This is a genomic window from Pontiella sulfatireligans (assembly GCF_900890705.1).
In the GTDB taxonomy this organism is placed as follows: Bacteria; Verrucomicrobiota; Kiritimatiellia; order Kiritimatiellales; family Pontiellaceae; genus Pontiella; species Pontiella sulfatireligans.
Genome location: NZ_CAAHFH010000002.1, coordinates 1,149,934 through 1,265,276, shown reverse-complemented (window position 1 = coordinate 1,265,276; position 115,343 = coordinate 1,149,934). Strand labels below are relative to the sequence as shown.

Annotated in this window: 101 protein-coding genes and 2 pseudogenes (1 of these 103 running past the window's edge); 70 read left to right on the top strand and 33 right to left on the bottom strand. The window is 56.0% G+C overall.

Going from position 1 to position 115,343, the window contains the following annotated elements:
• The first annotated feature begins 87 nt into the window (after positions 1–87).
• From SCARR_RS18350 to SCARR_RS18270, 17 genes and pseudogenes are all read left to right on the top strand, one after another.
• Positions 88–2,238 carry a glycosyltransferase gene (locus tag SCARR_RS18350; protein WP_168433426.1) on the top strand — a complete coding sequence of 717 codons (2,151 nt, stop codon included), beginning with the start codon at positions 88–90 and terminating at the stop codon, positions 2,236–2,238.
• 76 nt (positions 2,239–2,314) lie between these two features.
• Entirely contained in the window at positions 2,315–3,466 is a 1,152-nt protein-coding gene (locus SCARR_RS18345; RefSeq protein ID WP_136063106.1) for a glycosyltransferase, read from the top strand.
• Positions 3,459–4,016: an LbetaH domain-containing protein gene (locus SCARR_RS18340; protein ID WP_136063105.1), complete on the top strand. Its 558-nt coding sequence runs from the start codon at positions 3,459–3,461 to the stop codon at positions 4,014–4,016. Before SCARR_RS18345 ends, SCARR_RS18340 begins: the two co-directional genes overlap by 8 nt.
• A 1-nt stretch (position 4,017) precedes the next feature.
• Positions 4,018–4,857: a glycosyltransferase family 2 protein gene (locus tag SCARR_RS18335; protein ID WP_136063104.1), complete on the top strand. Its 840-nt coding sequence runs from the start codon at positions 4,018–4,020 to the stop codon at positions 4,855–4,857.
• Positions 4,854–5,813 (top strand): NAD-dependent epimerase/dehydratase family protein, encoded by a 960-nt coding sequence (locus SCARR_RS18330; protein ID WP_136063103.1) that lies wholly within the window; start codon positions 4,854–4,856, stop codon positions 5,811–5,813. Before SCARR_RS18335 ends, SCARR_RS18330 begins: the two co-directional genes overlap by 4 nt.
• A gap of 2 nt (positions 5,814–5,815) precedes the next feature.
• Positions 5,816–6,592, top strand: coding sequence for a glycosyltransferase family 2 protein (locus SCARR_RS18325; RefSeq protein WP_136063102.1), 777 nt, complete (start codon positions 5,816–5,818; stop codon positions 6,590–6,592).
• A 233-nt stretch (positions 6,593–6,825) separates the two neighbouring features.
• Complete coding sequence (locus tag SCARR_RS18320; protein WP_168433425.1) at positions 6,826–10,137, top strand: non-ribosomal peptide synthetase; 3,312 nt, start codon at positions 6,826–6,828, stop codon at positions 10,135–10,137.
• The gene (locus SCARR_RS18315; protein ID WP_136063100.1) at positions 10,134–11,183 is read left to right on the top strand and encodes an NAD-dependent epimerase/dehydratase family protein; all 1,050 of its coding nucleotides are present in this window, start codon (positions 10,134–10,136) and stop codon (positions 11,181–11,183) included. Before SCARR_RS18320 ends, SCARR_RS18315 begins: the two co-directional genes overlap by 4 nt.
• Positions 11,184–11,383: 200 nt before the next feature.
• Entirely contained in the window at positions 11,384–12,610 is a 1,227-nt protein-coding gene (locus SCARR_RS18310) for an NAD(P)/FAD-dependent oxidoreductase (protein ID WP_136063099.1), read from the top strand.
• The gene (rfbF, locus tag SCARR_RS18305; protein WP_136063098.1) at positions 12,607–13,383 is read left to right on the top strand and encodes a glucose-1-phosphate cytidylyltransferase; all 777 of its coding nucleotides are present in this window, start codon (positions 12,607–12,609) and stop codon (positions 13,381–13,383) included. The genes SCARR_RS18310 and rfbF overlap by 4 nt, the downstream gene beginning before the upstream one ends.
• 18 nt (positions 13,384–13,401) lie before the next feature.
• A complete protein-coding gene (gene rfbC, locus SCARR_RS18300; protein ID WP_136063097.1) occupies positions 13,402–13,941 on the top strand; it encodes a dTDP-4-dehydrorhamnose 3,5-epimerase in 540 nt (179 codons plus the stop codon).
• Positions 13,938–15,230, top strand: coding sequence for an NAD(P)H-dependent oxidoreductase (locus tag SCARR_RS18295; RefSeq protein WP_136063096.1), 1,293 nt, complete (start codon positions 13,938–13,940; stop codon positions 15,228–15,230). The genes rfbC and SCARR_RS18295 overlap by 4 nt, the downstream gene beginning before the upstream one ends.
• 143 nt (positions 15,231–15,373) lie before the next feature.
• Positions 15,374–16,726: pseudogene (locus SCARR_RS18290) on the top strand (transposase); the annotation flags it as partial.
• A 231-nt stretch (positions 16,727–16,957) separates the two neighbouring features.
• Complete coding sequence (locus SCARR_RS18285) at positions 16,958–19,030, top strand: LamG-like jellyroll fold domain-containing protein (RefSeq protein WP_168433424.1); 2,073 nt, start codon at positions 16,958–16,960, stop codon at positions 19,028–19,030.
• A gap of 6 nt (positions 19,031–19,036) precedes the next feature.
• Entirely contained in the window at positions 19,037–20,497 is a 1,461-nt protein-coding gene (locus tag SCARR_RS18280; protein WP_136063094.1) for an MBOAT family O-acyltransferase, read from the top strand.
• Between the two features lies 1 nt (position 20,498).
• Complete coding sequence (locus SCARR_RS18275; protein WP_136063093.1) at positions 20,499–23,399, top strand: alginate O-acetyltransferase AlgX-related protein; 2,901 nt, start codon at positions 20,499–20,501, stop codon at positions 23,397–23,399.
• Positions 23,347–24,183: a YdcF family protein gene (locus SCARR_RS18270; RefSeq protein WP_136063092.1), complete on the top strand. Its 837-nt coding sequence runs from the start codon at positions 23,347–23,349 to the stop codon at positions 24,181–24,183. The genes SCARR_RS18275 and SCARR_RS18270 overlap by 53 nt, the downstream gene beginning before the upstream one ends.
• Before the next feature lie 64 nt (positions 24,184–24,247).
• Here the strand turns inward: SCARR_RS18270 and SCARR_RS18265 are convergent, their stop codons facing one another.
• The gene (locus tag SCARR_RS18265) at positions 24,248–26,263 is read right to left on the bottom strand and encodes an ATP-dependent DNA helicase (protein WP_136063091.1); all 2,016 of its coding nucleotides are present in this window, start codon (positions 26,261–26,263) and stop codon (positions 24,248–24,250) included.
• An 829-nt stretch (positions 26,264–27,092) separates the two neighbouring features.
• Here SCARR_RS18265 and SCARR_RS18255 point away from each other — a divergent pair.
• A complete protein-coding gene (locus SCARR_RS18255) occupies positions 27,093–27,725 on the top strand; it encodes a hypothetical protein (RefSeq protein ID WP_136063090.1) in 633 nt (210 codons plus the stop codon).
• A 383-nt stretch (positions 27,726–28,108) separates the two neighbouring features.
• Here the strand turns inward: SCARR_RS18255 and SCARR_RS18250 are convergent, their stop codons facing one another.
• Both SCARR_RS18250 and SCARR_RS18245 read right to left on the bottom strand, forming a co-directional pair.
• A complete protein-coding gene (locus SCARR_RS18250; protein WP_136060304.1) occupies positions 28,109–29,191 on the bottom strand; it encodes an IS91 family transposase in 1,083 nt (360 codons plus the stop codon).
• Positions 29,184–30,065, bottom strand: a complete 882-nt coding sequence (locus tag SCARR_RS18245) for a site-specific integrase (RefSeq protein ID WP_136060303.1) — start codon at positions 30,063–30,065, stop codon at positions 29,184–29,186. Before SCARR_RS18245 ends, SCARR_RS18250 begins: the two co-directional genes overlap by 8 nt.
• Before the next feature lie 206 nt (positions 30,066–30,271).
• Here SCARR_RS18245 and SCARR_RS18240 point away from each other — a divergent pair, with 206 nt between their 5' ends.
• The 10 genes from SCARR_RS18240 to SCARR_RS18205 all read left to right on the top strand — a co-directional run bounded on the left by SCARR_RS18240 (position 30,272) and on the right by SCARR_RS18205 (position 38,348).
• On the top strand, positions 30,272–30,784 hold the full coding sequence (locus SCARR_RS18240; RefSeq protein ID WP_136063089.1) for a hypothetical protein: 513 nt from the start codon (positions 30,272–30,274) through the stop codon (positions 30,782–30,784).
• 95 nt (positions 30,785–30,879) lie between these two features.
• Positions 30,880–32,001, top strand: a complete 1,122-nt coding sequence (locus tag SCARR_RS18235) for a hypothetical protein (RefSeq protein WP_136063088.1) — start codon at positions 30,880–30,882, stop codon at positions 31,999–32,001.
• A gap of 14 nt (positions 32,002–32,015) precedes the next feature.
• Positions 32,016–32,474, top strand: coding sequence for a hypothetical protein (locus SCARR_RS18230; RefSeq protein WP_136063087.1), 459 nt, complete (start codon positions 32,016–32,018; stop codon positions 32,472–32,474).
• Positions 32,475–32,584: 110 nt separating this feature from the next.
• Positions 32,585–32,827: a TIGR02391 family protein gene (locus SCARR_RS29350; protein ID WP_222846444.1), complete on the top strand. Its 243-nt coding sequence runs from the start codon at positions 32,585–32,587 to the stop codon at positions 32,825–32,827.
• Between the two features lie 79 nt (positions 32,828–32,906).
• Positions 32,907–33,203 carry a hypothetical protein gene (locus tag SCARR_RS18220; RefSeq protein WP_136063086.1) on the top strand — a complete coding sequence of 99 codons (297 nt, stop codon included), beginning with the start codon at positions 32,907–32,909 and terminating at the stop codon, positions 33,201–33,203.
• A 22-nt stretch (positions 33,204–33,225) separates the two neighbouring features.
• Entirely contained in the window at positions 33,226–33,588 is a 363-nt protein-coding gene (locus tag SCARR_RS28300; RefSeq protein ID WP_168433423.1) for a hypothetical protein, read from the top strand.
• A gap of 396 nt (positions 33,589–33,984) precedes the next feature.
• The gene (locus tag SCARR_RS18215; protein ID WP_136063085.1) at positions 33,985–35,028 is read left to right on the top strand and encodes an alpha/beta hydrolase; all 1,044 of its coding nucleotides are present in this window, start codon (positions 33,985–33,987) and stop codon (positions 35,026–35,028) included.
• 122 nt (positions 35,029–35,150) lie between these two features.
• Positions 35,151–35,564, top strand: coding sequence for a hypothetical protein (locus SCARR_RS18210; protein WP_136063084.1), 414 nt, complete (start codon positions 35,151–35,153; stop codon positions 35,562–35,564).
• A complete protein-coding gene (locus SCARR_RS28295; protein ID WP_168433422.1) occupies positions 35,561–35,713 on the top strand; it encodes a hypothetical protein in 153 nt (50 codons plus the stop codon). The genes SCARR_RS18210 and SCARR_RS28295 overlap by 4 nt, the downstream gene beginning before the upstream one ends.
• A 61-nt stretch (positions 35,714–35,774) precedes the next feature.
• The gene (locus SCARR_RS18205; RefSeq protein WP_136063083.1) at positions 35,775–38,348 is read left to right on the top strand and encodes a DUF294 nucleotidyltransferase-like domain-containing protein; all 2,574 of its coding nucleotides are present in this window, start codon (positions 35,775–35,777) and stop codon (positions 38,346–38,348) included.
• A 262-nt stretch (positions 38,349–38,610) separates the two neighbouring features.
• Here the strand turns inward: SCARR_RS18205 and SCARR_RS18200 are convergent, their stop codons facing one another.
• Genes SCARR_RS18200 through SCARR_RS18190 form a run of 3 tightly spaced genes read right to left on the bottom strand, consistent with a single transcriptional unit; the run spans position 38,611 to position 41,993 of the window.
• The gene (locus tag SCARR_RS18200) at positions 38,611–39,786 is read right to left on the bottom strand and encodes a hypothetical protein (protein ID WP_136063082.1); all 1,176 of its coding nucleotides are present in this window, start codon (positions 39,784–39,786) and stop codon (positions 38,611–38,613) included.
• Positions 39,787–39,834: 48 nt separating this feature from the next.
• Complete coding sequence (locus SCARR_RS18195) at positions 39,835–41,706, bottom strand: solute symporter family protein (RefSeq protein ID WP_136063081.1); 1,872 nt, start codon at positions 41,704–41,706, stop codon at positions 39,835–39,837.
• Positions 41,706–41,993, bottom strand: coding sequence for a DUF485 domain-containing protein (locus SCARR_RS18190; protein WP_136063080.1), 288 nt, complete (start codon positions 41,991–41,993; stop codon positions 41,706–41,708). Before SCARR_RS18190 ends, SCARR_RS18195 begins: the two co-directional genes overlap by 1 nt.
• 188 nt (positions 41,994–42,181) lie before the next feature.
• Here SCARR_RS18190 and SCARR_RS18185 point away from each other — a divergent pair, with 188 nt between their 5' ends.
• A complete protein-coding gene (locus tag SCARR_RS18185; protein WP_168433421.1) occupies positions 42,182–43,480 on the top strand; it encodes a S8 family peptidase in 1,299 nt (432 codons plus the stop codon).
• 15 nt (positions 43,481–43,495) lie between these two features.
• Here the strand turns inward: SCARR_RS18185 and SCARR_RS18180 are convergent, their stop codons facing one another.
• From SCARR_RS18180 to SCARR_RS18165, 4 genes are read right to left on the bottom strand one after another with little or no spacing between them, the layout of a single operon-like run.
• On the bottom strand, positions 43,496–44,404 hold the full coding sequence (locus SCARR_RS18180; protein WP_136063078.1) for a GDSL-type esterase/lipase family protein: 909 nt from the start codon (positions 44,402–44,404) through the stop codon (positions 43,496–43,498).
• 12 nt (positions 44,405–44,416) lie between these two features.
• Complete coding sequence (locus SCARR_RS18175; protein ID WP_136063077.1) at positions 44,417–45,817, bottom strand: alpha/beta hydrolase; 1,401 nt, start codon at positions 45,815–45,817, stop codon at positions 44,417–44,419.
• The gene (locus SCARR_RS18170) at positions 45,817–46,296 is read right to left on the bottom strand and encodes a hypothetical protein (RefSeq protein ID WP_136063076.1); all 480 of its coding nucleotides are present in this window, start codon (positions 46,294–46,296) and stop codon (positions 45,817–45,819) included. The genes SCARR_RS18175 and SCARR_RS18170 overlap by 1 nt, the downstream gene beginning before the upstream one ends.
• 35 nt (positions 46,297–46,331) lie before the next feature.
• The gene (locus SCARR_RS18165) at positions 46,332–48,224 is read right to left on the bottom strand and encodes a DUF2062 domain-containing protein (RefSeq protein WP_136063075.1); all 1,893 of its coding nucleotides are present in this window, start codon (positions 48,222–48,224) and stop codon (positions 46,332–46,334) included.
• 245 nt (positions 48,225–48,469) lie between these two features.
• Between SCARR_RS18165 and SCARR_RS18160 the strand changes: the two genes are divergently transcribed.
• Both SCARR_RS18160 and SCARR_RS18155 read left to right on the top strand, forming a co-directional pair.
• Positions 48,470–52,441 (top strand): choice-of-anchor Q domain-containing protein, encoded by a 3,972-nt coding sequence (locus SCARR_RS18160; protein ID WP_136063074.1) that lies wholly within the window; start codon positions 48,470–48,472, stop codon positions 52,439–52,441.
• A gap of 47 nt (positions 52,442–52,488) precedes the next feature.
• A complete protein-coding gene (locus SCARR_RS18155; RefSeq protein WP_136063073.1) occupies positions 52,489–53,112 on the top strand; it encodes an NUDIX hydrolase in 624 nt (207 codons plus the stop codon).
• A 45-nt stretch (positions 53,113–53,157) separates the two neighbouring features.
• On the opposite strand, the gene SCARR_RS18150 is transcribed toward SCARR_RS18155, so the two are convergent.
• The 13 genes from SCARR_RS18150 to SCARR_RS18095 form a co-directional block, all read right to left on the bottom strand.
• The gene (locus SCARR_RS18150; protein WP_136063072.1) at positions 53,158–54,102 is read right to left on the bottom strand and encodes an NADP-dependent oxidoreductase; all 945 of its coding nucleotides are present in this window, start codon (positions 54,100–54,102) and stop codon (positions 53,158–53,160) included.
• A gap of 102 nt (positions 54,103–54,204) precedes the next feature.
• A complete protein-coding gene (locus tag SCARR_RS18145) occupies positions 54,205–54,498 on the bottom strand; it encodes a putative quinol monooxygenase (protein WP_136063071.1) in 294 nt (97 codons plus the stop codon).
• Between the two features lie 109 nt (positions 54,499–54,607).
• Positions 54,608–55,150 (bottom strand): nitroreductase family protein, encoded by a 543-nt coding sequence (locus SCARR_RS18140; RefSeq protein WP_136063070.1) that lies wholly within the window; start codon positions 55,148–55,150, stop codon positions 54,608–54,610.
• A 99-nt stretch (positions 55,151–55,249) separates the two neighbouring features.
• Positions 55,250–55,849, bottom strand: a complete 600-nt coding sequence (locus SCARR_RS18135; RefSeq protein ID WP_168433420.1) for a TetR/AcrR family transcriptional regulator — start codon at positions 55,847–55,849, stop codon at positions 55,250–55,252.
• Between the two features lie 87 nt (positions 55,850–55,936).
• A complete protein-coding gene (locus SCARR_RS29345) occupies positions 55,937–56,017 on the bottom strand; it encodes a 4Fe-4S binding protein (protein WP_342803703.1) in 81 nt (26 codons plus the stop codon).
• A gap of 23 nt (positions 56,018–56,040) precedes the next feature.
• Complete coding sequence (locus tag SCARR_RS28655; protein WP_222846361.1) at positions 56,041–56,277, bottom strand: hypothetical protein; 237 nt, start codon at positions 56,275–56,277, stop codon at positions 56,041–56,043.
• A 133-nt stretch (positions 56,278–56,410) separates the two neighbouring features.
• Positions 56,411–56,833 (bottom strand): hypothetical protein, encoded by a 423-nt coding sequence (locus SCARR_RS18125; protein ID WP_136063068.1) that lies wholly within the window; start codon positions 56,831–56,833, stop codon positions 56,411–56,413.
• Positions 56,834–56,957: 124 nt separating this feature from the next.
• Entirely contained in the window at positions 56,958–58,346 is a 1,389-nt protein-coding gene (locus SCARR_RS18120; protein WP_168433419.1) for an acyl-CoA dehydrogenase family protein, read from the bottom strand.
• A 322-nt stretch (positions 58,347–58,668) separates the two neighbouring features.
• Complete coding sequence (locus tag SCARR_RS29580) at positions 58,669–58,833, bottom strand: addiction module protein (protein ID WP_407984857.1); 165 nt, start codon at positions 58,831–58,833, stop codon at positions 58,669–58,671.
• Between the two features lie 258 nt (positions 58,834–59,091).
• Positions 59,092–59,778, bottom strand: a complete 687-nt coding sequence (locus tag SCARR_RS18110; protein WP_136063065.1) for a hypothetical protein — start codon at positions 59,776–59,778, stop codon at positions 59,092–59,094.
• Between the two features lie 254 nt (positions 59,779–60,032).
• Positions 60,033–60,230 (bottom strand): HigA family addiction module antitoxin, encoded by a 198-nt coding sequence (locus tag SCARR_RS18105; RefSeq protein WP_136063064.1) that lies wholly within the window; start codon positions 60,228–60,230, stop codon positions 60,033–60,035.
• A 237-nt stretch (positions 60,231–60,467) separates the two neighbouring features.
• Complete coding sequence (locus tag SCARR_RS18100) at positions 60,468–61,427, bottom strand: hypothetical protein (RefSeq protein ID WP_136063063.1); 960 nt, start codon at positions 61,425–61,427, stop codon at positions 60,468–60,470.
• 393 nt (positions 61,428–61,820) lie between these two features.
• Positions 61,821–63,278 carry an NAD(P)-dependent malic enzyme gene (locus SCARR_RS18095; protein ID WP_136063062.1) on the bottom strand — a complete coding sequence of 486 codons (1,458 nt, stop codon included), beginning with the start codon at positions 63,276–63,278 and terminating at the stop codon, positions 61,821–61,823.
• 379 nt (positions 63,279–63,657) lie between these two features.
• On the opposite strand from SCARR_RS18095, the gene SCARR_RS18090 reads away from it, so the two are divergent.
• The 12 genes from SCARR_RS18090 to SCARR_RS18035 all read left to right on the top strand — a co-directional run bounded on the left by SCARR_RS18090 (position 63,658) and on the right by SCARR_RS18035 (position 77,236).
• A complete protein-coding gene (locus SCARR_RS18090) occupies positions 63,658–64,323 on the top strand; it encodes a succinate dehydrogenase cytochrome b subunit (protein WP_168433418.1) in 666 nt (221 codons plus the stop codon).
• A 22-nt stretch (positions 64,324–64,345) separates the two neighbouring features.
• Positions 64,346–66,259: a fumarate reductase/succinate dehydrogenase flavoprotein subunit gene (locus SCARR_RS18085; RefSeq protein ID WP_136063060.1), complete on the top strand. Its 1,914-nt coding sequence runs from the start codon at positions 64,346–64,348 to the stop codon at positions 66,257–66,259.
• Positions 66,260–66,326: 67 nt separating this feature from the next.
• Entirely contained in the window at positions 66,327–67,085 is a 759-nt protein-coding gene (locus SCARR_RS18080; RefSeq protein WP_136063059.1) for a succinate dehydrogenase/fumarate reductase iron-sulfur subunit, read from the top strand.
• 51 nt (positions 67,086–67,136) lie between these two features.
• Positions 67,137–67,613: a CBS domain-containing protein gene (locus SCARR_RS18075; RefSeq protein WP_136063058.1), complete on the top strand. Its 477-nt coding sequence runs from the start codon at positions 67,137–67,139 to the stop codon at positions 67,611–67,613.
• Positions 67,614–67,616: 3 nt separating this feature from the next.
• The gene (locus SCARR_RS18070) at positions 67,617–69,455 is read left to right on the top strand and encodes a 2-oxoacid:acceptor oxidoreductase subunit alpha (RefSeq protein ID WP_136063057.1); all 1,839 of its coding nucleotides are present in this window, start codon (positions 67,617–67,619) and stop codon (positions 69,453–69,455) included.
• Between the two features lie 12 nt (positions 69,456–69,467).
• Complete coding sequence (locus tag SCARR_RS18065; protein ID WP_136063056.1) at positions 69,468–71,033, top strand: thiamine pyrophosphate-dependent enzyme; 1,566 nt, start codon at positions 69,468–69,470, stop codon at positions 71,031–71,033.
• On the top strand, positions 71,030–72,208 hold the full coding sequence (gene sucC, locus SCARR_RS18060) for an ADP-forming succinate--CoA ligase subunit beta (RefSeq protein ID WP_136063055.1): 1,179 nt from the start codon (positions 71,030–71,032) through the stop codon (positions 72,206–72,208). The genes SCARR_RS18065 and sucC overlap by 4 nt, the downstream gene beginning before the upstream one ends.
• 87 nt (positions 72,209–72,295) lie before the next feature.
• On the top strand, positions 72,296–73,174 hold the full coding sequence (gene sucD, locus SCARR_RS18055) for a succinate--CoA ligase subunit alpha (protein ID WP_136063054.1): 879 nt from the start codon (positions 72,296–72,298) through the stop codon (positions 73,172–73,174).
• 16 nt (positions 73,175–73,190) lie between these two features.
• Positions 73,191–74,477, top strand: a complete 1,287-nt coding sequence (locus tag SCARR_RS18050; RefSeq protein WP_136063053.1) for a citrate synthase — start codon at positions 73,191–73,193, stop codon at positions 74,475–74,477.
• A gap of 345 nt (positions 74,478–74,822) precedes the next feature.
• Positions 74,823–75,539, top strand: a complete 717-nt coding sequence (locus SCARR_RS18045; protein WP_136063052.1) for a hypothetical protein — start codon at positions 74,823–74,825, stop codon at positions 75,537–75,539.
• A gap of 12 nt (positions 75,540–75,551) precedes the next feature.
• Complete coding sequence (locus SCARR_RS18040; RefSeq protein ID WP_136063051.1) at positions 75,552–76,628, top strand: M28 family peptidase; 1,077 nt, start codon at positions 75,552–75,554, stop codon at positions 76,626–76,628.
• Between the two features lie 134 nt (positions 76,629–76,762).
• A complete protein-coding gene (locus SCARR_RS18035) occupies positions 76,763–77,236 on the top strand; it encodes a hypothetical protein (RefSeq protein WP_407984856.1) in 474 nt (157 codons plus the stop codon).
• Positions 77,237–77,304: 68 nt separating this feature from the next.
• Here SCARR_RS18035 and SCARR_RS18030 read toward each other — a convergent pair whose 3' ends face one another.
• Positions 77,305–79,329 carry a M48 family metallopeptidase gene (locus tag SCARR_RS18030; protein WP_136063049.1) on the bottom strand — a complete coding sequence of 675 codons (2,025 nt, stop codon included), beginning with the start codon at positions 79,327–79,329 and terminating at the stop codon, positions 77,305–77,307.
• Between the two features lie 274 nt (positions 79,330–79,603).
• A complete protein-coding gene (locus SCARR_RS18020; RefSeq protein ID WP_136063048.1) occupies positions 79,604–80,194 on the bottom strand; it encodes a LemA family protein in 591 nt (196 codons plus the stop codon).
• Between the two features lie 264 nt (positions 80,195–80,458).
• Between SCARR_RS18020 and nusA the strand changes: the two genes are divergently transcribed.
• Both nusA and infB read left to right on the top strand, forming a co-directional pair.
• Positions 80,459–81,646 carry a transcription termination factor NusA gene (nusA, locus tag SCARR_RS18015; RefSeq protein WP_136063047.1) on the top strand — a complete coding sequence of 396 codons (1,188 nt, stop codon included), beginning with the start codon at positions 80,459–80,461 and terminating at the stop codon, positions 81,644–81,646.
• Positions 81,643–83,760, top strand: coding sequence for a translation initiation factor IF-2 (gene infB / locus SCARR_RS18010; RefSeq protein WP_136063046.1), 2,118 nt, complete (start codon positions 81,643–81,645; stop codon positions 83,758–83,760). Before nusA ends, infB begins: the two co-directional genes overlap by 4 nt.
• Before the next feature lie 10 nt (positions 83,761–83,770).
• On the opposite strand, the gene SCARR_RS18005 is transcribed toward infB, so the two are convergent.
• The gene (locus SCARR_RS18005; RefSeq protein WP_136063045.1) at positions 83,771–83,971 is read right to left on the bottom strand and encodes a hypothetical protein; all 201 of its coding nucleotides are present in this window, start codon (positions 83,969–83,971) and stop codon (positions 83,771–83,773) included.
• Positions 83,972–84,059: 88 nt separating this feature from the next.
• Here SCARR_RS18005 and SCARR_RS18000 point away from each other — a divergent pair, with 88 nt between their 5' ends.
• From SCARR_RS18000 to SCARR_RS17935, 14 genes are all read left to right on the top strand, one after another.
• Complete coding sequence (locus SCARR_RS18000; RefSeq protein WP_136063044.1) at positions 84,060–84,611, top strand: histone; 552 nt, start codon at positions 84,060–84,062, stop codon at positions 84,609–84,611.
• A gap of 110 nt (positions 84,612–84,721) precedes the next feature.
• The gene (gene nrdR / locus SCARR_RS17995) at positions 84,722–85,177 is read left to right on the top strand and encodes a transcriptional regulator NrdR (protein ID WP_136063043.1); all 456 of its coding nucleotides are present in this window, start codon (positions 84,722–84,724) and stop codon (positions 85,175–85,177) included.
• Complete coding sequence (locus SCARR_RS17990) at positions 85,174–85,851, top strand: hypothetical protein (protein ID WP_136063042.1); 678 nt, start codon at positions 85,174–85,176, stop codon at positions 85,849–85,851. Before nrdR ends, SCARR_RS17990 begins: the two co-directional genes overlap by 4 nt.
• Positions 85,852–85,875: 24 nt before the next feature.
• The gene (gene lnt, locus SCARR_RS17985; RefSeq protein ID WP_136063041.1) at positions 85,876–87,549 is read left to right on the top strand and encodes an apolipoprotein N-acyltransferase; all 1,674 of its coding nucleotides are present in this window, start codon (positions 85,876–85,878) and stop codon (positions 87,547–87,549) included.
• Positions 87,539–89,245, top strand: coding sequence for a formylglycine-generating enzyme family protein (locus SCARR_RS17980; RefSeq protein ID WP_168433416.1), 1,707 nt, complete (start codon positions 87,539–87,541; stop codon positions 89,243–89,245). Before lnt ends, SCARR_RS17980 begins: the two co-directional genes overlap by 11 nt.
• Before the next feature lie 94 nt (positions 89,246–89,339).
• Positions 89,340–89,846 carry an ORF6N domain-containing protein gene (locus SCARR_RS17975; RefSeq protein ID WP_136063039.1) on the top strand — a complete coding sequence of 169 codons (507 nt, stop codon included), beginning with the start codon at positions 89,340–89,342 and terminating at the stop codon, positions 89,844–89,846.
• 164 nt (positions 89,847–90,010) lie between these two features.
• Positions 90,011–91,105 carry a peptide chain release factor 2 gene (prfB, locus tag SCARR_RS17970; RefSeq protein WP_136063038.1) on the top strand — a complete coding sequence of 365 codons (1,095 nt, stop codon included), beginning with the start codon at positions 90,011–90,013 and terminating at the stop codon, positions 91,103–91,105.
• Positions 91,105–91,884, top strand: coding sequence for an indole-3-glycerol phosphate synthase TrpC (gene trpC / locus SCARR_RS17965; protein ID WP_136063037.1), 780 nt, complete (start codon positions 91,105–91,107; stop codon positions 91,882–91,884). Before prfB ends, trpC begins: the two co-directional genes overlap by 1 nt.
• A gap of 73 nt (positions 91,885–91,957) precedes the next feature.
• Positions 91,958–93,409 carry a pilus assembly protein PilM gene (gene pilM / locus SCARR_RS17960; protein WP_168433415.1) on the top strand — a complete coding sequence of 484 codons (1,452 nt, stop codon included), beginning with the start codon at positions 91,958–91,960 and terminating at the stop codon, positions 93,407–93,409.
• Positions 93,406–94,389, top strand: coding sequence for an Amuc_1100 family pilus-like protein (locus tag SCARR_RS17955; protein ID WP_136063035.1), 984 nt, complete (start codon positions 93,406–93,408; stop codon positions 94,387–94,389). The genes pilM and SCARR_RS17955 overlap by 4 nt, the downstream gene beginning before the upstream one ends.
• Positions 94,386–95,372 carry an Amuc_1099 family pilus-like system protein gene (locus tag SCARR_RS17950; protein ID WP_136063034.1) on the top strand — a complete coding sequence of 329 codons (987 nt, stop codon included), beginning with the start codon at positions 94,386–94,388 and terminating at the stop codon, positions 95,370–95,372. Before SCARR_RS17955 ends, SCARR_RS17950 begins: the two co-directional genes overlap by 4 nt.
• Positions 95,373–95,463: 91 nt before the next feature.
• A complete protein-coding gene (locus SCARR_RS17945) occupies positions 95,464–97,641 on the top strand; it encodes a type II and III secretion system protein (RefSeq protein ID WP_136063033.1) in 2,178 nt (725 codons plus the stop codon).
• A 105-nt stretch (positions 97,642–97,746) separates the two neighbouring features.
• Positions 97,747–98,355: a 3'-5' exonuclease gene (locus SCARR_RS17940; protein WP_136063032.1), complete on the top strand. Its 609-nt coding sequence runs from the start codon at positions 97,747–97,749 to the stop codon at positions 98,353–98,355.
• Positions 98,356–98,380: 25 nt separating this feature from the next.
• Positions 98,381–99,376 (top strand): 2-hydroxyacid dehydrogenase, encoded by a 996-nt coding sequence (locus SCARR_RS17935; protein ID WP_136063031.1) that lies wholly within the window; start codon positions 98,381–98,383, stop codon positions 99,374–99,376.
• Positions 99,377–99,511: 135 nt separating this feature from the next.
• Here SCARR_RS17935 and SCARR_RS17930 read toward each other — a convergent pair whose 3' ends face one another.
• Entirely contained in the window at positions 99,512–99,829 is a 318-nt protein-coding gene (locus SCARR_RS17930) for an HNH endonuclease (RefSeq protein WP_136063030.1), read from the bottom strand.
• A 220-nt stretch (positions 99,830–100,049) separates the two neighbouring features.
• On the opposite strand from SCARR_RS17930, the pseudogene msrB reads away from it, so the two are divergent.
• The 3 genes and pseudogenes from msrB to SCARR_RS17920 form a co-directional block, all read left to right on the top strand.
• Positions 100,050–100,442, top strand: a pseudogene (msrB, locus tag SCARR_RS29340) (peptide-methionine (R)-S-oxide reductase MsrB); the annotation flags it as partial.
• Positions 100,443–100,988, top strand: a complete 546-nt coding sequence (locus SCARR_RS29335) for a peroxiredoxin-like family protein (protein ID WP_342803702.1) — start codon at positions 100,443–100,445, stop codon at positions 100,986–100,988. It abuts the pseudogene before it with no gap.
• Positions 100,989–101,087: 99 nt separating this feature from the next.
• Positions 101,088–101,903 (top strand): ZIP family metal transporter, encoded by an 816-nt coding sequence (locus tag SCARR_RS17920; RefSeq protein ID WP_136063028.1) that lies wholly within the window; start codon positions 101,088–101,090, stop codon positions 101,901–101,903.
• A 93-nt stretch (positions 101,904–101,996) separates the two neighbouring features.
• Here SCARR_RS17920 and SCARR_RS17915 read toward each other — a convergent pair whose 3' ends face one another.
• Complete coding sequence (locus tag SCARR_RS17915; RefSeq protein ID WP_136063027.1) at positions 101,997–102,884, bottom strand: radical SAM protein; 888 nt, start codon at positions 102,882–102,884, stop codon at positions 101,997–101,999.
• Positions 102,885–103,266: 382 nt separating this feature from the next.
• Positions 103,267–103,473: a hypothetical protein gene (locus SCARR_RS17910; RefSeq protein WP_168433414.1), complete on the bottom strand. Its 207-nt coding sequence runs from the start codon at positions 103,471–103,473 to the stop codon at positions 103,267–103,269.
• Positions 103,474–103,582: 109 nt separating this feature from the next.
• Here SCARR_RS17910 and SCARR_RS17905 point away from each other — a divergent pair, with 109 nt between their 5' ends.
• The 5 genes from SCARR_RS17905 to SCARR_RS17885 all read left to right on the top strand — a co-directional run bounded on the left by SCARR_RS17905 (position 103,583) and on the right by SCARR_RS17885 (position 108,328).
• The gene (locus SCARR_RS17905; RefSeq protein WP_168433413.1) at positions 103,583–106,132 is read left to right on the top strand and encodes a tetratricopeptide repeat protein; all 2,550 of its coding nucleotides are present in this window, start codon (positions 103,583–103,585) and stop codon (positions 106,130–106,132) included.
• Positions 106,133–106,280: 148 nt separating this feature from the next.
• Positions 106,281–106,922 (top strand): MotA/TolQ/ExbB proton channel family protein, encoded by a 642-nt coding sequence (locus SCARR_RS17900; RefSeq protein WP_136063024.1) that lies wholly within the window; start codon positions 106,281–106,283, stop codon positions 106,920–106,922.
• Entirely contained in the window at positions 106,909–107,370 is a 462-nt protein-coding gene (locus tag SCARR_RS17895) for an ExbD/TolR family protein (protein ID WP_136063023.1), read from the top strand. Before SCARR_RS17900 ends, SCARR_RS17895 begins: the two co-directional genes overlap by 14 nt.
• The gene (locus SCARR_RS17890) at positions 107,367–108,098 is read left to right on the top strand and encodes a hypothetical protein (protein ID WP_136063022.1); all 732 of its coding nucleotides are present in this window, start codon (positions 107,367–107,369) and stop codon (positions 108,096–108,098) included. The genes SCARR_RS17895 and SCARR_RS17890 overlap by 4 nt, the downstream gene beginning before the upstream one ends.
• The gene (locus tag SCARR_RS17885; RefSeq protein ID WP_136063021.1) at positions 108,095–108,328 is read left to right on the top strand and encodes a hypothetical protein; all 234 of its coding nucleotides are present in this window, start codon (positions 108,095–108,097) and stop codon (positions 108,326–108,328) included. Before SCARR_RS17890 ends, SCARR_RS17885 begins: the two co-directional genes overlap by 4 nt.
• A 57-nt stretch (positions 108,329–108,385) precedes the next feature.
• On the opposite strand, the gene nadB is transcribed toward SCARR_RS17885, so the two are convergent.
• Positions 108,386–110,005, bottom strand: coding sequence for an L-aspartate oxidase (gene nadB, locus SCARR_RS17880; protein ID WP_136063020.1), 1,620 nt, complete (start codon positions 110,003–110,005; stop codon positions 108,386–108,388).
• Positions 110,006–110,057: 52 nt separating this feature from the next.
• Positions 110,058–110,480, bottom strand: a complete 423-nt coding sequence (locus tag SCARR_RS17875; protein WP_136063019.1) for a hypothetical protein — start codon at positions 110,478–110,480, stop codon at positions 110,058–110,060.
• Positions 110,481–110,582: 102 nt separating this feature from the next.
• Between SCARR_RS17875 and SCARR_RS17870 the strand changes: the two genes are divergently transcribed.
• On the top strand, positions 110,583–110,912 hold the full coding sequence (locus tag SCARR_RS17870) for an RNA recognition motif domain-containing protein (RefSeq protein WP_136063018.1): 330 nt from the start codon (positions 110,583–110,585) through the stop codon (positions 110,910–110,912).
• Positions 110,913–111,091: 179 nt separating this feature from the next.
• On the opposite strand, the gene SCARR_RS17865 is transcribed toward SCARR_RS17870, so the two are convergent.
• Together SCARR_RS17865 and SCARR_RS17860 are read right to left on the bottom strand one after the other, a co-directional pair.
• Positions 111,092–112,675: a metallopeptidase TldD-related protein gene (locus SCARR_RS17865; protein WP_168433412.1), complete on the bottom strand. Its 1,584-nt coding sequence runs from the start codon at positions 112,673–112,675 to the stop codon at positions 111,092–111,094.
• Complete coding sequence (locus SCARR_RS17860) at positions 112,672–114,054, bottom strand: metallopeptidase TldD-related protein (RefSeq protein ID WP_168433411.1); 1,383 nt, start codon at positions 114,052–114,054, stop codon at positions 112,672–112,674. Before SCARR_RS17860 ends, SCARR_RS17865 begins: the two co-directional genes overlap by 4 nt.
• Before the next feature lie 183 nt (positions 114,055–114,237).
• Between SCARR_RS17860 and SCARR_RS17855 the strand changes: the two genes are divergently transcribed.
• Both SCARR_RS17855 and SCARR_RS17850 read left to right on the top strand, forming a co-directional pair.
• Entirely contained in the window at positions 114,238–114,888 is a 651-nt protein-coding gene (locus tag SCARR_RS17855) for an HAD family hydrolase (protein ID WP_136063015.1), read from the top strand.
• A gap of 19 nt (positions 114,889–114,907) precedes the next feature.
• Positions 114,908–115,343, top strand: partial view of a flavodoxin family protein gene (locus SCARR_RS17850; protein WP_136063014.1) — the 5' portion only. It continues 215 nt past the right edge of the window; only the first 436 of its 651 coding nucleotides appear in the window; the start codon lies at positions 114,908–114,910; its stop codon lies off the right edge, out of view.

The window sequence follows — 115,343 nt, the reverse complement described above, 5'->3', positions numbered from 1 at the left end:
AGTATGATGATATCATTTGAGACGAACGATCAATAAACTTATTATGCCAGCAAAAGGGTTGTTAGTATGGTGAAGCTTTGTATATGGATGAATATCCCATCGCATTATCAGAACGATTTTTTTCAAGCACTGGAAAACCGTGATGATGTGGATTTGCAGGTGGTCTATTTTGATGCGGTTCCTCAGGATCGGATTGAAGAGGGATGGAAGGATGCTCGCGCATTAAAACCATACGAAACGTGTGTTCAGAGCGGTATGGCACCGGAGCAGCAAGTCGAATCCATCAACGACTGGCGCGGCCGAATTCACGTGAGTAGTGACAATTTTAGCACGGAGTTGATCAAGTGGTTCTGTGAGCATGATGTTGCTTGGTGTCGCTGGTCGGAAACGCCGGGCATTCGTTTAGCTGAGTTGGTTGGCTACCGCATATCATTATATAAAGCGCTCACTCCGCTGATGCTCGCCTGTAAACGCGATGAAGGAAAGCGAATCAAGAACTATGCGCTCGGCGCATTCGGGCAAGGGCTATTGGCCCGAAAGGCCTTCCGTTTGATGGGGGTTCCGGATTCGATGATATCTGATTTGTACTATGTTCCGGCCGGGCTTAAGAAAGCTGAACCCACGCGTGAAATCGTTGATTTTGCAAAAGGGCGCAAGGTTTTCCTTTCTGTCGGCGCATTATGCCGCCGCAAGGGGATCGATGTTCTGCTCAAGGCCTTTTCGTTATTGGAAACGAAGGACTGGTGCTTGGTATTATGCGGCTTCGACCGTTCTAACGGTGCTTATGATGCACTGGCCAGAAAGCTAGGGATTTCGGACAAGGTGCTTTTTCTCGGTTCTCATCCGGTCGAACGTATTGCCGAGGTCTATTCTGCGTCGGATGTATTTGTGCTGGCGTCTCGTTTTGACGGTTGGGGTGCGGTCCTGAATGAGGCGGCATCGCTTGGTCTGCCTCTCATAGGAACAGATCTTTGCGGAGCCTCTTGGCACGTCATTCAGCAGGGGATCAATGGCTTCAGAGTAAAAACCGCTTCCGTCGAAAATCTCTCGGATGCGATGCAGGCTTACGTGGATTCACCGGCATTGGTGGCAACGCACGGAGCGGTATCTAAGAACCGGTTTTTTGCGGAGTTCACTCCTGAAAAAAATGCTGAGCGCATGGTTGATGCGATAACCGTGTGGAGCCGTCGAAGGGGAAGCAAAGGACGTGTGAGTCGACAGTCGAACACGATCCATGATTCACAAGTGACCGCTGCTCCGACGGTCAGTGTTGTTATCCCAACCTATAAACGCTTGGATCTGCTTAAGAGGGCGGTTGATAGTGTTCTTGCACAAACCTATGATGACTGGGAACTGATCATTTCAGATAACGAGAGCCCCGCCGGCGCCACATGGGACTATTTACTGAACCTTGCCCAAACCTCTCCAAAAATCACGGTGCTTCAAAATGCGGGAGGGAGCGGGCTGGTTAGCAATTTGAATAATGCGTTGAGCCACGCCCGCGGTGAGTGGGTCAAGCCGCTGTTTGATGATGATGTTTTAATGCCGGATTGCCTAGGCGTTTTTCTCCAAGCCGTATCCGGCCATCCATCCGTTGTGCTGGCGGGTTGCCTTGCCTATCGGGTGAGGCCAAATAAACACGAGCGGGTAGACCGTAGGCCTGTCCGGAAGACGGTCGAAATCGTGGAGCAACGGTATGCCCATCTGGCCATGTATCTACAGGATTACGAATGCGGGGGAGTGCCCTCCCAAATGTTGGTGCGCAGGTCGGCCATTGAGGCAGGGGCGGTTATGCCGGAACCTTTCACGATCCGAGGCGCCTTGGATTCCTATTGGTATTCGGATATCTTGCAGCATGGAGATCGCCTTCACCTCGCCCTCCCGTTGATCAAGGAGTATCAAGGTACGCACGAAACGCTCACGAGCGAGTTGGGCGAAGACATTCCCGAGGCGGAATTGGTTTTATATCGCCATGATATCTACAACTACATTCCCCGGGAGTTGAATGCTCCTCCCCCGGCCGTAATCGAACAAATGGTCTATGGGATAAGAGGGTTGCACAAAATATTCATTGGAAAGAACTTGGCCGGCGGCCTCAAAGGGTTGTTTCGGATTCGGCATCCATGGGCTGCGTGGCTAGTATTTGAGTGGGTGCTTCGCCGGACGTTTCCGGGGCGCTTTACGGCAACCCCCCGGTTGAGGTATGCGTTCCGACCATCGTCCCCGTGTCTGGATTAGATGGCGTTGCTTGCAATCCATGCCTTGTTTCAGATGCTGGGCTGTGAAAGATTAATGCCCAGAAGCGGTTTTTCCCATGCATGATTCTTCAAACATTAAGATAGCGGTATTAACGGGCATTTCCTGCAGTGACGGGGGCCTCTATTATGCAGTGACTTCGTTGTGCCGAGAGCTTCGGGCGCGCTCAATCGATGTGTCGGTGTTCGGTCCCGGGGGCAAGTATACGGATGAGGACAGGAGGGCATGGGGGGAAGTGCCGGTTGTCCCGTACAAGACCTTTAGTCCGATGGGGTTTTCGTGCAGTCTGCGCGGCGGCTTAGCAAAATCCAAGGTGGGGTTGGTCCACCAGCATGGAATCTGGCTGGATAATCAATGGGCGTCGCTGCAATGGCAGCAACGGACAAAAAGACCTGTCGTCATATCCCCTCATGGCATGCTCGATCCTTGGGCGATAAAAAATGCGGCCTGGAAAAAAAAGCTGGCCGGAGCCCTCTTTGCGAATAAATCGCTAAAGGATGCAACCTGCATTCACGCATTGTGCCGGTCGGAGGTTGAATCGATTCGGGCCTATGGCCTGCGGAATCCAGTCGCGCTGATACCCAATGGAGTTGAACTTCCTAGGCTTGGATCATTTGAAGGCAGGCGCAGCCAGACGAAGATGCTTTTATTCTTAGGGCGTATTCATCCGAAAAAAGGGCTTGCGGAACTGCTTCTGGCGTGGCCCCGGTTTTCTAAGGATTGGAAGTTGGTGGTTGCCGGTTGGGATGACGGCGGACACGAACAAGGGCTTCGGGCGCAAGCTGGTAAAATGGGGATTGGGGATCGGGTTGAGTTTCTGGGCCCCCAGTATGGGGAGAAAAAAGAACAGCTGCTTCGTGTGGCTGATGCATTTGTCCTACCCTCTTTTTCTGAAGGTTTGCCGATGTCGGTGCTCGAGGCATGGTCGTTCCGGCTGCCCGTCGTGATGACCGGTTTCTGCAACCTGCCTGAAGGGTTTGATGCCGGGGCTGCGGTTCAGATTGAACCGAATGAAGACTCGATACTGCAAGGATTGGAGCAACTGGCTGCGCTGACAGACGAAGAGTTGCAGGCCATGGGCTCCAACGGCCGGGCCTTGGTAGAAGAACGGTTTACATGGTCGAAGATTGCGGAGAACATGGCACAGGTTTATCAGTGGTGCCTGACGGGAAGCAACCCGCCGGCCTGCATGGAATTTTCCGATGGATGACCTCAGTATAGAAGAAAACCGGAAGGCGCAAAAATACCCCTTGCACATTCAGGCGTTGCGGGTTGCTTGGGCGTTTGGCCTCCTGTTCTTCCGGATGGTGCCTCGTCCGTTCAATGCGGTGCGCCGGGCTCTGTTGCGGTGCTTTGGTGCAAAGGTGGGCGGGCATGTCAATATTGCCAACACCGCCACGATCTTCTTTCCGTGGAATCTGGAAATCGGCGATTGGTCTTCCATCGGCGACCGGGCCCAGATCTACAATCTGGGCAAAATCATCATCGGCGGGCAGGCTACCGTTTCTCAGGGGACGCATCTGTGCGCGGGTACGCATGATTTTTCCGACCCCGCCACACCGTTGCAAAAGCCGCCAATCCGAGTTTGCAGCCAGTCTTGGATTTGCGCAGACGCATTCATTGGCCCCGGTGTTACAGTGGGCGAAGGGGCTGTGGTTGGCGCGCGCGCTGTCGTCATGAAAGATGTCGGGCCATGGGCGGTGGTGGCTGGCAATCCGGCTCGCTTTATCAAGATGCGGGAAATCAAGGGACGTGAATAATATGGTTCCAGTATCCATTCTGATCCTCACTAAAAATGAGGAGATCAATATTGAACGATGCATCCAGTCGGTTGCGTGGTCGGATGATATTGTCGTGTTCGACTCGTTCAGCGACGACCGCACGGTGGAGATTGCCGAAAGGCTGGGAGCGCGGGTCATTCAACGCAAGTTCGATAACTGGTCGGCGCATCAAAACTGGGGTGTTGAAAACATAAAGTTCAAACATTCGTGGGTCTACTATACCGATGCCGACGAAATCTGCGACGAGCAACTGCAGGAAGAACTGGTGCGACTTGGGGTGGCCGGCGAAGGCTTTTCCGCGTTCCAGGTACGTCGCAAAGATTATTTCATGGGGCGCTGGCTAAAGCGTTCGCAGCTATATCCCACCTGGATTACGCGTGTCTTCCGCCCTGAAAAGATTAGATATGAACGGCTGGTCAATCCTGTGGTTATTGTTGAAGGAAAGACCGGGTTGTTGCAGGGGCACATTATTCATTATCCCTTTTCCCACGGCGTTGGTCATTGGTTCGAGCGACACAACAAGTATTCGGATATGGAAGCGCAGGATCTGATCAAAGAAGTCGTTGCAGAATTCCATTTTTCCGAACTCTTTTCCCGCGATGCCGCCGTCAAACGTCGCGCCATGAAGACACTGGCGTACAAGATGCCCGGTCGGCCGTTGCTGATGTTTGGCTACCTCTATTTCGTCCGGCTGGGTTTGCTCGATGGATTGCCCGGCCTTCGTTATTCCCTTATGCGTTCCATGTATGAATACATGATCGACCTGAAGGTTTCGGAGCACCGCTTTAAACAAAAAACAGCAGAAGGATCAACGTTTTGAAAATTTTAGTTACAGGCACGGCGGGCTTTATCGGGTCCTACGTGGCGCATGCGTTGCTCGACGACGGCCACGAAGTGGTTGGGCTCGACAACTTTAACGACTACTATCCGGTTGCGTTGAAAGAGGCCCGCCACGAAAGGCTGGAAGCAAGAGAGGGCTATGTCGGATTGCGAGGCGATCTGGCGGATCTTAATTTTTTGGTTTCCACCTTCAAAGCCCACTCTCCCGAGCGGGTATGCCATCTGGCCGCCCAGGCGGGCGTCCGCTATTCGCTTCAGAACCCCCACGTCTACGAGCAGTCGAACCTCACCGGCCATTTGAACATTCTGGAATGTTGCCGGAACAACGAGGTGTCTCGCCTTGTCTATGCCTCCAGCTCCAGCGTCTACGGCAGCAACAAAAAGGTGCCCTTCAGCGAAGACGATGCGGTCGACAATCCGGTCAGTCTCTACGCTGCCACCAAGAAGGCCAACGAGCTGATGGCCCATTCCTATACGCACCTCTACGGCTTCCAGTCGGTCGGCTTGCGCTTCTTCACCGTCTACGGCCCGTGGGGCCGACCGGACATGGCCTATTGGCTCTTTACCGATGCAATGTTGCACGGCCGGCCGATCAAGGTGTTCAACCATGGCGATATGAAGCGCGACTTTACCTATATCGACGACATCGTTTGTGGAGTTAAGGCGGCTTTGACAGCGGACGGACTCGACCCCTACGAAATATTTAATCTCGGCAATAACCAGCCCGAACGTCTCATGAGCATGATCCAAATCCTCGGAGACGCCCTCGGTATTGAACCCAAAATGGAGATGCTGCCCATGCAACCGGGAGATGTGCCGATCACCTATGCTGATATTACAAAGGCCCAGGCAAAACTCGGCTACCAACCCTCCATCGGCTTGAAGGACGGTCTCGGAAGATTTGTCGAGTGGTACTGCGAGTGGAAGACGGATTGAACATGAAAATTTCGATTATTACCGCCTCTTGGAATTCGGAGAACAGCATTGCGGATACGCAACGCTCGCTTGCAATGCAAGACTATCCGCGCGACCAGATTGAGTGGATCGTGGTGGACGGTGCCTCGACTGACCGCACCATCGAGCGCATCAAAGCTGGAAGTTTTCAGCCCGATAAATTCGTTTCGGAGCAAGATAGCGGAATCTACGATGCACTCAACAAGGGGGTGCGGATGGCAACTGGTGATGTTGTCGGTTTTCTCCATGCCGACGATTTCTTCGCATCGCCCGAGGCACTGAATCGTATCTCCTGTGCTTTCGAATATGCGGGAACCAATGCCGTTTATGCTGACCTGCAATATGTCCGGCCATTGGCCACCGGCGAGTTCGGAGTCGTGCGCCACTGGAAAAGCGGCGATTTTTGCCGTGAGAAGCTACAGTGGGGTTGGATGCCTCCGCATCCGACGCTATATCTTAAACGCGAAGTCTATGAACAGGTCCAGCTGGCCTGTGGAGAATATTTCGACACATCTTTCAGCTGTGCCGCCGACTACGACTTTATGATGCGAATTTTCGGCACGTACGGAGTCGAGCCTGCATACCTGCCTATGGTGCTCGTCAAGATGCGTATTGGGGGGGTCAGCAACCGCAGTTTTAGGCATATTGTCGCTAAGTCTCGAGAGGACTGGTGTGCGATCCGCCGTAATAGCGTGGGGCATATTCATACCTTGATCTGGAAAAATGTAGGGAAATTAAATCAGTTTATTCCCCGTAGGTAACTTGCGCTTGATCTCCTGTAGGAAGTGTGAGTTCGATTTTTCGGATGAATAGGTGCGGCGTGTCCCGCAGTGTTCCAATGCGCCCTGAATTGGAATCAGGCAATTTCCGCCAAAAGTTAAAATCCAAAAAACATAGAGAATCTAAGCCTGTTTGGAATGTGGCATGCAATCAGCTCTGAAAAATGTTGTCGTTATATTAAGCAACTTCTATGCAGTCGCTGAAAACTAAAATTATGGAGCACGAAATAAATACACTATTTTGGAAGGGGATCTACGCCGGATTCGAGGAGGCCACGCCACTCGCTTTTGGGTATGACGATGTGCCGCAACTCTGTTCCGATTGGAAAATCGTTGCACCGACTAGCTCCGTCTCGGAAGCGTTGGGGGCTGGTTGGGTACTGTTGCTTTCACGTTATTCAGGCGAATCGGATATTTCGATAGGCGTTAAGCGTTCGGAGGATTCTGCGCCTCGCCCCTTGCGTTTGAGCGTGGATGAATCGCTTACTTCCAGTCAATTTATCCAGTCTATTTCGACGCAGTTAGAAGAGCAGGAGGGTCATCCTGCTAGAGAAGAAAACCTGCGCCAGCTGCTTGGGGTTCCAGCGGGGCAAGTGCTGTTTAAAAGCGCCATATTCCAGAGCCCGGAACATGAGATTGAGATTCGCGGGGCAGGGGGTTTCTCCGCCGAGACCCTGTCTCAAGTATCCAGCCATCTTGAGCGCCTGCTTGCGGCGCTTTCAGAGAATGGCTCGGCCATTGTGCGGGAGCTTTCCTTTCTCAAGGCGGATGAGCGCGACACCTTGATCCGGTCATGGAACCCTGCTCCAACCCCATATCCCGAAGCTACGATGCAGGCGCTTTTTGAACGGCAAGTTGCCGAGCGCCCCGATGCGGCTGCGCTTGTGTTTGAATCGCAGGAGGTGACCTATAAAGAGTTAAATGTGCGAGCAAACCGTTTGGCGCACTACCTGACTGCCACAGGCATCAAGCCCGGCCAAGGGGTGGCGGTCTTTCTTGAACGCGGCGTTGAGCAAATAGTCGCCTTCCTTGCGATTCTAAAAGCCGGTGCGGCTTACATACCGCTCGATGCCGGTTCTCCCGCCGAACGCCTTTCCCAAATGCTAGAAGATGCAGAGCCTGCCGCCATCCTCACTCACTCTGTTCAGGGGGGTAGGGTCACGGATTCATGCGATGCACCCATGGTGTTCCTTGATTCCGTTGGGAATAGCTTGCAAACTCTTCCTGTCGGGAATCCTTCTTCCGGTGAATGCTCCCCGGACTCACTTGCCTATGTAATGTATACCTCCGGCTCCACCGGGCGCCCCAAGGGAGTGGAGGTGGTGCATCGAGGGATTGTCCGTTTGCTGTTTGGCGTGGATTATATCCCTTTTGGTTCTGATACCGTGATCCTGCACATGGCCTCGGCCTCGTTCGACGCCTCCACCTTCGAGATATGGGGCGCGTTATTGCACGGGGGCACGTGCGTGCTATGCGCTGAACGAATTCCGACCCTCGAAACCATTGGGCGTTTACTGGTCTCAAACCGGGTTAATACATTTTGGATGACGGCCGCGCTTTTCAATCTAGCCGTTGCTGCATCACCGGAAATCCTAGCGCCTGTGGAGTATCTGCTCGCCGGCGGCGAAGCGCTTTCTCCATGGCATGTGAAAAAGGCGCTTCGCGAATTGCCAAACCTGCGGCTTGTCAATGGCTACGGGCCGACTGAAAACACCACGTTCTCAACCACCTATGCCTTTGACCGGAACTCATTTGATCCAGCGAAGCCGATTCCGATCGGACGGCCGATTGGAAATTCCACGTGCTATGTTCTCGACCGCTTTTTACGGCCGTTGCCGGTTGGCGTTCCCGGCGAATTATATGTCGGAGGCGATGGCGTGGCGCGCGGTTATGCAAACCGGCCAGACCTGACCGCCGAACGTTTTCTGGATGACCCTTTCAGTGTCAAGCCGGGGGCGCGGATGTACAAAACCGGCGATTTGGTCTACTGGAACAAAGATGGAACCATCGGATTTATTGGCCGGGTTGATAACCAAATAAAGCTGCGGGGTTATCGGATCGAATTGCAGGATATCGATGTGGCGCTGAGTTCGTTTGCCGGGGTGGAACAGGCGGTTACGGTGCTCTACGAGGATGATGTGCGCGGGAAATGGCTCGCCGGATTTGTGAAGGTTGAGGATCCTGAAACCTTCCCCTTGGCCGATCTTGAAAAATTTGCATATGAAAAACTGCCCGACTATATGGTGCCGTCTGTTTTGGTTCCAGTGGCGGAATGGAGCTATACCCCTAGCGGTAAGCTTGACCGAAAATCCCTGCCAAAGCCTGCTGCCAGAATGCCTGGATTTAGCTCAGGAGATACAAATTATAGATCCACCACGGAATCTCGTTTGGCCGAAATTTTAAAGGTGCTGCTTGGGCTGGAGGTTGTGCCGCGCGATATCAGTTTCTTTGAGCTGGGCGGGGATTCGCTGAGGGCGGTGACCCTGTTCCTTAGAATTCAGCAAAATTTTGGCAAGGATTTTCCTCTTGCCACACTGGCGAATGCCTCTTCGATAGCAGAACTGGCGCAGTTGATCGATGGAGGAGGCGAGGGCGATTCGCCCGATCTCTCCCGCTATCGGTCGCTGCAGATTCTTCAGCGGGGCAATGAAGGGGAGATCCCGCTTGTTCTGGTCCATGGCGGAGCGGGGAATGTTTTGATTTTTTCCGAGTTCATTAGCAACCTGGGGGAGCGCCATCCTGTCTATGCCTTTCAGTGGTCGGGCTGGGATGGTCAGCCTGGTGAAACGACCATTGCAGAAATGGCAGAAGTGTATAGACGGGAACTCCTTGCGTTCAACCCTCAAGAGTCTTATCACATGGGGGGGCATTGTATTGGGGGGCTGATTGCAATTGAGATGGCTCACCGGCTTCGGGAAAAGGGCATCGGCATCGAAGGGCCCATCATCGTTTCCGATTGTCCAAATCTTAACTCTGTCAAATACCGTTCATTTGAACCGGCGCTTGCTCCTGCAACTTATGAAGCCTATGGTCAGATGGTTCGGGATTTGCACACCCGGGCACTTGAGGGCCAAAGCGCCGGAAGCTTGCCTGAACATTCGGCACCGGGTTTAGTAGAATGGATTAAAAGCATTCCCTTGATGGTGTTGTTGGTGCGGACAGGCCGGCTGCTTCCGAATTTGGTGCGCATCCAGTTGGATTTGGTGCGAGGGCGAAAAGTGTCGATCGAGCATCGTCCATTGCACGCTATGGTCTGTTTGGTCCGGGCGGCGAAAGGATATCGGCCTAATGCATATCAGGGCGATGTTTTATATTTCCGGTCACATTGCTCTTTGGGCCGGGAGATGTCGCTGAGTGGCTGGTGGGATGATTGTTTCATGGGATTTGGGGAACTCTGCGAAGGGCATTTCGAGGGACATGTGGTCGGGGGCGGGCATAATGATCCGCTGAACCATCCCGTCGTCGCGGAAATTGCCAAGAAACATTTAGACAAACATAAAAGCAAGCAGGAGAATGCATCGTTATGAAAATTATAATTGTGGGCAATATGGGGTATATCGGCCCCAGCGTGGTCAAGCAGTTCAGATCGAGTTTCGCGGATGCGGAGCTGATAGGTTTTGATATAGGATATTTTGCCCATGGCCTGAGCAATGCGCCATGCCTTCCGGAGGTGAAGCTCAACCGCCAGGTGTTTGGGGATGTGCGCACCTTCCCAGAAGAGCTGCTGGAAGGCGTCGATGCCGTGGTGGACCTTGCGGCCATTTCCAATGATCCGATGGGGAAGGAGTTTGAGGAAGTGACCTTGGAGGTCAACTACCGTTCCGCCGTTCGGCTTGCAGAAATGTGTAAGCGAAAAGGGGTGAAGAATTTTGTCTTTGCTTCAAGTTGCAGCGTCTATGGCGCAGGTGGCGACGCCCCCAAGAAGGAGGACGACGAACTCAATCCTTTAACTGCGTATGCTCGGTCCAAGATTGCGGCAGAATTGGAATTGGAGGCGTTGGCGGACGATAGCTTCACCGTCACCTGCCATCGCTTTGCAACCGCCTGCGGCTTTACCGACCGCATCCGTCTGGATTTGGTGCTCAATGATTTCGTGGCCGGTGCCATTGTGAACAAAAATATCGAAATTCTCAGTGACGGCACTCCGTGGCGCCCGATGATCAATACGAAGGATATGGCCCGCGCATTCGAATGGAGCATTACGCGCCACCAGCAACAAGGGGGTGCTTTTTTGGCGGTCAACACCGGATCCAACGAATGGAACTACCAGATCAAGCCGCTGGCCGAAGCTGTGGCGGACCAGATCCCCGGTGTTGCCGTTAGCGTGAATGCCGACGCCCCGCCGGATAAGCGCTCGTATTGCGTCAACTTCGACCTGTTCAAGGAGCTCGCTCCAGACCACCAACCGATTTGGGATTTAGAAAGCACCATTCGCGATCTAAAGGAAAATCTGGGTGAAATGGGGTTTAGCGATCCGGAATTCCGGGAATCGCAGTTCATCCGGCTCAAGACATTGGCGCGCCTGCGGGCGACCGGCAAGCTTGACGATAATTTGGAGTGGGTAGTGGGGTAAAAACAGGCCGTGAAAAGTACAGTTGATATAGGATGCGAGCTGTGGGTTGGTGGAGCGTCTCTATCCATTCCATCGCAGCATCACGGGCAACGGGGTGCGGCCGCTTTTATCGCAGCGATTCCCGAACTTGTTGTTGACTGCATCAAGCGGAATAATTTGATAGGCGGCGGCCGGTACGCAGTTTCAGGAAGGCTTAAATTATGAAACCAATCGATTATTTAATTATTGGCGGAGGCATCATCGGAGTGAATATGGCGCTGCACCTGAAACGCCGCAATCCCGGTGCATCCATTTGCGTGGTGGACAAGGAGCCGCAGCTGGGGCTGCACGGAAGTGGGCGAAACAGCGGGGTGGTGCACTCCGGCTTCTACTACACCTCCAACAGCCTCAAGGCCCGCTTCACCCGCGATGGAAACATTGCGATGAAGAACTATATTCGCGACCGTAAAATTCCGCTGAACGAGTGCGGCAAGCTGGTGGTGGCCAAAGATGAATCGGAGCTTTCAACGCTCGACGAACTGCTCCAGCGCGGCCACGCCAACGGAGTGGATCTGGTCAAGATCACTGAAAAGGATGCCCAAGAGATCGAGCCGCGCGTAAAGACCTGTCAATACGCGTTGTGGAGTCCGAATACCGCAACGGCCAATCCGGTTCCGGTATTGGATTCATTTAAAAAAGATGCTGAAGAGCTCGGCATTGAGTTTCATTGTTCGGAACCATTCGTGAGGTGTGAAGGCAACAGGGTTTGGACGAAAAGCTTGGAGTTTGATGCGGGGTACGTTGTCAATGCCGCCGGACTCTATGCCGACCAAGTAGCCCATAGTTTTGGGTTTGGGAAAAACTATGCGATCCTCCCGTTCAAAGGGCTCTACCTCAAGTCCAATGAGCCCGTTGGCAGTTTCAAGACCAATATCTATCCCGTACCGAACCTGAAGAATCCGTTCCTCGGCGTGCATGTAACCGTGACGGTTGACGGACATCACAAGATTGGTCCCACTGCCATTCCTGCATTTTGGCGTGAGCAATATAAAGGCATGGAAAACTTCGATTTCGGAGAGTTTTTCCAGACTGCAAGCCTCGGAACGCAATTGATGCTTAAGGCCGACTTTGACTTCCGTCGCCTTGCGTGCGAGGAGTTGCGCAAATACAACCGCGCCCATTTAGTTGAGCTGTCGCAGGAACTGGCCACGGGGCTGGAACCTTCCACGCTCAAAAAATGGGGGCCGTCCGGTATTCGCGCGCAATTGCTCAATCTAGAGAAGAAAAGCCTGGAGATGGATTTTGTGTTCGAGGGCAATACCAAATCGTTCCATGTGCTCAATGCGGTGTCGCCGGGGTGGACGTGCTCCATACCGTTCACCAATTACATGGTGGATGAGATGGAAAAGATGCAGAGCAATAAATTGAGAAAGGCAGGCAAGGAATGAAGGCTGTTATTTTGGCAGGAGGATTTGGAACCCGCATCAGCGAAGAAAGCGCGGTGCGGCCCAAGCCCATGGTCGAAATCGGATCAGAGCCGATTTTGTGGCATATCATGAAAATATACGCCCACCATGGAATTAATGAATTCGTCGTGGCATGCGGGTACAAAGGCGGGATGATAAAAGAGTATTTTTCTAAAATGTTTCTCTCTCATTCCGACGTAACATTTGATTTAGGAACCAATTCCATTGAAGTGCATCGCACAGAAGCCGAGCCATGGAGGGTGACCTGCGTCGATACGGGAACCGAAAGCATGACCGGCGGGCGGTTGCGCCGGGTTCAGGATTATTTGGATAATGAAACCTTTTGCATGACCTATGGGGACGGCGTTTCGGACATCGACATTGCGGCCGAGATTGAGTTCCACAAGGAGCAGGGGCTGTTGGCTACCATGGCGGCGATTAAGCCCCCGGGACGCTTCGGTGCGTTCAGCCTGCATCCTGAAGAAAAGACGATCCGCAACTTCCACGAAAAGCCGCAAGGGGACGGCGCCTGGATCAATGGCGGGTTTTTTGTGCTTGAACCCAAGGTGATAGAATACATCGACTCTGATGCAGAGCCTTGGGAACAATCTCCATTGCAGCGGCTGGCTAAAGATGGTCAGTTGGGGGCCTACCGCCACTTCGGTTTCTGGCACCCGATGGATACGTTGCGCGACAAGCATCTGCTCGAAGACCACTGGTCGTCTGGAACGGCGCCGTGGAAAGTTTGGAACTAACAACGGAGACGCATCACGATGAAATTTGAACCGACCCCTCTTAAGGATGCCTGGGTGATTTCGCTGAACCGGCTGGGCGATGACCGGGGATACTTTGCGCGCGCGTTCTGCCGCAAGGAATTCGAAGACCATGGCATTGACCCGACGATTGCCCAGTGCAACACCTCGTTCAACAAGGATGCCGGCACAATGCGCGGCATGCACTATCAGGTTGATCCAGCCGCCGAGTCCAAGATGGTGCGTTGCGTGCGAGGCGCCCTCTATGATGTCATCATCGACATGCGCCCGAAGTCGCCTACCTATCTAAAGCATTTTGGCATCGAACTGACTGCAGAAAACCAGCAGATGCTCTATGTGCCCGGCAATTTTGCCCACGGGTTTCTGACGATGGAGCCGGATACGCAGGCCTTCTACATGGTCGGCGAATTCTACACGCCAACCTGCGAGCGCGGGTTGCGCCATGATGATCCTGCCTTTGGAATAGAGTGGCCGGCCCCCATTGAGGTTATTAGTGACAAGGATAAAAACTGGCCTTTGCTTGACGGAGGAGCGAAATGATAATTATTGATACCCAGCTGAAAAAGCGGCAAGAGGAAGGGAATCCCATCAAGGTCGGGCTCGTTGGTGTAGGTACCATGGGAGCCGGCATAGTAAACCAAATTGCAAATTCGGTGCCGGGCATGCAAGTTGCCGCAATTGCCAACCGAACTCCGTCCCATGCTATCGATGCGTGCGACAAGGCGGGCGTTGGCCGCTTGGACGAGGTGTCTTCGGTTGGAGAACTTCAGGATGCTATGGCGGCAGGCAGATTAAGCATTACCGATAATGCGCTGTTGCTCTGTGAAGCCGAAGGCATCGATGCCATCATCGACGCCACAGGGGCTGTGGAGTTCGGAGCCGAACTCGCCTTGAAAACGTTCGAAAACAAAAAGCATCTGGTATCGATGAATGCCGAATTGGACGCCACGGTCGGCACTGTGCTGAATCAGCGTGCGCGACAGGCCGGAGTCGTCTATACCCTTTCTGATGGTGATCAGCCGGGCGTAGAAATGAATCTGTGGCGCTTTGTTAAAGGCATCGGTCTTGAACCGCTCGTTTGCGGAAATATAAAAGGCCTGCAGGATGAATATCGCAACCCGACCACTCAAGAAGGGTTTGCGAAGAAGTGGGGCCAGAATCCATATATGGTTACCAGTTTTGCTGATGGATCAAAAGTTTCCATGGAGCAGGCCTGCGTGGCCAATGCCACGGGCATGCAGGTTGAAATGCGCGGGATGCGCGGCGGCGATTTTGACGGCCATGTAGACGAGCTTTGCCGCTCCGGGCGTTACGATGTCGAGCGGCTCAGGGCTCTGGGCGGGGTGGTGGACTACACTGTAAAATCCAAGCCGGGACCCGGCATCTTTGTGCTGGCCACGCACGATGACCCCAAACAAAAGCACAAACTCGACCTCTACAAGCTTGGCAAAGGACCTCTCTACAGCTTTTACACGCCATACCATCTATGCCACTTTGAAGTGCCGCTTTCCGTGGCGCGGGCTGTGGATTTTCGGGATGCGGTTTTACAGGCGCAAAGTCCGAAGGTGGATGTCGTGGCCATCGCCAAGATTGACCTTAAGGCCGGCGAAACGATCGATGCCATCGGGGGCTACATGACTTATGGACAGTGTGAAAACTATCCGGTAGCTACGGCTGAAAGGCTCCTCCCTCAGGGATTGGCTGAAGGGTGCGTGCTTAAGCGCGACCTTCCGAAGGACGCCGCCATTGCCTTCGACGATGTCGATGTGCCGGCGGGGCGTCTGTGCGACCAGCTCCGTGAAGAGCAAGATCGGCATTTCTTGGAATAGGCTCCATGTATTAAAGTTGATCGATTGGAACCGTTCGTATACGGGCACTTCCTTCTAGCAGTCTGTCGGACTTAGCTTGCGAATAATATTTCAATATTCATGAGACTGTGCCAGTCTATGCCTGTCTTAACCAAAAGGAAGTGATGGCCACACGACTCAAGAACCTCGACCGCGACACCCCGATGCTGCTTCCGCCAGACCTGCGCGACTGGATTCCTCAGAAGCACATTGTGCATTTCCTGATCGATGCGGTGGACCGGCTTCCCGCTGGAGACTTCCGCTTCAACCTTCGGGGAACCGGCGACGAGCAGTATCCGCCGCGCATGATGCTGACTCTGCTGATCTATTGCTACGCCACGGGCCGCTTCTCCTCGCGCGGGATCGAGGATGCGACCTGGTCGGACGTCATCGTTCGCTACATCTGCGGCGGCAGCCTGCATCCCGATCATGACACGATCTGTGCCTTTCGCCGCACGAACCGCGAGCTGTTCGAAAAGGCTTTTGTACGGGTGCTGCTCATGGCGCAGGAAACCGCCGGTCTCAAAAAGGTCGGCACCGTGAGCGTCGATGGCACCAAGATCAAAGCCAGTGCCAGCAAGCATTCCGCTGTCAGCTACAAGCATGCCGGCGAGCAGGTCGAACTGCTGCGCAAGGAAGTCGAACAACTCGCCGCCAAAGCCGAGCAGGTCGATAACGTCCCGCTTGATGACGGGCTGAGCATCCCGGACGAAATCGTCCGGCGCGAAGACCGCATCAAGAGCCTGAAGCACGCCCGGGCAGTGATCAAGGCGCGCTACGAAGAGGAGCGCAAGCAAAAGCAGGCCGAGTACGAAGAGAAGAAAACGGCCTTCGAGGAAAAGCGTAAAAACAAGAAACCGCGGGGAAAAGAACCTAAACCTCCATCCGCAGAGCCGCCGGATAAGAAGCAATACAATTTTACCGACCCCGAAAGCCGCATCATGAAGGCCGGCAACGGCAGCCACTTCGAACAGGCCTACAACGCGCAGGCCGCCGTAGACACCGAAACCTATCTCATCGTTGGTCAGCTCGTCACCGATGCGCCCAATGACAAAGAGCAGCTCAATCCTGTTCTCGCAAGCATTCCTGAGGAAGCGGCCACCCCGGAAAGCGTATTGACCGATACCGGCTACTACAGTGAGAAGGCCGTCAAAGACGCCGAAACCGGTGGCGGGCCGACGGTGTACAGCGCCATGGCCAAAGGCTCGCACCACGTCAGCGTTGCCGACCTCGAGAAGCAACCGCTGCCGACCCCTCCGCCACCTGGCGCACCCATCAAGGAACAGATGGCCTACCGTCTCAAGAGCCCCGAAGGGAAGGCGCTCTACAAGCAGCGCAAGCAAACCGTCGAACCCGTTTTCGGGGTTATCAAGGAAGTGCTCGGCTTCCGCCGCTTCTCGATGAGGGGGAAGGAGAAAGCCGAAACCGAATGGAGCCTCGTCTGCCTCAGCTACAATCTAAAGAAAATATTCAAGCTCATGGCGGCGCGTGCCCCGAAACACCCGGCGGCAACCGCAAAACAGCACGCCAATGCACTGTCGGCACATTTTCGGGCGTATTTTCAGACATTTTCTTGCTTCGCCCGGCCTTTGCCTCTTTTACTTGATAAGTTCATGCCGGGATGTCGCCAGTGCGGGGTTCTAACTCCGACAGACTGCTAGGTGGTTTTATGTAAAATGTTCGTGAAGCTAATAGGGAGGCATAGATCCATGGTTAGGCGCAATAAAAACGGCATTCCCCATGTTGTTGTTTCACTGGCGGCATTCTTGTTCCTTGGCTTGGCCATGTTGGCGTCTTCGGGCTGCAGTCCAGAGCCTAGGTTGTCTGGCGGCGAAGAACTGTTCCAAAAAAACACGCGCATTGCGTGGGTTCGCCAGATCGGCGGTGTAGAAGGAAACGATCCTTTTTGTGTTGGAGAGAATCTTGTCTTGATGGGGCAGGACCGCAACGGGGAAAGACGCATTCTACGCGAAGAGGGAAGCTATCGGAAACCGCTCTTTACCCCTGATGGAGAAGGCGTGGTTTTCAGCAGCTACACGGAGCGCGCCTTTTATTATGTCAACTGGGATGGAAGTGCATTGCGCAAGCTAGCCGGCGGAAGTGCGGTTGAGGTTTGGTGCGACCCCACGGGGAGTACATGGGTCTACTACATGGATGGGGAACTGCTTCCTGATGTTTTCAGTGGCAAACCGGTTAAGCGTTGCCGTCTGGATGATCCCTCCATCACCGAACTCGTTTGGGAGAAGACCTTGGTCAGTACTGACAACTTCCAGCTTTCGGCAGACGGGACAAAAGCGGCTGGATTGTTTCCGTGGCCGCAGGTCGGAATGGTAGACCTCCCCAGCCAAACGCTATACCCGATGGGCAAAGGTTGCTGGACATCAATGTCGCCTGATAACCGCTACCTAATGTGGTATTTCGATGGATCGCATAAAAAACTGGTGATGCGCTCCTTTGATAGATCAATCCGGAGCAAGGTTCGCATTAATACCATGCCCGAGGCTCAGCGGCATGAAGTCTACCATCCTCGGTGGAGCAACCATCCCCGATTTTTCGCCATGACCGGGCCTTATCGGCAGATGGGCAAATACAACGCGATCACCGGGGGCGGAGAGGGAATCAATCTGTATGTTGGTAAGTTCGACCCAGACTACAGGAGGGTGGAGTGTTGGTATCAGGTTACGGATAATCCTCATGCGGATTTTTATCCCGATTTATGGATGGAAACTATCTCTGTTGCCAATGATGTAATTATTGCTCAAGAAAGCAGCATATCACCTCGGTCAGTACCGCCTGTAGAGTGGCCGGAAAATCGAGAGGGCTTGGTTTATGTTTGGCGCGATGGAAAATCGATCAATGGTATTGAGGCATCAGGAATAGGATATCACCGTTGCAACGCCGTACGAAAAGGGAAAGCCCGGTATGGGCGATCGCATGAAATGGAAGTATCTCAGGGCTATTTCTCCACAGATGGATCGGATGCTATGCTTGCAGATGCGGTTCAAAAAAGCCGGGCCTTTACCGTTGCGGTAAATGTCCGTCCGGCGCTTGATCAAGCGGTTGAAGAAGGGGCCATATTCTCGAAAGGCAATGTTGCGCTATTCCAGTCTGGAACGAAATTGAGCCTGCAGACGGGCTATGAGTTTCGTATTCAACTCGGACAGATTGAACCAGGGAAGGATCACTTCCTCGCTATCACCTGCAATGCAGAAGGCGGCATTCAATATTATCTCCAAAGCAAGCCGGTTGAGGTTCCGGATGCCGCAGTCGATTATAACGCCTTTTTTAAAGGGTTTGGAAGCCAGCCCCTTACCTTTGGTGCTTTGGCTTCAGGTCAGGCGGATTGGTCCGGTTGCATCGATGGCATCGCGTGGTACGACCGGGTGCTGGCTCCCGCTGAAATTGCGGAGATGTATGCCGCTTTTCGTGCAGAAAAAGCCGCATCTTTCAGGGATGAGCCCCCCCGACTGGTAATCGATGCCAAGCTGGTCGAGATCTCGCCGACTCCTTCCCCAGAAGGCATCGCACCCTATCGTTCAGCTCTAGTAGAATATCTCTATGAGATTGAGCAAGTGCTGGAAGGCCGGTCTGCGGAGAAGCGGATCATAGTGCAGCACTGGGTCATTCTTGATGCGGTGGTTTATCCGCTGGATCGAGAAGCTGGGACGACCTATCGACTTGTTCTGGAGTCTGTAGACGACCATCCAGAGCTGGAGGGCGAACGGATTTCGAGCGAGTTGATCGAACCTGTGGATGTATATCTGGATGTTGACTGGGAGTAGACTGCCGTGGTTTTCAGCTCCCATCTTTTTATTTTCTATTTCCTGCCTCTTGCACTGTTGCTTTACTATGCCGCACCTAATCTTAGGTTGCGGCATTTTGTTTTAACGGCGCTCAGCTACCTTTTCTACGGGTGGGCCAATCCGTTGTTCGTTGTTTTGATGATGACGTCCACATTGATCGACTATTTCTGCGGTTTGGCCATTGCCCGGCAGTGGGGGGGCGCGTGGAAAGAGCCTGTGCTCCAGCTGGAATCGGGAGGCGACCGCTCACGCACCCAGCGCATTGCGCTCATTGTTTCCATTTGTTCCAACCTCTCGCTGCTAGGGTTTTTCAAATACTTCAATTTTGGGATTTCCAGCTATAACGCATTGGTCCAGTCCTTGGGGCTGGAGGCTTGGAATTTTGACCTGGCCTTCCGGATCACCTTGCCGCTCGGCATAAGCTTCTACACCTTCCAGTCGATGAGCTATTCCATCGATGTCTACCGCGGGCACGCCAAAGCCATCCGCCAAGCGGTTGATTTCTTTTGCTACGTTTCCATGTTCCCCCAGTTGGTCGCCGGCCCGATTATTCGTTTTTCGGAAGTGGCGGACCAGCTTCAAAACCGCACGCACACGCTTGAAAAGTTTGCACGCGGCGCCGCCTTTGTGGCCTTGGGGCTGACCAAGAAAATCATGATCGCCAACCCGTGCGGAAAGGTGGCCGATGTCGTTTTCGACGCTGGTTCGGTTTCCTGCCTTGATTCGTGGTATGGCGTTGTTGCCTACTCGTTTCAGATCTATTTTGACTTCAGCGCCTATTCCGATATGGCCATTGGGCTCGGTTTGATGCTGGGCTTTGTGTTCCCCAAAAACTTTGATTCGCCCTACCACTCGAAATCCATCACGGAATTCTGGCGGCGCTGGCACATCTCGCTATCTTCCTGGTTGCGGGATTATTTATACGTTCCGTTAGGCGGCAACCGCAAAGGTCCGACAAGAACCTACATCAATCTCATGTTGGTCATGCTGCTGGGCGGCTTGTGGCATGGTGCGTCCTGGAACTTTGTAATCTGGGGTGGCATTCATGGCGTAATGCTCTCTATGGAACGGATGCACGGGAAGTCGGGGCTCAACACGAGCGTACCTCCGGTGATGCGGTTGCTTTTTACGTACTTGATTGTTTTGATCACTTGGGTCTTTTTCCGAGCCGTCGATCTGCCTGCAGCCATGGCATACTGTAAATCGATGCTGGGCCAGCAGGATGTACAGGCTGGGAGCTCGCTGATTCAGGGAATCATCTACCAGCCCTATTATTTGGGATCCCTCTTGCTGGCGGCCGTTGTTACTTGGGCGGGCGTGCAGACGTGGGATTTTACCCGTCGGCTAACCTCGGCCAAGCTCTTGATTGTTTTTGGCTTGTTCGTGCTCTCTCTTTTGGTTTTAACAACACAGTCCTACAACCCGTTTATCTATTTCATATTCTAGAATGAAAGCGACAAACCCCATACCCCTAAGCCGGGAAGAAATCGCCAATGTTGAGGTTGGCCATACGGCGATATCTCCTCGATCAGCTGCGGTGGCTACTCTGGTGTTTCTGGCATTGGTGCTGACGGTTCCCGTCTTGCAGCAGTTTGCGGATGTCCGAGCGTATTTGGCGGGAGAACGAAACACGCCTTGGCCGCAAAGCTTGGACATGGTCGCCGCACTAGGCGAACTGCCTCCGGTGCGGGAAGGCAACGGGCCGTTGCAGACCGTGCTGGAGCGGAATACGTTTCTGCTGAAACGGATCAATACCTATGAGGACCGCCTGGAAAATCGGTCTATACTCACAAAATCCCTGCTCGGACCCGGTCAGGAAGTGTTGACGCGCTTCCTCGGGGCCGGAAACGAAAAGGCGTATCCGGGGCGGGACGGCTGGCTGTACTACCGTCCGGATGTCGACTATGTAATCGGCCCCTCCTTCTTGGATGCAGGCGTTTTGGAACGCAAGGCGTGGGGTGGTAACACATGGGATCCTCTGCCCCATCCTGATCCCGTTGCGGCCGTCATCGACTTTCACCGGCAATTGGCGTTGCAGGGCGTGGAGCTGGTTCTGGTTCCGGCACCGGTGAAGTCGGGCATCGTCCCCGCGCCGTTGTCCGGAGAGAAACAAGCGTTGCCCATTCAAAACCCGGCTTATGACGAATTCAAGCAACGTATGGCCGATGCGGGAATCGCCGTGTTTAATTCCGCGCCCATTCTGGCCCAGCAGTTCGAGAGCACGCAGGTTGCACCCTATCTAGTTACCGATACGCATTGGACGCCGGACGGAATGGATGCCGTGGCCAAAGGCCTTGCCGAGTTTCTGCAACACCGATATTTCCCTTCCGAAGAGAAGAAGCCAGTCTATACTCGAAACCCGGTCGTTCAAATGGCGCCCGGCGATATTGCCGCTATGCTTAAACTGCCGGAAGGTTCGACGCTGTTTGCCGATCAAACCGTCACCGTGCAGCAGGTTCATGCCGTCGCCGATGTCCCGCCTTTGGTCTATGCTGAAGTCCTGCTGCTGGGCGATAGTTTCGCCAACATCTATTCCGCGAAGGAGATGGGGTGGGGCGAGCACGCTGGACTTGTGGAACAATTAGAATTCCATCTGCAACGACCGGTCGCCCGTTTGGTCCGCAACGACAACGCCGCGTATGCATCCCGCGAAATGCTGCGCGACGAATGGATTCGAGGTCATAATCCATTGCTCGGAAAAAAGGTGGTGGTCTGGGAATTCGCCGCCCGAGAGTTGGCGTCCGGGGACTGGCGGGTGTTCGAGCTGAAGCCTTCTGCATCCAAGGCAGGGTCGGAATCGTTGTTCGTTCCCGAAGATGGACAGGATGTTGTTCTGAACGCAACAATAAATGCTGTTTCTGAAATCCCTGTTCCGGGCAGCGTTCCATACCGCGACCATGTCTGCATGGTGCACTTCAAGGAAGTGGATGGAGAACGGGAGTCCATTGCCTTTATGCGCTCCATGCAGGACAACAAGCTTTCCGAAGTCGCCGAGTGGAAACCGGGTAGCCAGGTGAAGGTGCGGCTGCGTTCATGGAATGATGTGTTTGATCAATATGGTTCGATGAATCAAAGCGAGCTGGACGCCTTCCCCTTGCTTGATGCATATGGCTGGGCAGAGCCAATCGGTTCTACGGTTGTTGCGAGGACGATTCCCACCGGTTTAATGGGGTATGCCGGCGCTCTAGTTCTGTTGCTGTTGTTAGCGTGTCACCATGCCCAGGGCCGGGTGCTATGGTTCGGCATTGGTGTGACGGGCATTGCTTGGTGCCTTGCAGGAGTGGTGATGCTGAGTAGCGGTTCCTCGGATGCACAAGATGACAGCGTCGAGGTTCCGGAGGCCAAAGAGCCTCTTCGCTCCAGCGATGTTCCGAAAGAATCTTTTCAGAGTTTTTGCTCAAACATGGCGGGCCAAGCCGAGCTGGACGGGAACATGGTGGTTCGAGGAATAGAGGATTGGCTGTTTCTGCGCTCTGAAATTGACCACATAGGCAAGGGCGAGTTCTGGGGGGAGCGCGCATCAACGGTTTCCAAGGCTTCTAACCCCGAACATGCCGATCCGCTTCCAGCCATATTGGATTTCCATGCACAGCTAAAGCAGGCAGGAGTGGAACTCTGGATTGTTCCGGTGCCGCCCAAGGCGGCAATCTATCCGGATAAGTTGGAAGGGGCCGGCTATTCAGCGGGGGTTAATTTGAATTTGGTTCATCAAGAATTTTATGACCTGCTGAAAAAGGAAGGGGTCGAGGTGATTGATATGACGCCGCAGTTTCTCGCGGCGCGAACCTCCAGCGACGATGGACTCTTCTGCCGGCAGGATTCCCATTGGGCTGCTCCGGCCATGGAGCTTTTGGCTGATGAACTGAGCCGGCGCATCGAAGCGAAGCCTTGGTATGGTCCAATTGAAAAAAAATCGTTTAATGCGAAAGTTTTCGATCAGGAAGTTGCGGGTGACCTTTGGCAAATGTTGGATGGAAATAAACCGGCAAAGGAAAAGCTTCAGCTTAGCCTGGTTCAATCGGGCACAACAGGCCAAACCATTCCGGCGGATCCGGCCAGTCCAATCCTCGTTCTTGGCGACAGCCATACCTTGGTGTTTCACGGCGGCGGCGACATGCATGCGGTTGGCGCGGGCCTGGTTGATCAGATTGCCCTAAAAACCGGAATGGCCTGCGACCTCATCGGCGTTAAGGGCTCAGGCGCCGGTCCCTCGCGCCGGACACTGTATGGCAGGTCTCGGAAAGATCCGGAATACCTTGCCGGGAAGAAGCTGGTGATCTGGTGCTTCAGTGCCCGTGAATTTTCTGAAGCAACCGGAATTGCCTGGCGAAAAATTCCAGTTAAATAGAACTCGATTGCGAGAGAGATTGTTAATGTTTTTGATCCGAAAAGTTTTATCGAGGATGGTGTTCCCGGTGCCGGTGGTATTCGAGCTGGTGCTGCTTGGGGCATTGCTTCTCATGTTCAAGCGTACCAAGCGGGCGGGCCGGGTGTTGATTGGGTTGGGGATAATGCTCCTGTTCATTTGCAGTCAACCTTCGGTTGGGAACCGCTTGATGCATCGGCTTGAAAGCCAGCATCACCGCTTGGATGCTTCTTTACTAAGTGCGGACACAAATTATGTGGTTGGCGTTGCCGGCAATGGATTTGAGGTGTGCGATGTTCCGGAAGGAACTTGTAACGGGTGTTTCAACGATTGCTTCCTCATCAGATTGCAGGAGGCGGGGCGTATTGGCAGGGTTTTGGGGCAGCGCGGAATTGCGTATCAGCTTGTGGTCTCCGTTGCATCCGACGAACCTACCGCAACAAAGCAAGATGCCTTGGGTGCATATTTTAACGCCTTTGGAATTCCACCAGAAAAATTAGTGCTGGTAGAGGATGCGTATAACTCCAAGCTTGAGGTCGATGCGTTTAGCCGCTTTCCGGGACGGCTTATTCTTGTTTCGAATGCATACCATGTGCCTCGGTTGATGCATTTGGCTGCAGAAAAAAACAGAAATGCACTCGCTGCTCCGGCCGGGTCCCGTATCTTCCAAAGCGTTGGTGGATTCTCTTTAGGCATTCCTTCGGCCGAGGCGTTGGAGTATACGCGGCTCTTTGTCTACGAGCAGCTGGGTATGCGGTTCCCATAAACATCGCACCGGCGCCCCCTAATCATTCTGTTTAAGCTCCGCATTCTTGCGGGGCTTTTTTTGTCTATGTGTCGCCGGTTTCGAGGTCGGGCACTTCTACTTCCTCGACCGGGCACTCGTCGAGCGACTCTAGGAAGAGGCGGCCGTACCACTGGTTGCGGATGCGGCTGTCGAGGACCGTGACGGTGCCGAAGTCGCTGCCGCTGCGGATGAGACGGCCGACGCCTTGGCGGAATTTGAGCACGGCTTCGGGCAGTGAATATTCTTTGAACGGGTTGCCTCCCCGGGCCTCGATGGTTTCGAAGCGCGCTTGGATCAGCGGGTGGTCGGGCACGGCGAAGGGGAGGCGAGTGATGATGACGTTGCTGAGCGCCTCGCCCTGCACGTCGACGCCCATCCAAAAGCGGTCGAGGCCGAACAGCACGCCGGCGTCGTGGTCGCGGAATTTTTCGAGCATGAGCTTGGGCGGCGTGCCGGTGCCTTGAACGAGGAAGCCGTAGCCGTCGAGCTCGAAATCAAAGCGCAGGTCGTCGGCGACCTTATTCATGAAGCGCGAGTTGGTGAACAGCACGAATGCGCGTCCTCGGCTTTCGTCTACAAAATGTTTAATTGCTACGGAAGCGGCTTCTTCAAAGTTGCTGGCCGATGGCGGAGGCATGTTCATCGGGATCTGAATCTGCATCTGTCGCGAATAGTCGAACGGCGACCCAACGCGGAGCTCGGCGCAGTCGGCCGCGCCGACGCGGTGGCGGAAATATTCAAGGTTGCTGCCGACGGCCAGCGTGGCGCTGGTCATCACGACGCAGGGGATTTCTTCAAAGAGCATTTCGCGCAGGATGGGGCCGACGTCCACCGGGGCGGAGTAGAGCACGGCCTGCCGGCGGCGCCCTTGGATTTCCGTCCAGTAGACTTGGCCTTCGAGCGACTGTTTGAGGAATGCTTCCACTGTATCGCGCAGCTCAAGTCCCCGGTTGCGGAGCGATTTGATTTCGGCCTGCGTGTCTTCGTTGTCGGTCGTTTGCGTGACCGTTTTGAGATGGTGGCACAGGTTGGTGATCTTGAGCGCGAGATCCGTTTCGATGGGCGGAGGCTCGAAGATGCGTTGTTGGGTCTTTTGTGGGCCGAGCTTAAAGTGGCTGCGGACGGCCTCGAAAAAGGCTCCGGCGGCTTCGCGGGCCTGATCGGCCATGAAGGTGCCTTTGCCGTCTTTGAGCACGGCAAGGATGCCTCGCCGCTTTTCGGAGTGGATGCGGTTAAGCCAGTATTCAATCTGGTAGAGCGAGAGCCGGATGCCGAGATGCGACGACGCGACCTGCTCCATCTGGTGGGCTTCATCGAACACTACGTAGCCGTAGGGCGGCAGCATGGCCGCACCTTCGGCACGCAGGGCGAGCTCGGCGAAAAAGAGCGAGTGGTTCACCACCAGCACCTGCGCATTCATCATTTCCTGCCGCGCATTCATGAAGTAGCAATCTTTATAGAACGGGCAGCGCTTGCCGGTGCAGTTGCCGTGCTCGGCGCAGACAGCGCCCCACACGTCGTGGTCGGGCTGTTCTTCCAATTCCTGAACGCTTCCGTCGCCGAGCTGCTTGTTGTTTGCCAGCGAATAGATGTCGTTGAGCTGCCGCTCCTTGGTGTGGTCGAACAAGTCGCCGGCGCTGCGCCGTGCGCGCTGGAGGCGGAGCAGGCAGAGATAGTTTGAGCGGCCTTTCACCATTACCGCCTTGAAGTCGCGCCCGAGCGCCTCGCGCACGAAGGGGATGTCCTTGTGCATCAGCTGTTCCTGCAACGTGATGGTGTAGGTGGCGATCACGCAGCGCGTTTCATGCTCCAGCGCTGTCAGGATTTGGGGAACGAGGTAGGCAAAGCTTTTGCCGACGCCCGTGCCGGCCTCTACGGAAAGGTGGTGGCCGAAGCCGGCGGCGTCCGCCACGGCGCGCGCCATTTTCTGCTGCTGCGGGCGGAGCTCAAAGTCGATTTTGGCCACGGCGCAATGCCGTTCCAGCAAACCGCCCGGCTCGAAAAACTCGTCGGTGGTTTTGGCCGCTTGGGGCGTCGGGGCTGGGTCGAGGGAAATCATCCGCGCACTCTACCCGAACCCGCCAGCGGCGGGAATGCCGATTCCAAGAAAAATCAGAAACCCGCAGGTCGTTCTACCCGTACGCGACGCCGCAACGGAGGCGGAATAGCAACGAATGAATGTAAGGCATCGAATCTTGACCACGGGGAACTTCGATGCTTTGCATTCATTCGCTGCTGAGAATCCGGCGTTCTGACCCCTTGAACAGCGTCTGCCGCTGGGTTGCCGCCACCTTCCCATCCGTCGCCAGATGGCTCAGCCAGCGCTCAACCTCCGCCGCCCCATCTCCCGCGGATGCCGTTTCATTTCATAAAACTTCAAATACCGTTTGATCCAGTCGCCCTTGGAGCGAAGCGAAAAGATAATTTGGGAAGCAAATAATGACCGAAGGGAGTGGTTCATACATCTGCTCCGCGCGGTAGGCATAATGGGGTAGCGCAAAACCCCGCGAACCTGATCCATGAACTTAAGATCTGGATCCGGCTTGAATTTCTTCTTGTTTTCCATGCTTCCCTCCATGATTATGGCTCTGTCTCTAATACTGAATAAGTATAACATGAAAGAGAGAAGAAAAAAGTTCGTTTTCCATGTTTGCCCCTTTAATGCGGTCATATGTGGAAAATGTTTTAACCTTGGGTCATATGTGGAAAGTCAAACGGTCTATTTTCCATGTTTACCCCTTTAATACGGTCATATGTGGCCGAAGCGAAGCGCAGATAATTTTAGGAACTAAAATAATGACCGAGGGGAATGGTTCAAACTAGTCCATCCCATAAGGGTCATATATGGAAAATTTTCCACTGATGACACTGTTGGCTAAAGGAAAAATATGGAACAGATTAAAGATATATTAGAAATCATATATTTCATTTCTGCACCGATTATTACAATCATCGCAGCTATCGGATTATGGCAGATTAAGGTTTCAAAGGATCATACGCGCATATCAGCAAAACGAGATGCTCTCTCTCTAGCGGCCCAACAGTGTGATCATTATCTTCGCAATATTATCCCTCTACATAACTCCCTCGACAAAGCAATCCTTGCCAACGAAGTCACATTTATGAAAAAGGCAAAGGTTACATTCAAAGGAGAAAGTATAAGAATCCAATATGACGATACCGAAGTAATTACAGAAGAATGTATGAAGATTTCCTCCGAGATGCTCCCTGTTTTAAATGCCCTAGAGTCATTTTCTGTGTTTTTTACAGCAGGCGCGGCGGATGAAAGAGTGGCATTTTCATGTGTTGGAAAAACATTCTGCAGCTCAGTACAAGACTTGCTTCCAGAGATTATGCTTCATCGTGACTCAGGATACTGGAAGCATATCACCGCCCTCTTCTTTTTATGGAAACCTAGATTAGATGAAGAAATGTTGCTGAAGGAAAAAGAGCAAATAGATAAAAAACTAAAATCGATCAATGGCAAATTCATTACTCCAACTGGAACAATAAAGCAATGAAGTGATCTGTACTGAGGCACGAAGGGAACGATCAGCATCATTGTCAGGTTCATGTAAGCTGCGGAGAGGCGGCATGATTAAAGCGTCGGAGACGCGCTTGATCATCCGTGGAGGAAGGGGCCCCCTTATATATAGGGCAATGCTTAAGCGGCTTTGCCGCTGGTATCGGTTATTCGTTATTCGTTATGAGGAAAAGAGGATGCCTGCGAGTGCAGGTATCGTTTTCCGAGCTTCTTTCTCTCTTTTTTTATCCTGAATTTCGACTGTTTTTCCATTTTTCAAACGTCTGGACAGACCGCTGCGTTGCCGCTTCCAAAGCTTGGAAGCGGGAGGCCTTTATCGTGTCGCGGCCGTCCCGGCTGCGGGCTGAAACAGTCGGTCTACTAGCCCGTGCCGCGCGGACACGGGATAAACTCACGCCAGCGAATGAGACCGCCGCAGGTTTTGCATTTCCAGGGTTTACGGTGCGGTGGTTTCCCGGGGGGCAGCAACTCGACAAGAATCTCATAGAGCGCGCAGATGAGTTCGCGAATCCGCTCGAGCGGTACGCGGCAGTTGGACGCGAGGAATCCGTAGTGCCGCACCTTCATGAACCCGTGCGGCAGGACGTGCTGAAGATAGCGCCGCATGAACTCGAAAATCTTGAGGCTCATTGTTTTCCAGGCTTTGGAACCGGAAGGTTTGTATTTGAAGGTCACCTCGCCGTCGGCCACGCGGATGATTCGGCTCGGCGCGATGGCCACGCGAAAGACATATTGCGCGAGATACTTGAGCGCCCGCTGGCCGTTGCCGACGTTGCGGACATCGACAACCCAGTCGGGGTTCCACACGCACGGCGGCGCGGCGAGCCCTTCTTGTTTGAGCAGCTCCATGAACTTGGCGCGGTAGATTATCGAGAGCGGTTTGCCATGGATATAAAACTCAGCACCGGAGCTTTTCCATTCGGTCTCGTCTTTTGAGAGCCCGCCGCCGGGCACGATGAAGTGCACGTGCGGATGGTATTCAAGCTGTCGCGTCCACGTGTGCAGGATGCCGGTAAACCCGGCGGTTTCACATCCGACAAAGCGCGGATCTTTCGCCAGCTTTTTCAGAGCGCCGGAGGCCGCTTTGAAGAGCGCGGAATAAGCCGCCTTTTGGTTGGACCGGATCAGCGAGCGGAGTTCCTTGGGCACGGTGAAGGTGATCATGAAATAATTAACCGGCAGCGCCTTCTCAAGCTGCTTGATCAACCACTCATCCGACTTTCCGGCCTGGCAGGTCGGACAGTGCCGGTTGCCGCAGGAGCTGTCGGCATAGTGGCTTTCGCCGCAACCGTCGCACGAAAATGAATGTTGGCCGAAAGCACCGGTGCCGCAGTTGCGGATAGCCCGGATCACCTTCCGATGATTTGAGGGCATGTCCGCACCGAAGCGCGCAAGATAGGCCGCGCCGTGAGTCTGGAAAAGGTTCTGAATGGGATTAGGCATCGTCGAGCCCTCCCATCAGGCGGTTGATGCGCGCGGCGGCATCACTGTTGCCCATGTCGGTGACATGAAGATAGATCATGGTGGTTTCAAGGGAGCTGTGACCGAGATACTGCTGAACAATGCGCAGGTTAACGCCCGCCTCGATCAGATGCGTGGCATAGGAGTGCCGCAGCGTATGAAGCGTAGCGTGTTTTTTTATCTTGGGGAGCTCTTTAAGAATCCGGCGCATCATTTGCTGAACCGACGAGCGGGCCATGGGCGTGGTCGCCGTGCGTCCCTTTTTACCATCACGGCCAAGCGCCGGGAAAAGCAGGGCTTTATTACGATGTGTTTTCCAATATTCAACCAACAGATTATAGGTGGATTTCGGCAAAGGAATATAGCGGTCCTTCCCGCCCTTGCCCTGGCGGACATGGAGTGTCATGCGTTCTTTGCAGATATCATGAACCGTAAGGTTCAGTGCCTCCTGCAGACGCAGGCCGCACGAATACACCGTGGCCAGAAACGCGCGGGCCTGAGGCGTACGTGCCGCGCCCAGAATCAGGCGGACCTCGTTAATGCTAAGAACCGTCGGCGGCGTAGTCAGGCGCTTGATCTTCAGCAGCCGAAGCGTCTCCCAGTCCATCGGGAGAGTGTGGGTATAGAAAAACTTAATCCCGCTGTAGGCAATGCGCATCGTCGATGCACTCCAGCCCTGGTCATTTTTACAATACAGGAAATATTCACGCACCTGCTGTTCCGCGATCTCCTCTGCCGGCACATGCCAGAAGTTGGAGAGTTGGCGCACCGCGCGCGAGTATGATTTTTGTGTACGATCGCTGTAGTCACACAGCTGCATGTCCTCTATCATCTTATTTTGTAATTTGTTGTTCATATCAGCTTCCTTTCGCTCTGTTATGAGGACGCTGAATACGTCCTCTTTCAGAGTGGAAGCTATATGATTAACAGGGATTGTTTAACTGCCGCGCAGCGGCTTACTTGAACAGAACAATAGAGCCAACCAGCGAGTAGACCCTACTTGGACAACGCCCGTTTTTTCGGTCGGAGTCTGATTCCCAAGCGGGTCACTCGTAACGTTATATGAAGATAAAAATTAAAACATTTACGTTGAGTCTAATAGCTATAAATGCAGTAAATTTTTTAGCTTCTATCACCTTTAGAATTAATCGTTTTATTGATCAATATTCATGGTGGATAAAAAGAGGACACAAGAACTATTTAGGCAAAGACCAATCACTTTTCAACTTAATCACAAGCGTATTCCTAGACTATTGTTTTGTTATACCCTTCATGGTGATAGTACTTCTTGTTGCCATAGGATTCATAAGAAATATACAACCCTACAAAGGAATTAAAAAGGGAATGATGACAGGGTTGTTGTTAAGTGGTGCTTTATCTTCTGTTTTTATCGCTTTGTATATGATCCCACGCTTTTCTGAAATATTGCAAGATGGAACAGCAGAATGGGCAATGGCGTGGCTGCCTTTTATTTGGCTGGGATATCCATCTCTCATTGTTGGTGCCGTATTGGGAATATTAATAGCATTAATACATAAAATAATTGTTTGTCATAAAGCCGAGAAAACAAAATAATATAACAAATGAGTGCACACTATCTCAAACCGCTGTCGCGTCTTGAGAAGTGTGACTCTGACGTTGGCAGTATATAAATCAAGATGAGGTGCTGTATGAAAAAGACGAATCTAGCATTTGCAATCTTACTTTCTATTACGACTTCGGTCTTCAGTGCCGATTGGGCAGAACAACAAGCCCAAAGCAACCGGGAAAGAGCTAAATACTGGGCGGAACGCGGATATGTTTTTAATGCTGACTACATGACGGCGTGGTCGATGGATCAACAAGTAAAAAACATAGAACGAGCCAAATACTGGAAAGAGAAGGGTTACAACTTTGACCCAAGCTACATGACAGCATGGTCAATGGATCAAAAGGTAAAAGATATTGAACGAGCTAAGCACTGGGCACAACAAGGATATAAATTCGATCCAAACTATATGACCGCGTGGTCAATGGATCAGAAAGTAAAGGACATAAAGAGAGCAGAATATTGGAAGCAGAAAGGATACAACTTCGATCCAAGCTACATGACGGCGTGGTCGATGGATCAACAAGTAAAAAATAGCGAGAGTAAGCAATCTAATGCTCAGAATACTTCTCCAGCCTATGGAATCGCAAATCAACAAATCCCTTCGACCTATCAACGGCAACAAACACTACCCTATACTCGGCTATCTGAAATTGATACAAGCGATGATTCAACCGCACTAACAACCTTGCCCAAAAGGTACACTCCAAAGACTCTGTACTCTAGTCAGGAATACGGAACGTCTGGACAAGAAACAACTAGCATGGAATTCTACAGTGCGAGCACAGGAAATGGCCAAACATTGTCAGGCTCGTCTATCTACATTAAGCCGTTCACATTTCATGATATTTCAAGTTCGGATGGAGAGTACATATCGGGCACAACGACAAGAATTGGGCAGTTTGATTTCCATGATTTCTCTTCCTCTCGCGGGGAATATGTACACGGAACCACGACCAGAATAGGTAGTTTTGATTTTCATGACTTCAGATCATCCGAAGGACAAACAATGAGTGGGAATAGTACGACTATCGGTAACTTCCAGTTTCATGATTTCAGCAACTCAGATGGCTCAAGCATGCACGGAACCAGTACGAAAGTTGGAAATTTTATTTTTCATGACTATACAGACTCAGAAGGAAACAGCATGCACGGAACCACCATGGACATAGGCAACTCGTCTTTCAGTACATTCGATTGGTAAATTGAGATTTAGTAATGGAACTCAACTTAAACGACCTTGGAACTTTATTTGGAATCATTCTGGGGACATCTGCCTTCGTATTAAGCATTGTCAACCATCGTCGGGACACCGCCAAAGTAACTGTTGAAATACAATGGGACATGAGTATGACCAATAATACGGTGTATGATTCTACTAAATCATACGCGGTGATTACCGTGGCAAATGTGGGGAGACGTCCTGTTTACCTGAGCCATGTAGCATTCCGAATCCCCAAGGGTTACGAGACTACCCACTTGCTAATTCCTGAAAGTATCGAAGGGAAAAAATTAGCTGAAGGTGATTCCCCTCTTAGATTCCCGCTAGATCAATCCAGTCTTGAACCCTATGCAAACAAATGGGCAAAGATACGAGCCGAGGTTGCTGATTCAACCGGAAAAATATGGAAATCAAAAAAGCCGAAGAAAAGCAAGACCCCCTCATGGGCAAAATAAAATAGTGCCAACAAAAGCGTTCACCCTATCGCTGGCTCCGCCCGCTCAGAGTGACGCGAAACGTTGGCAGTAGATAAATAAATGAAATCAGACCTCATACGCTTAGCTAAATCATCGGCCATTTTCTTAATAAGGGAGTTCTAAAAATTACCCCCTGCCAATCAGAAACTGACTGCAATGTTCAAAATGGAGTGAAGTTTCTTTCTGCAGGCTTAATGCAAGCCATTAGGAACCCCACAGCTCACGAACCAGCATTAGATTGGCCAATAGAAAAAAATGACTGCCTTGACTTGCTGAGCTTTATCTCTTTCCTGTTCCGGAAATTAGACGAGGCAGTATATTACAAAGCATAACCAGAGGGTGAACTGTATTTTCCAAAACGCGCGCGTTTTGAAAATCCAGTTACCCTAGTCGTTCTGCACGGATAGAAAAATGAATGATACAGATCAAACCGAATACTTGATGATCCCACAGATTGTGTTTGATCGTGATGGTCCATTTGAGGAATTCAAACAGGATGCTTCAATCATCTCAGTCGAGCTAGAAAACGGGAAGAAGTTTTCATCAATCCTTGTTCTTTATCCAAACTACATCATTGCGATGGAGTCATTTGATAAACTTCCGTTTGATACAAAAAAAATAATTCGAGCATTCCAAACAAAAGCAGATTTAAAGAAGAGATCGAAATCAACATGGACATTTTGGGATCATCCATGGAATAAAAAATAACAAGCAGAACCACCATTATGGAATGTTTGAAGAATCAGAGGCGTGGTTGTTTATTCGAGCCAGAGCAATAGAAGCATTCGTTGTGACCGCAATATTTTCTGTTTTTCCAATAAAGCATCGAAACATAACACTTACGGATACGACTCTTCAGGCACCCGTGAGGACGAAGCGTTGGGGGGTATGGAAATCGGTCACAGTTAAGCTGACAGAAATTAATCTGTCACGAGCCTTCAGAGATCGGGTTTATGGCGCACAGCTCGCCGCAGGTAATGGGGAAATCCTCGATCTCAATCCGGTCTACTATCCCGTCAGATCAATCCCTAAGCTTTTGAATGAAATTGAGCGAAGACAGGAAAACGTAAACAACCCCGGCCAGAAGCTTTAGCCTATTCCGTTGAACGCCGGGGATGAGGTCAAAGCTTAGTTAGGATCCGTAACCGCATTTCTAGGTTTAGGAAGCGCATTTTATTGCAAAGCCCTAGGCTTAATACCCCGTAACTTGTTGCGAATGTAGATGGAGCTTCCAGCTTCATTGCGCATGCCGAGCCGTTCGTGCGCAACGAAGCTGGAAAGATTGCTGTCTGCTGGCGCAATCACATCTACGTTGATACCCCGCTACTTGCTGCGGGGAGGTTCATTTAGCCAGGCAGCGGCGGAAGAGGGTGGCGGTGCAGGCTTTTCATTTTAAGTAGACTCAATGTTCCCTTCCTGTCAGGCTTGGCATTTGCGGGGAGGGCTTATCTTGCGATATTAGTCGAGGGTTTTTTGCGGGGCACTTTAAATGCAACTGAGAGTCTTAAAACAAAAGAGCGGGCTGCTCTCATGGCTGCTGTTGTTGGCTAGCACCCTTTTGACGGGTTGCCACTATTTTCGGAACGGTTCGGACAAGCCCAATACGTCGGGCTATGATTTGGAGCAGGTTAAGAAGGACTTGAAGCCCCTCGATTTGGCTAAACCCTATCAGCCCACTGAGGCTATTGCGGCCTACTTTAGCTTCTACGGTCTCAACCCCGCCAATGCGCAGCATTATTTTGGGACGGTAGAGTCGGAGGGCCAAACGTTGGCGGCTCATGTGTTCATGCCGGAAAATCCGCGTGGCACCCTGTTTCTGCTCCATGGCTATTTTGACCACACAGGCACGCTTTCAAAACTGATTGCTGAAGCGCTGGCCCGGCGGTATGCCGTCGCTTCCTGGGATTTGCCCGGGCACGGGCTCACCACCGGCGGCCGCACCGAAACCGGCGATTTTGACCGTTGCGCCAAACAGCACATCGACATTGTCGAACGAGCAGAAAGCAAGCTGCCCCGTCCGTTCGACCTCGTGGCCCACAGCACCGGATGCTCCATCGCCATCGAATACATGTACAACGCGCCAACAAACGCGTTCGAGAAGATCGTTTTCCTCGCGCCGCTTGTGAAGCACGCGCATTGGGGCTGGGGAAAGTTTGGACATGCCGTCGGGCGGCCTTTCACCAAACACATCCGCCGCCGCGATATGAAAAACTCATCCGACGAAGCCTACCTCGCCTTCGTCAAAAAAGATCCGCTGCACAGCGGCGTCTTGTCGTTCCAATATTTGGAAGATCTCTACGAATGGGAAGCGCGTGCCCGAGGCTATCCCCGGTGGCCCGGCTCGCTCTGCATCATCCAGGGCGATGCCGACATTATCGTCGATTGGAGATACAATGTGGATTTCCTTGGCGCCAAGGTGGAGCATGCGGAGCTTTACATGGTTCCCGGCGCCAACCATCAGCTTGCCAACGAGCCTGCGGCGTTGCGGAAGCAGGCTTTCGAACTCATCTTCAATTATCTTGGGAAACAGTAAAGAGCAAGGAGTCGCGATGAATACAGAACGCCGAAATCTAAAAACTAGGTTAATGTTCCATCAGCGGGGAAACGCTTTCCATCGCTTCGCTCCATCTTCCGGACGATCCGGAGGCGGAGGACATGGTGCTTTACAGCTACTTCATGATGGGTGATTCGTCGACGCGGAAGACGTTCACAAAAATGATCGGTGATGAGTTGGTGATAAACCATGGCGAGGACTATGCCAGCCAATACAGCAAGGAGGAGTTTGATCAGGCCCGCACGCGGTTGGCCTGGGATGAAATTCCCGACACTTGGTTCAAGGAGCAGATGGCGGATGCGGACCTTAGCTATAATTCCCTGAAGCGCTCCTGTATCACGACCGCCTTGCTGCAGATTGAACTGGCGATGGAATGGCTCTACAAAGAAAAGAATCTGGGGCCTCGGAAAAAGATTGAATGGGTGCCGGCCGGCGAAATTCCCGCGTGGTTTACCGACAAGGCGTTGGGCGAGAAGACCGCTGGGTTTTTTGCCACGCCCTGTTCTGGGGGATGAGCAACAAGGCCATCTTTCCCTACAAATCCTATCTTCCTCTTAAAGATGCCGGCATGCTGCAAACCGACAAAAAGGGCAAGGTCATCATGTACCGCTACGGGCATAAACTCGGAAGCCCCTACGGCGAGCTGAGCCGCAATCTGATGTAGCGGCGGCGAACCGCTTTTTAATCTGGGACTGAGGCGGGGGATCGAATACGTTTTTGTTGAGATGAAACTTTCTACGCATGCTGACCGGACGGAGCAGTTGGTGGGGATCCGCGCCGAGGATATCCACAAGTGGATCGACGGGTTTTTTGACGCTGAAAGTTTTGATCATTTTGTGCGCACCGGCAGCCGCAGCAGCTTCAATCCATACAACCACCGCAAATACCGTCACAGCGCCGAAGCGCTTGAGGACGCCTATCGCGAGTTCGAGGGGCAGTATTCCCGCGAAGAAATCAAGGCGGTTTTCGAGAGCCACATCCGCGACGACTATGACGGCTTCATCCCGTTGCAGGAAGATTTCGAGAGCGGCACCTTTGAGGAAAAATACCACGAGTCCGAGTCGGACGAGCTGGAACAGATTCTAAGCAAGGCGGAGCTTTCGGAATACTTCAAAGGCCGCTCCTATCCGAACGACAAGAATGATCCGCGCAAACTTTCCGCCCGCTTTTACTGGCACATTGTCTGGCCCACCGTCATTGCCGCCATTTTATTCGCCGCCTCCACCTTCACGGTGATTGTTCCGGTTTTCCGCAACAGCATGATGAATCAGAAAAAGGCGATGATCAAAGAGCTGACTGCCACCGCCGCCAGCGCCATCCGGTTTTACATCCACCAGGAGCAGAGTGGTGCCATGACGAAGGCCGAGGCGCAGCGTCAAGCGGCCTCCGAGGTCTCTGAGCTCCGCTACGGGCTGGAGGAAAAGGACTATTTCTGGATCACCGACATGCATCCGCGGATGGTCATGCACCCGTACCGCCCGGAGTTGGTGGAACAGGATCTGACCGACTACACGGATCGCGAAGACAAGAGCGGCAAAAAGTTGTTTGTCGAATTGGTAGACTTGGTGAAGGCCGGCGACGAGGGCTATCTGGAATACCTGTGGCAGTGGATGGACGATGCTTCACGCGCTGAGCCTAAGCTTTCGTATGTGCGCGGCGTGCCGGAGTGGGGCTGGGTCATCGGAACGGGCGTTTACATCCATGACGTGGAAGAGGAGATTGCCCGCCTTTCGAGGAACCTGCTGATCGCCGACGGAGCCATTGCCATGGTGCTGCTGGCGCTGCTGGTGAACATTGTCTACCAAAGCCGGCGGATCGAGCTCGACCGCAAGCGCGCCGAAACCGGGCTGCGGGAGGCGAAGGACCGCTACCGCGCTTTGGTTGAAGGGGCAAACGAAGGCTACGTCCTCGAAGTCGATGGCGAGACGGTCTACTCCAACCACACGCTGCGCCGCATGATTGGCTACAGCGAAACCGAGTTGGCTTCTATGAAGGTATGGGAACTGCTGGAGCCGGACTGCGAGGTCAACGCATTTGCCAACGCGCATTTGAAGCAGGTCTATGCGCACACGGCGTCTTCGGCCGAGTTCGAGGCGCGCATCCTCTCCAGGCAGGGTGCGCCGCTGGATGTGCTTGTTTCCACTTCCCGTATTTTCTTTTCGGAAAAGAACGGGCACGTGATTTCAATCGGGGAGATCCGTCGCGGTTCGCAGCAGACCCTGGAGGCGTTCTACCGTTTGGATGTGGGGCATGCGTCTCCCTCGTTTGGCGTGCACCAGGAATTGGCGGAGGCCAAGACTGCGGGGCAGGTGATCCAAACGCTCAAGCAGCTTCCGGAGCTGGTGCGCAGATTGACCGATCAAGGCGTGCGCCCGGTCTTGCTGCGCGAAACGATCGGCAAGGCTTACGATGCCTCCATTGAACGCTTCATCTCTTTGTCGCTGGAAGAGTCCGGCACTGCACCTGTGCCGTTTGCCTTCCTGTCGCTCGGCAGCAACGCCCGCCATGAAATGACCCTGTTTTCCGATCAGGACAATGCGCTCATTTTTGCCGACGTGGCGGCAGACCAGCTGACAGAGGTGCGCCGACGGTTCCTCGCGCTGAGCGACGGCGTCTGCGCAAAACTCAACCAGGCCGGCTACCCGTTTTGTCCGGGCGGCATCATGGCGGCCAATCCGAAGTGGTGTCTGTCGGTTTCGGAGTGGAAGAAAAACTTTGGTCGATGGATTCTCCAATCCACGCCCGAGTCGCTGCTGGAGGTAAACGTCTTCTTCGATATCCACCTCTCTTACGGCGATGAAAAGCTCGGGCAGGAACTGCGGGATCACGTGCGGGCCTGCACAGATCAGAATCCCGAGTTTTTCATCCACTACGCCAAAAACTGCCTCGGCTACAAGGCGCCGCTCGGCCTGCTGGGCCGCATCCGCACCGAAAAGCGCGGCAGCGAAAAAACCATCAACGTCAAGCAGTGCATCAAGCCGATTGAAACCTTCGCGCGCATTTATGCGCTGCAGCATCATGTGGATGCGCCAGGCACGCTCGACCGGCTTGAACAGCTGCATGAAAGCGGCGCGTTGAGGGACGACACCTTCCGCGAAATGGTCTATGTGTTCGACTACCTGTGGCGGCTCCGGTTCTACAATCAGATTTCTGCAACGGCCGGGCTGCGCGCCGATGCCGACGAGCTCGACATCACCTCGCTGACGGATGCGGAGCGCGACAACCTGCAATCCGTCCTGTCCCGCATTCCCATTTTCCAGACCAAGCTCAGTTACGACTTCCTCGGCATGCAGGTATAAAAAACGCGCTTCCACATTTTGGAGGCGCGTTTGCTGTAAGCGGAGGCGGTGAACGATCTATTATACGCTTCGGCACTCCACGTCGGCAACGTTTCCCTTGCTTCGCTGCGGGTAAACGTTCTCTACACATTAAGCATCTTCTCCTCATGGTGTAGAGACCGCTTCACCGCCCGAAGGGTGGAAAGCGGAGGCGGAGGAATGGCGTGTTTTCAGGTCGGCATTGATCCGGCTTGGTGTCTGGGGTCACCGCCCCCGGCTACACTTAGAATGTGTAGGTGGCGAACAGGCGCGCGTCGGTGGCGGTGGTGTTCTGCTCTTCGCGATAGCCGACGCCTCCCTTGAAGCAAACGGTCAGGTTTTTCGCGACCGGCTGCTTGACGACTAGATTGAGTTCTTGGGCTTCGTCGCTGCTTTTGTTCCAGGTGTAGGTGTAAAGGCCGTAGAGCGTCGTATCGGTTTTTTCCAGTTTGGTTACGGCCTTGAGGTAGGCGGTGTCCGTTCCTCCGTTGAACTGGCCGGCGTAGATCATCATCAAGGAGCCCAGCGCATGGTTGATGCCGGTGGTGGCTTCCTGAAAACGCAGGTTGCTGCCGCGCACGCCGAAGTAGCCCGGCTCGAGGGTTACCCGTCCGATTTTTTGCTGCAGCGACAAGCCGAAGGCTTCCGAGTTGCGGGTGGATGCATCGCCGACATCGTTTTCATGGCGGTAGTAGCCAAGGATGGCGCTGTCTTCGAGGACGTCCCATTTGACGCGCGTGCCGATCAGGTTAGCCACGTCCCATGCATAGGCATCGAAGAGGGCGATTTCCAGCCCTTCGACGCAGTTGTTGACGAGCTCGCCCCAAGTCACGCCGGCGGAGCTGCTGTCGGTGCCGAAGACCTCGTTGAATTCGTTGAAGTCCGCGAGGTCGCGAACCTGGATCCAGCTGCTCATTCGGAGCGCGTGGCCGACGGTCAGCTTGGTGTCGGTGAGATCCTGGGTTTGGAACTGGACGGTTTCGATGGAGCGCGATTTCTGGCGGAAGTCGTCGGCGCGGAAGATCTCGCCGTTGTTGATTTTCCGGCCGGCCAGCACGGTGGTGTTGGAATAGCCCAGCGCACCGAAGTTGTAGCGCAGCCAGCCTTCGTTAAAGACGTTGATGTTGCCGTTGGCATTGAGGGAGCTGTTGTCTCCGTTGAACAACTCACCGGCATAGTTGTAGCCCACTCCGGCATCGAAGCCGGCCACTTCTGGCGTAGTGTAGTTCAGGACAATGCCCATCGTTGAGGCATTCCCGTTGTTCCCGTTGTCGTAATCGCGGTACATGCCAAGGTACTGGACACGGCCGGAGATGGTTCCGTAGCCTTGGTCGTTGAAGGGCTTCATGATGCTTTCCGCCCCGGCCATGCTGGAGAGGAAAATGAGATTAAGTGTACATAGTGCAAGTAGTTTTTTCATAATAAAAGGGAGGCCCGCCCGGAGTCCGGGCGGGCCTAAGGGGTTGGGTTATCCGATGTACTCAAGACCTTCGTTGTCCTTCTGCGTCATCAGCGATGCGACGATCAGCACAATGAAGCTGAGGGGGATCGAGATGATGCCCGGATTGTCGAGCGTGTGCAGGGCGGTCGCCTTGTCGAGGCCGTACTGCGCATACATGCTCGGGGAAGTCAGGATGATGCCCAGTGCGGAAACCATGCCGACGCCGATCGACCAGGCAATGCCCTTGGCCGTGGTCTTCGGCCAGAAGAGCAGCATGATGATCGACGGCAGGTTGGCCGAAGCCGCCACCGCGAACGCCCAGCCCACGAGGAAGGATACATTCATGCCCTTGAAGGCAATGCCGAGCCCTACGGCAAGAATACCGACCACTACTGCGGTCAATTTGCCGGCTTTCACCTTTTGGGTGTCGGTCATTTTGATGGCAAAGTAATTGTCCATCAGGTCGTGCGCCACGGCGCCGGATGCGGCGACGATCAGGCCGGAAACGGTTCCGAGCACGGTCGCGAACGCAATCGCGGAGATAATGGAGAAGAGCACGATCCCGAAGGCCTTGGCTAGCAGCGGAGCGGACATGTTGCCGCTTTCCACGTCGATGACGCCGAGCGTCATGGCGCCGAAGCCGAGGAACAGGGTGAGTACGTAGAAGAACCCGATCGAGGCGATGGCCACGATGGTCGATTTACGCGCATCGCGCTGCGACGGAACGGTGTAGTAGCGAATCAGAATGTGCGGCAGCGAGGCCGTTCCGCAGAAGAGCGCAAGCATCAGCGAAATGAAGTTCAGCTTGCCGATGGGCGTCTTGGTCTTGAATTTCTGGCCGGGAACCAGCAGGTCGGAGCCTTTGGTAACGACTGGGCAGAAAACCTTCACATGGTCGCCGTTGTCGTCGAACTTGGCAATGTTGTCCTTGGGGTAGCGAACGACTTCGGAGCGGTCGATGGAGGCGAAATATTTAAATATGCCCACCCGGCCGGTTTCCGTGATTTCGTTCCCTTCTTCATCGGTCAACGAGGTTAGGTGTCCTACGGATTTAAACTTATTGTCCGCTTTAGGCGCGCCATTGTAGAGGGTTTCGCCGGAAGCGGTCACGACTTTGGACTGCGCTTCAAGCAACTGGTCGCCCTCGACGATCCACCAGTTGGCAAGGCCGTCTTCGACCACCTTGACGAAGGTTTGGTCGTGGTATTCAACCGTCGCCGCAGTGGTGACGCTCGATGCCGCAATGATTCTCGGAACGAAGGTTTCCGGGCGGGTCTCTGTGGAAAGGCCTTTGTTCAGCACCATAACAGAGATCACGGTGGAGAAGATGATCAACAGGCCGCCCTTGAGGAACTGCACGTAGGTGGTGGAGGTCATGCCTGCGGTCGCCACAATCGTAATAACGATCGCCCCCACCATGATCACGCCAACCCAGTGGGGCAGACCGAGCAACGGCGTAACCAGTACGCCCGCGCCGACCATCTGCGGAATCAGGTAGAACAGCGAAACCGCCAGCGTGCTGATGGCCGCCATGAGCTGGATGCCCTTGGAGTTAAACTTGGCATCGAGCGCGTCGGTGAAGGTGTATTTGCCGAGGCGCTTCATCGGTTCGGCTACCACGAACAGTGCCACGATCCAGCCGGCGAGATAGCCGATGGAGTAGAGGAAGCCGTCATAACCCATGGTGGCAATCAAACCGCAGATGCCGAGGAACGATGCCGCCGAGAGATAGTCGCCGGCAAAGGCGATGCCGTTGACGAACCAGTGGATGGTTCCGCCGGCGGCGAAGTAGCCCTCGGCCGATTTGGCCTTGCGGGCGTAGTAGAACGACATGCCGAGCACAAAGCCGACAAAGGTCAGGAAGATTGCAATGGCGATGGGGTTGGCTACATAATTCATTATTTAGCCTCCCCGGCTTTACCGTTCAGTTCATCTTCTTTTTTCGTGCATACATGGTTGTAGACGAGGCCGAGGATGATCGCGAAGATGATCAGAGCCATGCCGTAGACGATGGCAAGGTTGGTTCCGGCAAGTACCGGCTTCTTCATGGTTTCGGGCGAGAATACGGCGATGCCGACAAAACCCATATAGATGATGCAATATAGCCAGAACAACTTGATCCCAAGCTTGGCCTTCCAAGCGGACGCCGCGTCCTTTTCCGTTTTTGCTGCTGGTTCGTGTAACATGTTTCCCCCCTATGATTTGGTTTTCCGTGAAACTTGTTTGTTTAGCAAACTAGTAATAATTCTCCAACTCATTAGTGCATAAAATATTACTAACTAATACGGGTATAACAAGTGTCCCTATTTAGTCATATTTCCTGCGCGGCAAGGTATGCATTGTTTTTCGGTGCCGATGCGTTATGTTCAAGCATATGAAATTTTTCCGAATTATTGGAATCCTGCTGCTGCCCATGTTTGTTTCCGGGGCATCGTTGCGGATCGAAGGCGAGCGCGCGTGGCTGGAGGCTGACGGTACGCCGCTTCCGAGGGTGTTGCGTTTGTTCGAGCAGCGCGGCGTGGAAGTGCTGATTGATCCCGCTCTGGAGCTGGGCCGGATATCCGGCGAATGGGAAAACACCCCGGTCGATCGATTGATTGCTCAGCTGGCCAGCCCGCACAGCTATTTGCTGGAATGGAAAAAGATGGACAGCCCGCTGGGCGCCATCTACCAACCCGCTAGCATCCGCATCTTTTCCGACGGCAATGCCTCCGCTGCGCAGCCGCTCACGGCCAAGCGCAAGGTGCTCGATGTCGTCGATGGAACCAACGGGGTGAAATATATCCGTGGCGAAATCATGGTTGGATTCAGCGAAGGCTCCACCATCGACGACCTCAAGGCGCTGCTGGCCAAGGTGGGCGGCACGGTGATCGAGGTCATCGATCCGCCCGGCATCTACCGCATCAAGCTTAACGACGGCATGTCGGTCGAAGACGCCATGGCCATTGCCGAGGCGCAGGAGGGCGTTGACTCGGCCGAGCCCAACCTCGCGTTTCCCAAGCTTGGAAGCGAGCCCGTTTCTCTATCGGGAACCGGCGAGGGGATCAACCTGAGCCTCCTGCCCGGCGAAACCGCCATCGCGGTCTTCGACTCCGGCCTCGATCCGAAATATGCCGACCTGCCCTTCATCCGCGGCACCTACAACGCGATTGATCCCTCCGAACCGATGAGCGACCCCACCGGCCACGGTACGTTGACCTCCATGATCGCTTCAGGCGCGCTCACGCCGCTTGGCGCCGAGGCCGCCACAACCGGTGTCCCCGTGCTTTCCGTCCGCACCTTCGATGAAAACGGATACACTTCATCCGATACGATCATGCGCGCCCTTGAATTTGCCGCAAATTCCGATGTTGAAATCGTCAGCATGAGCTGGGGCTCCGAAGTCGATAGCCAGTTCATGGAAATGGCCATGAACTATGCCGCTCAAAACGGGCTGACCCTTTATGCCTCCGCCGGCAACGAGCCGACCGGCACGCCCATCTATCCCGCCGGCTATGACTCGGTGATTGCCGTCGGCGGGCTCGACCCAACCGGGCAGCAATGGGAAAACTCCAACTTCGGCGATTTTGTGGACCTCTACGGCCCCGCCTACGTTTGGTTCAACGACCAAATGTATGTCGGCACCTCCGTCGCTACGCCCAACAAAGCCTCCGAAGACGCCCGCTCTAAGTAGAGGTTCCGCAATTGGCTAGTTATCGGTTGCCAGCCGGTAAAATCCTTGGCTCCAATTGGTTTGCAGCATGCCCGTCCAGTTGGCTGCGACGGCGGACGGAGTGAAGGTGCCCGCATTCGTCCAAGCCGGCGGGGTGAGCGAATCGGTGCGCTCCACTACAATCGGGCTTCCCGGCTCCAGCCGACCGAGTTGCAGCGAGATTGATGCACCGGCGATGCTCAATGATTCGATCGCCGGTTGCACGCGCTGTTGGCTGATGGCCTGCACCACGGCGGGATACCAGTTGGTGGCCATTTTGTCGTAGCCGATCGGGGAGGGGTGGAGGCCGTCCGCCATGTCGCCCGAGGAATAGTCGATGCCGGCCCCGTTTTCCATATCCACAACAATGATGTCGTCTCCGGATGCGATGCGCGCTATGGCCATCGCGTTGAGGTTGCTGTTGTATGTAGTGATCTCAGGGCGGCACGCTTGCGCGTTAATGATCAGTGCAAGGACGACGGTTGCGTCTGGGTTTGCGACGAAGATGACATCCATGATATCCGAAACCTCATTGGCATCTTCATCGTTGTGGAGGATATCGTTGGTGCCTAAATGCACCAGAACGATGTCGGCCGGCGTTGCTGCCATCCAATCGGCAATATGGTCGAGCACGTTGTTCGTTGCGGTATCGTGTCCTGCATACCAGCCGTTGCGCCCTTCGTGCTGGTTGTCGGCAAAAAAACCGCTCGTTTGGCTACCGACAAAGTCTATCCCATAGCCATCGTCTGCCAGCAGCTGGCGCAAGGTTTTGCGGAAGCTGCTTTCGTTGCTTATCCCTGCCCCATACCCGCGCGTAATCGAATCGCCCAGCGGCATAATGCGGATCGGTGAGGCCAAGGCCGATGCTCCAGTCAACAGAAGGACTATGTATCGGATATGTTTCATGTTTCTAGCCGGTTATTTGGGGGTTGAGGCGTTCTTTCCTGCTTCGAGTTGCATCATATGCCGGCGGTGTTTTTCTGCAAAGGCAGCGTCTTTTCTTCCAATTGATTTCCATAGACGGGAAATATAGTCGGGAGGGAAGCTGTAGATGGGCAGGCCTTCTTGTTCGACCAAACCGCGTTCTTGCGGGTCGAGTCCGAAATAGAGCGTCATCAGGATGTCGCTGCTGGCCCAAGGGCTTCCACGGAAATAGCCATGGCCCTTTCCTTGGTCCGCTCCTTCTGCTTGGCTGACATCGACATAGTTAATTCGCTCCTGAAGCTTGGTCAGAGCCCTTACCGTCTGCGGATGGATGAGGTCGCCCTTTCCTCCCCAAAGCTGCCCGACTCTGTGCCGGCGTGTCAGGCGCTGTGCAAAGGCCAGCGCTTTGTCGTGCCCGGAAACATAGACCGTCGTGCGCTGGGCAACGTCGAGGATGCCGTCGGCGATGTAGATGCCAAAGGTGTTCCGGTCTAGGTCGCTCCCGGTCAGGATAACGTTTTGGATGCGAAGTTTTTCCTGAATTTCCTCAGGGGTCTTGCCGTGGTTCATCAGTGCTAGCTGTTCGAGTGCGCGCACTACTAGCCGGGTTCCATTGCTGTAGCCGATGATATGAATTTGTTCGGCGTCGGTCTGTTCAGCCACGAGCTCCAGAAGAAGGCGAAAGTTGCGGGCAAAGCCTACCGATGTATCCGAGTCGCGGATGTAGGCAAACCGGCTAGGGGTGGATGGCCATGAGTAGGCGATGAAGGCGCCGTTGTATCCTAGAAAATGCCATAGCTCGGCCGAAACCAGCAGGGGGTTTTCGAAGGGGACCTTGTAGCCGTGGACATAGATGTAGACATGCTTTTTCGGAGAATGGGCCAGCTGGCTGTTGATGGCCTCTGCAAAACGTCCGGAGGCATCGGGGGCGCCGTTCATGGTTGCTGCATTGGCGCCCAGCCAAAAGGGGGAGGTGCTCGGCATTGCGCCCCATTCTTCGATTTTCGTAATCCGGATGGGAAGGTTGTCGGGACGCGTTTTCAGCATTGAGTTTTTTCGCACGTATTGCCAATCGAGCTCTTTCTCTCCCAGCTGGATTTCGGCGAGGCCCAGACGCACCAGATAGCCGACCTCGTTTTTGTAGTATTTTTGCGGATCGTTGTCGGTGGCAGGCAGGCGGTCAGTGGCAAAAAGAATGCCGTCGTAAGGAATCAGATCGAACGGATTCTTTTCCGGCAGCGGATTCAGTATGCCGTTGCCATAGACATCGGGTGCCGGCATAAGGTTGATCTGGTCGATCGGAGGGCTGGAGCACCCGGACGACAAGGTGATGACGACCGGAATAAGGCTCAGTCCAAATCTGCTGAAACCGGATTTAAACCGATCTGAAATCATCACAGCTCCACGCGCGTCAGGCGCTGTTCAATGTCGTCCAGCATCTTTTGGTAGGGCTTGCTCTGCATGTTCATGAGCCGATGCTTTTCTTCGTTGTACTTGCCGGCATCGGTCACAACAAAGGTATGGCATTGCAGGCGGCGAGAGCCGCTCTGCAGTTTGACCAGCTCCGTCTCCACGCGGACGAGCGTGGCTGCCCCTTCCTGTGCGGCAATCAATCCGCCGTAGGCCATGGTGTCTTTCCGGCTTCCTTCTTTGGTGAAAACGATCTGCGTTGCCTTGCCGGGGGCTCTGGTAAAGCCGTTTTCTTGAAACACAGCAATCGTCGTGTCTCGGATTTCCTGCCAGGAACAATCCGAAATTTCGACGGATGCAAAGCTGGCGGAAGCCGGAAGATTTGACGACCGGCATCCGGTGATGCCCAAGGCGCACCCCAATAACAAAGAAAGTAGTGCTGCAGATCCGGTCTGTTTCATCATGTATTCCATCCTTGCTGGTTGTTTATTTTGGAGTGCTAAAAGAACTTTTTGAGCATGCCCTTGGCTTTGTCCTCGGTGGATTCGCCTTCTTTGCCTTCTTCCGTCTCTTCATCGCCGCCGAGGAGTTTGTTAAGGCCTTCGCCGGCTTGCTTGGAGAGCTCTTCCTTGGCCTTGCCGATTTCCTTGTTGGCGCGGTTGGAGAGTTCTTTTTTTCCGGCGGCGACAAGGGCGGTTTTCATGTTGCTCGTGAGCTTGTCGTAGTCGATCTTGACGCGGGGCGAGAGCAGCGAACCGCCGAGTCCGCCGTCGATCTCGATCATTTCCATCGAGCTGAATACCTCGGTGGCGGTTTCGGCATCCATGCCCATGATGGTTTTGCCTTCTTCAACATCGGCCTTGAGGTCGTGGACGACGATGGTGAAGGGGAGGTTCAGCTCATCGGCCGAGAAGGTGCCGCTGGCCTTAATGTCGGCCTTGCCGTCTTTAACGTTGATCGGCAGGGAGTCGCCGGAGTCCACCGCACCGCCGATGGCGATGCCGCTAAAGTTGGCGGCGAGCTCGTTCAGCGCCGCGGGATCGTCGAAACGAAGAACCACTTTGGCCGTGGGCTCGGATACGCCGGCGGGCGTCATGACGAAGGTGGTGGGCAGGCCGTTGAGCTCGGGATGGCTGGAGACCTCAGAGGCTTGGAACGTTTGCGAGGGAAACCCGTCGCCGAGCTGGACGTTGTCGATTTCGACTTTGCGGATGATCCATGCGGGGCGAGTGGAGACGAGGTCGGCGGCCGCTTTCAGGTAGCCGAGTTTTTTGGCGTCAACCACGGCTGCCTCTTTGGTGGCTTTCGCCTTTTCGCCTTTTTCAACGGCTTCACCGCTGGCCTTGTGCTTCTTCAGATAGTCATAGGCCTTTTCGCCGTATTTTTTCCAGTCCTTGGCTTTGGCGAAATAGTCTTCGAGCGAGGTTTCGCCTTTATCCTTCTTGGCGGCTTCCTCGTCCTTCTTTTTATCTTTCTTCTCATAGACCGCGCCGGGGGATTCGCGCGGAACATCGCGCTGGACGGTGCTGCCGGAAAGCAGGTCGATGGCGTAGCTTTTGCGGAGCAGGTCGCCAACGCTGACGTCGGCGGCGAGGGTGTCGATCTGCATAAGGTTGTGGGTCGGCTTGTCAGGATCGGTAATCTGTAGATCTTCGATTTCGAGCTGGCCTCCTGCGAGCGAAAGGTGGGCTTTGCCGACGTTGACCTCGGCGCCGGTTTCGGCGGCGATGGCGGCTTGGAGTCCGGATTTAACGGCGAGGTCGAGCAGGAAGAATTCAAGCACGAGGCCAATCACGACAACGCTGGCAACGAGGATGATCCCCGACTTGCGCAACAGGGGCGATTTTTTTGCGAGCACGTCGGCGGTCGAAACCTTTTGCTTGCCGAAGACGAGCCACATCAGAAAGCGCGAAAACTTGTTGCCGACGGCTTTGCCGACCTTTTCGTGATCGCCGGCCTTGACCATCTGCTCGCGGATTTTGTTGATCGTGGCACCCATGAACAGCCCGAAAGCGATGCCGATCAGAATGGAGAAGGGCAGGCTGCCGACCATGGCGTAGACGTTCAGATCCATCAACGCAGTGACAGGCGCGTTCGCCAGCGTGGTGAAGAGGCCTTCGAGGCCCATGTTGTGGATGATGAAGTAGCCAGTGTGGAACGATGCCATGGCGAGCACGAGGCTGAGCAGTTTCCCGACCAAGACGCCGAGCAGGACGAAGCCGACATTGGCATTGAGCAGCAGCGTAATTAGAATGGCGAAGGCCAGCGTCGCGCCGGCCACCGGGTTGAAGCCGATCAGCACGCCACACAGCGCCCCAAGAAAGATTTCTTTTTTGCCCGCGCCGCCACGCAGCATTTTTCCGATTTTTCGAACGATTTTGAACGCAATCATGTTTCATCCTCCTGTAAAAGTTTACCGTGGAAGCATAGGACTTTAACCACTTTCGGGTCAATGGGGATTCGCTGCGGATGCAAAGGCGAAAACACGGAAGTCCTCAAATTCAGGCTGGGGATCTTTTTTCGGGCAATGGCGAAAAAAAATCTGTACACGTTCGATAATCACGTATAAACTACCCGTGTTTTCCGGCAAGCAGGGGTTGCTTGCGATTAGTTCAACTACAAACAGAAGGTGGCATCATGAAAATATCGGTACTTCCAAAACTGTTCTTCCTCATCTCAATCGCCGCACTGTGCATGCAGGCAAATGCGGCCGACCTCTACGTCTCAAGCTACGGCGGCGACATCCAGTCGGCGGTCAACGCCGCAACCAATGCCGGCGACACCGTCTGGGTGGAGGACGGCACCTATGTCCTTTCCAGCGAGATCCATGTGACCAACGCCATCACGGTACGCGGCATCAACGGCCCGACCGCTGCAATTGTCGACGGCGATGGAGTCACCCGCTGCTTCTATCTCGAAGACGAGGGCTGCATCATCGCCGACCTCACCATACAAAACGGATATGAATACAGTGGTGCTGGCATCTATTGCGACTACTCGCTGGCAACCGTCTCCAATTGCGTTATCCGCAACAACGTTGCCGATCCTGAAGACTATACCTCGGGCGGTGGGCTCTATGGCGGAACCGCCATCGACTGCCTCCTTAGTGGCAACCAGGCATCAGAAGGCGGGGGAGCGGCGCAATCAATACTGGTCGGCTGCCGCCTCGAGGGCAATGCCGCCGCAAGCGGCGGCGGCCTGGCCTATGGCTCGGCCACCAATTGCCTGATTATCAACAACTCGACCATCGACGGACTGGAACTTGAAATATCTCCCGGGGGCGGCGGGATATATGACTCGACGGCCTACACCTGCGCCATCAGCGGCAATAAAACGGGCGCCGGCGGCGGAGGAGCCTACTACGGTTCGCTCTACAACTGCACCATCACCGCCAACACAGCCAACTATGGCGGCGGCGTTTACAACGCCAACGAAATCTACAACTGCATCGTCTGGCACAACACCGTCACCGGTTCCGGGAATGGCGGCGGGGAGCCCGCGAGCTTCGGCTCCGTGGCGGCGAATGCCGAATATGTCAGCGGAAGCGACCTCTCCGATTGCTGGGAGGTCTACTACAGCTGCGCACCTGAGCTGAACACGTTCGACACAGGAAACATTACAAACAACCCGGCCCTTGTTTCTTTATCGCATATCGACACCAGCTCCCCCTGCATCGGTGCCGGCACCACCAACCTGGTCGGCGGGGGCGGCGGGGGCGGCGGTCTGGCCTCCTTGGCCTACGGCGACGACCCCGCAATGACCGCCTCCGACATCGATGCAGAGGCATGGGCATACCCCCCTGCGATGGGGTGCGACGAAAACCACGGCGCCGGTACGCTCATTGGCCCGCTCGACCTTTCCATCTATGGCCCGGCCTTGATTGCGACCGACTATGAGGCCGAATACCTTTTCATCGTCGACGGCATCCCGACAATGGTGGTTGCATCCATTGAAGGGGTCGGCGCGGTCACCAATCCAGTCGGCCCGGTGGAAGCCTCCTGGAGCACCCCCGGCACCAACGACCTGGTTTTGACGGCCTACAACGAAACCTATCCGGGCGGCGTTTCCTACACCCAGGAAGTGGTGGTGGTTTCCACCGCCGCGACGGCCATCCACGTGGCCATCGACGGCGACGACTCGGACGACGGCTCGAGCTGGGCGCTCGCCAAGGAAACCATTCAGGGCGGCATTGCTGCCCAAACCGTTCTGGGCGGCTGGGTGCTTGTGGCCGACGGAACCTATACCAACGAAATGTTCCCGATCCATCTCGATGTCCCCGTGGTGGTGCAAAGCACCAATGGCGCCGGGGTGGCCATCATTGACGCCGACGGAAACGAGCGTTGCGTTGAAATCTCCGATGGCGGAGCAGTTCTGAAAGGCTTTACCGTGCAAGACGGTTCTTTCTGGGATGCCGGCGGCGGCATCAACTGCTCCGCCCAGGGGGCAACGGTGCGCGAATGCATTGTCCGCGACAATTATTCCGGTTTTTCCGGCGGCGGCATGTCCGGCGGAACTGCCATCAACTGCAGTTTCTACAGCAACACCAGCGCCAGCGAAGGCTCCGCCATTGCCTACGGCACCGCCATTGGTTGCGTGTTGGCGTATAACGAGTCCGGCGGCTCCGGAACGGCGTATTACAGCGAACTGCGCAACTGCACTGTGGTAGGCAACCATGCCGAAGACCACGCCGGCGGAACCTATGAGTGCGACCTGTACAACACCATCGTCTGGCACAACACCTGCGCCGATCCCGCCGAGGGCAACGATATCTACTGGGGCAATATTTGGTCCAATGTCTGCTCGCCGGATGTCGAGCATGGCATTGACGGCTGCATCACCAACGAACCGATGCTCGCCAGCTGCTCGCACCTCGCTACCGGCTCGCCCTGCATCGGCGCGGGTGCTGCCGCCGAAGCCCTCGAAACCGACATCGACGGCCAGGCATGGCTCGTCCCGCCCGCCATCGGCTGCGACGAATACCACGGCTCCGGCTCGGTCACCGGCGCGCTCGCTCTGGTCATGGACGGCATCACGATGTTCGCGGTCGATACCCCGATTGAATACTCCTTCATCGCCATTGGCCCCGCAACGCAGACTGTTGCGTCCTTCGGCGATGGAACGGCCGTCACCAACCCCATCGCAGTAATTGAGAAGAGCTGGAGCACGCCCGGCTTGTTTGATGTGGTCTTCACCGCGTGGAACGACTCCTATCCCGGCGGAGTCAGCATTACCCAGCAGGTGACGGTTGTTTCGGAAGCCGCCTCAACCATTCACGTCGCTACCGATGGCGACGACATGAACGATGGATCGAGCTGGCTATTCGCCAAGCAAACCATTCAATCCGGCGTCGATGTTCAAATGATCTACGGAGGACGGGTGGTGGTCTCGAACGGCACCTATGCCATTGGAAGTCCTGTCATGATCGACTTCCCGCTGAAGCTGATCGGCTTCGGCGGGCGCGACGAAACCGTTATCGACTGCGGGGAATCCAGCCAGGGCCTCTACATCAACGACCCCGGCGCCTTCGTCAGCGGCTTCTGCATCACCAACGGCTACGGCTCCTACGGCGGCGGCATTCGGTGCGCCATCGGCGCGATGGTCTCCAACTGTCTGGTCACCGCGTGTGAAGCGACATCGCGAGGCGGCGGAATCTACCAAGGGGAGATTGTTGACTGCATCATCGACGACAACCGTGCGAGAAATGGCGGCGGCATTTCCGATTGCACTGCCATCCTTTGCGAAATATCCAATAACGAGGCGTCTGGCAGCACCTACTGCTACGGCGGCGGGGCGTATCGTTCCACCCTGTACCACTGCACGGTGGAAGGAAACTCGTCTGCGCGTTATGGCGGAGGAGTATATAACTCCTACACGTATAAAGCGCACTCCTGTTTGATCCAAAACAACACGGCCACACGAGACGGCGGCGGGTGCTACAACGGCTACTACTACAACTGCACCATTGTTTCCAACAAAACAGTTGGCGGATACCCAGGCGGCGGCGCGGCCTATTCCTACCTATGGAACTCCATCGCCTACGGCAACCTTCGCGGTGTTGGGCAGGACGACATTATTGGCGGACATGCCTACAGCAGCTGTTCGCCGGATGTCGCGGCAGGCCTTGACGGCAACATCACCAACGCCCCGGCGTTCGCCGATCCAGACAACGGCGACTTCCGATTGTCCGCCGGATCGCCCTGCATCGACGCCGGCAGCAATGCCGTGGTTTATGTTGTGGTCGATCTCGACGGCAACGCGCGCATTGTCGGCGGCACTGTGGACATGGGGGCCTATGAATATTCCGCCACCGGACCGCTCGATTCCGATGGCGACGGCATGCTCGACGCCGACGAACTGATCGCCGGCACCGGCATCAACGATCCCGACGACTTCTTCCGGGTTGAAAGCATCTCCAACACCGTTGCGGGAATGATCGTTGGATGGGATGCCGTTGTTGATCGACTCTATTCGGTTTACTGGACCGGTAACCTCGTCGACCAGCCCTTCACCCTGCTGACCAATGGGCTGATGATTGGGGGCTTCCAAGACATCATGCATGCGGGCGACACCAACGGCTTCTACCTCATCAAAGTTGAACTTGCGCCGTAGGTGGATTGGCGATTGAACCATGCGCCGTTTCGGCGCATGGTTTGCCAATGAATAATTCAAAACACATCGAGTGGGCGCGGAAGATCAAGGCGGTCGCGCAGATTGGGTTGGAATATGCCACCGATCCTTACGACCGCGGGCGCTATGAAGAGTTGCGCGTGCTGGCGGCCGAAATGATGGCCGAAGCATCGGACGTCCCGGTTTTCCAATGGCTGGAACTTTTTGAAAAGGAAACCGGCTATGCCACGCCGCGCGTCGATGTGCGCGGCGCGGTTTTTCAAGACGGGAAGGTGCTGCTCTCCCGCGAGGTCGACGATGGCTGCTGGAGCCTGCCGGGCGGATGGGCTGACGTGAACGATCCGCCGTCGGTGGCGGTTATCCGCGAATTGCGCGAAGAAACCGGCTACGATGTTCGCTGCACCAAGCTCGCCGCCGTGCTCGACCGCGACCTGCACTTCCACGACGACAAGCGCCCCGTTCACACCTACAAGCTCATGTTTCTCTGCGAGATCATCGGCAAGGCGGGCGAGCTGGATCACGATATTTCCGATGCGCGCTTCTTTCCGGTCGACGACCTCCCGCCGCTGTCCCTGCACCGCACCCTGTCAAAGCAGATCGCGCTGATGTATGAGCATTTCAAAAACCCAGAGCTGCCGGCCGTGTTTGATTAGGCCTGCGGATTCATTTCGCTCTGGCAGTCGGTGAATTCCTGAAGCTTATAATGTAACGATCGCTTTGCCGACGGTGCGACCGGACTCGAGTTGCAGATGCGCGTCCTGCAGCTTTTCAAACGGGAACGTCACCGAAACATGAGGTTTCAGGGAGCCGGCTTCCAGCATGCCTTTCAGCGTGTTCATGTCGTCGCCGTTGGACTGAACCATCACAAACTCAAGCGCGACGTTCAGCTTGTCCGCAGCGGCCTGAAGATCTTCCGGGAAGGTGTGGGTCGGCAGGGAAACAATCTTACCGTCGGATCTTACCACCTTCAGCGAATTTTCGAGAATCGCTCCGCCCATGCCGTCGAGCACAAAGTCGATATCGGTCAACACCTCTTCAAACTTTTGCTCGCGGTAGTCGATGTGTTCATCGGCACCGAGCGTCATGCAGAAGTCACGGTTCTTTGCGGATGAGGTGGTGATTACATGTGCACCGAGGTTTTTTGCCATCTGGATGGCAAAGTGGCCGACGCCGCCGGAGCCGGCATGGATCAAAACGCGGTCTCCGGATTTGACCCGGCCTGTCAGCACCTGCAGAGCGGTCAACGCGGCCAGCGTGGTGGCTGCCGCGTCGGTGAACGATGCGTCGGCCGGCATCTTTGCGAGGTGGCTGGCGGGGGAGGCCACATATTCCGCATAGGCTTTTCCATGCCCTGGAAAATTCACCATGCCGAACACGTTGTCGCCGATCGCAAAGTCAGTTACGTCCGCTCCGACTTCCGCCACAGTACCGGAAATATCCCAGCCAAGAATGACGGGTCGCTCCTCGGTGCCCAGGATCATGTTGAGCACTTCTTCGTGCGGGCGGACTTTCACGTCCACTGGATTGATGCTGATGGCTTTGGTTTTTACCAGCACTTCGCCGGCTTTGATCGCGGGCTTTTCGATTTCGCTCAGGACGAGGTTTTCAACGCCGCCGGCTTCGTTTAACAGATATGCTTTCATTATATTTTCCTCAGTTGATTTAAGCGGCGCGACGCGAAGCGAGTCTGAGCCCGCGCAAGACAACCGCCGTTCTACGCAGTACAGTGCTCTGCGCCGGATCCTTTATCCTATCTGGGTCATTTCATTGACGGTGAATTCTTCGGTCGCGCCTTCTGTAGCTTTCATGAAGGCCTGAAAATGCGCCGAATCAAGATGCTTCTGAAGCAGCTCTGCGCTGTCCCAGTTTTCATAAACCACAAAAAGCATCGGCGCCGCATTATCGACGTGCAGGTTATAATTAATGCAGCCTTCGTCTTTGGCGTGCGTCTGTTCTGCCAGCTTCAGCAGCTCTGAATTTACTAGTTCCACTTGGGCTTCTTTTGCTTTGATGGTTGCAACGATAGTGAGTTTTTCCATTTCTCTTTCTCCTTGGGTTTATTTCATAAACGGGTCTAAAAATCTGAAGGCCGAAGGTTTTAATGTCGTTTGATCCAGTGACCTTCGGCTTTGGACTGTGGCGATGCCGCTACACAAATCTCATAATCTCATTCACATCATGTCGCGGGGTGGGTGCCGGGGCTTCGTCCGGTCGGCCGTAAACAATCAGCGCCGCTACGGTTTCTTCTTCCGGCAGGCCGACGATGCTGGAAATCGTCTCATCATCAATCACGCCGAAGATGCAGGTGCCGACACCTTTAGCATGAGCAGCAAGGCAGAAGGTCTGGCAGGCAATGCCGGCATCGAATACTTCCCATACGCCGGCTTTTGATGTGGCATATTCTTCCTTGTCGAGTTTGCCGCTTTTGCCTTTTACAAAACTAAGCACGGCCACTCCGGTTGCATTTTCAAGCGTCTTAATGTTGTAGGTAAAGCCCTTCACGCCATCCGTTGCCATCTTTGCAATCACGGCCTTGTCATCCACCAGCGTATAACGCGCAACCTGAAAATTACCCCATGAAGGCGCCCAGCGGGCGAGTCCCAAGATCTCTGTCATGGTTTCCCGGTCGACGGGTTCGTCTTTAAATTTTCGAACGCTGCGGCGTTCTTTAATCATTTCAACTGCATCCATGTTTTTGCTCCTTTACTATTCTTTAAATATATCGCTGTAAAATTCCGTGCACAATAGGCGCAAATAGACCGGTCGTCTATGACCGGCTAAAAAAAATCACTACCGCACCTCCATGTTTTCAATGCGGTTTTTAATGTATTCAACGGTATGACGCACGGGTTCCGATGTTTGGAAAATTACCGCTCGTTGTGCTGCTCCAGCCCAGTGGTCCTGAATAAGTTCCGCCTCGGTGTCGATATCCAGATCTTCAGGGAGTAGTCCGGCTTTAACGGCATCATTAAGGACCTCGCGATAAATATTAATCCAGTCCTGAAATCCCTTTACCAGTTCCTCGCGCATGCCTGCGCTAATGTCAGAAACTTCAGAGGCCAGTTTAATCGCCAGGCAGGGGAATTTTCCGGGATGCTTATCCATGAATGCAATGCTGCCTTCGAGATAGGTGAAGAGGCGCTTGAGGGGATCGGGTTCCTTTTCCCGGTTCAACAGGAATGACCGCTTATGAACGCTCGCCTGATCCATGTAGTGCTTCATCATTTCGACGCCGAACTGCTCCTTCGACTCAAAATAGTAGTAGAAAGAGCCCTTCGGCACCTTGACGGCATCCAGGATCTGCTTCAGGCCGACCGAGTGAAAACTCCTCTCCAGCATGAGCTCTTCCGCCGCCTCTAGAATGCGTTCTTTGGTTGTTTGTTCTTTCATGTTGGGGCGCATAATAGACCGGTCGTCTAGTATGGCAAGAAAAAATCCGCAGGAATTTTGATGCAGGTTGGTTAATCGGGAAAACCCTTAAAAGGGAAGCGACTCCTGAATGGCCTCCACCGGGCAGATCCGGATGCAGCTTCCGCAGCCATCGCATCGCTCTGAAATGCAGTGATAGGGAGAATCTTCATCTATGCATTAAAAGAGCAGGCCTCTTTGCAGACTCCGCACTCAATGCATTGATCGGTGATGCGCACGCCGGCCGGATTAAAGGTTGCTCCACCGAAGGAAAACCGAGTTTGCAACAGCTTATGATTGCGATGCTCCATTTTAAAATCGGCGTCGTAGATTTCCTCTTTTGCGCGATACATCACAAAGTTTCCGTTCGCTTGGGAGATTTCCTCCGTAAAACAGGCGATGATCGGCATGGGCGGCTCGCTGCTGGTTTTCGTGACCGTCGGTCTGCTGTTCAAGGGCGCCGGTGCGAAGGGCATCGCGTTTATTCAGCAGACGGGATTGCGGAAATAATCGACCAATTTTTAGCGCTTAAAGTATTGCTTGTTAAATAATGACAAGCTTTGGAATATACGTATAAATAGTTGTATAATATAAAGGATTAGGTGGGCAGTGAGTACGATGGCTAATAAAATAATAGAAGTATCCCCTTTGTTTTTGAAGCAAGCAGAAGTCTTCGTCTTCAAGCTTCTCCTTGAGCAGGGGCACGGAACGGGGGCAGATGGCGTTGATGATGCCGAGTTCTTCGAGGTCGGTTCGGGCGCTTGCGCTGTCGAAGCCGCGGTCGTCTGTGTAGCTGTCGGGCTTGCCGTATGAGCCGGTGACCCGTTCGATGCTGGATTTGACGAGCTTGCTGTCTGAGGGAGGCTGATCCTGCATAAAGTCCCAGTCCACGATGAGTCCGTCGGCTTGTTCGGCAAGGTAGAGGCCATTGCCGAATTTGACTTCAGCACCGGCCTTGCCGCGCACAAGGACGTGGATGTCGGGGTCGTAGAGGCTCAGGACCTTTTTCGCTGTTGGCGACGCGGCAACGCCGGAGCTGAGCCCTCCTGCAAGGATGTAGCGTCGGTTCTATGAAGCGAAGCAGGAGGTGCTACCCCATATAAGGCATTTCCGCCGCATGGGCGGCCATGTGCCGGTGGGCGAGCCGCGTGCCGTCTTCCACGACACGCCCAGTATGGGATGATTCCTGTTCGAGCACCGCCTGCACCAGCATCCAGGATACGATTTTTCCATAGAGGACCTTTTGCCGCTGGGACAGTTCCTCTTTGCGCACCAGGGCTTCCCGCACCATGGCCGGAATTTCATTCGATACGCTCAAGCCGTACCGTTCGAACTCCATCCCCACCGTCTCGGGATCGACGCCGCCATAGCGGCTGGCCAGCACTTCGTAGGTGTTTTCAAGCAGCACATCGTTGCTTCCTTCGAAAATTTGGAACGGGCGCGAATCGGTGAACGAACGCCCAATCACGCTGCTGCGCTTGTAGGCCGCCCCTGCAAAAACCTGCACAGCGGAGTCCGCTGCCGCCGTGAGCGCATCCGTCGACATCACCTTGACGGCATTCGCCAGAACCTGGTCGCCGGAGACATCGTTGTGGCTGTCTTTCCAGTCGCCCACAAAGTGCCAGAGGCTCTGGTTAACCTGCTCCATGCCGCGCAGTCCGGAGAGCCGGAACTGAACCTGGTCGTATTCGGCAATGATTCGCCCGAAGGAGACTCGCGAGTTGGCGCGTTCGGTCACCTCGTCCACCAGCCGGCGGCATTGGCCGGCCGCAATGGCCGAAACCCCCATGCGGCTTCTGAAGAGGGTGTCCAGGATATCGCGGAGGGCGCTGCCGCCCGGGGGCGTTATGACATACGATTCCGGAATGGTAACGTTGGAGTAGCGCGTTCGGCCGTATGCAATCGGCTGCAGCCCCAGCGCATCGAAATATTCCTCTACGGCGACGCCTTTCGAGGCCAACGGCACATAGACCATCGCCACGCGGCGCGTCAGCTTGCCGCCCTTCTTGATTCGCGCGGCAACCAGCCAGTGTTCGGCCCGTCCCGTAAGGCCTCCCCAGCACTTGACGCCATTAAGCGTGGCCTGCCCATTGGCCGTTTCGAGCGTGCTCCGCAGCCCGAAAATATCGGTGCCCCCTGTGGGCTCGGTAATCATCATGCCCCCGAGCTCCGCGCTGTTGAGGAAGCGCGGCAGAATCCTCTCGCTGAGTTCCTTCGGGGCAAGCTTGGCCATCGGCTGCAGAAAAAGCGACCCGGTAATGCCCAGGGCAAGCCCCAGCGGCAGGCAATGATAGGAGACCGTTTCCAGCATCGCCATGCAGGTCGGCGTACCGTCATAGGTGCCGCCCAAGCTGGTTGGGATGAAGCCGCGGAGCGGCCCCATCTTTAGAAAATCGGTCAGAAACGCTTCGTCGTAAGAATGGTAGTCCGGGGTCGAAGCGAAGTAGCTGCGTAGATATTGGTCGAGCGTCTCGTGCATAATCATCCTCTAAAAAGAACCAAAGCCCAACCCGGAGAGGGGGAGGAAATAAATCCGTTCTGGGCCGTAAACAAATCTTTAGCTGGCAGATAAGATGCCCGAAAAGGAGCGGGGAAACAAGAGTAATGGGGCCGGCGCGACTGGCCTCAAATTTAATGATGCCGATTCCCGGAGACGCCGTGCGCGATAGCGCCTTGCGAATGTTCGGTTATTGGCTCTTTCACGCCAATCGGTTTTCGGTTTTGGCTGGATCTTGTCGGCAATCAAGCTCGGCTTCATGGAGAATTTGAATCTTCATCGAATCTGTCCGCGAATCCTTTCCTTAGCCTCCGACCAGTCGCTGAAGTGGGTTGGTCCTTTGGCGAGACGTTCTTCGCGCGCTTATAAGTTCTTCCCCGTGCCACTGTGGAGCGGGAGCTTCCGAGGGGGTAAGGGCAAGATTGTCCCAAATCTCCTCAAGCGCACGGAGTTTGTCATCAGTCGTCATTTTGTCCAAGGCCAGTGCTGTACTCATCTGTATCTCCTGGCTGATTGGCCATAATCTAACAGCAGGTTTAGGGGGTGGCAATTTTTTCTAAATCAACCGGCATTTCCTGGATGTCATTCGTAGAACGGTGCTCTGCGCCGTTTTTCAGGGATTGGAAAATGTAGCGCCGGTTCTGAGAGCCGAAATGGAGGAACGGCCTCCGTGTCGGCCGAGGTCGCAGAGCACGGGGCAGCATTTCACAGGACTGGCCTCGGCTCCCTACCTTATTTTATTTCCAATCTCATACGGCGGATTTTCGCTTTTTGACAAAACGAGTTCTTGGTAATGAGGGCCAACGCCAATCGGGTTGAGCAGGATGGAGTTCCGGCCTTTCTTGAAGGTGAACTTGCCGCAGTTGACCCAGGCCACACCATCGGCGTTAAAGCTGCCGGTCCGGCCTTTAAGGAATTCCCCTTCCTGTTCTTTGCCGTTAATCTCCAGATGGCATGCGCGTGGAGCTGCCGATGCGTAGAGAATATGAAGGTAGTATTCTCCCTCCGGAAGTTTCACTTCCCACTCAACCCAAGCTCGGCCTGGAACGACTAGTTTGGCATACTCGTCGGCATGTTCCTGCTGGAGGTTTGGGTCGTTGCCCGCGTCTTTATACTCCTGCGCCGGGACGATGATCATGTAATCCTCGAGGGTTTCTTCGGCGGGTGCTTCGTTTCCCGCTTTGGCCATCATTTTCACAAGTGCCGAGTTTATGGCATTGGCGCCGTCCAGGTCGCCGCGTTTCGTATATTCAAGTTTTAGTTTATCCAGTTCTCGGATGTAAGTATCGTCGATCTGCTTGATATGTTTGGCGCGCAGGGCCTGTAGATGCTTGAGCTTTGAGGGTTTGTATTCATCGGCGGCAGCCGCAAGCGCGAATGTTGTGACGAGTAGTAGAGTTGCTGTTTTCTTCATGGGTTTCCTATTCTCCTAGATAAATAAAACGTTTGTCCTGGGCGTAGACTATGTTGCCGGTCATCTGAACACGGGGGACGCCGACCTCGGGACCGTGGTCGCAAAGCAATAAGCATCATTTCATAGGACTGCCCTTTGCTCAAGATCTGATCCCGGATCCGCATGACTTAAACTGCTGCCGGATGAATCTTCAACAGTTCGCTGGATAGCTTTCGTTCGGTTTCATTGATGTCGAACAGCTCCTGCAGCCCCAGTCAAAAATCGGCGCGGTTGCCGAAATAGCAGGCAAGCCGCCCGGCGGTGTCGGCGGTAATGCTGCGTTCGCCGCGGACAATCGTGTTGATGCGGCGCACGGGCACGCGCAACTCTCTCGCCAACTGGCTTTGGCTAAGATTGTAGTCTCCCAGAAATTCCTGAAGGGCTTCGCCCGGAGGTACATTAATCGCGTCCATGATTTTCTCCTAACCCAAAAGAATATGGCCGTCAAGCTCGCGTTCAAAGGAGAGGAGTTGGGCAACTGCCGCATTGGAGTCACCGAATCACGTAGAACGGTGCTCTGCGCCGTTTCCCAACGATTGGGAAATGTAGTGTCGGTTCTCAGAACCGATCCGTTTGTTCCGCGTCTCCGCTCTTTGCGCACGGAAAGCGCCGACGCGGTCTCCGCACTTCAGGGCGCTTTGCGCAGCAAGTCAGGGCAGCGAGATCTCTGCCCGGAAAAAGGCGGAGGTGGCGGTTGGGCCGATGGGGATTTCGACCGGGGTTCCAATCCCTGGAAAGTTGGTGAAGGGTAGGGACAGACCGCCGGGCTGTCCGCCCGTGCGCACCGTATAGTTCCGGTTGCTGACGGTCGAAAGGTGCAGGGCGTTGCTGGAAATCGACAGCTGAAAAAAATCCAGCCCGTTGGTCGGGTCGGTGCCGGCAATATATTCCTGCCAGTCCCAATGCACGTCGACGTCGGACGCCATCCACGAAGCCGCCTCGAACGCGGCCCTGGTGGAGTTCGACGCCGCCAGCCCGGCGGCCATCAGCACCTCATACGTCGCGCCGTTGGAAGTGGTGGTCGAGGTCGGCACAAAGCTCAACACGCCGCCGGTTTGGGGAATGTTTACTGTCCCCGTATGCCCCACGCCCAGGACGAAGGATGGGTTGGTGGAAATGTGGAGGGCATAGTCAATCACGTCGTCGTTGTCGATGTCCACCAGCCCCTGCCCGTGCGTCAACGTCGGCAGCGCCGACAGGCCGTGGGTCCAGAGGGGGTAGTGTTTTCCCGGAACCCCGCCATTGTTTTCAATCGTCTCGTCACCTAACGCCGCGCTGTTCATTTTCAGCTGCCAGCCCGACGTGTTCCGAATGTCGCCATCGGGGGAGAGGAAAAAATCGAAGTCATTGCTGGCGACCATCGTCTCGGCCGAGGCATAGAGCAGCTGGTTTTCCGGAATAAGCCAGAGGGCGGTCAGATAGTCGTCGAACCACATTACGTCGTAGGAATCGAGCGTCACGCCGGGATAGCTGTTTTCGGCGTTTTGCTGGACGGCAGCCTTATGGTCGTAGGTATTGACCTCCCACGTCATGCTCCCCGCCGCATCGAGTGCCAGCAGCAGTGCCCAACCTATGATTCCGCGCAACATGCCGGAAAACTGCCAGATCACCCGGCTCTTGCAAAGCGCCAAACCTGCGGACGCAGTCCGCTCTGGAGTGCGCCCGACCCCGTTCCTGCATGGCAGGCGGGATGCCTTTGGTACGTTTTGCCGCCATCCTGGCGGCCTCGTTTCATGAGCCTACCTGCAACCAGCCCCGGAGGGGCGAAACACGAATAGCCACGGGTGCTAACCCGTGGTCACGAACGAAATGGAATCAAACCCCGGAGGGGGTTGCCCAACAGAATCGATACAATAGATAGGGCAGCCCCTTCAGGGCTTGTTGCGTGGCGACGAATTTCCACGGGTTGAAACCCGTGGCTATTAACAGGAATCCCCTCCGGGGATCGTCTTTACAAGGTCGCGCGTATCGCTCCCTGAATTGCTTCTCGAGCTTGCTGTCCATTACCCCATCTGCGCGATGGCCTTCTCCAGACAGTCTTCGAGCATTTCGAGCGGGGGCTCTTTGATGAAATTGTTGTCCATGAGGCTTTGGGTGAGGTTGCGGGATTCGTCGATTTCCTTTTTGGCCTGGGCGTAGACTTCGTCGCCGGTCATTTGGACGCGGGCAACGCCGTCTTCCATCGCTTGGAGGGCGACGGCTTTGGCGACGTTGCGGAAGGTTTCGGTCTCGTCCATCAGCGGGGCAATGTAGTCGGGCGAGAGGCCGTTCTTTTCGGCGGACTCGGCGATGGCATAGGCGGCGGCGATGGCCATTTTGTCGGTAATCTTTTTGGCTTTAACCAGCAGCGCGCCTTTGAGCAGGCCGGGGAAGCAGAGCGAGTTGTTGACCTGGTTCGGGAAGTCGCCGCGTCCGGTGGCGACAATGTAGGCGCCGGCGGCTTTGGCGGCGTGCGGATAGATTTCGGGCACGGGGTTGGCGCAGACGAAGCAGATGGATTTGTCGGCCATGGTGGAGACCCATTCGGGCTTAATGACGTCCGGTCCGGGCCGGGAGAGGGCAATCAGCACATCGGCGCCCTTCATGGCTTCGTCGATGGAGTTAATCTTGTTCGGGTTGGTGGACTGGCAGAGCTCCCATTTTTTATAGAAGGCTTTGTTGGCTTCGATATCGGCGCGGTCGGCGTGCAGGCCGCCCTTGGAGTCGCACATCACGATTTTCTTCGGATCGCCGCCGGTCTGAATGATGAGGCTGGCGATGGTGGTGTTGGATGCGCCGGCGCCGAGCATGGCGATTTTGACGTCGCCCATTTTTTTGCCTGCCACTTTGAGTGCGTTGATGAGGCCGGCGAGGGTGACGCAGCCGGTTCCTTGGGCATCGTCGTGCCAGACCGGGATGTCGCAGGTGTCGCGCAGGGTGTCGAGCACTTCGAAGCAGTTGGGCTGGGAAATGTCTTCGAGGTTGACGCCGCCGACGCTGGGCTGGATCATTTTTACAAAATCGATGATCTTTTTCGGATCGCTCTTGCCGTCTTCACCCTTCGCATCAATGCAGAGCGCAATGGCGTCTACGCCACCGAGGTATTTCATGAGGAAGGCTTTTCCTTCCATCACGCCGAGGCCTCCGGACGGGCCGCAGTCGCCGTCGCCGAGTACGCGGGTGGAGTCGGAGACGACGGCAATCAGGTTGCCGCGGTTGGAAAGATCAAACGAGCGCTTGGGGTTTTCACGGATTTCGGTTGAAACGCGGGAGACGCCGGGGGAATACCAAACGTTGAACCAGTTGAAGCCGTAGTATCCCGCCTTTGGAATCGTCTGCATCTTGCCGCCGTAGAATTCGTGCATGGTTTCAGCGACTTCTTTCAAAAAGAGGGTTTTGCCTTGAGCGATCTGGTCGGGGGTGAAGCTTTCCGGGAAAAGTGAATCAAGGTTTTCGAGTTTCAGGTTTTCAATTTTAGACATGGGTTCTCTCCTTTTTAACTGACTAGGTCAGCGATTATGCCCGCGCTTTTGAACAAATCAATTCAAACCGCGAATGAACACGAATTATTATAGAGCTCTTCGAGTGGCTTTATAAAATCAGCGTGTATTTGTGTTCATTCGCGGTTTTGGTTCTAGTTTGCAGCCGGGGCGATTTGGAATTAGAATCGACAAGGTCTTGATGATAGGCGACTACGCATTTAGAATCCTCCCTGAAAATCAGGACATATTTGTTGCACGAAGGTTGGTGGCGAACGCGTTTTCAAGAAAAGCGAACAAAGCGATTTCAAAATACATGAAAATATTATAATGATAATCATCTATACGTAAAAAAATGACCTTGAAGTAAGGGATGCGGGTAATGACTCTAAAAAGAACGATACTATCCTCCATCGGCCAAAAGCTGCTTTTAGCAACCTCTGGGCTGATCATGTTTCTCTTGTTTTTGATCCCGCATATGGGCGGGAACGTGCTGTTCCTGTTTGGGCCGGATCTGTTCAACTCCTACGCCCACCATCTGCATCAGCTGGTGCCGATCGTAATCGGCATCGAAGTGCTGATGCTCGCGTCGATTTCGGTCCACATGATCATGGCTTTTCGCGTGGTGTTCGCCAACGCGAAGGCGCACGACAAGCGCCACACGCAAAAGGACTCGAAAGAACGCTCGCTGGCGGCGAAGCTGATGCCGTATTCCGGCGGCATGATTTTTATCTTCATCCTGAAACACTTGCTGGATTTTAAATTCTACGAAAAGACCGAGATCATTAGCGAGCACGGCGACCACATGTACAATGTTTACGCCATGGTGCTGTCCCGCTTTCAGGGCGATCCGCTCCACCTGCTTTTTTATGTGGGCTTTATGCTGGCGGTCGGGTTTCACCTCAGCCACGCGCTGCAAAGCTCGCTGCAGACCTATGGCCTGTATATCCCGCGCAACGACAGCAAGATCAAGCTGGCCAGCGTCGTCATTGGATGGGGCATGGCCTCCACTTTTGCCATTATTCCGATCATGGCCTTCGTTGGTTAACCGCTTTTAAGGATTTTTAACTATGAAACTAGACGCCAAAATTCCCGAAGGCCCGATGGCCGAAAAGTGGACGAACCACAAATTCAAGGTTAAGCTGGTCAACCCAGCCAATAAACGGAAGCACAAGGTGATCGTGGTCGGCTCCGGTTTGGCCGGCGCCTCCGCCTCGGCAACAATGTCCGAACTGGGCTACAAGGTGGACTGCTTCACCTATTCCGACTCCCCGCGCCGCGCGCATTCCATCGCCGCGCAGGGCGGCATTAACGCCGCCAAAAACTATCCCAACGACGGCGACTCCGTCTTCCGCCTCTTTTACGACACCGTCAAGGGCGGCGACTTCCGCTCCCGCGAGGCCAACGTGCACCGTCTCGCGGAATGCTCCAATCTGATCATCGACCATTGCGTGGCGCAGGGCATTCCCTTTGCCCGCGAATACGGCGGCCATCTCGACAACCGCTCCTTTGGCGGCGCGCAGGTTTCCCGTACCTTCTACGCCCGCGGCCAAACCGGCCAGCAGCTCCTGCTCGGCGCCTACGGCGCGCTCTCCAAGGAGATCAAGAAGGGCGGGGTGACCATGTACACCCGCGAGGAAGTCATCGACATCGTGGTGATCGACGGAGTGGCCCGCGGCATTATTTCCCGCAACCTCGTCACCGGCGAGCTGAGCCGCCACGAAGCCGACGCAGTCGTGCTGGCCACCGGCGGCTACGGCAACGTTTTTTTCCTTTCGACCAACGCCATGAACTGCAACGCCAGCGCGGCGTGGCGCGCCTATAAAAAGGGCGCCGCCTTCGCCAACCCGTGCTACACGCAGATCCACCCGACCTGCATCCCGGTCCACGGCGAATACCAGAGCAAGCTTACGCTCATGTCGGAGTCGCTTCGCAACGACGGGCGCATCTGGGTGCCGAAAGCCAAAGACGACCAACGCCCCGCCAACCAGATTCCGGAAGACGAGCGCGACTATTACCTCGAACGCAAATACCCGGCTTTCGGCAACCTCGTGCCGCGCGACCTCGCTTCGCGAAATGCCAAGATGGTGTGCGACGAAGGGCGCGGCGTCGGCCCGACGGGCAACGCCGTCTATCTCGATTTTGCCGAAGCCATCGAACGCCTCGGGCGCGACAACATTGAAGCCAAGTACGGCAACCTGTTCGAAATGTACAACCGCATTACCGACGAAGACCCGTACACCACGCCGATGATGATTTATCCGGCCGTGCACTACACCATGGGCGGCCTCTGGGTGGACTATAATTTGATGACCTCGCTGCCCGGCCTCTATGCCATCGGCGAATGCAACTTTTCCGATCACGGCGCCAACCGCCTCGGGGCTTCGGCGCTTATGCAGGGGCTGGCCGACGGCTACTTCGTGATCCCGAACACGATCAACGACTATCTCGCGTCCAACAACCTTCCAACGGTTGGAACCGACCACGAAGCCTTCGCCGAGGCCGAGAAGGCCGCCCAGGACAAGCTCGACAAACTGCTGGCTGTCAACGGCAACCGTACGGTCGATGATTTCCACAAGGAACTCGGCCACCTGCTGTGGGAAAACTGCGGCATGGCGCGCAGCGAAAAAGGGCTGAAAGAGGCGCTCGAAAAGATTCCCAAGATCCGCGAGGAGTTCTGGAAAAACGTCAACGTGCCCGGCTCGGCCGACGATTTGAACCAAGCGCTGGAAAAAGCCAACCGCGTCGCCGACTTTATGGAATTCGCCGAACTGATGGTGAAGGATGCGCTGGAGCGCGCGGAATCTTGCGGTGGCCACTTCCGCGAGGAGAGCCAGACGGAAGAGGGCGAGGCCCTGCGCAAGGACGACGAGTTTTGCTACGTCGGCGCGTGGGAGTTCCAAGGATTGGAAAACGAGCCGGTGCTCCACAAGGAGGCGTTGGAATTCGAAGAAGTGAAGCTTAGCCAGCGGTCGTATAAGTAAGTTTTAAGTTTCTAGTGTTAGGTTTTAAGTATCGCAGGCGGCTCGCCTGCCCGGAGGAAGGCAAGACATGTCGGAAAAAATTAATCTCAAACTGAAGGTCTGGCGCCAGAACCGCGGGGAAGCAGGGCGCTTCGAAGACTACGAAGCCAACGGCATCGACACCGACGCCTCGTTCCTCGAAATGCTGGACGTCGTGAACGAGGAGATCACCCTCGGCGGAGGCGAGCCGATCGCATTCGAGCACGACTGCCGCGAGGGCATCTGCGGCTGCTGCGGCTCGCTGGTGAACGGCAAGACCCACGGTTCGCACGAGCGCACCACGCTTTGCCAGTTGCACATGCGCCACTTTAAGGACGGCGAAACGGTCGTCATCGAACCGTTCCGCGCTACGGCCTTTCCGGTTATCAAGGATTTGATTGTCGACCGCTCCGGCCTCGATCAGATCATCGCTGAAGGCGGCTATGTTTCGGTGAAGACCGGCAACGCGCCGGAAGCTTCCACCACACCGATCAAAAAGGAAATGGCGGAGGCCTCGATGGACGCGGCCCAGTGCATCGGCTGCGGCGCCTGCGTGGCGGCCTGCCCGAACGGGGCGGCGATGCTCTTTACGGCGGCCAAGGTTTCGCAATACGCCCTGCTGCCGCAAGGCCATCCCGAGCGGACGCAGCGCGTGCTGGGCATGGTCAATAAAATGGACGAGCTCGGCTTCGGCAACTGCTCGAACGAATACGAGTGCGCCGTCGCCTGCCCGAAAGGCATCGACGTGAAGAATATCGCCAGGTTGAACAGAGAGTTTGTCAAGGCAAGTTTAACGAGTGAAAAGTGAAACGTGACATGAATCACGCCTCAATCGTCACGCTTCACGAAAAGGATCCCCATGGCAGCAGCGAGAAAGAAGGAAACATTCTGGTCTGAGCCGATCAGCAAGGTTGATCTCCAGCGTCCGGCGGTGGTTCCTTCGGGCACGTCCATCATCGATGCCGTCAAGGAGATGAAATACAACCAGATCGGCTGCGTGCTCGTGGTGGGTGCCGACCAGAAGATTATCGGCCTGCTGAGCAACGGCGACCTGATGCATGAATATGTCGGCTCGACCCTGCCCGGCGACACGCCCGTCGATACCATCATGACGGAAAATCCGTTCACCGCCACGCCCGCGCTGACGGTGCAGGAGGCGCTGGAAATCTTCCACTCCAACCCCTTTCGCCACATGCCGATCCTCAACGGCGAAGCCATCGAGGGCATTCTATCGATCCGCGGCCTGATGGTTTTCATCAGCGAGCACCTGCCGCTGGAGGTCATGAACCTGCCGCCCGACAGCAGCCTGATTGCCACGCATGCGGCGGGGGAATAAACCATGGCTGAAAAGAAATCCAATCTCATAGAGAAAGACTCGGTTGTGGTTCGTTTTGCCGGCGACTCCGGCGACGGGATGCAGACGGTGGGCGAACTCTTCGCTGACGCCAGCGCGTTGCTGGGCGATGCCATTGTGACCTTCCCCGATTTCCCGTCGGAGATCCGCGCACCCGCCGGGTCGCTGCCGGGCGTGTCCGGCTTTCAGGTGCACTTTGGCTGCACCAGCGTTATGACGCCGGGCGATAAAGCCGATGCGCTGATCGTGATGAATCCCGCCGCGCTCAAGGTGAACCTGCGGGAACTGGAGCCGAAAGGGCTGCTGATCGTCAACACCGGCTCGTTCACGGCACCGAACCTCAAGAAGGCGCTCTACGAAACCAACCCGCTCGACGACCCCGCGCTCGAAGACGAATACACCGTGTTCAAGGTGGACATCAATGCGCTGACCGCCGAGGCGCTCAAGGATTTGCCGCTCAAGCCCGCATTGCGTGCGCGCTGTAAAAACTTTTTTTCGCTGGGCATCGCCTATTGGGTCTATTCACGGCCGCTCGACATGACGCTGGAGTGGATCGAAACCAAGTGGCGCGAAAAGCTGCCGATGATGGCCGACGCCAACACGCTGGCGCTCAAAGCCGGATTCATCGTGGGTGAAAACAAGGACATCAGCCTGCCGCAATATTCGGTGCACAAGCGCATTCTCGAAGACGGAATCTACCGCAAGATCACCGGCAACGAGGCCACGGCGCTCGGGCTGATCGCCGCCTCGGAAAACAGCTGGCGCGACCTGGTGCTGGGCAGCTATCCCATCACCCCGGCAACCCCGATCCTCGAAACGCTTTCCAAGCATCGCAACTTCAACGTCAAGACCGTGCAGGCCGAGGACGAGATTGCCGCCATCGGCGTGGCGATCGGCGCGGCGTTTGCCGGGGCGCTTGGCGTAACGACCACCAGTGGGCCTGGCCTCTGCCTTAAGTCCGAAGCGCTCGGGCTCGCGGTGATCACCGAGCTGCCGCTCGTGGTGGTGAACGTGCAGCGAGCGGGGCCAAGCACGGGCCTGCCAACCAAGACGGAGCAGGCCGACCTGCTGCAAACCCTCTATGGCCGCAACGGCGAATCGCCAGTGGCGGTGATTGCCGCGGACTCGCCTTCCGACTGTTTCGACTGCGCCATCGAAGCCGCGCGCATTGCGCTGAAGTTCCGCACGCCGGTCGTGATGCTGACCGATACCTACCTAGCCAACGGCTCCGAACCTTGGAAGGTTCCGGAGGTCACGGACATTCCCGACATCTCCGTCGAGCCGATCAAGCAAGGCGAGGCATACATCCCGTATCAGCGCGATCCGAAAACGCTGGCGCGGCGTTTGGCCGTGCCCGGGCGCCCGGGCTTCGAACACCGCATCGGCGGGCTCGAAAAAACCGAGAACGGCGTGGTGAGCTACGACGCCGAAAACCACGAAACCATGTGCCGCCTCCGCGCCGAAAAAGTGCAACGGATCGCCGACGATATACCGCCCCTCCATGTGATGGGCGACCCAAACGGCAAGGTGCTGGTGGTGGGCTGGGGCAGCACGCGCGGCGCAATTACCATGGCGGTCGAACGGCTCCAGGCCGACGGGGAATTCGTGGCCTATGTCCATTTGCGCCATCTCAACCCGCTGCCGAAAGACCTCGGCGAACTGATGAAGCAGTTCGACCACGTCGTCGTTCCCGAGCTCAACCTCGGCCAGTTGTCGCTGGTGTTGCGGGCGGAATATCTGGTCGATGTAAAATCCATCAGCAAGGTTCAGGGCAGGATGTTCCTGATTTCGGAACTCGTGGCAGGCATCAAGGAATACCTTTAGAGGGAGAGACCCGTGGAAGGCTTGAAGGAATATTTGACCCGTCAGGATTTTGTCTCCTCCTCCGAGGTGCGCTGGTGTCCCGGGTGCGGCGACTATGCCGTGCTCAACTCCGTGCAGAACGTGCTGCCGCAGCTCGGCCTGCCAAAGGAAAAGTTTGTGTTCGTCAGCGGCATCGGTTGTTCGAGCCGTTTTCCGTACTACCTCGACACCTACGGCTTCCACTCCATCCACGGCCGCGCGCCCACCATTGCCACCGGCGTGAAGGTGGCCAACCCGGAGCTGTCGGTTTGGGTGGTCACCGGCGATGGCGACGGCTTGAGCATCGGCGGCAACCATTTGGTCCATGCGCTGCGCCGCAACCTCGACATGAACATTATCCTGCTCAACAACCGGATCTACGGGCTGACGAAGGGGCAGTATAGCCCGACCTCCCGGAAGGGGCAGATCACCAAGACCAGTCCGTATGGCGTGCTCGAGGAGCCGCTCGATCCGCTGCGCATTGCACTGGCCTCCGAGGCCACCTTCGTGGGCCGGGCGGTGGACACCGACCCGAAGCACATCACCGAAGTGCTCGTGGCCGGCGCGGAACACAAGGGCACCGCCTTTGTCGAAATTTTGCAAAGCTGCGTGATTTTCAACAAGAACGCTTGGACGGAAGTTTCCGACCGCTCCTGCCGCGAAGACCGCTTGCTCTACCTCGAACAGGGCAAGCCGCTCATCTTCGGCGAAAAGCGCAACAAGGGCATCATCCTCAAGGGCACGAAACCGGTGGTCGTCACGATTGGCGAGCAGGGCATCAAGAAGAAGGATCTGGTCGTGCACGACAGGCACCGCGAGGATCCGGTCTATGCCGCCATGCTCACGAAAATGGACTATCCGGACTATCCGCTGCCCGTCGGCATTTTCCACGCCATGGAAAAACCGGTCTACGAAGTAGAGCTCGTAAAGCAGATCAAGGAAGTCACCGCGTTGAAAGGCCGCCGCAATTTGCAGGGGCTGTTGCGCGGTTCCGAATATTGGACGGTCTCGAACAAGGGCAAGACCATCAAGCGTTCCACCGGCATCAGCTCGCTCGCCAACGACGAGTCGAAGGTGATGGACGAGCGGATCCACGCCCTGCTTAAATCCACCGATCCGCTCACCGCCAGCTTGAAAAACACGATCGGCAAGATTTTCTACGACTACGACTACAAGCGTTCGAAAATGCTCTCGCCGCGCGACAGCATCGCCTCGGCCATCGCCCTCTTCAAGGCCGCCAAAATCGAATGCATTCTCGTGGGCGATGCGAAGCGGCTCTATGGCATCCTTTCTGAGCGCGACATCATTCAAAACGTGGTGCTCACCTCGGTCGACCGCGACCGCATGCCGATCTCGTCGATCATGCGGCCCGTCTACGAAATCATGGACGAGTCGAACTCCATCGGCGATGTGATCAACATTCTCTCCATCAGCGGGCATCGGCATGTGCCGATCCGGCTGAAGGATGGCGGCTTCGGGCTGGTGACCATCCGCCAGATCCTGCGCTTTATTCACGACACCGTGGAACAGGTTGAAAAAAAGGAATCAGAAGACAAATGAAAATACATGAATACCAAGCCAAAGAGCTTTTGAAGGGCTATGGCATCCCGATTCAGGATGGCGTAACCATTGAAGATGCGGCGCAGGCCGAAGCGGCCGTAGATCAGGTCAATGCCGAGCTCGGCGCTGAGCAGTATGTCATCAAAGCACAGATTCATGCGGGCGGGCGCGGCAAGGGCGGCGGCGTCAAGTTTTCGACCAGCCGCGAGAAAGCGCTTGAAAACATTCAAAACATTCTGGGCATGACGCTCATCACGCACCAGACCGGCGCCGAAGGGCGGCTGGTCAAAAAAGTGATGGTGGCGGAAGCGCTCGACATTAAGCAGGAGTTTTATGCGGCGATCACCCTCGATCGCGCCAAGGGCATGGATACCTTCATGGTGTCGTCCGAGGGCGGCATGGAGATTGAAGAGGTGGCCAAAACCTCGCCGGAAAAAATTGTTAAGGAAGCAATTGTTCCGGGCTTTGGACTGCGCAGCTTCCAGGCGCGCAACCTGGCGCTGGCGCTCGGGCTGGAAGGCGCGGCCGCCAAGCAGGCGGTCGGCATGTTCCAGAAGCTCTACAAGCTTTACCGCGAACTCGACTGCTCCATTGTCGAAATTAATCCGCTGATCGTTACCGAGCAGGGCGACCTGGTTGCGCTCGACGCAAAAATCAACTTCGATGACAACGCGCTCTATCTCCACAAGGATGTGGCTGAAATGCGAGACCTCGATGAAGAGGATCCGTCCGAGGTGGAGGCCGGCAAGTTCGACCTCAACTATATCAAGCTCGACGGCAGCGTCGGCTGCATGGTCAACGGCGCCGGACTTGCCATGGCGACGATGGACATTATCAAGCAGGTCGGCGGCTCGCCGGCCAACTTTCTCGACGTCGGCGGCGGCGCGAACGTCGAAACGGTGAAGAATGGCTTCCGCATCATTCTTTCCGACCCGAACGTGAAGGCCGTGCTGATCAATATTTTCGGCGGGATCGTCCGCTGCGACCGCATTGCCAACGGCATCATTGAAGCGGTCAAGGTGCTCGATCTGAACGTGCCCGTGGTTGTCCGGCTTGCCGGCACCAACGCGGAGATCGCGAAGGAGCTGCTGGCCAACTCGGATGTGGATCTCATTTCTGCGGACTCCTTCGAGGACGCCGCAATCAAAGTTGTGGAAGCCGCTGCAGGGAATTAAACACAAAGGTACCAAGAGCACGAAGCTCGGCACGGATTGACTTAGTGAACTTCGTGTCTTCGTGTTTAAAAAATACAGGATAGGATTATGTCGATTTTAGTTAATAAGGATTCGAAGATTATCGTGCAGGGGATCACGGGCTCTGAAGGCTCGTTCCATGCCGCGCAGTGTTTGGAGTATGGTGGCAACGTGGTCGGCGGCGTTACGCCGGGCAAGGGCGGGCAGACCGCGCTTGAGGGTGCGGTGCCTGTATTCAACAGCTGCCAGGAAGCGCGCAAAAAAGTGGGCGCCAATGTATCGCTCATTTTCGTGCCGCCCCCGTTCGCGGCGGATGCGATCATGGAAGCGGCGGCCGCGGGCATCGAGCTGATCGTCTGCATTACGGAAGGAATTCCGGTGGCGCAGATGGTGGAAGTAAAGGCGTTTGTCGAAACCACGGGCTCGCGCTTTATCGGCCCGAACTGTCCCGGCATTCTGACGCCCGACGAAGCGAAGGTCGGCATCATGCCCGGCTTCATCGCAAAGAAGGGTACGGTGGGCCTGATCTCAAAATCGGGAACGCTGACCTACGAAGCGGCTCATCAGCTGGGCGAAGAGGGCCTTGGGCAGTCGACCTGCATCGGCATCGGCGGTGACCCAATTATTGGAACCACGATGCTGGATCTGCTGAAAATGTTTGAAGCCGATCCGGAGACTGAAGCGATTGTAATGATCGGCGAAATCGGCGGCTCGATGGAAATCGAAGCGGCGCAGTATGCCAAGGACAACGTCAGCAAGCCGGTGATCGGATTCATTGCCGGACAGACCGCGCCTCCGGGCCGCCGCATGGGCCACGCCGGAGCGATTGTTTCCGGCGCGGACGAGTCGGCAGCGGCAAAAAAGAAACTGATGGCCGCGTGCGGCATCATTGTGGTCGAGTCCCCGGCGGACATCGGCCGGACGGTTAAAGAAGCTTTAAACAAATAGACATGGAGGAATCACTATGAGCAACAAAGCAACCATTGAATATGAAGGGCAGAAGCTGGAACTGGATGTGATTGTCGGAACTGAAAACGAGGTTGGACTCGATATCACATCGCTTCGCGCGAAGACTGGCATGATCACGCTCGATCCCGGCTACGGCAATACGGGTTCATGCACCTCGGACATCACCTTCATCGACGGCGAAAAGGGCATTTTGCGCCATCGGGGTTATGCGATTGAAGAGCTGGCTGAAAAGTCGACCTTTATGGAAACCGCCTTCCTGGTGCTCTATGGCCACCTTCCGAACGCATCCGAGCTCGTCAAATTCGAGCAGGAAATCGGCGATGAATCCTATCTGCATTATGGAATGAAATCCCACTTTGAAGGCTTTCCCGACAACGCGCCGCCCATGGCCGTGCTCTCAGCCATGCTGAATACGCTGGCCTGCTACAACACCGACCTGCTGACCACGGCAACGGAAGGCGAAGCGTTCACGCTGCCGGCCGCGAAGATTATTTCCAAGGTTCGCGCTATTGCGGCCTGGGCGTACCGGACTTCGATCGGCAAGCCGTTTATGGCACCCCGTCCGGATCTAAGCTATAGCGGCAACTTTCTGCACCTGATGTTTTCCCAGCAGTTCAACCTTTATGAGCCGCTTCCGGAAGTGGAAAAGGCGCTGGATTTGTTCTTTATCCTGCATGCTGACCACGAGCAAAACTGTTCCACTTCTACCGTTCGCATGGTGGGTAGTTCACATGCCAGCCTGTTCAGTGCGGTATCCGCAGGCGTCGGCGCCCTCTGGGGGCCGTTGCATGGCGGCGCCAACTGCGAGGTCATCAAGATGCTGACCCACATCCATGAAGACGGCATCAAGCCACGCGATTTCGTGGAAAAGGCGAAGGACAAAAACTCACCCGAAAAACTGATGGGCTTCGGCCACCGCGTCTACAAGAGTTTCGATCCGCGCGCCAAGATCCTGAAGGGCCAGGTCGACAACGTGCTGAAAGCGATGAACGTTTCCGACCCGCTGCTCGACATTGCGTATGAATTGGAAGAGATGGCTCGTTCCGAGGACTATTTCATCGAACGCAACCTCTACCCGAACGTCGACTTCTACAGCGGCATCCTGCTGCGCGCGATCGGCATTCCGGTGAACATGTTCACCGTGCTCTTTGCCATCGGTCGCATGCCCGGCTGGATCGCCAACTGGCGCGAAATGCACGAGCAGAGCCTGCGCATCAGCCGCCCGCGCCAGATCTACACCGGCGAACCGCTCCGCTCCTACGTTCCGATGCAGCAACGTTAGTCGATCCTCTCAATGTTGCCGGGAACGCCGGGTCGGGACACCGACCCGGCGTTTCGCATTTTTACGGGTATTCCTCTCATGCAGTTTCTTTCGGGGGATGCCTGTCCGCCGGCGTTGGGTGGCTTGGGCTGTTGGGACAATAAAAACAGATTCACTGGTACCTTCACTGGTATCCGGTAAAAAATATAAAAATACACGTATAATATGGTACGTAATATGCTATTTTGCAGGGCTAAATCCAAACGGTTTACCTGTCCAATGGATGGGCGCAGGGTTCCAACCAGTTGATTCTCTGTGGGCAGGTTTAGGCGAACACAAAAATATAAAGTAATGAAAGGAATAATAATGAAGAAGAATATGTCGAAAGTAATTTTACTACTGATGTTGTCGGCGGCTTTGACGGCTAAGGCCGACGTGCTTGCGGAATGGGATATTGCCAGTGTCAACGGGCCGAATGATTCTGAAGTGACCGCTGTGGGTATTGCACAGGGACTGTCCGCGACGCCGTTGACCGCAACCGGAGTGACTCCGATTTCTGCCATATTAGGGGGCTATCCCGGCTCATTTGCTGCGAGTATGTGGAGCACCGGCAACTACGATGCCAATAAATACTATTCGTTCAGCGTAAGCGCCGATGCGGGCGCCACCGCTTCGATCTCTGGGATCTCCCTGTCGCTTACCCATGGTAACTACCTCGGGATCGGAGCCTCGAACTGGGTGCTGCGCACTAGCCAGGATGGATTTGCTTCCGATCTCGTAACCTACAGTACGGCGGAATATGCAATAAACGAGCAGGCCTATTTTGACTCGGCATTCGACTCGTCCCTGATTTTGTCCGGCAGTGAAAGCGTCGAGTTCCGCCTCTATGGATACTATCCGGGACTCTCGTCGGATTTTTCCGGCCTCGTAAACATGGTGAATGGAGATTATAGTGGCGATGTCATGAGCGGCACGGGCTCAAATGTCATTCTTCATGGCGTAATTCCCGAGCCGAAGGCGCTGGGATTGATCGGCTTTGCTGCCGCGGCTTCATTGTTTGTCCGCAGGATCTTCCTGGTTTAGGGCGATCGCGGCATGAAAATGAAGTTAACGTATGTTCTAGCGGGCATTGCCTTTGTGCTGGCAATGGATGCAGCCGCCCTCGAAGTGGGCGATATCGTCGGCTGCGTGGCGCGAAACAATGCTTCGACCGCCACCCTCGACAGCTACCAGGAGTTCCTGATCGGTAATGCGTCAACCCCGAATCCGCTTAAGGTGCAGGAGGGCGACGACCGCCGGCTTGGCAGTGCGGATCTGCTGGAGGCCCAGAGTTTTGCCAGCTCCACCATGTCGTCCTATCTAGGCAGCGGCAACGTCTATGCCCAGACCTTCTCCGGCGGGGTGAACTATGTCGGTGATCTCGTTGGAAGCGAGCCGTCGAGCGGGGTGATTTTGATCGGAGCCCACATCGACTCGACGCAGAACCATTCGGGAGGTTCGTCCGCGCCGGGCGGGGCCGACAACGGCACGGGGGTGGCGGGCCTGCTCGAAGCGGTGCGGGTACTGAGCCAATACGAGTACGAAAAGACGATCCGCTTTGTCGTATTCGGCCGCGAGGAATCCGGTTGGGACACCGATACGGGATCCTGGCAGTATATGCAGAGTCTTTCCGATGAGGAACAGGCCGCAATCGTTTCCATGACGTCGTTCGATATGGTCGGCTACAACCATGAAGGAAACAACACGGCCACCCTTTGCATTGAAGACGACACTGGGCTCGAATGGCAGAATCAGTTTGCCGTGGCGATTACGGATTACACCACGCTCGAATTGGATCTTACGAAAACGTCGAAGTGGTCCGATCATCATGCGTTCAACGAGGCGGGGATTACATCCGGTCTTTTGGTCGAGGAACTCAACGATGGCAACTGGCCGGAGAATCCCTACTACCACACAACAAACGACTATGTGATTGCCGCAGACGGCAGCTTCCAAACCCTGGAAGATGGAACAACGCCGTATGTCGATCTCGACTATGCCACCGAAATGACCAAGGCCACGGTGGGATGGGCCGCAACGCAGGCCGAGGTGATTCCCGAACCTGCCACGTTCGCATTCATGGGGGTTTTTGGCGCCGGTTTCTTCATTGTTCGGCGATTTTTTCTTATCTAGCAGGGGGCGGGGGGAAGCACGAAAAGTTTTAGGAATCACCAGTAGAACTGGCTGTGCGAATACAAGTGTTTTTTCGAGCCTTTTGTTTTATGTTCCATGCCGTGAAGCCGAAAGAAATCATCGTCAACGACCGGATGCAGCAGGGGTATGTTTACCTGCTGACGAAACCGGTCGGGCGCAATTTTCATCCGGATTTTGATCCGGAGCTGACGCCGAAGCAGATGCTCGAAATGGGCGTCTTCGGCGGGAAGTACATGACCGACTGCCGCGATGAGTTCCCGGCGGCTTGGTTTAAGAACGCCAAGCTTTGCTCCGAACGGCATGACCCCAAGCTTAACTTTTTCGGGATCAACGCCTCCAAACCGCTTTCCTATTGGGAAGAGAAAGACTGGATCCATCCCGACGATCCGCGCGGCTGGTTCCAGTGGTATTGCCGCTACTACATGGGTCGCCGCCATCCCGACGACGAGCGGCAGATCAAGCGCTGGCGCGCCATGACCCGTCACATTGCGCAGGTCGTAAAAAACTGCGCCCGCGGGGATTTGAGTTGCCGCCCGCGCCAGCGCCAGGCCCTCCTCCACTGGGCCTACGATAGCCGCAGGTTTTGAGCGTGTAGGCGGAGCTTCCAGCTCCGTTTTGGGCGAATCGATGGATCCAACGGAGCTGGAAGCTCCGTCTACGACAATGCCGCCGGCACGACCCACGGCGGGACGGGGCAGCCGAGGGTGTCGGCGATGGCGCGGAAGAGCTCGGTTTCACCGACGGTGATTTCGCGGTCGTACATCAGGCAGGCGAGGGCGGCGCCTAGCACCCACTTCTTCACCTTGAAGGAGCCTTCGTTAAGCTTGTCCAGTGCGGCATCGAGGTTTTCCCACGTGCAGTGTTCCTCTTCCAACAGCTGGAAGACGGCTTTTTTGTCGGCGATCTTTTCGACGGCGGCGTGGAAGGCCATGGCTGCGCCGATGTCGTCGGGGTGTCCTTTGCGGGCGAGTACGGAGAGGACGACGGAGGTTTCTTTTTCGAGGCCGCGGATGGCGTAGTAGTTTGCCGTCTTGGGCTTAATGCTGCCGCTGAAGACGGGGTCGAGGTGGTGGACGAGTACGCGCTGGAGGGCATATTCAAAAATATCGGTCTGCTCATCGGCATCAATCAGCGCTTTCACGACCACGCGGAAGGCGGCGTACTGGCTTTTCGAGAGGAAGCGCAACGCCGGGATGGAAAGGTCGACAATCGGCAGGCGCATTTCCGGCTGGATGCTTCCCAGTTTTGGAAGCGCTTTTTCCAAGGCCTGGAAAACTTCCGGCTCGGCCTGCGCTTCGACGATGGCCATTTGCTTGCTTTGGACGGCTTCGTCGGAATCAAGCAGGAGGAAATAGATGAGCATGCGCGCACCGTACGGGTCGCGGGCATGTTCCTTAACCTTTTCGGGGATCGAGGCGATCAGCCGCTGGGCGGCTTCGGCATGGTGTTCCATCGGCGCGCCGATGGAAGCGATCAACGCTTCGGGGTTGTTGGGCCGGGCGGCGGGTGTGGCGGCCGCATCGAGCACGGCGGCGGCGACGACCACTTTGCCGGGGTCGGTGAAGAGGTCTACAAAGTCGGTTTTGTCCTTCTTTGCTTCGAGCGGTGCGCCTTCAAAGCGGGCGAGCTGGCGGCGCAGGTCTTCCTGGGTTACGCGCTCGAACTGTCCGCCGAACGTGGGCTCCAGCCACTGGACGCGCTCGGCCAGCGGCGGGTGCGTGCTGAACATGGAACCCTTGAGGGCGTTGCCGAAAAACATGTGGCTGGCCTGTTCGGCGAGCGGCGAGTCGATGCGCGAGCCGCCGGAAAGGCCACCGATCTTTTTCAGGGCGTCGGCGAGTCCGGCAGCGTTGCGGGTGAACTGCACCGCCGAGGCGTCGGCGAGCCGCTCCCGCGAGCGGGAGATCGAGGCCTTGATCAATTTGCAGAAAAAGACGCCGGCATAGCCGACCACCATTAGGGCGAAGCCCGCCACGAGAATAATCAGGCCGAGCTGGCCGGAATCCTTGCTCCGCCGGCGGCCGACGGAGCCGCGCCCCACCAACTCGAGCACGATGCGCCCGGTCAGCCCGATGATCAGCAGGCCGTGCAGCATGGCCATCAGGTTAATGTTGATGCGCATGTCGTTGTTGAGGATGTGGCTGAACTCGTGGGCGATGACGCCCTGAAGCTCGTCACGCGTCAGGCCGGTCATGGTGCCGTAGGTCACGGCGACGACGGAGTCGGATGGGGCGAAGCCGGCAGCAAAGGCATTGATGCCCCTTTCGCGTTCCATGACGTAGACCGGCGGAACCGGCACGCCGGAAGCGATCGCCATTTCTTCGACCACGTTGCGCAGGCGCTTCTCGAAGAAATCGTCGGTGCCGGGCAGGATGGGCTTGCCCCCGAGCATTTCGGCCACACCGCTGCCGCCGCCTCGACGCAACTGGGCAATTTTGAACGATGCGCCGCCCAGCACGACCATCAGTGTTCCGCCGAACACTTCGAAGAACAGCTCCAGATGCCACCACTGAAGTGGAATGCGAATATCCGGCGGCGCGTTGTAGGAGCGGTACGCGTACCAGCCAAAGACCGGAATGAAATAAACCAGCAGAATGGTGGACGCCACCGCCAGGCTGAAATAGCCAATCAGCAGGCCGGTGTGCTTTCGGGCGCTATCCTGTCGGGCAAAAAAGTCCATTGGATTGAAGTGTGAAACTGGAAACTGGAAACTTGAAATTCAGCATCCGGGATCCCACACCATTTCAGGTTTCAGGTTCAGGTTTCAGGTTTCAAGTTTCAAGTTTCAGGTTCAGGTTCAGGTTTCCAGTTTCAAGTTTCAAGTTTCAGGTTTCCAGTTTCAAGTTTCAGGTTTCAAGTTTCAGGTTTCCAGTTTCCAGTTTCAGGTTTCAAGTTTCAAGTTTCAAGTTTCAGGTTTCAGGTTTCAGGTTTCAAGTTTCAGGTTTCAAGTTTCGTTAGCTGAAGCTGACCTTGGGCGCTTCCTTCTGGGCGTCGTCTTCGATCTCGAAGAGGGTGGCGACCAAAAAGTTAAACATGCCGGCGATAATGTTCGTCGGGAAGGTTTCGCGTTTGGTGTTATAAACGGTGACGGCGTCGTTGTAGGCCTGGCGCGCGAACGAAATCTTGTTTTCGGTCGAGGTCAGTTCTTCGGTCAGTTGCATCATGTTTTGGTTGGCTTTCAGGTCTGGATAGGCTTCGGAGAGGGCGAACAGGCGCCCGAGCGCGCCGCCCAGTGCGCCTTCCGCCCCCATGAGTCCGGCCATCGCGGCGGGATCGGCCGGATTTTGGGCGGCGGCCTTGCCGGCCGAGGCGGCCTGATTGCGCGCCTGAATGACGGCTTCGAGGGTTTCGCGCTCGTGGCTCATGTAGCCTTTGGCCGTTTCGACGAGATTGGGAATCAGGTCGTAGCGGCGTTTCAGTTGCACGTCGATCTGTGCAAAGGCGTTCTTAAAGCGGTTGCGCAGCGTCACGAGGCCGTTGTACATGCCAACCACCGCAATGATGAGCACAACAATCAATCCGAGCAAAACAAGTAGAGGTATCATCCGTTTCTCCTTGGTTAATTTGTTCGCCGATAGTAGGCAAAACCTGAATCGATTTCACTTATAAAGCGGCGCGGGTTTTGTAAAGCCGCCTCGATTCCGAGGGTTGGGATTTTGGCGGATTGCCCCTTGACGCGGGGGGCTGAGAGGCGTACTTTGCTCGACTTGTTGATAGTTTGGCTCTGGATTGAGAGTGGGCATTGCCCGCTCTTTTGTTCTCTTAGGGCCGGTTTTTTGATTTTTGAGGTTAGCGAAGGAGGTAGCGGGATGAACGCTGCAGAGTTGAAAGCTGTTGTAGAATATATGGAGAGCGAGCGAGGCGTAGAGCGCGAGGTCATCATCCGCGCCATCGAGACCGCCTTGCAGAGCGCAACGGAAAAAACCGAAATGGAAGACGACGGTCTGCGGATCGAGATCGATCGCAAAACCTTCGAGCTTAAAGCCTACAAGACGCTATCCGACGGCTCTGAGATCGAATCGACGCCGCGCAGCCTCGGACGGATTGCCGCACAGACCGCCAAACAGGTCATCATGCAGAAGATCCGCAACGCCGAAAAAGAGATCATTTTCGAGGAATACAAGGACCGTCTCGGCGAAATCATCACCGGCACCGTGACCCGCTTCGACCGCAGCGACGTCATCATCGAGCTTGAGCACGGTGAAGCCGTCATGACCTCTAAAGAGCGCGTTCCGACCGAAGAGTATGAAGTGGGCGAGCGCGTCCGCGCCCTTATTCTGGCGGTGCGTGAGCGCGAGCGCGGTCCGGAAATCATGCTGTCTCGCAACCATCCCGATTTTGTCCGCCGTCTGTTCGAGCTGGAAGTTTCGGAAATCTCCGACGGCACGATGGACATCAAGGGCATTGCCCGCGAGGCCGGCTACCGCAGCAAGGTGGCGGTTATTTCCCACGACGAGCGCGTTGACCCTGTTGGCGCCTGCGTCGGCATGCGCGGCATGCGCGTAAAGAATATTGTCCGCGAGCTCTCCGGCGAGAAGATCGACATCGTCCGCTGGAGCGAAGACATCCATACCCTTATTACAAACGCTCTTGCGCCGGCGCGCCTTAAGCACGTTGACGCCGACGAAGAAACGCAAACGGTTACAGTTACGGTTGAGCCGGACCAGCTTTCGCTGGCCATTGGCAAGCGCGGGCAGAACGCCCGGCTGACCTCCAAGCTGACCGGCTGGCGCGTCGATATCCAGAAGGATGAAGAAAGCATGGACTTCGAAGAGCGCGTGGCGGTGGCGGTAACCAAGCTTGCCGCCATCCCGGGAATCGGCGAGGAGTTTTCCGACAAGCTGGTTTTCTCTGGTTTCTTGACCCTGGAAGGCATTCTGGCCGCCGAATTAAGCGACTTGGCCTCCATCGAGGGCATATCCGCCGAGCAGGCCAAATCCGTTTGGTATGCAGCCGAGGCGGCTTACACAAAAGAACATGGTGAGATTACGGAATGATGAACGTTCAAAATATAGCAAAAGATGTAGGCGTCTCTTCGGAGGAGCTGATTGAGATTCTGCAGGACATCGAGATTGAAGTCGGCGGCCCTGAGGCGGAACTGACTGCCGATCAAATTTCGGCGGTCTGCGACGAACTCGGCTACGCCACGATTGACGAGGCCCGTGCTGACAACGCACCGGCCGAAGAGGCGGAAGCGCCGGCCGAGCCGGAACCGGCTCCCGAAGCCGCCGCTCCCGCCGAAGAGGCCGAGGCCGTTGAAGAGCCTGTTGCGCCTGCGGCCGAAGCGGCCTCGGAGGCAAAGCCGGCTGGTGATCCGAGCCTGATCGAACTGAAAAAGCCAAAGGTCATCGTTAAGGACTTTGCTGAACTCATGGGCATGAAGCCCAACCAGGTGATTGCCGAGTTGATGAAGATGAACGTCTTTGCTTCGATCAACGCCGAGATCGATATCAAGATTGCCAAGGAGATTGGCGAAAAGCACGGCTTCACGGTGCGCAAGGAAGAAAAGAAAAAAGCGCCGCCTCCCCAGCTTAAAGCCAAGCGCGTTCAGGTGAAGGTCGCCGATCAGGCGCCGGATGCGCCGGACACCATGATGATCCGCCCGCCGGTGGTCACCTTCATGGGCCACGTCGACCACGGTAAAACCTCGTTGCTCGACAAGGTGCGCAATACGAAGGTCACGGCCGGCGAGTCCGGTGGCATCACCCAGCACATCGGCGCCTACTCGGTCGAAATCAACGACCACAAGATTACCTTTTTGGATACGCCCGGCCACGCCGCTTTCACGGCCATGCGGGCTCGCGGCGCCAACATGACTGATATCGCCGTGCTGGTGGTTGCCGCCGACGACGGCGTTATGCCGCAGACGATCGAGGCCATCAAGCATGCCAAGGCCGCTGGCGTCTGCACCATCATCGCCATGAACAAGATGGATTTGCGTTCGGCCAACCCCGAACGCCTGAAGCAGCAGCTTCAGGAAAACGACGTCATGGTGGAAGACTGGGGCGGCAGCATTGGCTGCGTTCCGGTGAGCGCCGAAACCGGCGAAGGCATCGACAGCCTGCTTGAACGTATTTTGCTCGAAGCAGAAATGCTCGAACTCAAAGCCAATCCCAACAAGCCGGCGAGTGGCTATGTGGTTGAAGCCCAGATGGAGCCCGGAATGGGGCCGACCGCCAGCGTGCTGGTTAAGGGTGGAACGCTGAAGCTCGGCGACAGCGTTATTTGCGGCAAGTATTGGGGCCGCATCAAGGCGTTGATCAGCGACCAAGGCAAGAAGGTTCGCTCCGTCGGACCGTCAACCGCCGTCAAGATTCTGGGCTTGACCAACGTGCCGGGCGCCGGCGACGAATTCCAGGTGTTGTCCTCGGACCGCGAGGCCAAGGCCATCTCGGAAGAGCTGCAGATGGAAGACCGCGCACAAACGCTGCAAGGCGGCGTGGCTCCGAAGAAAATGTCGCTCGACGATCTGTTTGGGTCCGGCGAAACGGAAGAGAAGAAAGAGCTGAAGGTCATTATCAAGGCCGACGTCCAGGGTTCGGTTGAAGCGATTGAGCATTCGCTCAGCGGGATTAAGAGCGACAAGGTCGAAGTCAACATTATCACCAATGATGTCGGCAACATTACGGTGAACGACGTAATGCTTGCCAGCGCATCCGAAGCGGTTATTCTGGGCTTCCATACCGGCAAGGAAAACGGCGCCAATGCGACGGCGAAGCGCGAAGGCGTTGAGATCCGCCTCTACAGCATCATCTATGAATTGATTGAGGATGTGGCTAGTGCCATGAAGGGGCTGCTCGATCCGGAGTTGCGCGAGCAGGTCATCGGTTCTGCGGAAATCCGCGAAGTGTTCGAGCTGAGCAAGAAGAGCAAGATTGCCGGTTGCATGGTGATGAGCGGCCGCATATCGGCCAAGGCGAACGTCCGCATCAAACGCGGTCGCACCGTTCTCTTCGAGGGCTCGATCGGTTCGCTCAAGCGTTTCCAGAACGAAGCCACCGAAGTGCGCCAAGGCCAGGAATGCGGCATCCGTCCGAACAACTTCACGAACTTCGAGGCGGGCGATGAAATTGAAGCGTACATCGTTGAAAAAATCACGCAGGAACTCTAAGGCCGCGTTGTCAATCAAGCGGCTTGGCCGCGCAAAAAAAACCGCCCACTTGCTGGGCGGTTTTTTTTATGCATGCATAAAAACATTTTCTCCTTGCGAGAAGCGGCAAACGATCCGTGGCAATCGCAGCAAACGCATGTGTTTTTATAAAGCAAACGGGTTGCATAAAAATCGCTATCTGATTATAAACGTTTCTCAGAAGGTCGATCATTGATAGCTCTTTACATGATTGCAACTTCGGTTGAGCAATGGAGATAGGTCAGTGATAGTTACCAGGAGTAATAACCAAGGAGGCTACAATGGCAGCGAAGAAGAAAGCAGCAAAGAAAGCACCGGCTAAGAAAAAAGCCGTCGCGAAAAAAGCACCGGCAAAGAAGAAGGCCGCAAAGAAAGCACCGGCTAAAAAGAAAGCCGTCGCCAAGAAAGCACCGGCGAAGAAGAAAGCCGTCGCTAAGAAGGCGCCCGCCAAGAAGAAGGCCGCCAAGAAGGCTCCGGCGAAAAAGAAAGCTGCCAAAAAAGCCCCCGCCAAGAAGAAGGCTGTGAAGAAAGCTCCAGCGAAGAAGAAAGCCCCCGCCAAGAAGAAGGCCGCAAAGAAAGCGCCGGCGAAGAAGAAAGCCCCCGCTAAGAAGAAAGTCGCTAAGAAGGCGCCCGCCAAGAAGAAGGCCGCCAAGAAGGCACCGGCTAAGAAGAAAGCCCCCGCCAAGAAAAAGGCGGCAAAGAAAGCTCCGGCTAAGAAGAAGGCCCCCGCCAAGAAGAAGGCTGTAAAGAAAGCTCCAGCCAAGAAGAAAGCGGTTGCCAAAAAAGCGCCGGCTAAGAAAAAAGCCGCCAAGAAGAAGGCTAAAAAGAAATAGCACACGCTTCTAGCGAAGCTGAAAACGGCGGACATCGTTCCGCCGTTTTTTGTTGTTCGGACTCGTGCTTTGAGTCTATCTTCTGCGCAACTTAGGGAAGGGGATGTGGTATGAGATGTCCGAAATGTGAAGGCAGGGAAAACCGGGTGATCGACAGCCGGGAAGTTCGCAATGGCGATGCCATCCGCCGGCGGCGCGTCTGCGTGGGCTGCGGCCACCGCTTCACAACCTACGAGGAAATCCAACGCGCCCTGCTGCAGGTGACCAAGCGAGACGGCCGGCGGGAAGAGCTCAGCCGCGACAAGCTGGCGAAGAGCCTCAACATCGCCTGCCGTAAAAGGCACATCAGCGTCGAGCAGATCGAGCGGTTGTGCGATGCCATCATCTTGGAAACCGAATCGGAATTCGAAAAGGAAGTCCCGAGCATGATGTTGGGGAAAAAAGTCATGACGGCACTGGAGAAGCTCGATGAGGTGGCCTACATCCGCTACGCCTCCGTCTACCGCCGCTTTCGCGACGCCGGCCAGTTTATGAACGAGGTTGAGCGCCTCATCGGACGCGAATGAGAACGGCCGGGTTTCAACCCATAGAACGGCAGGATGCCTGGGCCATGCACCTGCAGGATGTTTTCCTTTCGCTGGGAATCCCGTCGGGGCCGATGGCGGACAACATTGCGGCGAGTGTGGCCATGTACTGTCGCGAATTTCATCCGCAGGGGGTGCAACGCTCCGATCTGATGCTGCTGATTGCCCGCGCATTCTGCGCCGTGAACGACCGGGCGGCGGCGGAGCGGGTGCTCAGCTCCATGCGCCCCCACCGCCTGCACGTGGTCCGCTGGCTGGAGATTCTTTCCGAGCTTCACCACTTTCCCGGACTGCTGCCCTATTTCTCGGCCGGCGTCATCCGCCCGGCGGACTGGGCGGGCGCACAGCTCGACCGCATGTGGACGCTCGACTTCGGCCGCCTTGTGCTTTCCGATGCCGAGCGGCATGAGATGATGCTTTACCGGTCCATTCGCACCATCATCGACAACATGTGCTGCTTTTGGGACGCCACCGGCGGGGAAGGCGTGCTGGGGCTCAAAGGCTTGGCCTCGCTTAATGTTGAGCAGGGGTCGCGTGCAAGCGCCACCCTCACGGCCTCCGACGATCTGCTCGGCTACGTGGCTGATCTGCTTGAACAGGCAAAAGAGAAGCGTGGCTGGCGCGCGGCGCCTTCGCTTTTGAGTTTGGATTTATAGAATTTAGCGGAATTGGATTTAAAGATGATTGGTTCGTTCAAGGAGATGGATAAAAAGCGGCAGGCCTTCGATGCGGAGCGGCCTGCGCCGACGTTCACGCACCCGGTTTTCAAGTCGTCGCTGCTACCGCTTTTTGGAAGCATCATGAGCGGGGTGTTTCTGGCGCTCGCCTTTCCGGGATTTGGAAAAACTACGCTGGTTTTTGCGGCGCTGGTGCCGTTGATGTTTGCCGTGCAGTCGGCTTCGGCAAAGAAGGCGGCGGGACTGGGGCTGCTGTGCGGGTTTGTCTTTTTCATAATGTCGCTCGGGTGGCTCCGCAATCTCACCGGCATGGTTGAAGGGGCGGGCCTCAAGGCCAGCGCGCTGCTCGGTTATGTCGTGCTGGCGCTCTACTGCGCGCTCTACGTTGTTCCTTTTACTCTTGCTGTTGCGTTCGGGGTGAAGCAGTGGGCCGGCAGTAATTTATGGAAAAACCTCCGCTTCATGTTTGCCGTTTCGATGGTGTGGACGGGCGCGGAATATTTGCGGGGCCTCCTCTTCACCGGCTTCCCGTGGAATCCGCTCGGCGTCACCCAGTATGCGAATACGACCATTATCCAGCTGGCGGAGTGGGGCGGGGTCCACCTGATCTCCGCATTCATCGTCTGGATGAATGCGGCGGTGTTCATCACGCTGCGCCAATACACCCACGGCTCGCGGATGAAGCGGTACCGGCCGCACTTCGAACTAATGCTCGGGATTGCGCCGCTCGCGCTCTCCATCGCCTACGGCATGAACGTGCTGTTCAATGTTCCCGAGTACTACGACTCCGTTAATGTCGCCTTGATCCAGCCGAACATTGAGCAGACGGAAAAATGGGACGCCGCCAAAGACCGGGAGATCCTCGATACGCTCGAAGAGCTCACCAGCGCGGCCGTGCGGCTCGGCACCACCGACCTGGTCATCTGGCCGGAAACCGCCTTGCCCGATCCCGTGCGGCTGAGCCGCTCGTGCTCGGCGCTGGTTGAACGCATGAGCAGCCATGGCATTCCGCTGCTGGCGGGCAGCATGGATTTCGATACTTCCGGCGCCGCGCCCGTTTGGTACAACAGCTCCATTCTTTTCGGCACCAACGGGACCTTCTTGGCCACATACAACAAGCAGCATTTGGTGCCCTTCGGCGAATACGTTCCGTTTCCGAGTTTCATGCGCAAGTTCACGCCCATCGAAATGGACTTTGGCATGGGCGATGAAAGCACTGTTATGCCGCTTCGGGGCGAGGCCTCTTTTTCCGTGTTGATCTGTTTCGAAGACACCGTGGCGCCACTGGCCGTCAAGGCGGTGCGCGCCGGTGCGCGCTGGCTCGTGAGTCAATCCAACGACGCTTGGTTCGATCCTTCCGCACAATCCGAACAGCACCTCGCTCATGCGGTTTTCCGCTGCGTGGAAAACCGCATTCCCATGGCCCGCTGCTGCAACACCGGCGTGAGCTGCACCATCGATGCCTACGGAAGCATGCAGCGCAATCTGGCAGTGCGGACCAAGGGCTTTACCGTCGGCGCATTGCAACCGCGCCCCGTCGGCCTTGAGCAAACCTTCTACACCCGCAGCGGCAACGCCTTTGCGAAAGTGGCTCTCCTGGCCGGCGCCACCGTTTTGTTTGTGCTTCGCTCCCTGAACCGCAAAAAACGGAAGAAAAATGTGCAGGATGCCGAATAGATTAGCCGCAAAACTTCTGCTCGTCGCATTTCTGGCCGTCGCGAATGCTGGGGCCTCCGTTTCGCTGTCGAATGTTGCTGTCTCCCAGCGCGAGGGAACCAAGCTCGTCGATATTTTTTATGATGCCGATAACTCAAACGACGATGCCGTTTTTGTTTCCGTAATTGTTTCCAACAGCACATCGGAAATAACGGATGCATCCTTCGAGGGCGATATCGGCAACGAAGTGCCCGAAGGCGCCGGCCTGCACATTGTCTGGAACGGCGGCGCCGATCTCGGCGACGAACTCTTCCCCGACCTGTCCATTACGCTGCAGGTTTCTGCATCGGGAGGCGAAGGCATGGTGCTCGTTCCCGCCGGCAGCAACAGCGGCACCGATCCCGACTTTGGCTGGTATAACCTCACTGTTGATGCCTTCTACATGGATGCCACCGAAGTCACCAAAGCCGAGTGGAATGTGGTTGCCGAGACCACCACCACGGTCAGTTCCGGTAGCGGTGCAGGTGTTGGGTCAAGTCATCCCGTTCAGGATATCACATGGGTCGAGGCGATAAAGTGGTGCAATGCGCGCAGTCTTCAGGATGGACTGGATGCGTGCTACAATATAAACAATTCGAGCTGTAATTTCAGCGCAGACGGATATCGGCTTCCAACGGATGATGAATGGGAATATGCCGCGCGTGGCGGCATGCAGGGCCAGCGGTTTCCTTGGGGGAGCAGTATTGCGCATTATGATGCTAACTATTTGAGCGAGCAAGTAGACTACTATGATGTGAGCGACACAGAAGGCTATCATCCTGATTATGAGCGATCGAGTTATCCCTTCACCAGTCCGGCAGGCTCTTTCGATCCTGACAACTATGGTCTTTACGATATGGCAGGCAATGTGTGGGAATGGTGCTGGAATAGTATTGGCGCGGGAAAAAGCCGACGGGGGGGAAGCTGGGCCAGCGTGGCTTTTTACCTGCAGGCTGGGTATAAGGATGATCTCACGAACGTAGAATCGCCGTATACCGATAATTACTATGTTGGTTTCCGCACAGTACGTAATGCCGAGGCAGGGGCGTCTGCGACGACAAACATGGTCTTCGATGCTCGCAATTATACCCTGAGCGTTGTTTCCGCCTTCGGCGCGCCGGTGCCTGTGGCTGGAGCAACCGTCTTGGCCTGGAGGGCCGCAGTCACCTGCTCCGTCGAGTCGGCCGTCAATGAAGGAGGCACGAACTACACCTGCATTGGTTGGACGGGAGCCGGCAGCGTTCCGGCAACCGGCAGCTCCAATGCCGCAATGGTTGTCCTGAGTGAGCTGGCTTCCTCCATCGTTTGGAACTGGGCCTCGGACGACACCGACCTCGACGGCATGGACGACGATTGGGAAACCGATTTCTTCGGCGATCTCGGCCAGTCCGCCACCAACGACTATGACTTTGACGGGCAGGACAACCTTTCCGAATACATTGCCGGCACCATTCCCACCAATTCCGCTTCGCTGTTCGAGCTATACGGCGAACCCGGAGGAGAGGGCTTTGTGGTTCACTGGCCCGGCGCCTCCAACCGCACTTACAACGTCTATTCGACGCCGGATCTGGTCTATATAAATTTTAAGCCCTTGGAAACCAACATTGCCTTCCCCCGTAGTTCCGCCACCTCCGCGGTTTCCTCTGCCGGCTTCTTCCGAGTAGACGTCAGCAAGTAGCCGCGCCTCCCGAAAAAAGAAACGACTCGCGTTTTGGCGCGATGGGTTGATCTGATAAAAACTTATTTTAAGTTGGAGCTATAGGAGGCCGCCCATGAATGAATTGAAACCGATTGACCCGTTGATCCTTGTCGTGCGTGGCCAGCGCGTGATCCTCGATGCTGACTTGGCTCAGGTTTACGGGGTGCAAACCAAGGTACTGAACCAAGCTGTTAAAAGAAATTCTGGCCGCTTTCCCGAGGATTTCATGTTCCGTCTTAACGATGCCGAGAAAACTGAGGTGGTCACAATTTGTGACCACCTCCAAAAGCTCAAGTTTTCGCCACAATTGCCAGCTGCTTTTACAGAACATGGAGCGATGATGGCCGCTATGGTGCTGAACAGTCCGGAGGCGGTGGCGATGAGCGTGTTTGTGGTTCGGGCGTTTGTCCAGATGCGCGAACGGCTGGCGGCCAATGCGGAGATTCTCAAGCGGCTGGCGGAAATCGACAAGACCCTGCTGGAGCATGACGAGGCGCTCGGCGCGATCTGGCGGCATCTCCAGCCCTTGCTCGAACCGCCTTCCGTTCCGCTGAAGCGTAAGATTGGTTTTGATGGCTAACGGAGCAGGATGCTTCGTCTGCAACGGGGCGCTTTTTTTGCACTGCGGGGTTTGGCATCGGGGCGCCTTGGTCTATATTCCCTAATTCCACTGCTGAAAACTTCGCCTGAGGGCAGGCGGGTGCATGTAGGCCCGGTCCCCGACCGGGCGTTAGGGACGATTTGATGACCAACGAAGAACTGAAAGCAAAGATTGCGAGTTTCCGGGAGCAGCTCTCCGAGATGGAGGGCTACCTTGATATTGTCGCCAAGCGCGTCGAGCAGGCTAAGCTCGAAGCGGTGGCGGCCGAACCGGATTTTTGGAACGACCAAAACAAGGCGCAGGCAAATATTGCCGCCTCCAAGGCGCTCAAGCTGGTGCTCGGTCCTTTCGAGGCGATTGGGTCAAGCCTCGACGACGCCGAAGTGATGTTGGAGCTGGCCGAGGCTGGAGAAGACGAGGCGCTGGCCGAAGCCGCCTCCGAAATCAAAAAGGTCGAGAGCGGCTTCCGATCGCTGGAAATGCAGTCGCTGCTCGGTGGCGAGTTCGATGCCAACGGCGCCTATCTCACGCTGCACGCCGGTGCGGGCGGCACGGAAAGCTGCGATTGGGCGGATATGCTCTACCGCATGTTTAACCGCTATGCTGAGCGCAAGGAATTCAAAGCCCAGATTATGGACTATCAGGCTGGGGAAGAGGCGGGCATCAAGAGCGTGACGCTGCTGATCAGCGGCGCTTATGCCTATGGCCTGCTCAAATCCGAGCGAGGGGTGCACCGCCTCGTGCGCATCAGCCCGTTCGACTCGCAGTCGCGCCGGCACACCTCTTTTGCGGCGGTGGATGTTACGCCGGAGATCGACGACGACATTCAAATTGATATTGTCGAGTCGGATCTGCGCATCGACACCTATCGCGCGCAGGGGGCAGGCGGGCAGCACGTCAACACGACCGACTCCGCCGTGCGCATCGTCCACTTGCCGACCGGCACGGTGGTGCAGTGCCAGGCCGAGCGCTCGCAGCATAAGAATAAAGCCGCCGCCATGAAGATGCTTAAGGCGCGACTCTATGAACACGAGCAAGACAAAAAGCGCAAGGCCGTCGAGCAGCTTTACGGCGACAAGGGCGAAATCGCCTGGGGTTCGCAGATCCGCTCCTACGTTCTGCAGCCCTACACCCAGGTCAAAGACCACCGCACCGACGAGGTCGTCGGCAACGCCGCCGGCGTGCTGGACGGCAACATTGATCCCTTCATCGAAGCCTATTTGAAGAAGAACAGATAATGAGCATTCTCGAACAGATTTGTGCGGATAAGCGCGTAGAAGTTGCGGCGCGCAAAGAAATCCAGACCTTGGGGGATTTGCAGGCGCGGCTGCCGGCCATCGAGAAGCGTCCGGATTTTGTGAAGGCGCTGCGCGCCACGCCGATGGGGTTGATTGCCGAAGTGAAGCGCCGGTCGCCGTCGGCCGGGCTGATCCGCGATCCGTTTGATCCGGCGGCGATTGCCCAAGGCTACGAGGCCAATGGGGCAAGCGCGGTTTCGTGCCTGATGGACCATAAATATTTCGGCGGCGGCGACGACGATTTCTGTGCTGTTCGCGGGGCCGTCGGCATTCCGATGCTCTATAAAGAATTCGTAGTCGATTCCTGGCAGATTGCCCACGCCAAGACGATGGGCGCTTCGGCGGTGTTGCTGATTGTCGGTGCACTGACCGACAAGGAGCTGGTTTCGTTCATTGCGGAAATCAAGGCTTTGGAGCTCCAGCCTCTGGTGGAAGTGCACGATCGCGAGGAAATGCTGCGCGCCATCGATGCGGGAACGGACTGCATCGGGATCAACAACCGCAACCTGAAAACCTTCGTGACCACATTGGACACCACGTTTGAGCTGGCCGTTATGGCGCCGGCAGGATGCACGCTCGTCAGCGAGAGCGGCATTAAGACGCCGGAAGACGTGGTCGAACTCAAGCTGGCGGGTGCGCATGCCATTTTAGTGGGCGAAAGCCTGCTGCGTGAGCCGGCACCCGGCGAGGCGGCCGCACATTTGCTTAGTTTGATTTAGCCTTCTTTTTTCTTTATATAGCATTGGCAATAATGCAAGATTTCCATCCTCTGGAAATGCAAGGATCATTGAGTTGAAAGCGGATAGGTTCATTACATTGGATATCAACGAAGAGGGCATACGCCTTGCTTCGTTTGTTCGCCATGGTCCCGGGCGGCTGGAGCTGTCCGTTCATGGCTATGCGGCGTTCGCTTCCGGCTCCGGTTCAGGAATGACTCACGAGGCGGTGGTGGCCACTACGCTCAAGCGCCTGCTCGACGAAACCGGTGTCCGCGCTCGAAAGGCGCGCATTGCAGTCGATGGAAAGTCGGTTTTTTCGAGGGTGGTCAAACTTCCCCCTGTTGCACCGGAAAAACAGGCGCAAACCATACGGCACGAAGCGGTGCAGAATATTCCGTTCCCTATTGATGAAGTGGTATGGGATTTCCATGTTTTTGATCCGGCGGCGGCTGAGTTGGAGGTGTTGCTGGTGGCGGCCAAATCCGGGCTGGCGGAGGGTTTGGTGCTTGCAACGGCCGCCAACGGACTGGCGGTTGAGGCGGTCGGCGCGGCGCCGGCGGCGCTGGCCAACGCGGTGCGCTGCGGCTATCCGGAGTTGACGGAGCCGCTGCTGCTGGCCGACTTTGGCGCGGAGTCAACGAATTTGGTTTTCATCGACGGCCCCCGGATGTTTTTCCGCACGCTGTCTGTCGCTGGAAGCGCGATGCCCCGGTTGCTGCAGGAGGTGGAGCGTTCGATTGCTTTTTTCCGCACGCAGCAGAACGGAAGCGCCCCGCAGCGGGTTTTGCTGTCCGGAGGCGAGGGCGACCCGGACGAAATCGGCAGCCGGCTCGGCCTGCCGGTGGAGATTTTCGACCCGCTTCGGAAGATTGAGCACGACGGAACGGTGGCCGACAGCGCATGCTTTGGAGTGCTGGCCGGCCTGGCTATGCAGGACGCTGCGCCGACGGCGGTGCAGCTTGACCTTGCCCCTGAATCGCTGAGGCGAGAGCGCATCATGCGGCGGCGCCGTCCGCTGCAGGTTGCTTGCGTAGCCATCGCGGCGCTGACTGGCTTGGTATGGCTGGCGGGGTGGCGCCAAACCGCGGCGCTGGCCGGACAGGAAGCCGGCGAGCTCAGTGCATGCATTAAAACGCTGGAAAAAGCGGAGCGCCGGCTCGTGCCGCTGGAAGCCCGCATGGCTGAGCTGGAGAGCCGCGCTGCGGTGTATCAGGAGGCGGTTGCCCGGAGAATATTTTGGCTTAAAGCGCTGGCGGAGCTTCGCGAGCGGTTGCCGGACGGCATGTTTGTGGTCGAAAGCGAAGCCTTGCGCAACGGCCGGTCGGTTTCTGGGATGCGCATTACAGTGGCGAGTTATTTGGACAAGGAACCGGAAGGAGGGGACGCTGTTGTCGTGTTGCGCGACAGCCTGCGCGAAAGCACGCTGTTCAACGATGAATCGCGGGTGTTCAAGCGTCCGACCAAGCGGCTTTTTTTCCGCAGCTTTGTTTTGGATCTATTCTTTAGGGAGCCGTTGTCTCAATGAACCTGAAGAACAACCTGCTGCGAAGAACCGGCATCGGCGTGTGTGCGGCTATGCTGCTGGCCGAAGCGACGCTTCTTGTTGTGGCCCGCGTGGAGCTGGGACGCCAAAGTGCGGTGCTTAAGCGCAATAGCCACCGACTTTCGGCGCTGCATGCCCGGGCGCCTTTTCCTTCGCCGGACAATGTTGCGCGCATGGAAAAATCCCTCGAGCGCCTAGAGTACCAGGTCGGCGAGCTGGCGGCGGCGGCCATGCGCGATCCGTTCCCGCAAGAGGCTGTTGAGGCGGCCGATTTCTCCGCACGGGCGCAGGGAGTGATCGAGCGCTTTCAAGCGCGGGCGCAACGGGCGGGCGTAACGCTTCCGGCGAGCCTGGAGGTTGGCTTTTCACAGTATGCCAGTGGCGGGGCGGTTCCCGACGTTAAGCATTTACCCCGACTCTCCCGGCAACTTTACTCGACTGACCGGGTGGCCGATGTGCTCGTGCGCGGCGGCGTGACGTCGATTGAATCGCTCTCGCGAGATGTGTTTGAAGTGCAGGCCGGTCCAGAGGAAATGTCAGGGCGCCGGCCACGCCGGGGCGAGGCGCCGCCACCGACGCCGATGAAGAAGGGGATGGCGGCGTCGGCCACACATCCTGACGGCTTGTATATGATCGAACGCATTGGAGTTGCTTTTACGGCGGGGGAAGACGAGGTGTGGCGCGTGCTCGATCTTTTTGCCTCGGCTTCGCGCTTCATGGCGGTCGCCGGATTTTCACACCAGACGCAGGCTGGCATCCTTTCCTATAATCCCGAGGAGTTGATGCAGGGCGGGGCGGTGGATGACGAAACCCTGCGCTATCTTTCCGAAGGGATTTTGGTCGGGAAAAAGGCGCTGTCGCGTTCCGAGCGCATCATTGCGGGCAACGAACCGATCCGGGTGGAGCTTTTGGTGGATGTTTATAATTTCATACGGGAAGAAGACAGGGAGGGGACGCGGTGAAAAAACTGCCGTTTGGAAAGGAAGGAATCCTTCTTTCGCTGCTGCTTGCCGGTTTGGCGGTTTCGGTGGTGCTGGCGGTCCGGCAGGTGTCCGCTTCCCGCAACCGTCTGTCCGCCCGCGCATGGGCGCTTCCGGCTCAAGAGCGCCCGCCGCCGGTTTTGGATTTCGAGGCCTTGGCGGCTTCGGTGCAGGCGGCGGAGCATCCGTTCCAGACTGCGCCCGACGGGCGCGGCCTGCTGGCCAGCGAGGTGCGCGTGGCGGCGGTCGGAAGCGCCTATCCCATTCCCTACGAAGCCGAGGTGTGCCCGTATTCCAAGATTCCGCAGCCGTCGATGAATCAGCTCGACCGCGACGCCGACGGCATTACCGACGACTGGGAGCTGCTGTATGGGCTCGACAAGTACAGCGCGGCTGACGCGGCAGGCGACCTTGACGGGGACGGCTTTACGAACCTTGAGGAATTCGTTGGCGGCACCGGCCCCAATGCGCCTCTGTCGCATCCGCCCTATGCGCTGAAACTGCGTTTTGTGGAAAGAAAAGAAATTCCGTTTCCGATGGTTTATCAAGGTTTCAGCGAGCTTCCGGGCAACCGGCGGGTCTTTCAGCTCAATACTCCAGCGGATGGGAAGACCCATTTCAGGGCCTTGGGAGAAAGTGCGGAAGGATTTGTTTTGCAACGGTTTATTCCAGCCGAAGGCGAGGTTGCCGGCCGCCTGGTGGTGGTGCGGGGCGACGTGGAGGTGGTCCTCGAAAGGGGGCGGATTGCCGCCGATCCAGAAAGTCAAGCTGAGCTAATTAATATACTTGATCGCTCGAAGGAAATAGTTACTATGGACGCGTTATTATCTTTGCGTGATGACGAGTACATGGTTCTAGGTGTGTATCCGGACAAGGTTACGGTGAAGCATCTGGAAACAGGAAAAATGTACGACATTGTTGGTTCGGCCGAAGAGGTGTTGGAAAGCGCTTCGGAGGATTTGTGAAGGGTGATTATTGTTTGTAAATGCTGTCCGTGGACCCTAGTGAACTCACGGGATAGATCAGGCATTACATTAGAAGTAGAGGGGAAGGAAAATGAGTAAAACCTATATCTCGTCTCTTTTGGCCGTCTTTGTGGCTGGAACTCAGATGGTTCATGCCCAGGAAAGCTTGGATGACGTTTTTGCACAGTTGGACAGCGCCCAAGGAACACAGCCGGCTTCGGTTGCTGTCGTTGAGTCGGTCGGAGTGATTGACGAAGGGGATGCAGTCGTTGTGGAATCGGGGGTTGCGGCTGAGTCCGCTGCGCCAGTTGCCGTGGCTCAGGAAGCTGAAGTCACTGTGAGCGACGATCTGTTCTCAAAAGGGGTCGCGCTATATCACGCCGGCGAATATGACCAGGCTGAAGCTGTTTTCGAGGCGATGTTGTCTGAAGACACATATGACCGTCGCGCGATGACTTATCTGCAGCGTACGGCGCAGCGCATCTCCGCCAATGAGGTTCGCAAGCAGAGCGCCACGCGCTCCCAGGCCATGTCGGAAGTCAATGCCGCTTGGAATCCTGAACCAACGAGCACCGCAGCGTCGGTTACTGCTTCCAGCGAAAAGCCCAAGTCCGAGAAGCAGCTGGCTGAAGAAGCCATGGAGGCCCGTTTGAAGGGCATCGTCATCCCGAGTCTCGATTTCCGCGATGCCAACATCAAGGACGTTGTACTCTTCCTTACAGAAACCTGCCGCCGTCTTGATGAGAATGGCGAGGGCGTCAACATCCTCCTTCTTGGAATGGACGATTCAATGGCGGCTGATCAGAACAATATCACGATCTCGATCCGCGACATGAATCTTTATGAAGCGTTGCAGTACATTGTTGAAATGGCCTCGCTCAAGTTTGAAGTAAAGTCGAAGGCTGTTGCCGTTTCTCCGGTCAACTATGTGGCTGAAGTCGACATGGTGCTGAAATCGTTCGATGTCATTCCAGAAGTCGGATCGGAAATGGAATCCATGTCCGGCGGCGACAGTGGCGGCGGTGCTGACGATCTGTTCGGCGACGCTTCTTCCAGCGCCAGCGCGGGCCCTGCGAACGTGCAAGGATTCTTCTCCATTGTTGATTGGCCGACAGGCTCTTCCGCTGTATACCAGCCGAACTTCAGCAAGCTCTTCGTTAAGAACACTCCGAAGAACATCACGTCAATCAGCGACATTCTTGCCGATCTCGAAGACGAAGCGATCAAAAAACGCTCTCAGCAGGTTGAGATTGAAGCCAAGTTTGTTGAGTTCAACGAAGGTGCCCAACAGGAACTTGGTTTTGACTGGACGGTCTACGGCAGCGGCAGTGTTGGCGATTGGAACTTCAGTGACGACCAAACCTACTTCCAGCCGGCGAACGGCTGGTCCACTCCGGGAACGGATGTACAAGGCGGCACAATCTATACCGACCCGGTTAGTGGCCAGCAGGTCATTACGCCGAAGTACCAAAACGATGGTTCAACACGTCCGGGACAGAGCGTGTTTGCTGGCGCTCAGCGCACCGCTTCGACGGCATTTGAAACCCTGCAGTCTGGGATCCTGTCTACCATGGGCGGAGACCCGTCCAGCATGTTCTTCTCTTCCGATAATGTTGATCTCGAGATCAGCGCGTTGGAGCAGGAAGGCACCGCGGATGTTCTCTCGGCTCCGAAGGTAACCACCAAAAGCGGCACCGAAGCCATCATCCGCGTGGTGGAAGTCCACCGCTACCCGCAGGACTACGACGTGGAAACCGGACAGCGCACCGCTCCGGTAGTCAAGCCTCAGGACTGGGAAAGCTACGACTTGGGTGTGGTTCTTAAGGTACAGCCCATGGTTGATCCGGAAAGCAACACCATCGACCTGCAACTCAGCCCGACCATCATGAAGTTCAAAGGCTGGGATCAATACAAAGTAGGTTCCAACGCTTACGAATCAGGCGGCAACAACCAGTCCGAGCTCTTCGGCGACGGAAGCGCCCTGATTGCTAAGATGCCCTTCTTTGAAACACGCTCCATTGAAACCGAAGTTACGGTTGCCGATGGCAGCACTGTTGTGATGGGCGGTTTGGTAGATGAGCGCAGCGAGACCTTCCGCGATCAGGTTCCTTTCCTGGGAGACTTGCCGTACCTCGGCCGTTTCTTCCGCACCGAAGGATCCCGTTCTTCCAAAAAGAACCTCGTGATCTACGTCAAAGCCACCATGGTTGACGACCACGGAATGACCCGTTCCCAGCGCGAGCTTGCTCGCCAGGCGACAGCTAACTAAGAAGAGTTTGACGCACTTCGAAACCCGCCCTTTTCGGGGCGGGTTTTTTTTTAGCCGCTGTTTTGGTTGGCCAGACCGGAACTCATCCTATATTGGTACCATATTATGAAATTTGTTGCTTTTGATCTCGAAACGACAGGAACTAAACCGCAATCAGACATGATCGTGGAAATCGGTGCGGTGCTTTTTGACGGCGCGACAGCGCTTAAGGGCTTTGGCGCATTGGTTGATCCGGGCATCCCGATTCCCCCCGACGCTTCGGCTGTAAACGGGATTACGGATGATATGCTCCGAGGGAAACCATCCGTGGCTGAAGTTCTCGGCGACTTTGCCGATTTTTGCGGCGACCTGCCTTTGGTGGCCCATAATGCCCCGTTTGATTTCAAATTTTTGATGGAAGATGTGAAGCTGCACCGTTCAGCGGCCCCAAAGGGCATCGTGCTTGATACGCTCCCCTTGGCGCGCAAGGTTTTTCCGGGGCTGCCCAATTACAAGCTGTGGACGCTGGTACGGCATTTTAATTTTCCGAGCGGTACATTCCACCGAGCAGAGGAGGACAGCTCCTACTGCGGGCTGCTGTTCGACAAGATATTCCGGACTTTAGAGATGCGCGGGGAGCCGTGTTCGGAGTCCGATCTGGCCAAAATGTGCGGCAAGGAAGAGATGCGCTTCCCGCAGTTTGCCGCGCAACCCGACCAACTCGATCTCTTCTAGCTTTTTCAACCTAAACAGGATCTCCATGAAAATCGCTTTTTTCAGCACTAAGCCCTATGACCGCAAGTTTTTTGACCTAGCCAATAAAGAATACGGACATGAAATCACCTATTACGAAGGTAAGTTGCGGCGCGAAACGCTCAAGCTTGCCGAGGGCTATGATTGTGCCTGCGTTTTTGTTAATGACCAAGTCGATGCTTCGGTGCTTATTGCATTGGCGGCACAGGGCACTCGGCTGGTGGCTCTTCGCTGCGCCGGGTTCAACAACGTGGATATCGTCAGTGCGAAGGAGCTCGGTATTAATGTGGTGCGGGTTCCGGCTTATTCACCCTATGCGGTGGCCGAACACACAGTCGGCCTGATGCTGGCGTTAAACCGCAAGGTCTACTGGGCGCATTCCCGCGTGCGCGAAGGGAATTTCTCGCTGGATGGATTGCTCGGCTTCGACATGCGCGGCCGCACAGCCGGCATCATTGGAACGGGAAAGATCGGCGAGTGCGTCATCCGCATCCTGAATGGTTTCGGCTGCAAGGTTATCGCCTACGATAAATTTAAAAATCCGGCCTGTGAGGAGCTTGGGGTCGAATATGTTGAGCTGGATGAGTTGTTTGCGCAGTCGGACATCGTCTCGTTGCATTGCCCGCTTTTTAAAGAGACCCATCATTTGATCAACAACGACTCGATTGCGAAGATGAAAAAAGGCGTCATGATCATTAATACCAGTCGCGGTGCATTGATCGACTCCAAGGCTGCGATCGAAGGGCTGAAATCCGAGAAGATCGGCTACCTCGGAATTGACGTCTACGAGGAGGAGGGGCGAATCTTTTTCGAAGACAAAACCTTCGAGATCCTGACCGACGATGTATTCGCCCGCTTAACGACGTTCCCGAATGTGGTGATTACCGGTCACCAGGCCTACTTCACGCAGGAAGCGGTGGCGGCCATTGCGAAGACGACGCTTGAAAACATCAGCGCCTACGAAAACGGCGACGAACTGGTGAATGCCGTTAAGGTTGATTAGAGCATATTGGCAAGAGGCGTGGATTTGATTGAGGGGCCGGATTCCGATCCGGCGTCTTCCGAGCCAAGGGCGCCGGATCGGAATCCGGCCCCACGCCAGTCCAGATCGAAAGCCTGCGGTTTCCCGGGAATTGCTCTAGTCTTCGGGTTCGGCGGGGGAATCCTCTTCCAGTTCCCGCATAATCAGCTCTGCGGGCGTCAGGTATTTCTTGTCGTTGTTGCATTCTTTGCAGCACGGCACGCAGTTGCTCTTAACGCTCTTGCCCCCGCGCACAACGGGAAGGATATGGTCCATCGTCAGCTCCGAAGCAGGAAAGGTTCCTCCGCAATAATGGCAGAGGCCTTTGGCCAGCTCCTGCTTCCACCAGCTGCTTTTGCGAAGCTCCTTTGCTTTGGCGCGCTCGCGCGCCACGTGTTTCGGGTCTTTCTTAATGTCGATCCAATCGTCAGCCACTGACTCTCTCCGGTTTGAAGGACTGGAAGTTAGACGCGCACCAACCGCGAATCAATGAAAAGGTTCATCGGGTGGAAAGATAATTTGCACCTTCTTTGAACGCAGTCTAAATTAGGGCTGTCTTGTGAAGGCGGAGGATGGACAAATGAAAACAGCAATTCCAGTCATAATCATGTTAGCCGCGGTTTTATCGGCGTGCGCGAAAGAGGAGCAAAAGGCAATGGATGCAAACAAGGTGGCCAAGACCAAGACGGAGTGGAAAGAGCAGTTGACGCCGGAGCAGTACCACGTGACCCGCGAGAAGGGCACGGAACGCCCGTACACCGGAAAATACTGGAACAGCAAGGAACTGGGGATCTACTCCTGCGTCTGCTGCGGCACCGATCTGTTCCTCTCGGATACCAAGTTTGATTCCGGTTGCGGCTGGCCGAGCTATTTCACACCGGTGGACGATCAGGTGATTACGGAAAACCGCGACGTTTCAGCAGGCATGGTCCGCACTGAGGTCGTCTGCACCAAGTGCGATGCGCACTTGGGCCACGTGTTCCCGGATGGCCCGCCGCCCACCGGCCTGCGCTACTGCATCAACTCGGCCTCCATCGATTTCCGTAAAATGGATGAGCCAGGCCCGTTGAAGGTGGGTCAGCCGGTTCCGGAGGTTGCGCTGGCCACGGTGGAAGGGCTGCCCTTCGATCTGCGGGCCGCTGCGGCGAAGCAGCCGCTTGTCCTCATTTTCTACCGAGGCGGATGGTGCCCGTACTGCAGCAAACATTTGGGCCAGCTGCAGCAAATCGAGGGTGAATTGCGCGAACTCGGTTTCCGCATCTTGGCGGTCAGCCCCGACCGCCCGGAAAAGCTGAAGGCGACCGCGGATAAAAACGAGCTCTCCTACACCTTGCTCTCCGACGTCTCCATGGCGGCGGCTAAGGCGTTCGGCCTCGCTTTTACGGTAGATGGTGCAACGCTGGAAAAGTATGCCGGCTATGGCATCGACCTCGAAGACGCTTCAGGCCAAGCGCATCACATGCTGCCGGTTCCCGCGGTTTATTTGGTGGGAACCGATGGCCTCATTGATTTTGCCTATTCCAATCCGGACTACAAAACCCGTCTGGCTCCAGAAGATCTTCTGTCCGTCGCCAAAGAGGCTTCCAAGCATTAGATGAGAGTGGCTAAAGGTGTTAAATAATCTTTTGAGTGGAGGTCGTTTCGTGCCATCTTTCCGAAGACGATAAGCTACAAACAGTTTGGAGAGTACGGCATGAGTGATCTTTTTCTTCAATACAACCCTGTGATACAGGCTTTGATTGCAACGCTGTTCACCTGGGGTGTAACCGCTGCCGGCGCGGCGCTGGTTTTTGTTGCGGGGGCGGTCAAACCAAAGATCATGGATTCCATGCTTGGTTTTGCCGCCGGAGTGATGATTGCCGCGAGCTTCTGGTCGCTGTTGGCACCGGGCATCGAGATGGCCGAGCAGCTGGGCCATACCCCGTGGCTGACGGCGGTGATCGGTTTCATGGGTGGCGGTATCTTCATGCGGATCACCGACCGCTTTCTTCCACACCTTCATCTCGGGCTGGCCATAGAACAGTCTGAAGGGGTGAAAACCTCTTGGCAGCGAAGCACTCTGCTGGTGCTTGCCATCACCCTGCACAATATTCCCGAAGGGCTCGCGGTCGGCGTAGCTTTCGGTGCGGTGGCGGCCGGGCTTCCTTCCGCAACGATTGGCAGCGCTATCGCTCTGGCCATCGGCATCGGCATTCAAAACTTTCCGGAAGGCACGGCGGTCTCCATGCCGTTGCGGCGCGAAGGCATGCCGAAATGGAAATGTTTTTTGTATGGCCAGGCGTCCGGCATCGTCGAACCCATCGCTGGAGTGATCGGTGCGGCCTTTGTGATGAAGATGCAGAATATTCTGCCTTATGCGCTCTGCTTTGCCGCCGGCGCCATGATTTTCGTGGTGGTGGAAGAACTCATTCCCGAGTCTCAGCGCAACGAAAAAAACATCGACCTCGTCACGATGGCCACCATGGTTGGTTTTTCCGTGATGATGATTCTCGATGTCGCGCTAGGTTGATCGGGCGGCCGATCCGCCACTCAAGGGTATTGTGTTGGAGGGCGACGCTTTGTCGTCGCCTGCGTGGGCAGAATCCCGCTCAGGGCTGATCGCTCAAAGGCTCAGGGGCGGGGCGCCGGGAGAGGCGGTGTCGAGCACGCCGGAGGCGAGGAGGGCGTCGAGCTCGTCGAGCAGGCGGTTTTTGTCTTTCGGGAAGCGGCCTTCCATCGGCAGAATATTCGATGAATGATTGGCGCGGAAGACGGTGCTTTCGAGTTCCAACCCTTGGATGGTTTGCCTTAACTCTTCCATCGCTTGGTGCTCGGTGAGCTGCGTAAAGGCACTCGACTTTTCTTGGTCGTAAAGTTCGGTTCCGGGAATGGGGATGACGCGCAGCGCGGAAAGCAGGCGTGGCTGCATGCGGTTGAGTGCATCGGCGGTGGCGGCCGCGTGGAGCGTTGAGCTTTTTTGCCCGCCAAGTCCTGTAAGGATCATGACCGATATTTTGAGCCCGGCGGACTGCGCGCGTTGTCCGGCTTCAATCATTTCTTCAGCGGTTTCGCGCTTTTTGACGGCGCGCAGCGTTTCTTCGTGCCCGCTTTCAAGCCCCATGTAGAGCGTACTGAGTTTGAGCGCCCGCAGTTCGCGCAGCTCGGCGTCGCTCTTTTGCAGGATGGAGTGGCCGTTGGCATAGACATTCACCCGCGCCAGCCGGGGAAAGCGCTCGTTCAGCCTTTGGAGCACGGCCTTGAGCTTTTCGAAGGAGAGCGCCATTACGTCGCCGTCGGCCAGAAAAATGCGCTGGGCCTGCGGATAGGTTTTTCTGGCGCCGGCGATTTCGGCGTCCATTTTTTCGACGGACAGAAACCGGCAGGGTACACCCTTGTACATCCCGCAAAAGGTGCATTGGTTCCACGGACAGCCGTCCATGATGCGGATAATCAGGCTATAGGCCTCGGCGGGCGGACGGAAGAGCGTGTGGGAATGATGAACGTCGAACATTGAACTCCTAACTTTGAACTTCGAACACGAAACAGCGAACTTCGAACATTAAACATCGAACGCGGAACTTCGGGCAACGAACACTGAACTTTGAAATTAGAGGCGGCTCTTGGCGGTTTTGATGCTGGAAACAAAAATTCGGATGAGTTCGTCGGTTTCTTTGAGCAGAAAGATGAGGGTTTTATCATCGGGGGAAAGAAGAGGTACGCGCAGAATCAATTTTAGCCAGCGCTCTGATTCCCAGCACGGTTTTTTGGCAACCGCTCGGCCAATCGGATGATTTCTGCAGAATATTCAAGCAGTCGGTCTTCAAAGTCGTACTTCATAGTTCCTTCAATGTCCAATCTTCGATGTTCAGCGTTCAAAGTTCAATGTTCGGAGTTCAAATACTATAATATTGGATGGCCGCTGAGCGCGGGCGGGCCGTCGGTTCGCAGGGGGCGTCCGAGAAAAAGTGGAGGCCGTCCGGCCTGCGCACGATGGCCGTAGTTCCGGCGGCGCCGGCTTTGGGGCGCGCGCTGGTTGAGGCGGCAACGGTGGCCGTGCCGAGCAGGGCCAGAAAAATTCGTCTGTTGAGTTCCATTTTCATAATTATTGTATAAGACCGCGAATTCTAGCGGTCGTTCAGGACGGAGGGAATGATTTTCTTTTTGGATGGCGGGGAAATTAGGCTTTATCTTTTCCGGTCATTGGAAATAATGCATCTCAACCATTGGAACTTTTACATGCTGCGTTGCCGCTCAACCATTTTAATAGTCATTTCGCTGTTGTCTGCCCTCGCGGCTATTGCCCAGCAGCCGGTTCCCCAGCCGGCCAGCGCGCGCTTCCCGAACATCCGGGCCTCGTTGGACGACGGGTTTTTTGTGCTGGCCGAGCAGCAGGCGCGCGGCGTATTGCGCGCCGAGCCGAAAGAGGCCGACAAGCACGAGGCCTCGCTCCTGCTCGCCCATTCGCTGTGGGGTCAAAAGCGTTATTCTGAAATGCTCAACCTGCTTAAAGGCTCTGATGGGAGCCCCGGCCATATCTATTGGCGCGCCCGTGCGCTGTTCGAGCTGAAGCAATACGGCCCGGCCGTCAAGGCGCTCGACGAAGCAGGGGACGTGATGGCGGAAAGCCGCTACGTCCCTTCGGCGCTGCGGCTCAAGGCGCGCATGCTGCAGTCTTCCGGCAAGCTTAAAGAGGCTGAAGCCGCCTGCCTTCAGTTTGCCGATGCATTTCCCAGCCACTCTGAATGGACGGCCAACCAGTTTGAGCTTGCCGAAATCTATACGCTCCAAAAACGCCTCCCGGAAGCGATCGGCGTCTATGAAGGGCTGGCGGCGCAAAAGAGTGCAAACGTTGCTCAACGCGCGCAGCTCAAACTCGCGCATGTCCTCTACACTCAGGGCGCCGCCGAAAACTTTGAAACCGCCCGGGGCCTGCTCAAGGGCTTGGCCTCCACCAATCAGACGCGGCTGGCCTACCGCATCGATGCCTACGTCGATCTCGCGGCGCTAGAGGAAAAGGCCGGGAAGCAAAAGGAGGCCGGCGCTGTGATGCGCCAGGCCATCAGGCTTTCGCCGGATGCCCGCCAGCGCGTGCCCCTCAAGCTGGCCTTGGTCCGCCTGTTGCTGCGCGAAAACAACACCGCCGATGCGCTGAAGCTGCTCGAAGAGTGCCGCGCCGAGGCACCGAACGAAACCGTGGCCGCCGAGCTCCAGCTCGAAAAGGCGCGCGCGTTGCTGCAGGCCCGTCTCTATGACGAGGCCAACGAAGCCTATCAGGTCTATCTCGACGTTGCATCCGACCCCGCCGGCCTGGCCCAGGCCTATTTCGGCAAGGGGCTCGCGCTCTGGGAGCTGGAGCGCTTTACGGAGTCGGCGTCGGCGCTCGATAAGGCGGTCAAGGAGCTCAAGACTCCCGGCGACCGGGCGGATGCGCTCTTTAAAGCGGGCGATTCATTCTATCAAGCCGGTAAGTTCGATGATGCCGAAAAGCGCTACCGCTCGTTCGTCACCGACTATCCCGCGCATGCAAACGTGCCGAACGCCCTCTACCAGCTCGGCCGGGCGCTGGCGCGCGCCGGACGCCGCGCCGATGCGCTCGCCACGTTCCAAGGGCTGGAGGCCGATTGGCCCGCCTCCGAGTTTTCCGAAAAGGCGGCGCTGCAGGCGGCCGATGTCCTGCTGGCCGGCGAGCTATGGGAGGATGCGCTGGCCAAATACACCGCGATCGGCCAAATCTACACCAACAGCACGGCGGCCGTACTCAGCCAGCATCAACGCGGACTTGTGCTCTACCGTCTTGGCCGCTATGCCGATGCACAACTGGCGTTCGAGGCTGTTGCGTCCGGCCATCCGGACAGCGAATTTGTGCCGCAGGCCTCCTACATGCGCGGCTTCTGCCTCTATCTGCAAGGGCAGGTGGAAGAGGCCGTCAACACCTGCCAGGCCTTCATCAAAGCCTATCCCGATTCGGAATGGACGCCGGAAGTGATCTTCTGGCTGGCGGAGCAATATTTCAACCAAGGCGCCTACGCCGATGCCGAGCCGCTGTTCCTGCGCATCGCGGCCGATTTCAAGGGGCACAAGCTGGCTTCGCGTTCGCTGTACTGGGCGGGGCGCGCCGCCTCCGCGGAGTCCAACTATGTGAAGGCCATTGAGCGCTACAGCGAAGTGGCCAAGACTTATCCCGAAAGCGAGATCCTTCCGCAGACCCGTTTTGCCCAAGGTGACGCCTTGACCGAACTCGGCGAATTCGCCCGTGCTGTTCTGGCCTTCGAGGAAATCATCAAACACTATTCCGAAAGCTATCTCGTCAACGCCGCTTGGGGGCGCAAAGGCGACTGCCAGTTTTCGCTGGCCGTCGACGCACCCGCGCGCTACGCCGAGGCGCTGAACTCCTATCAGGCCATTCTGGACCGTCCGTCATCGCCCATGGCGCTGAAGCTGCAGGCCGAATACAAAATCGGCCGCTGCCTCGAAAAAACCAACGTGCCCGACAAAGCGTTCAGCCGCTACATGAACGTGGTCTACACCTTCATCAATGAAAACGTCGAGCGGTCGCCCTACAGCGTGATGTGGTTCACCCGCTCCGCCTTCGGCGCGGCGGCGCTCAAGGAAAAGGAAAAGGCCTGGCTGGAGGCGGCGCAGGTCTATGGCCGCGTGCTCGAAGCCAACGTGCCCGCGCAGGAAGAGGCGGCCAAGCGCATTGAAAAAATAAAAAAAGACAACTGGCTGCTGTTTGAAGAATCAGCGGAGGCAAAGTAATGTTGCTTCGCAACGGAATTTTGAATGTCGATTTTCGGTTGCAGAATGGCGGAGCTCTGTCGGCGTTGGCCTCTTATTGCAAGGAAGCGCCGCAGACCCGAAAATCGGAAATCAAAAACCAAAAAACGGCAATTTATTGGAGAGACCTATGTGGGAACTGATGGTTAAAGGCGGCCTGATCATGTGGCCGATTCTAGCATGCAGCATTGGGGCGGCGGTGCTGTTCCTCGAACGCGTATTCCATTTGCACCGCGCGCAGATCAAGCAGGACGATTTTCTCAGCGGCATCTACACCATCGTCAACCGCGGCAACACTGCCGAAGCGGTTTCGATCTGCGATCAAACGCCCGGGCCCGTGGCGCATATTGTCCGCATTGGCTTATTGCACGGCGACGAAGAGGCGGATGAACTCAAGCAAACCATCACCAAGGCCGGTCTCTCTGAAATCCCGCGGCTGGAAAAAAATATGGGCGGCTTGCTGACGGTTGCGCAGGTTACGCCACTGTTGGGGCTGCTCGGCACCGTGATTGGGCTGGTGCGCGTTTTCCTGGCGATGGAGCAGCAGGCGCCGTTGGCCGAGATCGGCGACCTCTCCGCCGGCATCTGGCAGGCGCTGGTAAGCACTGCCGTTGGGCTCTGCATTTCCATTCCCGCCTTTGCGGGCTACAACTTTCTGCTCAGCCGCGTGGAGACGATCACTTTGAATATGGAGCTCGCTGCCGAAGAGGTCTACCGCTTCTTGGTGTACGACCGAATCAAGCCAGCGGACATCAAAAATGAAACCGTTTGACCCCCATCGGAAAAGCCAGCAGCTGCGCCGCTTCAAGCCGACGCGCAAGCCGGCCGGCGCGTTCACCATCAGCGTCGCCTTTTGCGACGCCGCTTTAATGACGCTGGCCTTTTTTTTGGCCGTATCGCCGTTTGTCCTGCAACCGGGCATCAACATCAGCCTGCCCGCCTCCTCCTTCACCGGTGGCGCGCGCTTTGGTTCAATGGTGCTTTCCATCACGCGCGGCGGCTGGTTCTACTTCAATGATGAGCGGCTGGACGCCGACCGTTTGCGCGTCGCGCTTAAGGCCGCCGCATCCGGAAGTCCTGACGCGCCGTTGATCATCGAGGCCGACGAGCGCGTGGCCCACGGAACCGTAGTCGAAGCATGGAACGCTGCGCTTGAAGCAGGCATTCCTGAAGTGTCCATCGCCACGCGCATTTCGGCGGTCGAGGGAAGCGTTCCATGAGCAGGAATCCCAGTCGCCGCGCCATCGAACTGGCGCTGTGCTTTGCCGTGATGATGCACCTGCTGCTGTTCATGGCCGTGCACCCCGCTACGGAAGGTCTTGCCGCGGCATCACGTCCGCCGAAAACGAGCTATCTACCTCAGTCCGGCGGTACTCTCTCGATGTCTGGAGTCGCAGTGCGCACTATAAAGTCGCCGGTAATTTTTTCGCTGCCGTCGGGGATGGGTTTCAGTCGCGAGCTGCAGCGTCGGGACGTGCGGACCCGGCTGACGTTTTCGCAGCAGGTGCAATCCGAGCATTTTCTGAATGTTGCGCCGGTCGGGCCGGGATATGGCGCGCTGGTCGTTCCGCAGGAGCTGATGTTGACGGCCAAGGGCGGCTCGGCGCCGAGCCTGCCCGATGCTGGTGTTGAGTCACTGGAAAAAAGGCCTTCCGCCCGTCGCGTCAACCTTGCGCCGGAACTCATGGCGCGCCTTGTGGATGGCGTTGTGCTTCCGCCGGAGTTGAACCAAGAGGTTGAGGTTCCATGGGAGGTGCGCGCATCAGTCACTGTCTCGGAGCAGGGGGCGGTGAAGCATGTCTTTCTCGACCAGCCGCTGGAATCGGCGCCGCTCAACCAACGGGTGCTGCTGCTGCTCTATGGCCTGCACTTCAAGTCCGGCGGCCCCGTCGAAGGCAGCATCGAGATCTATTCGCCGGAATCAAGTGCAAACGGGGGGGCGAAATGATCTCGCTTTCGCTCTGCGCCATTCTGGTTGTTTTTGTCTGCTTTCCGTTGGTGGTTACGTTTGTGCTGGCGTTGTACTACAGCTTGCGCAACCTGCACCACCCCACGCGCGAAAAGGAAAGCATCTACGAATGCGCCAACTGCGGCCACGTTTATGCCTTCGCTCGGAACCGTCCCATGGATCGCTGTCCGCGTTGCGGCAATCTCAACGAAGCTGTGCGTACCCAATAAACACAAAGTCGCAAAGGGCTCGAAGCTTCGTGGTTTTGGAGCCTTTGTGTTTAATGCTCAGGTGAGCGGCCCGCCAGGCTGGTCGTGAATGAGGGTGTTGACGGGGTTTGAATCTGGTTCCGGATGGTCGGCCATGTAGTGAAGGCCCCGGCTTTCCTCACGTTGTTCGGCTGAGCGAATGACCAACTCGGCTACGTCGGCAATGTTGCGCAATTCCAATAAATCGGAAGTGACGAGGTAGTCGCCGTAGTATTGTTTGATTTCCTGGCGCAGGTTGCGGATGCGGGCGCGGGCGCGGGCGAGGCGGCGATCGGTGCGTACAATGCCGACATAGTCCCACATCGCCGTGCGCACTTCGTTCCAGTTATGCTCTACCACGACGGCTTCATCGGAAGAGACGGCTTCGCCGCATTTCCAACCGGGGATGGCTACGGCTTCATTAAACTGCTTCCAAACGCTAGAAATTTCGAGTGCGGTTTCGTGCCCGCAGACAAGCGCTTCGAGCAACGAATTGCTGGCGAGGCGGTTGGCGCCGTGCAGGCCGGTGCTCGCCACTTCGCCGCAAGCGTAGAGGCCGGGCAGGGCGGTGGTGCCGTTGACTTCGGCCACGACGCCTCCGCAGGAATAGTGGGCGGCGGGAACAACCGGAATGGGATTCTTGGCCATGTTGATGCCGTAGCGCAGGCAGGTGGCATACAGGTTGGGAAAGCGTTCGCGCAGGAACGATTCAGAGCGGTGCGTGATGTCGAGATAGACGTACGGATCGCCGTGCTTCTTCATCACAAAGTCAATGGCGCGAGCGGTGACGTCGCGCGGGGCGAGTGAACCGCGTTCGTCGAAGTCGGCCATGAAGGTATTTCCCCGGATGTCCTTCAGTTCGGCGCCTTCGCCGCGTACGGCTTCGGAGATGAGGAACGATTTGGCCTGCGAGTGGTAGAGGCAGGTGGGATGGAATTGAACAAACTCCATATTGCGGACCGGTAGACCGGCGCGCCACGCCATGGCCACGCCGTCGCCGGTGGCAACGTCGGGGTTGGAAGTATAGGGGTAGACCTTGCCGAGGCCTCCGGTGGCCAGCACGGTGCAGGCGGCATGGATCGGGAAAATTTCGTTGGACTTTTTATCCAGAAAGTAGGCTCCGACGCAACGGTTGCCTCTGGAGTGGCCAATCCATTCCGTGGTGACGAGGTCAACGGCCATCAGGTTTTCGCGGACGGTGATGTTGGGGTTTGCGCGGGCGCGGACAATGAGCACCTGCATCACGGATTGGCCGGTAATGTCGCCGGCGTGCAGTACGCGGCGGAGGGAGTGGCCTCCCTCTTGGCCTAGGTCGTATTCGTTTTCCTTGCCCTTGTGTTTGCGCTGGTCGAATAGAACCCCCAGCTTTTCGAGCTCAGCGATGCGCTCGAACCCGCCTTGAACAATCTGGCGCACGACGTCAGGGTTGCCTAGTCCATTGCCGGTGCCGAGGGTGTCTTGAATGTGCGCTTCAACCGTATCGTCGGCATCGACTACGCAGGCGATGCCGCCTTGGGCGTAGAAGGAGTTGCACTCGGAGGCATCGACCTTGCTGGCCACCAGCACGCGGCCATGTTTGCTGAGTTCAAGCGCCGAGGTTAATCCTGCCAGTCCGGAGCCAATGACGAGGAAATCGAAGCGGGTTTGGGTGTTGTTCATGGGTGGTTTCTTTTGGGGTTGCGTGATGATTGATCCGTGGGGCGTGATTGTTTCAAGGGTTACGTCTCACGTCTTCTTTTTCTTCTTCAGCGTTGGCCTTGATCTTCGCGGCCTGTGCCTGACGGGTTTGCTGGATGAACGCGGCCTTGGCCGGATCCGTTTCGTTTGCCAGCTGTTGGTCAAACATGATTTCGGTTTCGGCGACTTTGGCTTTCATCTTGGAGTTGATTTCTGCGAGGGCTTTCTTTTGCCCGTCGCTCAGTTCGGCAGATTCGCCGCCCAGCCGCTCCATGGCCAATTCATATGCATTTTTCATCCCACTCATGATTCCCTTTAATTCAAAAAATATAGATGCCGAGCGGAAGAAGTTCAACGGTTTAGCGCGCCTGATTTTCATGTTGTGGGTGATTTTTAGTGAGGGGCCGGATTTGTGATTGCTTTCTCCACAATCGATTATAGAATTTTCGCCATTCATTCATAGCGTGTTCATGGATCGTCACGGACGTCACGGGATGTCCGGAATCCGAATGGGTCGGGGCTGGCATGGGGCGATGAATGGGGGAAAAGAGACAGGAAAATGGAAACTAGACTGTATGTGGGGAATCTCTCCTACAATTCCACGGAAGGCGACATCGAAGAGCTGTTCAAGCAAGCGGGAACCGTCGTCAAGTGCGAGCTGATGCTCGATAAGTTCACCAGCCGTTCGCGCGGATTCGCCTTTGTTGAAATGGGTTCGCCCGATGAGGCCAACAAGGCGGTCGACATGCTCAATGAGCAGGACTTGGACGGACGCAACTTGCGCGTCAACATTGCCAAGCCCCGCGAAGAGCGCCCCCCGCGCCGTGAAGGCGGTGGTGGAGATAACCGTGGGCGCGGAGGCGGTGGAGGAAATCGCGAACGCTACTAAGCCCGATCAGCACATTCATGCAAAAAGCCCGCTCTCCGAGCGGGCTTTTTCGTGCAGTACAACGGGATAATTAACACCCGTTCGCAAACTTACTTAAGGCACAAAGAACACGAAGAGCTGCTGATTTATTGCTTTTCTTAGAGGCCTTGGTGCCTTCGTGTTATATTTCTCCTATTGGCTCAGCCGCAGGTGATGCCTTCCCACAGAATCCACGGGCCGCCGCAACCGGCTTCGACGCCTTCCTTGTGGTATTTCCCGCAGCCGCCCCATTTGTTGTGGGGCTCGCCTTGGTCCGGCGTGCCGTCGGCTTCGATGGTGCTTTTGGCAATGATGGACTGGAGCAGGCGCGGTACTGGGTCGGACAGTTCAACGTGTCCGCCTTGCGGGCCGAGGAACAGGTTGCCGGTGCGCTTGCCGCCCTTGACCTCTTCAAGATATTCCGTGCCGGCGGTGAGACCCATGCCCTTCGGATCTTCCATGCCGCCGTGCGCGTGTTCGGCAATGAAGCCGTCGCCGCACAGCTCGGCCAGCTCGTCGAGCGTCTTGTCGCCGGCAGTGAAGTAGGTGTTGGTCTGGCGCGGCATCAGCGGGCGTTTCCAGCTCTCGCGCTTGCCGTTCGACTGGCGCGCAGCTGGGCCGTTGATGTCGCCGACGAGCGACGAGATCAGATCGTTCATCGGCGAGGAGAGTACGCCTTTGTCCAGAATAACTTGCGGACGGGCAATAAAGCCCTCGTCGTCGAAAAAGTGCGTGCCGTTCACGCCGTACGGAGTCTTGCCCATGGAAAAGACGCCGGCGTTGTTGATGATCGATGCCTGCTCGTTGCCGACGAGCGTTCCTTTTTTACGGAGTCCCGGCGCGCAGCTGCGGCCGAGGCGGCAGGTGTCGCCTTCCTGCGTATGGCCGAAGGCTTCGTGGGCAATCACGCCGGTCACATCGGGGCCGCTGATGATGCGGTAGCGGCCGGGCTGAATGTGCGGCGCGTTTTCGAGCTTTACGGCAGTTTCAACCAGCTTGGCAACCACGGCATCGTCGATGGAAATGGCGGCTTCGGCGCCGGCCATGCCGCCGACAATGTCGCGCACGGTTTTCCCCGACGGGGTGACGGCGTAGAGATAGTACAGGCTGGAAAACAGCGACTGCGACATCATGCGCGTGCGGTCAACAAACAAGCGGCTCTTCACTTTTCGGCGGATCATTGTGCCGGCGGAGGCGAGCTGGTCGCCCCCGGCTTTCTCGATAGCCTCTTTCAGGGCGCGCGAGCGCTGCGTGGTTTCGGTTTTGCTCAGCGACTCCGACATCGACGGATCGTAGGCGCTTCCAAAATGTACGGGCGTCTGGGCTGTGGGCAGCGAACCGCCGCTCAGAATTTGTGCGCGAACCGGTTCGGCAAATGCATCGAGCGGTTCTTCGCTCCAGCCCAGCGGGGTGTAGACTGCGGGGGCGGTTTGCTGGTCCAGATAGGCCAGCGCTTCTTTGCGCAGGGTTTCCGCTTCCTTTAGCAAGACGGCTTCGTCGAAGCAGTTGGTTGCATATTCAAAGTTGCGGTGTCCGGCAAGAATGCGCAGCACGAGCCCGCGGTCGGCGGTTATGCTGCTGGTTTCCGTGCGGCTCACATTGCTTTGGAACTGGTCGAGGTCTTCGAGCGTTGCAAAAGCATAGAGGCGCTTTTTAACGCCGGCTTCCAGGGTTTGGACCAGTTTTCCAAGCATTGGAAAAAAGGCGGCGAGCTCGTCTTTCAAGGGGTAAGGAATCGTGTTCATGCGTTCTCTCCTTTGGTTTGTCCGGCCATGCTGACGCCTCGGGTGATGAGCATGGCGTCGGGGCCTCGATAGCCCAGCGCCGGCGAGTAGCTGCTTGGGGGCGAGCTGACGTTGCCGAGCGTTGAAGAAAGCCGGCATCCGGTAAAGTTTTCTTTCAGGTTGCCCGATACAACGCCGCCTTTAATCAGTGTTACGCTTCCGTCGGCGGCGATGTGGCGCCCGAGCTTGATCTCGGAGCTCCAGGTCAGCTTTTGGGAGTCGATCAGAAGCGATGAAAATTTGATCACCTCGACATATTCGGTTCCTTGCAACGCATCCGGCGTCAGGGTGCCGGCCTCGACCACGAGGTTGCCGCTCAGGCCGTTGGGCTCGAGCCCGAGGTATTGGCCGAAGCGGTTGCCGACGATGCGGTCGACGACCTTGTTGTTTTCAATCAACGCGCCGGCGCGGGCCGGCATGCCGTCGATGGCATAGGCGGCGGAGAGCGCCATGCAGGGAATCGTGGGGTCGAGCTGCAGCTGCAGCGCGTCGCCTTCGCCTCCGCCAAAGCGGTCGCCCGGCTGGAGGAAGGGGAGTTTGAGATATTCGTTGGAGCAGTTGAGCTGCATCACCACGGCTTCAAGCATTTGGGAGAGGGCGTCTTTGCCAATCAGGATCGAGGCGCTGCCCGAGGTTTCGGGCTCCTCGCTGTCTCCAAGCACTGCGACCTGCAGAGCGCATCGCTCAACAAAGTCGGCAATATCAAGGTCGGCCGCCGCCACCGAGGTGTCGTGCTCATGCACTTCCTTGTCGTTTTCGTTGCCTGCTTTTTCCATCGCGGCTTCCAGATAAACATCGCTTTGCTCGACTTCGTAGGCGAGCCCTTCGGAACTGGTCAGTGCGCTGATGCTGTAGTTTACAAAAAGTTCGGCCGAATTCAGCCGGCATCCATTCGCGCGGGCAAAGGCCTGAGTGAACTGGTTCTCGATATCCTCCATCACGGCTTCCGGATTGTCGCGGAGCTGCGGGTCGCACGTTTCCACCGGCGCCGGCGGAATGGCGGGTGGACCGGCCAGCGTCCAGGCCTGGTTTTGGCTGCCGCGGGAAAGTTCGAGCGCTTCTTCAAGCTGTTCGGCAATCGGCCGGAAGGGCATCAGGTCGATGAAGGCGGTGCCGACGTGGTTGGCGTCCTCGCCGGGGCTGTAGACCGAAAGCTTGCAGTCCTCGCCTTCGACCCGCCGGCTCTGATGGCAGGCGAGGGCTGTGCCCTCCGGCGATGCAAACAGGCGCTGATGGCTCCGCGAAGCTGTTGCGTTCAAGCTCCATCCCCGCAGCGTCCCCGATTCAACCAAGGCGGTCAGCTGCGCCGTGGCTTCCGATAAAAAAGATTTCTGGTCCATGGTTTCTCCTGAAAGTTGAGGTAGACGATGCCTTTCTCCAAAACCGTTGTCGAAATAAAATAAGCGGCGAGTTGGAGCGGAGTGGCAGGAGGGAGGTGACAGAATAATTAAGCACAGAATAATTTTTACACTTCCTTCGTTCGGAATCATTCTGTCTAAACTAATTCTTGGGTTGAGAACTTCATGCCATGTAAACATATTATCTGGGACTGGAACGGGACGCTGTGGGACGACACGTGGCTGTGCACCGAAATCAATAACCACATGCTCCGGCGCAGGGGGCTTCCGGAGATTTCGGTCGAAACCTATCAGGCCAAGCTCTGCTTTCCCGTTTCGGACTATTACTGCCAGCTCGGCTTTGATTATCAGGCAGATCCGTACAACCAGCTTGCAGAAGAGTTTATTGCCGAGTATGAGCGCCGCCGGTTCGAATGCGATCTTCAAGAGGGCGGGCGGGAGCTGATTGAATTTTTGTTTGGGCGCCAGGTTCCGCAAGCGGTGCTGTCTGCCTACCAGCAGGAGGCGCTCCTGCAGGCGGTTGACTACTTTGAGTTGGCGGCGTTTTTTGACGACATTGTCGGCCTCAACGACATCTATGCGGCCGGCAAGGTGGAAAACGGAAAAGCCTACATGGCCGAGCTCGGCGTTGTTCAGGAAGAGGTGCTGTTCATCGGCGACACCCTGCACGATTTTGAAGTGGCGCAGGCCATGGGCGTAGAGTGTGTTCTCGTCGCCAACGGCCACAACAGCCGACCGCGGCTCGAAGCGTGCGGCGTGCCGGTTTTCGACTCGTTGCTCGATGTCCAGAATCATATAAGTGAACGGATTGGTTAGTTTAAACGGAGGCTAAGACATGAAGGTTGTTGCATTCAACGGGAGCCCGCGGAAGGGCGGAAATACGGAGCTGCTGCTCAAACGCGTGTGCGGGCGGTTGGAAAAGCATGGCATCGAAACCGAGGTCGTTCAGCTGGGGGGCAAGCCGGTGCGGGGATGCCTGGCCTGCGGAAAATGTTTCGAGAATCAGGATCAGCAATGCATCATTAAAAACGACCATATCAACGAGTGCATCGCCAAAATGATCGAGGCCGATGGCATTCTGCTGGGCTCGCCGACCTACTTTGCCGACATGTCGACCGAGATGAAAGCGCTGGTTGACCGCGCCGGCTATGTTACGCTGGCGAACGGCAACCTGCTCAAAGGGAAGGTCGGCGCCGCGGTTGCCGCCGTACGGCGGGCGGGTTCGGTGCATGCCATTAACTCCATGAACCATTTCTTCACCATTTCGCAGA

What these genes read in the sequence shown, in the direction of transcription:
- SCARR_RS18110 (WP_136063065.1), bottom strand. Translation starts at nt 59,778, where the DNA reads ATGAAGAAAACAGCAACTCTACTACTCGTCACAACATTCGCGCTTGCG.
- nusA (WP_136063047.1), top strand. Translation starts at nt 80,459, where the DNA reads ATGAACGCTGCAGAGTTGAAAGCTGTTGTAGAATATATGGAGAGCGAG.
- SCARR_RS17915 (WP_136063027.1), bottom strand. Translation starts at nt 102,884, where the DNA reads ATGTTCGACGTTCATCATTCCCACACGCTCTTCCGTCCGCCCGCCGAG.
- SCARR_RS18240 (WP_136063089.1), top strand. Translation starts at nt 30,272, where the DNA reads ATGAAGATAAAAATTAAAACATTTACGTTGAGTCTAATAGCTATAAAT.
- sucC (WP_136063055.1), top strand. Translation starts at nt 71,030, where the DNA reads ATGAAAATACATGAATACCAAGCCAAAGAGCTTTTGAAGGGCTATGGC.
- SCARR_RS17975 (WP_136063039.1), top strand. Translation starts at nt 89,340, where the DNA reads ATGAATGAATTGAAACCGATTGACCCGTTGATCCTTGTCGTGCGTGGC.
- SCARR_RS18080 (WP_136063059.1), top strand. Translation starts at nt 66,327, where the DNA reads ATGTCGGAAAAAATTAATCTCAAACTGAAGGTCTGGCGCCAGAACCGC.
- SCARR_RS18220 (WP_136063086.1), top strand. Translation starts at nt 32,907, where the DNA reads ATGAATGATACAGATCAAACCGAATACTTGATGATCCCACAGATTGTG.
- SCARR_RS18345 (WP_136063106.1), top strand. Translation starts at nt 2,315, where the DNA reads ATGCATGATTCTTCAAACATTAAGATAGCGGTATTAACGGGCATTTCC.
- SCARR_RS18075 (WP_136063058.1), top strand. Translation starts at nt 67,137, where the DNA reads ATGGCAGCAGCGAGAAAGAAGGAAACATTCTGGTCTGAGCCGATCAGC.
- SCARR_RS18105 (WP_136063064.1), bottom strand. Translation starts at nt 60,230, where the DNA reads ATGGACGCGATTAATGTACCTCCGGGCGAAGCCCTTCAGGAATTTCTG.
- SCARR_RS18020 (WP_136063048.1), bottom strand. Translation starts at nt 80,194, where the DNA reads ATGATACCTCTACTTGTTTTGCTCGGATTGATTGTTGTGCTCATCATT.
- SCARR_RS18155 (WP_136063073.1), top strand. Translation starts at nt 52,489, where the DNA reads ATGAATAATTCAAAACACATCGAGTGGGCGCGGAAGATCAAGGCGGTC.
- SCARR_RS18285 (WP_168433424.1), top strand. Translation starts at nt 16,958, where the DNA reads ATGGTTAGGCGCAATAAAAACGGCATTCCCCATGTTGTTGTTTCACTG.
- SCARR_RS18315 (WP_136063100.1), top strand. Translation starts at nt 10,134, where the DNA reads ATGAAAATTATAATTGTGGGCAATATGGGGTATATCGGCCCCAGCGTG.
- SCARR_RS18295 (WP_136063096.1), top strand. Translation starts at nt 13,938, where the DNA reads ATGATAATTATTGATACCCAGCTGAAAAAGCGGCAAGAGGAAGGGAAT.
- SCARR_RS18090 (WP_168433418.1), top strand. Translation starts at nt 63,658, where the DNA reads ATGACTCTAAAAAGAACGATACTATCCTCCATCGGCCAAAAGCTGCTT.
- SCARR_RS18335 (WP_136063104.1), top strand. Translation starts at nt 4,018, where the DNA reads ATGGTTCCAGTATCCATTCTGATCCTCACTAAAAATGAGGAGATCAAT.
- SCARR_RS18000 (WP_136063044.1), top strand. Translation starts at nt 84,060, where the DNA reads ATGGCAGCGAAGAAGAAAGCAGCAAAGAAAGCACCGGCTAAGAAAAAA.
- SCARR_RS18050 (WP_136063053.1), top strand. Translation starts at nt 73,191, where the DNA reads ATGAGCAACAAAGCAACCATTGAATATGAAGGGCAGAAGCTGGAACTG.
- SCARR_RS17905 (WP_168433413.1), top strand. Translation starts at nt 103,583, where the DNA reads ATGCATCTCAACCATTGGAACTTTTACATGCTGCGTTGCCGCTCAACC.
- SCARR_RS17860 (WP_168433411.1), bottom strand. Translation starts at nt 114,054, where the DNA reads ATGGACCAGAAATCTTTTTTATCGGAAGCCACGGCGCAGCTGACCGCC.
- SCARR_RS18210 (WP_136063084.1), top strand. Translation starts at nt 35,151, where the DNA reads ATGGTGCTTTACAGCTACTTCATGATGGGTGATTCGTCGACGCGGAAG.
- SCARR_RS17855 (WP_136063015.1), top strand. Translation starts at nt 114,238, where the DNA reads ATGCCATGTAAACATATTATCTGGGACTGGAACGGGACGCTGTGGGAC.
- SCARR_RS18255 (WP_136063090.1), top strand. Translation starts at nt 27,093, where the DNA reads ATGGAACAGATTAAAGATATATTAGAAATCATATATTTCATTTCTGCA.
- SCARR_RS17870 (WP_136063018.1), top strand. Translation starts at nt 110,583, where the DNA reads ATGGAAACTAGACTGTATGTGGGGAATCTCTCCTACAATTCCACGGAA.
- SCARR_RS18250 (WP_136060304.1), bottom strand. Translation starts at nt 29,191, where the DNA reads ATGCCTAATCCCATTCAGAACCTTTTCCAGACTCACGGCGCGGCCTAT.
- SCARR_RS18005 (WP_136063045.1), bottom strand. Translation starts at nt 83,971, where the DNA reads ATGATCGACCTTCTGAGAAACGTTTATAATCAGATAGCGATTTTTATG.
- SCARR_RS17885 (WP_136063021.1), top strand. Translation starts at nt 108,095, where the DNA reads ATGATCTCGCTTTCGCTCTGCGCCATTCTGGTTGTTTTTGTCTGCTTT.
- SCARR_RS18070 (WP_136063057.1), top strand. Translation starts at nt 67,617, where the DNA reads ATGGCTGAAAAGAAATCCAATCTCATAGAGAAAGACTCGGTTGTGGTT.
- SCARR_RS17865 (WP_168433412.1), bottom strand. Translation starts at nt 112,675, where the DNA reads ATGAACACGATTCCTTACCCCTTGAAAGACGAGCTCGCCGCCTTTTTT.
- SCARR_RS18180 (WP_136063078.1), bottom strand. Translation starts at nt 44,404, where the DNA reads ATGAAACATATCCGATACATAGTCCTTCTGTTGACTGGAGCATCGGCC.
- SCARR_RS28300 (WP_168433423.1), top strand. Translation starts at nt 33,226, where the DNA reads ATGTTTGAAGAATCAGAGGCGTGGTTGTTTATTCGAGCCAGAGCAATA.
- SCARR_RS18165 (WP_136063075.1), bottom strand. Translation starts at nt 48,224, where the DNA reads ATGATTGCGTTCAAAATCGTTCGAAAAATCGGAAAAATGCTGCGTGGC.
- SCARR_RS17990 (WP_136063042.1), top strand. Translation starts at nt 85,174, where the DNA reads ATGAGAACGGCCGGGTTTCAACCCATAGAACGGCAGGATGCCTGGGCC.
- SCARR_RS17935 (WP_136063031.1), top strand. Translation starts at nt 98,381, where the DNA reads ATGAAAATCGCTTTTTTCAGCACTAAGCCCTATGACCGCAAGTTTTTT.
- SCARR_RS18265 (WP_136063091.1), bottom strand. Translation starts at nt 26,263, where the DNA reads ATGATTTCCCTCGACCCAGCCCCGACGCCCCAAGCGGCCAAAACCACC.
- SCARR_RS18045 (WP_136063052.1), top strand. Translation starts at nt 74,823, where the DNA reads ATGAAGAAGAATATGTCGAAAGTAATTTTACTACTGATGTTGTCGGCG.
- SCARR_RS18145 (WP_136063071.1), bottom strand. Translation starts at nt 54,498, where the DNA reads ATGGAAAAACTCACTATCGTTGCAACCATCAAAGCAAAAGAAGCCCAA.
- trpC (WP_136063037.1), top strand. Translation starts at nt 91,105, where the DNA reads ATGAGCATTCTCGAACAGATTTGTGCGGATAAGCGCGTAGAAGTTGCG.
- SCARR_RS18185 (WP_168433421.1), top strand. Translation starts at nt 42,182, where the DNA reads ATGAAATTTTTCCGAATTATTGGAATCCTGCTGCTGCCCATGTTTGTT.
- infB (WP_136063046.1), top strand. Translation starts at nt 81,643, where the DNA reads ATGATGAACGTTCAAAATATAGCAAAAGATGTAGGCGTCTCTTCGGAG.
- SCARR_RS18195 (WP_136063081.1), bottom strand. Translation starts at nt 41,706, where the DNA reads ATGAATTATGTAGCCAACCCCATCGCCATTGCAATCTTCCTGACCTTT.
- SCARR_RS18215 (WP_136063085.1), top strand. Translation starts at nt 33,985, where the DNA reads ATGCAACTGAGAGTCTTAAAACAAAAGAGCGGGCTGCTCTCATGGCTG.
- prfB (WP_136063038.1), top strand. Translation starts at nt 90,011, where the DNA reads ATGACCAACGAAGAACTGAAAGCAAAGATTGCGAGTTTCCGGGAGCAG.
- SCARR_RS18095 (WP_136063062.1), bottom strand. Translation starts at nt 63,278, where the DNA reads ATGTCTAAAATTGAAAACCTGAAACTCGAAAACCTTGATTCACTTTTC.
- SCARR_RS17940 (WP_136063032.1), top strand. Translation starts at nt 97,747, where the DNA reads ATGAAATTTGTTGCTTTTGATCTCGAAACGACAGGAACTAAACCGCAA.
- SCARR_RS28655 (WP_222846361.1), bottom strand. Translation starts at nt 56,277, where the DNA reads ATGCCGATCATCGCCTGTTTTACGGAGGAAATCTCCCAAGCGAACGGA.
- SCARR_RS17920 (WP_136063028.1), top strand. Translation starts at nt 101,088, where the DNA reads ATGAGTGATCTTTTTCTTCAATACAACCCTGTGATACAGGCTTTGATT.
- SCARR_RS18175 (WP_136063077.1), bottom strand. Translation starts at nt 45,817, where the DNA reads ATGATTTCAGATCGGTTTAAATCCGGTTTCAGCAGATTTGGACTGAGC.
- nrdR (WP_136063043.1), top strand. Translation starts at nt 84,722, where the DNA reads ATGAGATGTCCGAAATGTGAAGGCAGGGAAAACCGGGTGATCGACAGC.
- rfbC (WP_136063097.1), top strand. Translation starts at nt 13,402, where the DNA reads ATGAAATTTGAACCGACCCCTCTTAAGGATGCCTGGGTGATTTCGCTG.
- SCARR_RS18120 (WP_168433419.1), bottom strand. Translation starts at nt 58,346, where the DNA reads ATGCACGAGACGCTCGACCAATATCTACGCAGCTACTTCGCTTCGACC.
- SCARR_RS17900 (WP_136063024.1), top strand. Translation starts at nt 106,281, where the DNA reads ATGTGGGAACTGATGGTTAAAGGCGGCCTGATCATGTGGCCGATTCTA.
- SCARR_RS18150 (WP_136063072.1), bottom strand. Translation starts at nt 54,102, where the DNA reads ATGAAAGCATATCTGTTAAACGAAGCCGGCGGCGTTGAAAACCTCGTC.
- SCARR_RS18200 (WP_136063082.1), bottom strand. Translation starts at nt 39,786, where the DNA reads ATGAAAAAACTACTTGCACTATGTACACTTAATCTCATTTTCCTCTCC.
- SCARR_RS18230 (WP_136063087.1), top strand. Translation starts at nt 32,016, where the DNA reads ATGGAACTCAACTTAAACGACCTTGGAACTTTATTTGGAATCATTCTG.
- SCARR_RS18190 (WP_136063080.1), bottom strand. Translation starts at nt 41,993, where the DNA reads ATGTTACACGAACCAGCAGCAAAAACGGAAAAGGACGCGGCGTCCGCT.
- lnt (WP_136063041.1), top strand. Translation starts at nt 85,876, where the DNA reads ATGATTGGTTCGTTCAAGGAGATGGATAAAAAGCGGCAGGCCTTCGAT.
- SCARR_RS18135 (WP_168433420.1), bottom strand. Translation starts at nt 55,849, where the DNA reads ATGAAAGAACAAACAACCAAAGAACGCATTCTAGAGGCGGCGGAAGAG.
- SCARR_RS29335 (WP_342803702.1), top strand. Translation starts at nt 100,443, where the DNA reads ATGGATGAGCCAGGCCCGTTGAAGGTGGGTCAGCCGGTTCCGGAGGTT.
- SCARR_RS18245 (WP_136060303.1), bottom strand. Translation starts at nt 30,065, where the DNA reads ATGAACAACAAATTACAAAATAAGATGATAGAGGACATGCAGCTGTGT.
- SCARR_RS18320 (WP_168433425.1), top strand. Translation starts at nt 6,826, where the DNA reads ATGGAGCACGAAATAAATACACTATTTTGGAAGGGGATCTACGCCGGA.
- SCARR_RS18035 (WP_407984856.1), top strand. Translation starts at nt 76,763, where the DNA reads ATGCAGCAGGGGTATGTTTACCTGCTGACGAAACCGGTCGGGCGCAAT.
- SCARR_RS18350 (WP_168433426.1), top strand. Translation starts at nt 88, where the DNA reads ATGAATATCCCATCGCATTATCAGAACGATTTTTTTCAAGCACTGGAA.
- rfbF (WP_136063098.1), top strand. Translation starts at nt 12,607, where the DNA reads ATGAAGGCTGTTATTTTGGCAGGAGGATTTGGAACCCGCATCAGCGAA.
- SCARR_RS17890 (WP_136063022.1), top strand. Translation starts at nt 107,367, where the DNA reads ATGAGCAGGAATCCCAGTCGCCGCGCCATCGAACTGGCGCTGTGCTTT.
- SCARR_RS18140 (WP_136063070.1), bottom strand. Translation starts at nt 55,150, where the DNA reads ATGGATGCAGTTGAAATGATTAAAGAACGCCGCAGCGTTCGAAAATTT.
- SCARR_RS18160 (WP_136063074.1), top strand. Translation starts at nt 48,470, where the DNA reads ATGAAAATATCGGTACTTCCAAAACTGTTCTTCCTCATCTCAATCGCC.
- SCARR_RS18205 (WP_136063083.1), top strand. Translation starts at nt 35,775, where the DNA reads ATGAAACTTTCTACGCATGCTGACCGGACGGAGCAGTTGGTGGGGATC.
- SCARR_RS17895 (WP_136063023.1), top strand. Translation starts at nt 106,909, where the DNA reads ATGAAACCGTTTGACCCCCATCGGAAAAGCCAGCAGCTGCGCCGCTTC.
- nadB (WP_136063020.1), bottom strand. Translation starts at nt 110,005, where the DNA reads ATGAACAACACCCAAACCCGCTTCGATTTCCTCGTCATTGGCTCCGGA.
- SCARR_RS18235 (WP_136063088.1), top strand. Translation starts at nt 30,880, where the DNA reads ATGAAAAAGACGAATCTAGCATTTGCAATCTTACTTTCTATTACGACT.
- SCARR_RS29580 (WP_407984857.1), bottom strand. Translation starts at nt 58,833, where the DNA reads ATGACGACTGATGACAAACTCCGTGCGCTTGAGGAGATTTGGGACAAT.
- SCARR_RS28295 (WP_168433422.1), top strand. Translation starts at nt 35,561, where the DNA reads ATGAGCAACAAGGCCATCTTTCCCTACAAATCCTATCTTCCTCTTAAA.
- SCARR_RS17875 (WP_136063019.1), bottom strand. Translation starts at nt 110,480, where the DNA reads ATGAATGGCGAAAATTCTATAATCGATTGTGGAGAAAGCAATCACAAA.
- SCARR_RS18310 (WP_136063099.1), top strand. Translation starts at nt 11,384, where the DNA reads ATGAAACCAATCGATTATTTAATTATTGGCGGAGGCATCATCGGAGTG.
- SCARR_RS18170 (WP_136063076.1), bottom strand. Translation starts at nt 46,296, where the DNA reads ATGATGAAACAGACCGGATCTGCAGCACTACTTTCTTTGTTATTGGGG.
- SCARR_RS18030 (WP_136063049.1), bottom strand. Translation starts at nt 79,329, where the DNA reads ATGGACTTTTTTGCCCGACAGGATAGCGCCCGAAAGCACACCGGCCTG.
- sucD (WP_136063054.1), top strand. Translation starts at nt 72,296, where the DNA reads ATGTCGATTTTAGTTAATAAGGATTCGAAGATTATCGTGCAGGGGATC.
- SCARR_RS18340 (WP_136063105.1), top strand. Translation starts at nt 3,459, where the DNA reads ATGGATGACCTCAGTATAGAAGAAAACCGGAAGGCGCAAAAATACCCC.
- SCARR_RS18085 (WP_136063060.1), top strand. Translation starts at nt 64,346, where the DNA reads ATGAAACTAGACGCCAAAATTCCCGAAGGCCCGATGGCCGAAAAGTGG.
- SCARR_RS18325 (WP_136063102.1), top strand. Translation starts at nt 5,816, where the DNA reads ATGAAAATTTCGATTATTACCGCCTCTTGGAATTCGGAGAACAGCATT.
- SCARR_RS18040 (WP_136063051.1), top strand. Translation starts at nt 75,552, where the DNA reads ATGAAAATGAAGTTAACGTATGTTCTAGCGGGCATTGCCTTTGTGCTG.
- SCARR_RS17945 (WP_136063033.1), top strand. Translation starts at nt 95,464, where the DNA reads ATGAGTAAAACCTATATCTCGTCTCTTTTGGCCGTCTTTGTGGCTGGA.
- SCARR_RS17955 (WP_136063035.1), top strand. Translation starts at nt 93,406, where the DNA reads ATGAACCTGAAGAACAACCTGCTGCGAAGAACCGGCATCGGCGTGTGT.
- SCARR_RS17980 (WP_168433416.1), top strand. Translation starts at nt 87,539, where the DNA reads ATGCCGAATAGATTAGCCGCAAAACTTCTGCTCGTCGCATTTCTGGCC.
- SCARR_RS17910 (WP_168433414.1), bottom strand. Translation starts at nt 103,473, where the DNA reads ATGAAAATGGAACTCAACAGACGAATTTTTCTGGCCCTGCTCGGCACG.
- SCARR_RS18275 (WP_136063093.1), top strand. Translation starts at nt 20,499, where the DNA reads ATGAAAGCGACAAACCCCATACCCCTAAGCCGGGAAGAAATCGCCAAT.